General features: G+C 59.9%; 110 protein-coding genes and 1 pseudogene (2 of these 111 running past the window's edge). 68 read left to right on the top strand and 43 right to left on the bottom strand.

What is annotated here, in order from left to right:
* Nucleotides 1-492, top strand: the final stretch of a protein-coding gene (locus J2X24_RS07665; RefSeq protein WP_209719042.1) for an FAD-dependent monooxygenase. 1,002 nt of this gene lie to the left of the window's left edge; 492 of the gene's 1,494 nt are visible here — the last part of the coding sequence; its start codon lies beyond the left edge, outside the window; the stop codon is at nt 490-492.
* Here the strand turns inward: J2X24_RS07665 and J2X24_RS07670 are convergent.
* From J2X24_RS07670 to J2X24_RS07685, 4 genes are all read right to left on the bottom strand, one after another.
* On the bottom strand, nt 489-869 hold the full coding sequence (locus J2X24_RS07670) for a hypothetical protein (protein WP_209719045.1): 381 nt from the start codon (nt 867-869) through the stop codon (nt 489-491). The two genes, J2X24_RS07665 and J2X24_RS07670, sit on opposite strands and share 4 nt — an antisense overlap.
* 100 nt (nt 870-969) lie before the next feature.
* On the bottom strand, nt 970-1,305 hold the full coding sequence (locus J2X24_RS07675) for a DUF1491 family protein (protein WP_209719048.1): 336 nt from the start codon (nt 1,303-1,305) through the stop codon (nt 970-972).
* A gap of 4 nt (nt 1,306-1,309) precedes the next feature.
* Entirely contained in the window at nt 1,310-2,893 is a 1,584-nt protein-coding gene (locus J2X24_RS07680) for a Na+/H+ antiporter (protein WP_209719051.1), read from the bottom strand.
* Between the two features lie 66 nt (nt 2,894-2,959).
* Nucleotides 2,960-4,849, bottom strand: a complete 1,890-nt coding sequence (locus tag J2X24_RS07685; protein WP_209719054.1) for an alpha/beta hydrolase family protein — start codon at nt 4,847-4,849, stop codon at nt 2,960-2,962.
* Between the two features lie 189 nt (nt 4,850-5,038).
* Between J2X24_RS07685 and J2X24_RS07690 the strand changes: the two genes are divergently transcribed.
* Nucleotides 5,039-6,001 carry a hypothetical protein gene (locus J2X24_RS07690; protein WP_209719057.1) on the top strand — a complete coding sequence of 321 codons (963 nt, stop codon included), beginning with the start codon at nt 5,039-5,041 and terminating at the stop codon, nt 5,999-6,001.
* A 3-nt stretch (nt 6,002-6,004) separates the two neighbouring features.
* Here the strand turns inward: J2X24_RS07690 and J2X24_RS07695 are convergent, their stop codons facing one another.
* Complete coding sequence (locus J2X24_RS07695) at nt 6,005-7,795, bottom strand: sensor histidine kinase (RefSeq protein ID WP_209719061.1); 1,791 nt, start codon at nt 7,793-7,795, stop codon at nt 6,005-6,007.
* 589 nt (nt 7,796-8,384) lie between these two features.
* Between J2X24_RS07695 and J2X24_RS07700 the strand changes: the two genes are divergently transcribed.
* The 7 genes from J2X24_RS07700 (at nt 8,385) to J2X24_RS07730 (ending at nt 16,580) form a co-directional block, all read left to right on the top strand.
* Nucleotides 8,385-8,573, top strand: coding sequence for a hypothetical protein (locus J2X24_RS07700; RefSeq protein WP_209719064.1), 189 nt, complete (start codon nt 8,385-8,387; stop codon nt 8,571-8,573).
* Nucleotides 8,574-9,155: 582 nt separating this feature from the next.
* The gene (locus J2X24_RS07705) at nt 9,156-10,469 is read left to right on the top strand and encodes a reverse transcriptase domain-containing protein (RefSeq protein ID WP_209719066.1); all 1,314 of its coding nucleotides are present in this window, start codon (nt 9,156-9,158) and stop codon (nt 10,467-10,469) included.
* A gap of 175 nt (nt 10,470-10,644) precedes the next feature.
* On the top strand, nt 10,645-10,875 hold the full coding sequence (locus tag J2X24_RS22910) for a DCL family protein (RefSeq protein WP_404977818.1): 231 nt from the start codon (nt 10,645-10,647) through the stop codon (nt 10,873-10,875).
* A 3-nt stretch (nt 10,876-10,878) separates the two neighbouring features.
* Nucleotides 10,879-11,760 carry a HamA C-terminal domain-containing protein gene (locus J2X24_RS07715; protein WP_209719071.1) on the top strand — a complete coding sequence of 294 codons (882 nt, stop codon included), beginning with the start codon at nt 10,879-10,881 and terminating at the stop codon, nt 11,758-11,760.
* A 45-nt stretch (nt 11,761-11,805) separates the two neighbouring features.
* A protein-coding gene (locus J2X24_RS07720; protein ID WP_245344528.1) for an IS3 family transposase occupies nt 11,806-12,986 on the top strand; the annotation gives its coding sequence in 2 pieces (ribosomal slippage) (nt 11,806-12,055 and nt 12,055-12,986; 1,182 coding nt in all).
* 277 nt (nt 12,987-13,263) lie between these two features.
* A complete protein-coding gene (locus tag J2X24_RS07725; protein WP_245344529.1) occupies nt 13,264-15,132 on the top strand; it encodes an SIR2 family protein in 1,869 nt (622 codons plus the stop codon).
* Complete coding sequence (locus J2X24_RS07730) at nt 15,132-16,580, top strand: argonaute/piwi family protein (RefSeq protein ID WP_245344530.1); 1,449 nt, start codon at nt 15,132-15,134, stop codon at nt 16,578-16,580. The genes J2X24_RS07725 and J2X24_RS07730 overlap by 1 nt, the downstream gene beginning before the upstream one ends.
* A 403-nt stretch (nt 16,581-16,983) precedes the next feature.
* On the opposite strand, the gene J2X24_RS07735 is transcribed toward J2X24_RS07730, so the two are convergent.
* A complete protein-coding gene (locus J2X24_RS07735) occupies nt 16,984-17,262 on the bottom strand; it encodes a WGR domain-containing protein (RefSeq protein WP_245344531.1) in 279 nt (92 codons plus the stop codon).
* A gap of 364 nt (nt 17,263-17,626) precedes the next feature.
* On the opposite strand from J2X24_RS07735, the gene J2X24_RS07740 reads away from it, so the two are divergent.
* The 9 genes and pseudogenes from J2X24_RS07740 to J2X24_RS22915 all read left to right on the top strand — a co-directional run.
* On the top strand, nt 17,627-17,959 hold the full coding sequence (locus tag J2X24_RS07740; RefSeq protein ID WP_209719078.1) for an ArsR/SmtB family transcription factor: 333 nt from the start codon (nt 17,627-17,629) through the stop codon (nt 17,957-17,959).
* Between the two features lie 7 nt (nt 17,960-17,966).
* Nucleotides 17,967-18,485 (top strand): arsenate reductase ArsC, encoded by a 519-nt coding sequence (locus J2X24_RS07745; protein WP_209719082.1) that lies wholly within the window; start codon nt 17,967-17,969, stop codon nt 18,483-18,485.
* Between the two features lie 20 nt (nt 18,486-18,505).
* Nucleotides 18,506-19,558: a phosphate ABC transporter substrate-binding protein PstS gene (gene pstS / locus J2X24_RS07750; protein WP_209719085.1), complete on the top strand. Its 1,053-nt coding sequence runs from the start codon at nt 18,506-18,508 to the stop codon at nt 19,556-19,558.
* A gap of 8 nt (nt 19,559-19,566) precedes the next feature.
* Nucleotides 19,567-20,262 (top strand): MIP/aquaporin family protein, encoded by a 696-nt coding sequence (locus tag J2X24_RS07755; protein WP_209719088.1) that lies wholly within the window; start codon nt 19,567-19,569, stop codon nt 20,260-20,262.
* Nucleotides 20,259-20,678, top strand: a complete 420-nt coding sequence (gene arsC, locus J2X24_RS07760) for an arsenate reductase (glutaredoxin) (RefSeq protein ID WP_209719090.1) — start codon at nt 20,259-20,261, stop codon at nt 20,676-20,678. Before J2X24_RS07755 ends, arsC begins: the two co-directional genes overlap by 4 nt.
* Nucleotides 20,656-21,384, top strand: coding sequence for an arsenical resistance protein ArsH (arsH, locus tag J2X24_RS07765; protein WP_209719093.1), 729 nt, complete (start codon nt 20,656-20,658; stop codon nt 21,382-21,384). The genes arsC and arsH overlap by 23 nt, the downstream gene beginning before the upstream one ends.
* A gap of 8 nt (nt 21,385-21,392) precedes the next feature.
* Nucleotides 21,393-21,815: an arsenic resistance N-acetyltransferase ArsN2 gene (gene arsN2, locus J2X24_RS07770; protein WP_209719097.1), complete on the top strand. Its 423-nt coding sequence runs from the start codon at nt 21,393-21,395 to the stop codon at nt 21,813-21,815.
* A 120-nt stretch (nt 21,816-21,935) separates the two neighbouring features.
* Nucleotides 21,936-22,181: a type II toxin-antitoxin system Phd/YefM family antitoxin gene (locus tag J2X24_RS07775; RefSeq protein WP_209719100.1), complete on the top strand. Its 246-nt coding sequence runs from the start codon at nt 21,936-21,938 to the stop codon at nt 22,179-22,181.
* Between the two features lie 110 nt (nt 22,182-22,291).
* Nucleotides 22,292-22,609 (top strand): annotated as a pseudogene (locus J2X24_RS22915) (PIN domain-containing protein); the annotation flags it as partial.
* A gap of 837 nt (nt 22,610-23,446) precedes the next feature.
* Here the strand turns inward: J2X24_RS22915 and J2X24_RS07785 are convergent.
* The 5 genes from J2X24_RS07785 to J2X24_RS07805 form a co-directional block, all read right to left on the bottom strand.
* Nucleotides 23,447-24,667 (bottom strand): copper resistance protein B, encoded by a 1,221-nt coding sequence (locus J2X24_RS07785; protein ID WP_245344532.1) that lies wholly within the window; start codon nt 24,665-24,667, stop codon nt 23,447-23,449.
* 8 nt (nt 24,668-24,675) lie between these two features.
* Nucleotides 24,676-26,538, bottom strand: a complete 1,863-nt coding sequence (locus J2X24_RS07790) for a copper resistance system multicopper oxidase (protein ID WP_209719110.1) — start codon at nt 26,536-26,538, stop codon at nt 24,676-24,678.
* A gap of 151 nt (nt 26,539-26,689) precedes the next feature.
* On the bottom strand, nt 26,690-27,730 hold the full coding sequence (locus J2X24_RS07795) for an acyltransferase family protein (protein WP_209719507.1): 1,041 nt from the start codon (nt 27,728-27,730) through the stop codon (nt 26,690-26,692).
* A 66-nt stretch (nt 27,731-27,796) separates the two neighbouring features.
* Entirely contained in the window at nt 27,797-28,489 is a 693-nt protein-coding gene (locus J2X24_RS07800; RefSeq protein WP_245344533.1) for a DUF2231 domain-containing protein, read from the bottom strand.
* A gap of 94 nt (nt 28,490-28,583) precedes the next feature.
* Entirely contained in the window at nt 28,584-28,907 is a 324-nt protein-coding gene (locus J2X24_RS07805) for a copper-binding protein (protein WP_209719113.1), read from the bottom strand.
* A gap of 104 nt (nt 28,908-29,011) precedes the next feature.
* On the opposite strand from J2X24_RS07805, the gene J2X24_RS07810 reads away from it, so the two are divergent.
* The 6 genes from J2X24_RS07810 to J2X24_RS07835 all read left to right on the top strand — a co-directional run bounded on the left by J2X24_RS07810 (nt 29,012) and on the right by J2X24_RS07835 (nt 34,266).
* Nucleotides 29,012-29,371, top strand: a complete 360-nt coding sequence (locus tag J2X24_RS07810; protein ID WP_245344534.1) for a hypothetical protein — start codon at nt 29,012-29,014, stop codon at nt 29,369-29,371.
* Nucleotides 29,368-29,808, top strand: coding sequence for a periplasmic heavy metal sensor (locus tag J2X24_RS07815; protein WP_209719116.1), 441 nt, complete (start codon nt 29,368-29,370; stop codon nt 29,806-29,808). The genes J2X24_RS07810 and J2X24_RS07815 overlap by 4 nt, the downstream gene beginning before the upstream one ends.
* Nucleotides 29,809-29,837: 29 nt before the next feature.
* Nucleotides 29,838-30,380 carry an RNA polymerase sigma factor gene (locus J2X24_RS07820; protein WP_245344535.1) on the top strand — a complete coding sequence of 181 codons (543 nt, stop codon included), beginning with the start codon at nt 29,838-29,840 and terminating at the stop codon, nt 30,378-30,380.
* Nucleotides 30,381-30,390: 10 nt separating this feature from the next.
* Nucleotides 30,391-30,807, top strand: coding sequence for a flagellar basal body rod protein FlgC (gene flgC, locus J2X24_RS07825; protein ID WP_209719121.1), 417 nt, complete (start codon nt 30,391-30,393; stop codon nt 30,805-30,807).
* Between the two features lie 80 nt (nt 30,808-30,887).
* Nucleotides 30,888-32,204: a PQQ-dependent sugar dehydrogenase gene (locus J2X24_RS07830; protein WP_209719124.1), complete on the top strand. Its 1,317-nt coding sequence runs from the start codon at nt 30,888-30,890 to the stop codon at nt 32,202-32,204.
* Between the two features lie 85 nt (nt 32,205-32,289).
* The gene (locus J2X24_RS07835) at nt 32,290-34,266 is read left to right on the top strand and encodes a cytochrome c/FTR1 family iron permease (RefSeq protein ID WP_245344536.1); all 1,977 of its coding nucleotides are present in this window, start codon (nt 32,290-32,292) and stop codon (nt 34,264-34,266) included.
* Between the two features lie 96 nt (nt 34,267-34,362).
* Here the strand turns inward: J2X24_RS07835 and J2X24_RS07840 are convergent, their stop codons facing one another.
* Nucleotides 34,363-35,265, bottom strand: coding sequence for an NAD(P)/FAD-dependent oxidoreductase (locus tag J2X24_RS07840; RefSeq protein ID WP_209719127.1), 903 nt, complete (start codon nt 35,263-35,265; stop codon nt 34,363-34,365).
* A gap of 207 nt (nt 35,266-35,472) precedes the next feature.
* Here J2X24_RS07840 and J2X24_RS07845 point away from each other — a divergent pair, with 207 nt between their 5' ends.
* From J2X24_RS07845 to J2X24_RS07875, 7 genes are all read left to right on the top strand, one after another.
* Nucleotides 35,473-35,826 carry a four-helix bundle copper-binding protein gene (locus J2X24_RS07845; protein ID WP_209719130.1) on the top strand — a complete coding sequence of 118 codons (354 nt, stop codon included), beginning with the start codon at nt 35,473-35,475 and terminating at the stop codon, nt 35,824-35,826.
* Complete coding sequence (locus J2X24_RS07850; protein WP_209719133.1) at nt 35,826-36,365, top strand: DUF305 domain-containing protein; 540 nt, start codon at nt 35,826-35,828, stop codon at nt 36,363-36,365. Before J2X24_RS07845 ends, J2X24_RS07850 begins: the two co-directional genes overlap by 1 nt.
* A gap of 114 nt (nt 36,366-36,479) precedes the next feature.
* Nucleotides 36,480-36,848 carry a hypothetical protein gene (locus tag J2X24_RS07855; RefSeq protein ID WP_209719136.1) on the top strand — a complete coding sequence of 123 codons (369 nt, stop codon included), beginning with the start codon at nt 36,480-36,482 and terminating at the stop codon, nt 36,846-36,848.
* 429 nt (nt 36,849-37,277) lie between these two features.
* The gene (locus tag J2X24_RS07860) at nt 37,278-38,519 is read left to right on the top strand and encodes a TolC family protein (protein ID WP_209719140.1); all 1,242 of its coding nucleotides are present in this window, start codon (nt 37,278-37,280) and stop codon (nt 38,517-38,519) included.
* A complete protein-coding gene (locus J2X24_RS07865) occupies nt 38,516-40,000 on the top strand; it encodes an efflux RND transporter periplasmic adaptor subunit (protein ID WP_209719143.1) in 1,485 nt (494 codons plus the stop codon). The genes J2X24_RS07860 and J2X24_RS07865 overlap by 4 nt, the downstream gene beginning before the upstream one ends.
* Complete coding sequence (locus tag J2X24_RS07870; protein WP_209719145.1) at nt 39,997-43,140, top strand: efflux RND transporter permease subunit; 3,144 nt, start codon at nt 39,997-39,999, stop codon at nt 43,138-43,140. The genes J2X24_RS07865 and J2X24_RS07870 overlap by 4 nt, the downstream gene beginning before the upstream one ends.
* Before the next feature lie 9 nt (nt 43,141-43,149).
* Nucleotides 43,150-43,563 carry a copper-binding protein gene (locus J2X24_RS07875; RefSeq protein WP_209719148.1) on the top strand — a complete coding sequence of 138 codons (414 nt, stop codon included), beginning with the start codon at nt 43,150-43,152 and terminating at the stop codon, nt 43,561-43,563.
* A 413-nt stretch (nt 43,564-43,976) separates the two neighbouring features.
* On the opposite strand, the gene J2X24_RS07880 is transcribed toward J2X24_RS07875, so the two are convergent.
* The 3 genes from J2X24_RS07880 to J2X24_RS07890 form a co-directional block, all read right to left on the bottom strand.
* Nucleotides 43,977-44,192 (bottom strand): hypothetical protein, encoded by a 216-nt coding sequence (locus J2X24_RS07880; RefSeq protein WP_209719151.1) that lies wholly within the window; start codon nt 44,190-44,192, stop codon nt 43,977-43,979.
* A 117-nt stretch (nt 44,193-44,309) separates the two neighbouring features.
* The gene (locus J2X24_RS07885; RefSeq protein ID WP_209719154.1) at nt 44,310-45,461 is read right to left on the bottom strand and encodes a nickel/cobalt efflux transporter; all 1,152 of its coding nucleotides are present in this window, start codon (nt 45,459-45,461) and stop codon (nt 44,310-44,312) included.
* 7 nt (nt 45,462-45,468) lie between these two features.
* Nucleotides 45,469-45,744: a metal/formaldehyde-sensitive transcriptional repressor gene (locus tag J2X24_RS07890; RefSeq protein WP_209719157.1), complete on the bottom strand. Its 276-nt coding sequence runs from the start codon at nt 45,742-45,744 to the stop codon at nt 45,469-45,471.
* A 78-nt stretch (nt 45,745-45,822) separates the two neighbouring features.
* Between J2X24_RS07890 and J2X24_RS22835 the strand changes: the two genes are divergently transcribed.
* Entirely contained in the window at nt 45,823-46,725 is a 903-nt protein-coding gene (locus tag J2X24_RS22835) for a DMT family transporter (protein WP_209719160.1), read from the top strand.
* Between the two features lie 65 nt (nt 46,726-46,790).
* Here the strand turns inward: J2X24_RS22835 and J2X24_RS07900 are convergent, their stop codons facing one another.
* Nucleotides 46,791-47,447 (bottom strand): TetR/AcrR family transcriptional regulator, encoded by a 657-nt coding sequence (locus tag J2X24_RS07900; RefSeq protein WP_209719162.1) that lies wholly within the window; start codon nt 47,445-47,447, stop codon nt 46,791-46,793.
* The gene (locus tag J2X24_RS07905) at nt 47,444-48,562 is read right to left on the bottom strand and encodes a ferredoxin--NADP reductase (protein ID WP_209719165.1); all 1,119 of its coding nucleotides are present in this window, start codon (nt 48,560-48,562) and stop codon (nt 47,444-47,446) included. Before J2X24_RS07905 ends, J2X24_RS07900 begins: the two co-directional genes overlap by 4 nt.
* Before the next feature lie 69 nt (nt 48,563-48,631).
* Between J2X24_RS07905 and J2X24_RS07910 the strand changes: the two genes are divergently transcribed.
* The gene (locus J2X24_RS07910; protein WP_209719168.1) at nt 48,632-48,907 is read left to right on the top strand and encodes a metal-sensitive transcriptional regulator; all 276 of its coding nucleotides are present in this window, start codon (nt 48,632-48,634) and stop codon (nt 48,905-48,907) included.
* A 6-nt stretch (nt 48,908-48,913) separates the two neighbouring features.
* Nucleotides 48,914-51,289, top strand: a complete 2,376-nt coding sequence (locus J2X24_RS07915) for a copper-transporting P-type ATPase (RefSeq protein ID WP_245344537.1) — start codon at nt 48,914-48,916, stop codon at nt 51,287-51,289.
* 15 nt (nt 51,290-51,304) lie between these two features.
* On the opposite strand, the gene J2X24_RS07920 is transcribed toward J2X24_RS07915, so the two are convergent.
* Nucleotides 51,305-52,579, bottom strand: coding sequence for a type II restriction endonuclease (locus J2X24_RS07920; RefSeq protein WP_209719171.1), 1,275 nt, complete (start codon nt 52,577-52,579; stop codon nt 51,305-51,307).
* A gap of 241 nt (nt 52,580-52,820) precedes the next feature.
* Between J2X24_RS07920 and J2X24_RS07925 the strand changes: the two genes are divergently transcribed.
* Nucleotides 52,821-53,933 (top strand): acyltransferase family protein, encoded by a 1,113-nt coding sequence (locus J2X24_RS07925; protein ID WP_209719174.1) that lies wholly within the window; start codon nt 52,821-52,823, stop codon nt 53,931-53,933.
* Nucleotides 53,934-54,115: 182 nt separating this feature from the next.
* Nucleotides 54,116-54,616 (top strand): DUF305 domain-containing protein, encoded by a 501-nt coding sequence (locus J2X24_RS07930; protein ID WP_209719177.1) that lies wholly within the window; start codon nt 54,116-54,118, stop codon nt 54,614-54,616.
* A 446-nt stretch (nt 54,617-55,062) separates the two neighbouring features.
* Here the strand turns inward: J2X24_RS07930 and J2X24_RS07935 are convergent, their stop codons facing one another.
* Complete coding sequence (locus J2X24_RS07935; protein WP_209719180.1) at nt 55,063-55,755, bottom strand: ZIP family metal transporter; 693 nt, start codon at nt 55,753-55,755, stop codon at nt 55,063-55,065.
* A gap of 520 nt (nt 55,756-56,275) precedes the next feature.
* Here J2X24_RS07935 and J2X24_RS07940 point away from each other — a divergent pair.
* The 10 genes from J2X24_RS07940 (at nt 56,276) to J2X24_RS07985 (ending at nt 68,376) form a co-directional block, all read left to right on the top strand.
* Nucleotides 56,276-56,686 carry a hypothetical protein gene (locus tag J2X24_RS07940; protein WP_209719182.1) on the top strand — a complete coding sequence of 137 codons (411 nt, stop codon included), beginning with the start codon at nt 56,276-56,278 and terminating at the stop codon, nt 56,684-56,686.
* Nucleotides 56,687-56,749: 63 nt separating this feature from the next.
* Nucleotides 56,750-58,003, top strand: coding sequence for a TolC family protein (locus tag J2X24_RS07945; protein ID WP_245344538.1), 1,254 nt, complete (start codon nt 56,750-56,752; stop codon nt 58,001-58,003).
* On the top strand, nt 58,003-59,181 hold the full coding sequence (locus J2X24_RS07950) for an efflux RND transporter periplasmic adaptor subunit (RefSeq protein ID WP_209719184.1): 1,179 nt from the start codon (nt 58,003-58,005) through the stop codon (nt 59,179-59,181). The genes J2X24_RS07945 and J2X24_RS07950 overlap by 1 nt, the downstream gene beginning before the upstream one ends.
* A 1-nt stretch (nt 59,182) precedes the next feature.
* Nucleotides 59,183-62,416 carry an efflux RND transporter permease subunit gene (locus J2X24_RS07955; protein ID WP_209719187.1) on the top strand — a complete coding sequence of 1,078 codons (3,234 nt, stop codon included), beginning with the start codon at nt 59,183-59,185 and terminating at the stop codon, nt 62,414-62,416.
* Nucleotides 62,417-62,472: 56 nt separating this feature from the next.
* On the top strand, nt 62,473-62,790 hold the full coding sequence (locus J2X24_RS07960; protein WP_209719190.1) for a DUF190 domain-containing protein: 318 nt from the start codon (nt 62,473-62,475) through the stop codon (nt 62,788-62,790).
* Between the two features lie 470 nt (nt 62,791-63,260).
* A complete protein-coding gene (locus J2X24_RS07965) occupies nt 63,261-64,280 on the top strand; it encodes a cation diffusion facilitator family transporter (RefSeq protein ID WP_209719193.1) in 1,020 nt (339 codons plus the stop codon).
* A 100-nt stretch (nt 64,281-64,380) separates the two neighbouring features.
* The gene (locus J2X24_RS07970; protein WP_209719196.1) at nt 64,381-66,396 is read left to right on the top strand and encodes a heavy metal translocating P-type ATPase; all 2,016 of its coding nucleotides are present in this window, start codon (nt 64,381-64,383) and stop codon (nt 66,394-66,396) included.
* Nucleotides 66,389-67,501, top strand: a complete 1,113-nt coding sequence (locus J2X24_RS07975) for a flavin-containing monooxygenase (protein ID WP_209719199.1) — start codon at nt 66,389-66,391, stop codon at nt 67,499-67,501. The genes J2X24_RS07970 and J2X24_RS07975 overlap by 8 nt, the downstream gene beginning before the upstream one ends.
* A gap of 31 nt (nt 67,502-67,532) precedes the next feature.
* A complete protein-coding gene (locus J2X24_RS07980) occupies nt 67,533-67,868 on the top strand; it encodes a TFIIB-type zinc ribbon-containing protein (RefSeq protein ID WP_209719202.1) in 336 nt (111 codons plus the stop codon).
* A gap of 85 nt (nt 67,869-67,953) precedes the next feature.
* Nucleotides 67,954-68,376 (top strand): helix-turn-helix domain-containing protein, encoded by a 423-nt coding sequence (locus J2X24_RS07985; RefSeq protein WP_245344539.1) that lies wholly within the window; start codon nt 67,954-67,956, stop codon nt 68,374-68,376.
* 38 nt (nt 68,377-68,414) lie between these two features.
* On the opposite strand, the gene J2X24_RS07990 is transcribed toward J2X24_RS07985, so the two are convergent.
* Genes J2X24_RS07990 through J2X24_RS08000 form a run of 3 tightly spaced genes read right to left on the bottom strand, consistent with a single transcriptional unit; the run spans nt 68,415 to nt 69,759 of the window.
* Complete coding sequence (locus J2X24_RS07990) at nt 68,415-68,894, bottom strand: hypothetical protein (protein WP_209719205.1); 480 nt, start codon at nt 68,892-68,894, stop codon at nt 68,415-68,417.
* Between the two features lie 9 nt (nt 68,895-68,903).
* The gene (locus J2X24_RS07995; protein ID WP_209719208.1) at nt 68,904-69,320 is read right to left on the bottom strand and encodes an acyl-CoA thioesterase; all 417 of its coding nucleotides are present in this window, start codon (nt 69,318-69,320) and stop codon (nt 68,904-68,906) included.
* 58 nt (nt 69,321-69,378) lie between these two features.
* Nucleotides 69,379-69,759: a hypothetical protein gene (locus tag J2X24_RS08000; RefSeq protein ID WP_209719211.1), complete on the bottom strand. Its 381-nt coding sequence runs from the start codon at nt 69,757-69,759 to the stop codon at nt 69,379-69,381.
* Between J2X24_RS08000 and J2X24_RS08005 the strand changes: the two genes are divergently transcribed.
* Complete coding sequence (locus J2X24_RS08005; protein WP_209719214.1) at nt 69,758-70,201, top strand: hypothetical protein; 444 nt, start codon at nt 69,758-69,760, stop codon at nt 70,199-70,201. The two genes, J2X24_RS08000 and J2X24_RS08005, sit on opposite strands and share 2 nt — an antisense overlap.
* Here the strand turns inward: J2X24_RS08005 and J2X24_RS08010 are convergent.
* From J2X24_RS08010 to J2X24_RS08095, 18 genes are all read right to left on the bottom strand, one after another.
* Nucleotides 70,198-73,050, bottom strand: a complete 2,853-nt coding sequence (locus tag J2X24_RS08010; protein ID WP_209719218.1) for a conjugal transfer protein TraG N-terminal domain-containing protein — start codon at nt 73,048-73,050, stop codon at nt 70,198-70,200. The genes J2X24_RS08005 and J2X24_RS08010 overlap by 4 nt on opposite strands.
* Before the next feature lie 2 nt (nt 73,051-73,052).
* A complete protein-coding gene (locus tag J2X24_RS08015) occupies nt 73,053-74,447 on the bottom strand; it encodes a conjugal transfer protein TraH (protein ID WP_209719221.1) in 1,395 nt (464 codons plus the stop codon).
* Between the two features lies 1 nt (nt 74,448).
* Nucleotides 74,449-75,363: a conjugal transfer protein TraF gene (locus J2X24_RS08020; protein ID WP_245344540.1), complete on the bottom strand. Its 915-nt coding sequence runs from the start codon at nt 75,361-75,363 to the stop codon at nt 74,449-74,451.
* A gap of 2 nt (nt 75,364-75,365) precedes the next feature.
* On the bottom strand, nt 75,366-77,222 hold the full coding sequence (gene traN / locus J2X24_RS08025; protein WP_209719227.1) for a conjugal transfer protein TraN: 1,857 nt from the start codon (nt 77,220-77,222) through the stop codon (nt 75,366-75,368).
* Nucleotides 77,223-77,945, bottom strand: coding sequence for a type-F conjugative transfer system pilin assembly protein TrbC (trbC, locus tag J2X24_RS08030; RefSeq protein WP_310002866.1), 723 nt, complete (start codon nt 77,943-77,945; stop codon nt 77,223-77,225). It lies immediately after the preceding gene.
* Nucleotides 77,935-78,966 (bottom strand): conjugal transfer pilus assembly protein TraU, encoded by a 1,032-nt coding sequence (traU, locus tag J2X24_RS08035; protein WP_209719230.1) that lies wholly within the window; start codon nt 78,964-78,966, stop codon nt 77,935-77,937. Before traU ends, trbC begins: the two co-directional genes overlap by 11 nt.
* Nucleotides 78,963-79,604 (bottom strand): type-F conjugative transfer system protein TraW, encoded by a 642-nt coding sequence (traW, locus tag J2X24_RS08040; RefSeq protein WP_209719233.1) that lies wholly within the window; start codon nt 79,602-79,604, stop codon nt 78,963-78,965. The genes traU and traW overlap by 4 nt, the downstream gene beginning before the upstream one ends.
* A 1-nt stretch (nt 79,605) precedes the next feature.
* The gene (lepB, locus tag J2X24_RS08045) at nt 79,606-80,127 is read right to left on the bottom strand and encodes a signal peptidase I (RefSeq protein ID WP_209719236.1); all 522 of its coding nucleotides are present in this window, start codon (nt 80,125-80,127) and stop codon (nt 79,606-79,608) included.
* The gene (locus J2X24_RS08050; RefSeq protein WP_209719239.1) at nt 80,102-80,548 is read right to left on the bottom strand and encodes a TrbI F-type domain-containing protein; all 447 of its coding nucleotides are present in this window, start codon (nt 80,546-80,548) and stop codon (nt 80,102-80,104) included. Before J2X24_RS08050 ends, lepB begins: the two co-directional genes overlap by 26 nt.
* The gene (locus tag J2X24_RS08055; RefSeq protein WP_209719242.1) at nt 80,541-80,834 is read right to left on the bottom strand and encodes a purine-cytosine permease-like transporter; all 294 of its coding nucleotides are present in this window, start codon (nt 80,832-80,834) and stop codon (nt 80,541-80,543) included. Before J2X24_RS08055 ends, J2X24_RS08050 begins: the two co-directional genes overlap by 8 nt.
* Nucleotides 80,821-83,571, bottom strand: coding sequence for a type IV secretion system protein TraC (traC, locus tag J2X24_RS08060; RefSeq protein ID WP_310002873.1), 2,751 nt, complete (start codon nt 83,569-83,571; stop codon nt 80,821-80,823). Before traC ends, J2X24_RS08055 begins: the two co-directional genes overlap by 14 nt.
* Nucleotides 83,568-84,038 carry a TraV family lipoprotein gene (locus J2X24_RS08065; RefSeq protein WP_209719245.1) on the bottom strand — a complete coding sequence of 157 codons (471 nt, stop codon included), beginning with the start codon at nt 84,036-84,038 and terminating at the stop codon, nt 83,568-83,570. The genes traC and J2X24_RS08065 overlap by 4 nt, the downstream gene beginning before the upstream one ends.
* Nucleotides 84,035-84,871: a DsbC family protein gene (locus J2X24_RS08070; RefSeq protein ID WP_209719248.1), complete on the bottom strand. Its 837-nt coding sequence runs from the start codon at nt 84,869-84,871 to the stop codon at nt 84,035-84,037. The genes J2X24_RS08065 and J2X24_RS08070 overlap by 4 nt, the downstream gene beginning before the upstream one ends.
* Complete coding sequence (locus J2X24_RS22735) at nt 84,868-86,181, bottom strand: TraB/VirB10 family protein (protein WP_209719251.1); 1,314 nt, start codon at nt 86,179-86,181, stop codon at nt 84,868-84,870. The genes J2X24_RS08070 and J2X24_RS22735 overlap by 4 nt, the downstream gene beginning before the upstream one ends.
* A complete protein-coding gene (locus J2X24_RS08080; RefSeq protein ID WP_209719254.1) occupies nt 86,178-86,897 on the bottom strand; it encodes a TraK domain-containing protein in 720 nt (239 codons plus the stop codon). The genes J2X24_RS22735 and J2X24_RS08080 overlap by 4 nt, the downstream gene beginning before the upstream one ends.
* Entirely contained in the window at nt 86,894-87,493 is a 600-nt protein-coding gene (locus J2X24_RS08085) for a TraE/TraK family type IV conjugative transfer system protein (protein ID WP_209719257.1), read from the bottom strand. Before J2X24_RS08085 ends, J2X24_RS08080 begins: the two co-directional genes overlap by 4 nt.
* Nucleotides 87,494-87,497: 4 nt before the next feature.
* Nucleotides 87,498-87,779, bottom strand: a complete 282-nt coding sequence (gene traL / locus J2X24_RS08090; RefSeq protein WP_209719260.1) for a type IV conjugative transfer system protein TraL — start codon at nt 87,777-87,779, stop codon at nt 87,498-87,500.
* A 120-nt stretch (nt 87,780-87,899) separates the two neighbouring features.
* Nucleotides 87,900-88,244, bottom strand: coding sequence for a hypothetical protein (locus tag J2X24_RS08095; protein WP_209719263.1), 345 nt, complete (start codon nt 88,242-88,244; stop codon nt 87,900-87,902).
* A 329-nt stretch (nt 88,245-88,573) separates the two neighbouring features.
* On the opposite strand from J2X24_RS08095, the gene J2X24_RS08100 reads away from it, so the two are divergent.
* The 16 genes from J2X24_RS08100 (at nt 88,574) to J2X24_RS08175 (ending at nt 106,396) form a co-directional block, all read left to right on the top strand.
* Nucleotides 88,574-89,059 (top strand): hypothetical protein, encoded by a 486-nt coding sequence (locus J2X24_RS08100; RefSeq protein ID WP_209719267.1) that lies wholly within the window; start codon nt 88,574-88,576, stop codon nt 89,057-89,059.
* Between the two features lie 103 nt (nt 89,060-89,162).
* Nucleotides 89,163-89,594: a hypothetical protein gene (locus J2X24_RS08105; protein ID WP_209719270.1), complete on the top strand. Its 432-nt coding sequence runs from the start codon at nt 89,163-89,165 to the stop codon at nt 89,592-89,594.
* Nucleotides 89,591-90,403, top strand: a complete 813-nt coding sequence (locus tag J2X24_RS08110; RefSeq protein ID WP_209719273.1) for a lysozyme family protein — start codon at nt 89,591-89,593, stop codon at nt 90,401-90,403. Before J2X24_RS08105 ends, J2X24_RS08110 begins: the two co-directional genes overlap by 4 nt.
* 154 nt (nt 90,404-90,557) lie before the next feature.
* A complete protein-coding gene (locus J2X24_RS08115) occupies nt 90,558-90,965 on the top strand; it encodes a hypothetical protein (protein ID WP_209719276.1) in 408 nt (135 codons plus the stop codon).
* A 983-nt stretch (nt 90,966-91,948) separates the two neighbouring features.
* Nucleotides 91,949-92,989, top strand: a complete 1,041-nt coding sequence (locus tag J2X24_RS08120) for a replication initiator protein A (protein ID WP_209719279.1) — start codon at nt 91,949-91,951, stop codon at nt 92,987-92,989.
* Nucleotides 92,990-93,280: 291 nt separating this feature from the next.
* Nucleotides 93,281-94,120, top strand: a complete 840-nt coding sequence (locus J2X24_RS08125) for a ParA family protein (protein ID WP_209719282.1) — start codon at nt 93,281-93,283, stop codon at nt 94,118-94,120.
* Nucleotides 94,120-94,605 (top strand): hypothetical protein, encoded by a 486-nt coding sequence (locus J2X24_RS08130; RefSeq protein WP_209719285.1) that lies wholly within the window; start codon nt 94,120-94,122, stop codon nt 94,603-94,605. The genes J2X24_RS08125 and J2X24_RS08130 overlap by 1 nt, the downstream gene beginning before the upstream one ends.
* A gap of 110 nt (nt 94,606-94,715) precedes the next feature.
* Nucleotides 94,716-95,627: a DUF7146 domain-containing protein gene (locus tag J2X24_RS08135; RefSeq protein ID WP_209719288.1), complete on the top strand. Its 912-nt coding sequence runs from the start codon at nt 94,716-94,718 to the stop codon at nt 95,625-95,627.
* 44 nt (nt 95,628-95,671) lie between these two features.
* The gene (locus tag J2X24_RS08140; protein WP_209719291.1) at nt 95,672-97,693 is read left to right on the top strand and encodes a ParB/RepB/Spo0J family partition protein; all 2,022 of its coding nucleotides are present in this window, start codon (nt 95,672-95,674) and stop codon (nt 97,691-97,693) included.
* A gap of 117 nt (nt 97,694-97,810) precedes the next feature.
* Entirely contained in the window at nt 97,811-102,052 is a 4,242-nt protein-coding gene (locus tag J2X24_RS08145) for a strawberry notch-like NTP hydrolase domain-containing protein (RefSeq protein ID WP_209719294.1), read from the top strand.
* A 383-nt stretch (nt 102,053-102,435) separates the two neighbouring features.
* Entirely contained in the window at nt 102,436-102,750 is a 315-nt protein-coding gene (locus J2X24_RS08150) for a hypothetical protein (protein WP_209719297.1), read from the top strand.
* Between the two features lie 6 nt (nt 102,751-102,756).
* The gene (locus tag J2X24_RS08155) at nt 102,757-103,182 is read left to right on the top strand and encodes a helix-turn-helix domain-containing protein (RefSeq protein WP_245344541.1); all 426 of its coding nucleotides are present in this window, start codon (nt 102,757-102,759) and stop codon (nt 103,180-103,182) included.
* A gap of 82 nt (nt 103,183-103,264) precedes the next feature.
* Entirely contained in the window at nt 103,265-104,167 is a 903-nt protein-coding gene (locus J2X24_RS08160; protein WP_209719300.1) for an ArdC family protein, read from the top strand.
* A gap of 73 nt (nt 104,168-104,240) precedes the next feature.
* Nucleotides 104,241-104,660, top strand: a complete 420-nt coding sequence (locus J2X24_RS08165) for a hypothetical protein (RefSeq protein ID WP_209719304.1) — start codon at nt 104,241-104,243, stop codon at nt 104,658-104,660.
* Between the two features lie 281 nt (nt 104,661-104,941).
* The gene (locus J2X24_RS08170) at nt 104,942-105,862 is read left to right on the top strand and encodes a DUF2493 domain-containing protein (RefSeq protein WP_245344542.1); all 921 of its coding nucleotides are present in this window, start codon (nt 104,942-104,944) and stop codon (nt 105,860-105,862) included.
* A gap of 93 nt (nt 105,863-105,955) precedes the next feature.
* Nucleotides 105,956-106,396 (top strand): acyl-CoA thioesterase, encoded by a 441-nt coding sequence (locus tag J2X24_RS08175; protein ID WP_209719306.1) that lies wholly within the window; start codon nt 105,956-105,958, stop codon nt 106,394-106,396.
* On the opposite strand, the gene J2X24_RS08180 is transcribed toward J2X24_RS08175, so the two are convergent.
* On the bottom strand, nt 106,328-106,936 hold the full coding sequence (locus tag J2X24_RS08180; protein ID WP_209719309.1) for a hypothetical protein: 609 nt from the start codon (nt 106,934-106,936) through the stop codon (nt 106,328-106,330). The two genes, J2X24_RS08175 and J2X24_RS08180, sit on opposite strands and share 69 nt — an antisense overlap.
* 179 nt (nt 106,937-107,115) lie before the next feature.
* Between J2X24_RS08180 and J2X24_RS08185 the strand changes: the two genes are divergently transcribed.
* The 5 genes from J2X24_RS08185 to J2X24_RS08205 all read left to right on the top strand — a co-directional run bounded on the left by J2X24_RS08185 (nt 107,116) and on the right by J2X24_RS08205 (nt 110,365).
* Entirely contained in the window at nt 107,116-107,964 is an 849-nt protein-coding gene (locus tag J2X24_RS08185; RefSeq protein WP_209719312.1) for a restriction endonuclease, read from the top strand.
* A 138-nt stretch (nt 107,965-108,102) separates the two neighbouring features.
* On the top strand, nt 108,103-108,498 hold the full coding sequence (locus tag J2X24_RS08190) for a response regulator (RefSeq protein WP_209719314.1): 396 nt from the start codon (nt 108,103-108,105) through the stop codon (nt 108,496-108,498).
* A gap of 113 nt (nt 108,499-108,611) precedes the next feature.
* Nucleotides 108,612-109,130 (top strand): hypothetical protein, encoded by a 519-nt coding sequence (locus J2X24_RS08195; RefSeq protein ID WP_209719316.1) that lies wholly within the window; start codon nt 108,612-108,614, stop codon nt 109,128-109,130.
* A gap of 13 nt (nt 109,131-109,143) precedes the next feature.
* On the top strand, nt 109,144-109,698 hold the full coding sequence (locus J2X24_RS08200; protein WP_209719319.1) for a hypothetical protein: 555 nt from the start codon (nt 109,144-109,146) through the stop codon (nt 109,696-109,698).
* Between the two features lie 181 nt (nt 109,699-109,879).
* Nucleotides 109,880-110,365, top strand: a complete 486-nt coding sequence (locus J2X24_RS08205; RefSeq protein WP_209719323.1) for a hypothetical protein — start codon at nt 109,880-109,882, stop codon at nt 110,363-110,365.
* A 72-nt stretch (nt 110,366-110,437) separates the two neighbouring features.
* Here the strand turns inward: J2X24_RS08205 and J2X24_RS08210 are convergent, their stop codons facing one another.
* A complete protein-coding gene (locus tag J2X24_RS08210) occupies nt 110,438-110,896 on the bottom strand; it encodes a hypothetical protein (protein ID WP_209719326.1) in 459 nt (152 codons plus the stop codon).
* 303 nt (nt 110,897-111,199) lie between these two features.
* Nucleotides 111,200-114,330, bottom strand: partial view of a PAS domain S-box protein gene (locus tag J2X24_RS22520; protein ID WP_245344543.1) — the 3' portion only. The gene runs 130 nt beyond the window's last position; 3,131 of the gene's 3,261 nt are visible here — the last part of the coding sequence; the start codon falls outside the window, past its right edge — the gene reads right to left on this strand; it ends in the stop codon at nt 111,200-111,202.

The following is a 114,330-nucleotide window of genomic DNA, read 5'->3' on the forward strand; positions in this document are numbered from 1 at the left end:
GCCCGCGTGCTGCGCACGACGATGGCGCAGGTCGCATTGCAACGAACCGATGACCGCACCGAGGCGCTGCGCGATATCGTAACGGAATGGCTCGGCATGGACGAGCTTCGCAAGCAAGTGGCCGCCGAAATGTCGGGCTTGGGCATCCGCTACGACCTTGGTGAAGGCCACCCCCTGCTCGGCCGGCGCATGCCCGATCTCGACCTTGCCACATCGGAAGGCCCCGCGCGCGTCTACACCCTACTGCATAAGGCGCAACCCGTGCTGCTGGATTTGGGCGGGACGGATGGCGTGGACATCACGCCGTGGTCCGATCGCGTCCAGCACGTTCGCGCGAGCCACGACGGACCATGGGAATTGCCGGCGATCGGAGTCGTCACAACGCCGTGCGCCGTGCTGATCCGGCCAGACGGCCATGTGGCCTGGGTTGGCAATGGAACGCAGGATGGCCTTCAGGCGGCCCTAACGACTTGGTGTGGCGCGCCCGGTTAGGCCGCCATGCGGTGCCAGACTTCCTGGTCGACCATGGACGTGCTCAGCATGCCGGCCATCTGCTGCTGGTACAGGGCGCCGACATCATCGGGATTGATCGACTTGAAATCGGCGTCGACATTGTTCGGATTGCCGTCGGCCTGCATCACGAAGAACTGGGCGGCGTTGATGCGCGGCATCTTGAGATGGATCAGAAGCGCCAGGCGGCGGGCACGCTCCGGATTGCGCTTATGAACCTGCGGATCTTCGGCGAACATCTCGCGGCCCAGCAACGCGATATAGTCCGGGCTGAGGGCCGAAAAGCGCTCGGCATCCAGCGGCTGGATCATGCGGTTGGAGTCGATATCGAAGATGTGGTCGTTAAGAAGGAAGTACAAAAGCAAGCACCCTGAAAGCGTGAACAGGACGCCACACTGACACAAAGGGTTGTGGATTCCGTCAAGGAAGAGGGTTAACCGGCGTTGACCGTGTTATGCCCTAAACCACGGGTTCGGTCAGGTGATGCCGGCCTTCGGCGTCCTCGATCTCGACCACCCACAGGTCCGGGTCGTATTTGACCTGGCGCGCGATCCAGGCGTCGATGTCCGGCTCGTTCAGCGTCTCGACCGGCCGCATCCACTTGGTGCCGCCCTCCTCGCCTTCGCCGGTCTGGACCTCGCGCAGCACATAGGCGTCACGCGTGCGCAGGTTCAGCACCTTGACCAACACGGCGCCGAACTGCGGATGGCCCTTGCGCGCGATGAAGGCGAACGATCCGGCCTGTTCGACCCGGCGCGTCAGGGCGCTGACCCAGATGTCGGACGACAGCAGCATCAGGTCACGCCATTGCCGAGATGGCGCTCAGTTCCTCGAGGTCGAGGTCGCGTTCCAGTTCATGCAGCGTCTCGTCGTCGATCTCACCCGCACGATGCAGGCGGATCAGTTCGGCCCGGCCCGCGGCCACGGCCGCCAGCACCAGGTCGAAATGGGCGTGCAGCATTGGCCGGTGCGCGTCTTCCTCGGCGGCGTACTTCTGCGACATGGTCGCCTTGCGCTGATAGCGCTCCAGCAGGCGCGGATGGATCAGCTCACCCTTGTCGTCATAGGCGCGGGCTTCGATGATCTGAAACTGGACCTGCGCCATGGACGCTTCGGCCTCGCTCATGGTCAGGCGCGGCGCTTCGCTCTCGGCTTCGCGCAAACCTGCCCAGCGGATCACGCTGCCCAGGCTCATGCCCTGGATCAGCACGGTGGCCAGGATGACGGCGAAGGCCGCCACCAGCATGAAGTCGCGGCCGGGAAAGGTCGCGGGCACGCTCAGCGCCACAGCCAGGGTCACCACGCCGCGCATCCCGGCCCAACTGAGGACCGTCGAACATTTCGGCCCCAGCGGCGCATAGCGCTTTATCCCTGCTGCGCGGATCGCCCAGGTCACGGCATCGGCGCCGAACACCCAGGCGAAGCGCGCCAGCGTCATGGCCGCGATGATCACCACGATCGGCACGGCCATGGTGTTGATGATCACGCCAAACCCGCCGGCGCGGTCGACGACATCGCGCAACGAAGAGCCGATCAGCAGGAAGACGGCCGCCTCCATCAGGAAGATCATGACCTGCCAGAAGGAGGTGCCGCGCATCCGGACCGCCGCCGAAAAGACCGTGTGCTGGTACCAACCGCAGATCAGACCGGTCGTCACCGTGGCGATAACGCCCGAGACATGGAACATTTCGGCCAGCAGATAAGAGGCCCACGGCGCCAGGATCGAGGCCGCGATCATCAGGTAGTCGTCACCGAGACGCTTGACCAGCAAGACCCAGGCGGCGGCGATGACCACACCGGCGATGGCGCCGCCCGCGGCCAGCAAGGCAAAGCTTCCGGCCGCATCGACGGCGCTGAACGCTCCGGTCACGCCGGCGGCGATGGCGAAGCGGAACAGGACCAGGCCGGTGGCGTCATTGAACAGGCTTTCGCCTTCGAGCAGGATCGACAGGCGGCGCGGCAGCTTGACGGTCTGCAGGATGGCGCGTGCCGACACGGCGTCCGGCGGCGAGACAATGGCGCCTAGAGCCGCGCAGGCCGCCCACGGCAGGGACGGTATGAGCATGTGCGTCACCACCGCCACGACGACGGTCGTGAAGATCACCGCTCCGACCGACAGCGAGATGATGCCGATCATGTGCCGCTTGAGCTGTGAAATGGCGATGAACCACGCTCCGTCCATCAATAGCGGCGGCAGGAAGATGACCAGCACCAGTTCCGGATTGAGCGAGATCACCGGCAGTCCTGGTACGAAGGCCAGGACTGCCCCGCCGGTCAGCAAAGCCACCGCCGGGGGCAGTTTCAGTTTGTGCGCGGCGTAATGCAGGGCGATGATCGCCAGCAGCATCGCTATGACCAGTTCGAAGGTCTCAGTCGGTTCCATGCGTCGCGTCCCGGATTCGCTTGAGCCATTACCGTAGCGACCGGGGAACGCCTGTCAACAAACCGGCTAGTTAGCCGTGGCCGCCGGTTTGCCGGAGAACGCCGAGGCAATAAATGCATCCATGGCCTTGAGGATCATCAGCCTCTGTTCGGCATTCCTTGGGCTGTGCGGCATGAACTTCACCGGCAGGTAGGTAACGGCCTTGCCGGCCTTGGTCATGGCGTCCCTCATCCGCTCGCTCTGCCTGTAGCTGATGATGGGATCTGCCTCGCCATGGATCAGAAGCAGCGGCGCCTTGATGGCCTCGACGTGATTGATCGGCGACGTGGCGTGGATGGTTTTCGCGTCCATCAGCGGCTGGCCGATCACCTCACGCCAGTATTCGATGCCGTAACCACCCCACCAGAAATCGTTGGCGGCTTCGAGTTGCTGGGCCAGGTCCGAAATGCCGGCGCCCGACACCCCGCAGGCATAGGTGTCCGGCATAAAGGCCAGCGACGCCTGGGCTAGATACCCGCCCCACGACCAGCCGACGACACAGACCTTTGCTGAATCGATCATGCCCTGGGCCTTCAGGTAGCGGACGCCGTCCTCCAGGTCCGTCGTCATCTTGTCGAGGTTCTTGTTGCCGGCGCGTTGGAAGGCGTCGCCAAAGCCGGCCGATCCCCGGTACTGCGGCTGAAGCACGACATAGCCGCGCGACGCCAGGTACTGCGCCTCGTAACCGAAGCCGTAGACGTCGCGCGCCGCCGGCCCGCCGTGCGGCAGGACGATAAGCGGGGCATTGGCCGGCGTGTCCTTGCGCCTGGTGACGTAGGCCGGAATGTCCAAACCATCGCGCGCCTTGTAAGTCACATAGGACATTTCAGCCAAAGGCTGGCCTTCCAGCTCAGGATAGTTGACCTCGACCTGGGACAGGTCCTTGGCTTCGGCATCGTAGTAGTAATAGCTGTCAGGCGCGTCCGGCGCCGACACCATCAGGACGACATCCTTTTCGTCCTGCGATACGTCGACCACCGTGACCGTCGCCTGGGGAAAGGCCTTCTGGACGCCGGCCGTGATCTTCAGCCGGTAGGGATCTATCCATTCGGTGTGGACGCGGTCGGTTACCGTCGTAATCCCTATCACGCGCCCCAGCCTGTCGAAGACGATATCCAGGTCCTTGTTGGCGACCGTACGAAAAAGCGTCTTCTGGGACGATGCGAAATCATATTTGTAGATCGACCCCACGCCCTTGCTGTAGTCGAATTCGCTCCAGTAAAGCGCGTTTTCGAATTCGGAATAGTCGCAGTTGACGTAGTAGACCTTGTCCTGCTTCGGCAGTTTCAGCGTCTGCACCTTACCGCCCGGTTCGGCGCGGTAGCGGAATATCATGCTTTCCGCTCCGTAGCTGACCTTGCCGTCCGGCGCGTCAGCCGACATCCGTTCCCGCCCCTTGCTGTCGAAGAAATGCAGGCTGCCGTCAAGCAGGACCGGCCCGACCTTCCACTTGCCGGTCCGGACCTCGGTCAGGTAGGTGGTCTTGCCGCCGAAAGTAATGACATAGGGTTCCGGCCCGTCCACAAAGCGAATGATCGGCATTAAGTCGGCGGCTTCGATCTTGTCGCCGCCGCGCGCCAGCAACGGCCGGACGTATTTCGCATCCCTGGTCACGACCATAGGCGAATAGTCCATGACCCGGACATAGGTGTTTTGTTCCTGCTCCTTGGACTTTACGTAAACCGCCAGATAATCGTTGTTGATCCAGTCGACGCCTTCCAGGTTGATAACGCCACCGGACATGGTCTTCTCGGTTTCGTCCGCCAGGTCGAGAATGACGACCTCGTTGCCGCGCACCCAGGCCAGATGGGTTCCGTCCGGCGAAATCTGCGGCCTGCTGGCATAGTCGTCGCGCGTAAACCACTCGGGCTTGAGGCCGTCGGCTGGCGTTTCCGCCGCCTCGCCAACAGATAACATGGCGAATGCCGCGCATATGGCGATGAAAACCGGACGGCCCAGCATTGTCCCCTCCCCGAAGCCCTGCGGGCAGACTATCTCTGTATGACGTATTTTTCAATATTCACGCGGCCTTAACCGTGTCTGCTCACGGCCTCTCAACCCTGTTGGCTTATAACTCCCTTATCAATTTCCGAGCAGAAGGCGCGAATGGAACGAATGCGGGGCATGAGGCTGGGCGCGCTGATCAGCGCAGCGCTTCTCTGCGCTATCACGTCTTTTAGCCCCGCTGGCGCCGGTTCCGATGACGCGACCACCACCGCCGTCAAGCGTTACTTCCTGGCCGAGGCCAATGCTCGTTGCCAGTTGCTCGACGGCGCGACCGCCATGGCCGTGACCTCGGGCTATGTTCAGGCGCGCAACGCCCTGATCCGCTCGACCGGCGGCATGCAGAGCCTGACGCCCTATCTCGGCCAGGCCCGCGCCGCCGCGCAATCCGTCGCCTGCGACGCACCACAACTGCTCAACGAAGCCGCCGCTGCCGCCAATGCCTATCGCGCCTTCGCCACCCAGACGCGCCTGAGCCTGCCCGGCGCGCACGCCGAATGGATCGGTACCCGCGCGCACGGCACCGAGCCTGGCTGGCGGCTGGCGCAATACCAGTCAAACGCCGACGCCGACCTGGCGCTGGGGTTATACGGCACGCTCAGTGACAATCGCTTTACCGTCATGGCCGATTTTCATGACGGCGAAAAGCCTTACGCCGCCCGCCTGATCGTCCGCGACCCGCAGGTTGCACAGAACGGCCTGATCGGCCGCGCCACGGGGTCATTGAGCGATACCATTCCGCTCGGCTTTGGGTCGGGGGTGCGGACCTTCCTAGCCAGCGACAGCCAGGAGACCGAGGCCGAGATCAAGCCGCGCGTCAGGGCCAACCTGATCGGCGTCTCCGCCAGCGGCGACTATGTCGGCGACCAGGGCCCGGTGGCGGTCAAGCGCTTCGATTTCCCGAGCCGCGCCTGGCGGGCCATCGCCCCGCTCGATCCGCGCGAGGACATCGTCATCGCCTTCGATTTCCGTGACGGTACCCAATATGCGCGCTTCGAAGTCGGCGACTTCATCACCGGCCTCGGCTATGTCCGCATGCCGTCGGTGTACGGAAAATCGTTGTAGGACTTAGCTCTTCGGCGGCCGCACGACGAAATCGCCGAAATGCCGCAGAACTTCCGGAGTGGCATTGTAATCGGCCAGCGGATCCGCCGCGCGGACCAACGGCGCCTGAGGGGATTCCTGCGCCTGAGCGGTAACCGGCTCGGCCTCGGGCAATTCCAGCAATAGCTGCTGCGCCACCACCGGCAGACGCACCGTCACCGTCGTGCCTTCCCCGACGTCCGAATGTATCGACACCTCACCGCCGTGCAGATGCGTCATCGCCTTGACGATCGACAGGCCAAGGCCTGTGCCCTGAGCCTTCATGTCGGCCGCTCCCGCCTGCTCATACGGCAGGCCCATGCGGTGCAGATCATCCGGCGCGATGCCGATGCCGGTATCAGCCACGATCAGCGTCACAGCCTCCTCACCCGGCTCCAACGTCAGGCGAACGTCACCGCCGCGCGGCGTGAACTTGACGGCGTTCGACAGCAGGTTCAGCGCGATCTGTTTGATGGCGCGCTTGTCGGCGGTCACCGGCACACTCTGTTGCGGCAGCTGACTGAAAATCTCGATGCCCTTGTCGTGCGCCTGGCCGCGCATCAGGCGCAGGGCCTGCGATACCGGTTCGCGGACGTCGAAGGTTTCCAGCTGCAGTTCGTACTTCTGGGCCTCGATCTTCGACATGTCGAGCACGTCATTGATCATGTCGAGAACGTGCTGGCCCGACTCCCAGATCAGCTGGGCATATTCGGCGTATTTCGTCGGCATGGGGCCGAACATTTGCAGGCGCATGATGTCGGAAAAGCCGATGACGGCGTTCAGCGGCGTGCGCAGTTCGTGGCTCATGCTGGCCAGGAAGCGCGTCTTGCCGTGGCTGGAAGTCTCGGCCTCGGCGCGCGCCGCCTCCAACGCGGCTTCGCGCGCGTGCTGCAAGGACCCGTCGTGCAGGACGCCGTAGAGCCGGTCGTCGGACGCCCGGCGCAGCGACAGCAGCAGGTAGTGATCGAGCGCTGCGTGCGGCATGAAACCGACATCGGCCCTCCCCCGGGTCAGGGCGGTTTCAATGGCGGCAATGACCGCGGGCCGGTCGGGAACATGGACCGCGCCGGTCAGGCCGTTCTGCATCAGCTGGTTGAGGTCCAGTCCCGGTGGCGCCTCGCCATAGGCCGACTGGACGCGCCCCGCCTCATCCAGGCTCAGGACCAGGTGCGGCTGTTCGGTCAGGACCTTGAGCAGGCGGGCCCGCGCCTCCTCGCTGTCGACGGCGCGTTCGGTGCGCACCCTGAGCGCCGGCAGCAGGCCAAGGCTCAGCGCCGCCAGGGTCAGGAGGACGGCGATCAGCGACAGCCAGAAGCCTTCCTGTTCGTCGGGCATGTGCACGGCGCCGGACAGACTGACCAGGGCCGAGAAAAGCCCGGCCATCAGCGACAGCGCCACACCCAGCGAAATCAGCGAACGCTGGTTGAGGACGATCGCCGCCGCCATCGGCATGGCGACCCAGATGGCCAGCGGCCCGGCGATACCGCCGGTGATGGATACTGCGGTCAGCGAAGCCAGGCTCCAGCCCCAGACCAGCACCCGCCTCATCAGAGGCGTATCGCGGTTCAGCAGCGCTATGGCACCGATGCCGGGAAAGGTCATGACGACGACCGCCGCCAGCACGAACAGTGATGCCGGCAGGAACAGGAGCCCGACCAGGCCCAGCAGCAGGCAGCCCGACCAGCCGAGATGCCAGGCGATAACGGCCGCGCCCACGCCTCCGCCTTCGGGGCGGAATGCGCTCGAATCGTTCGAGAAATAGGACTTTAGCGGCAAGCGGAAAACTCTGTTCGTTGGCAAACCCTTGTATTTTAGCCGGATTCCGTCCCGTTACGAAACTTATCGCGCCTTAAGGGAGAAATACCGGCGGTAATCGCTGAAACAGTACGATTCGGGATACAGCCACAGGCTGTGAATACCATGGACAGCCGCCAGCCGCCGCACACAATTTACACCTGATTTGGCCGTAATTCAGTTCAGGGCCGCAAACGACTGATACTTGCCCCCTTTAGTACCAAAAAGGCGTTATATCGCAGTGGCTTCGGACAGCCTTCCACATATCGCGCTTTATCCCAATACCGTCACAGCCCGGACGGAACTGTTCCATTATGGCAAAAGTTAGCCCGCATTGGGTCAAACCACATCGCTCTCTTATAAGTTTCGGCGCATCAATCAGGGGCTCTGCAAGGCAAGCCTGCTGGCGGACGGGTTCCATTACCTCCCGGCAATCCCGAATCCGTCCGCCCTATGCGCCAGAATGGTACAGACATGCCGTGCAGAACGGGGAAAATGCCGCGAAACAAGGCGGCCGTGGTGCTGATGACAGATATCAGCATATGTATTGTTCAGGGCTGGAAACGTGAAAATGGCGTCAATTGTCGAAACCACTCAGGTCGTAGCTGTACTGGCACTCCTGCCGATTATCCTGGTGTGCCTGCTGATTATGGAACCCTTTGACCACATCCGCTTCCGGATGCCCAAATGGCCCCGGGTGCGCGTGACGCGGCAAAAGGCCACTCGGACCCGTCCGGCGCTTGAGTCCGAACTGGCGTAGAACTTGCTGTGCTTCCGCGCATAACCGTGGAGGAAACAGAAATGACAACGGTATTGGATATCGCGCGCGGCATGGCGCTCCTGCCCCTGGCCCTGGTTCTGGCGCTGTTTCTGGGCGTGCGGGAGATGGTCAGCAAGCGCGGGCGACAGACGGTATAGTTTCTCGATAAACCTTCGCATCCCTTTCTTAGATCCAGCCCTATTGGAGTTGGACACGACGGTGGGATTGGCTACGCTGCGCTCCGCCGAACTCGTGACATGTTCCACATGTCACTCGTTTCGAACCCAGTGGGTGAGAAGCCGCACCGGCCAGATATTTAAAAAGCCAGGCATCCCGGGGGATGCCTGGCTTTTTTAAATGGCGGAGACGGTGGGATACTCTCCCAACATTTCAACCCCAAAGAAATCCCCGTGTAGCAACGAACAAGCGCCTAGTGGGAATAGAAACTGTGTACCAGTTTTGTGTACCAGTGCAATTAATTGCACGGAAAAATGCAGAGCCGCTACGGCTTAACGTATCAGCAAGGCAGTCGCGGGTAACCAACGTTCGATAATCCACAGCATTTGTTACCCCCGAGTTGCCATGATCACTTTGAAGATATCGGGGCATTTGCTGGCCCTATCCGCCAATGACCCGCCATTCAAAGAAATTGCCAAGACAATCCAGGCCGCATACCGGCGCAAAAAGAAGCTATGGAAAGCGATTGAAGGCGCGCAGACCCTTGCAGACTTGAAGCAGGCTCAACATTTTTACGCCGCCTCGCCTTCCGTAAAACTCACGTACTTTCTCGATGAAGCTAAAAACAGCGCTAACAAAAAGACCGAGAGTTTCGGCCACTATGACGCATTATCCAAGGCGACAAATCTGTTCGCTCCAATAGATGAGCCCGTGGCCGTTATTGGCAAACGGATCAATCCAACTAAGGGGCCACGCCCCTACTGCTCATTTGGAATAAAACATAAAGTTGGGCAGAAGATCATCGCGGAGCTTGTGCAACAGCAGTTTGCCCCAAAGCCCTATCAGTACAATGTTTCAGGTAAGGGCATTCAAAAAGCGGTGGTCGAAATCAAAAAGCTTGTCGCCGCCGGCTATAATTCAGTCCTCCGACTGGACGTCAAAAAATTCTTTGACAGCTTTCACCATGATGCTCTAACCACGGCGCTACCGGTAGATAAAGGGCTATTGCAGCACTGTGCTATCGGGAAGCACTACGACGCTGAAGTGGTTACGCAGAGTACCGCGCAATCGTTCCTCAGCGCTCTGGAGAAATACGCCGATCTCGTCAGTCACGCGGGTATACCGCTCGGCAGCGCGGCGTCGCCAATTATCGCAAGCTACTTCATGTCAAAGCTCGACGTGACGTTGCCCGAAGGAGCGGTCTGCGTAAATTACGTGGACGACTTCTTGGTTCTCGCCAAAAGCGACCAATTGGCGGCCGAAGCGCACAAAGCCTTGCAGTCGGCTTTGAACGACTTATCCGTTGGTGATTTTGAGCTGCTCGAAAAACCGAGCAGCTCACCCTCCAAAATCTTCCATTTCTTAGGCCATACTTTTGAATTTGGCGCAGGTGGCAAACTGCACGTAACAGTCACACAAGCCAATTTTCAGAAAGTTTCAGACTTTGCCGCGAAGGAATTCTTCGCATTAGAAGACAGCCTCAATGGGGGCGTCGCGCTACATAATCAAGCTGGTTATCACGCACTTGCCCTCACCTATTCGAAACACCTTTATAGCTGGCTCGCGACGTTCTCCGAGGTCGACAACTTTGTGGATTTAGCGTCCGAGATAGAAGACTGGATCGCCTCCTATTGCCATTTGGCCCAGGTGCCGCTTGATACGGTTAAAAAAGTCAAACTTTCCAAGCATCGGGAGGCGTTGGAATATAGCTTGTCATAAACGGGAATGGCCGCGCAATTAATTGCACAAGCTGCTCTCCCCTAAAGATTGTGGTTGACTTTCGTGAAAATTGAAACAGCTAATCTTGTCAAGGGAGTGGCTAATGGTAAAACCAATAGATCTGGGCGTTATCAAATTTGCTCGGCGAAAAGACGCAGATCAGTATTTTAAAGACATGCTATCACGCTATTCAATAGGCGATGTGTTGAATGAAAATGACACCACAGTCCTAAGTGCGTTGCTAAAGAGACATCCAGATTACGATCGGAAGGTTGGAAGCGGGGTTGCTCGATTTGACGTAATACTAGCCGACTACGGGACACACTGCTTCCGGATAATACGTACTGACGGAACAAAAGAGCGCTTCTCCTACCCGACGTGTATCTCAGGAAAAAGTCGGGATTAACCCATGGACGGGAACACAATAGACGGGTCGAGCACAGTGCAACCTGATTTGTCCGAAGCGCTCCAGCGGGCTATCAGACGCGGTCCTACCGTAATAGATGCACACCTTCGTACACTGCAGCGTGACATATTGATCGGGGAAACCCGGACAACCGCCCATTGCTACTGCCTCCCTGTGGACGGAAACGGGCGTGTTCGTGTTAATCCTCTTGCGGATTTTCTCTACGAAAGGATCGTTGACTATTCAATTCCACGCCGAACGGTTGAGGAGGCAACCCGACAATTGCAAGAGACAGGCTCTACGGCCGGCCTAATGAAACTTCAGGCACGAGCTAGAGGTCTGTTCACTCACTTGGCCAAGTCCGGCGAGGGCGGAGAACTTTTATTGTTTGCCATGGCGGAGGCTGTCTTTGGCTTAGCACAAATCCTCTGCAAAATGACCTTGAAGACGTCTCCGCATGTTCACTACCATGGAGCAGATGGCGTCTACGCCGACGTTCGAACCGATGGCGGACTCAACGTATACTGGGCGGAGTCAAAAATATTCGGCGATCCCGTCGCGGCAATTCGCGAATGTCTCAATTCTTTGGCCCCCTTTTTGGTCGAGCCCGATGGCACACACGCCAAACGTGAACAGGACATATTGCTGATAAATGAGTTCGCAAATTTTTCTAACGCAGATCTAGTCATAGGCCTTAAGCAATTTTTTGACCGCGATACACCGGCATCACTTCAATTGCAGCACAGAGGCTTCGCTCTCGTCGGCTTCGATAGCCTGGCCTACGGCACCGACGGCGTTGAGCAAACTATGGATGCAATTGAAGCTGCTTTGAAAATAGAACTCCCAAGTTGGCAGAACAATATTGCAACTGACCCAGCCCCCTGAATTCCGGCCAGCAATTTGCAGAGTCGTCGATGAAGAGGATGGCCAATGCGCAAGAGCCGCTTTACGGAACAGCAGATCATATCGATGATCAGGGAACACGACGCCGGAGTTTCGGCGGCGGATTTGTGCCGCCGGCATGGTTTGTCGGAGGCGACATTTTACAAATACAAAGCCAAATTCGGCGGCATGACGGTGTCCGATGCGCAGAAGCTTCGAACCCTGGAGCAGGAAAACGGTCGGCTGAAGCGCTTGCTCGCCGAGGCGATGCTGGACAATGCTGCGCTGAAGGACCTGGCGACAAAAAACTACTGACGCCCGATGTGAAGCGACGGGCCGTACAGTCGATCATGACTGAGCATGGCTTGAGCGAACGTCGGGCGTGTCGCCTGGCTGAACTGGACCGGTCAACGTTTCAGTACGAGAAGCAAGTTGGCGGTGACGACACCCTGCGCACGCGCTTGCGTGAACTGGCCGGTGAACGCCGTCGGTTTGGCTATCGGCGCCTTGGCATCCTGTTGGCCCGCGAGGGCTTGGGCGCCAACCACAAGAAACTCTACCGGATCTATGCGGAGGAGAAGCTTGCCGTCCGCCGCCGTAGGGGCCGCAAGCGTGCGCTGGGAACGCGCCGTCCTATGACGTTACCGACAAGGCCGAATGAGCGCTGGAGCCTCGACTTCGTCTCTGACGCCTTGACCAACGGCCGACGGTTCCGCGTCTTGTGCGTGGTCGACGACTACAGCCGCGAGGCCTTGGCTACGCTGCCGGAGTTCTCGATCTCGGGCCTGCGGCTGGCTCGTGAACTCGATCGGCTTATCGCCGCTCGCGGCCGGCCGAAAACCATCGTCTCCGACAACGGCACCGAGATGACCAGCCATGCCGTCTTCAAATGGGCCCAGGATCGCCGCGTCGAATGGCACTACATCGCCCCTGGCAAACCCACCCAGAACGCCTTCATTGAAAGCTTCAACGGCCGCCTGCGGGACGAATGCCTCAACGAGCATCTGTTCGACAGGCTCTGCGAGGCCCGCCAGATTATCGAGGCCTGGCGTATCGACTACAATCTCAACCGGCCGCACACTTCGCTCGGCGGGCTGGCGCCGAGCCAGTTTGCTCAAAAATACCACCCACGACGGCCCGCTGCGCTTGAGCTCCGCAAGGGCTCCGCTCCGCGGGCCTTGACCCCGAACCAACAAACAGAAAGAAAGGCGAACGGACTCTCAGAATGAACGGCCCGGATCAAGGGGCTGGGTCACCATTTCAACAACAACTTTGCAGGGCAGGCGCGTAAGCGATGAGAGAACTGACCCAGTGGGAATTTGACATCTATACGCGCTCAGACTTTCCCAAGTTCTCGGTGGCGTAGACAGGCCGTTCGCCAGGAGCAATCAGCCCGACAGAAATAAGCCTCGGTCCCTTGAAACATTTTGATTGAACTTGGAGGTCTTAAAGTAATCTATAGTCTGCGAATCGTCCAAGGAGAGCGCCATTACTTCCATAACAACCATGTCTGCCAGCCAGTTTGCGACAGGTTTCGCGTTAAGGCCAAATCTAGTGGCGTGGTTCCTCGGCGCCGGCGCGTCCGCAGCGTCCGGAATTCCCACCGGCTACGCAATGATCCGCGACTTCAAAGCTCAAATTTTTTGCCGCGAGACCAACCTATCCAAACGGGAAATCGATACCGCTGATCCGATCTGGATCGAGCGGATTGACAATTTCTTTCGGCAAACTTCGCTGTTGCCTCCAGACGGCGATCCGACGGAATATGCCGCTGCATTCGAAGCCGTCTATCCCCAGCCCCGCCATCGCCGACAGTATATCGCCGACGCGATCGCAAAAGGTACACCGTGTTTTGGACACAAGGTGCTTGCGAGCCTGATGGCAGGAGGCAAGGTCAACTGCGTTTTCACTACTAATTTCGATCCTCTTATAGAGGACTCGACTGTTGCAGCGAACACAATACTCCCTATCGCGGCTCAAAGACGGCCCACCGTGGCAGCAATCGATTCTGCGGACCGAGCGCTTCGCTGCCTAGATGAATCCGACTGGCCTTTGATCGCGAAGCTTCATGGGGATTATCAGTCGATTGCGATAAAAAATACTGGGTCGGAGTTAGAACTGCAGGATGCCCGCATGCGGCATGTGCTTATTGAGGCCGGTAAGCGATTTGGCATGCTGTTTGTCGGGTATAGTGGACGGGACAGTTCGATCCTAGATGCCCTGAACGACGTTCTGACCGCCCCGTCGCCTTTCCCAAATGGGCTGTATTGGGTGGCTCCGTCAGCGAGCCGCCTACTTCCGGCTGTCACCGAATTCCTAGGTCGAGCCAAAGCTGCAGGGGTCGACGCGGCGGTGATCGAATGCACGACCTTCGACGAGTTGGGAGCGGAAATTGTCAAGACGACTGATTTACCGCAGGCTCTGTTTGATCGCGTTATGGAAGGAAGATCAACGCCGAGACTCGTGCCAGTTCAAATCCCGGATGCAAAAGCCCGGGCTTTCCCCGTGCTACGGTATTCGGCAATTTTACTCCAATCAATGCCGATAGCGGCGAGAAAAATAAAGCTGAGCCAATCAACGACATCGGCGGAGGTGCGCGAAATCTTCAAAGCAAAGAGATGTCGAGCGGCAGCGGCCGCGTTAGGACGGGAGCTTGCCGTGTTCGGGCGGGACCAGGAAATTCTGGAGGCATTGGCTCCGCTCGGCCCGTCGCTAGCTGGAACGATCGGACTCGATCCCGCTATCGATAGCTGGGCCCTAGGATTGCTTTATGATACACTCGTGCGATCTCTGGCCAGGCAGCGCCCTCTCATCCCGCGTTACAGGCGCTCAGGCCATTCGCTCGTCGTCGCCACACCGCGCGACGGCGATGATCCCCAGCAAACAAAACGGCGGCAACAAGCCTTATCGCGACTGCGTGACGCCTACGGAACCGACCTCTTCGGTACTGTCCCCAAACTAAACGTCCCGTTTCAGGAGGGTGTCCTCCTCAAACTGGAACAGGTTGACAGCAATTGGTGGTGTGGCTTTGAGCCCTATACTTTCGTAGAACTACCACGACAAGACGCTTTACCAATTCAGCCCCCGGAAGCTCTCTCTTCGGATGACACACTGGCTATTATGGAGATGCAACCCGGCCGCCGGAGTGATCCCGCAGGTGACTGGCGCCGCGAACGCTGGGCGCCGCGGTACAACAGGGATTGGGCTAACATTATTGGCGCCTGGGCCCAACTTCTTACTGAAGTGGAAGGCTCGACACGAAGCGCCTTTGGCATTGAGGATGGCACGGGCGTTGATGCCTTATTCAAAGTCTCAACTGTCACTGGGTTTAGTCGTCCGTCGCATCATCATGCCTACTTCGACAGGAGCAAATGATGGCAAATGCGGTCCTTACAGAGCTGCCGCCATTCACGCTTTTGGATGAGCCTCACCTTTCGTTTTCGCCAATCGACGCCACTCAAGTCGATGTCCATCCGCTACGCGGGCTCGTGAACTATGGGCCATACTCGAAGGCATCGTTCAGCGGCTATACTTCCCGCGTGCGGATAGCAACTGTGGGTCCGGAAAGCGCTTTCCATCGTCGCGGCGATCTGATGAAGCTCCTCCGCAACGTCCATCAGGCTTCCGACCGATCTGAATACGTTCCCGAATATCCCGGATTCGAGCGCCTTTTCCGAGTTGCGCTTGAGGCCGCGCCTCCCGCCGCGCACATCAAATGGCCTGAAGGACTGGACCAGCTGCCTGGCGACGGCGATGGGCAGCATCGCCTTTACCTAGCCATGGATGCTGCATTGCGTCGGCTCGATGCCGTGCGGAACGAATTCGACGTAGCGCTGGTTCACTTTCCAGATAGCTGGAACGTGGCGACACGTGGAAAATCGTTTGACGCGCACGACATGCTGAAGGCCTTGGGCGCCAAGTATAATATACCGACGCAGGTCCTGAACGATCGAGTCTTCACATTTAGCTACAAGGCTTCGCTCGCGTGGCGCCTTTCGACCGCTTTGTATGTAAAGGCTGCGGGCACACCGTGGAAGCTGGCACCGTTGAAAGGGGTACCTACGGATACCGCCTACATTGGTCTGGCCTACGCTCTCCGTGGCGACCAACAGGACGCACATTATGTAACCTGCTGCTCACAAGTCTTCGACATGGACGGAGGCGGCATGCAGTTCGTCGCTTTCGAGGCTCGGGATCCAGTAGCCGACGTCACCGAAGCCCGGAGAAACCCGTTCCTTAGCCGCGACGATATGCGAGCGGTCCTAGCTCGCAGTCTGGAACTCTATCAGGGACGCAACGGCGGTGAATTGCCGAAACGTATGGTGATTCACAAGACGACGGCCTTCAAGGAGAGCGAGATCGAAGGCGCGTTCGATGCCCTCGCTGGTGTAGCAGAAATTGAGTGTGTTGAGGTCAGCTCGGCATCTTGCTGGCGCGGCGTATGGCTCATCAAGTCAGGCGTCCAGAAGCCGCCGTCAAAGCCGTCGGGATATCCCGTTCCGCGCGGAACGATGGTGGTCCGAACAGGAAATTCTGCCCTGGTATGGGTGGCAGGTAATGCACCTGACGTCTCGACTAAGGGCGATTACTATCAGGGCAAGAAGAGCATCCCACGTCCTCTGCAGCTAATTCGGCACGCCGGGAGTGGGCCGCTTGAACTGATCGCTCATGAAGCTCTGGCACTTACGAAGATGGATTGGAACAACGACGCGCTCTACGACCCCGTGCCAGTCAGCATCCGTTATTCCCAGAAACTTGCCCGTACGATCGCGAATGTCCCGGACCTGCCACGAAATGTCTATCCGTATCGCCTGTTCATGTGACTTCGCCTGCGCACAGCTCTGAAGTATAGAGAGCAGGGCAACAGTTATTGCATTTTCCCTATGATTTGTACTGCCTCGGTTTTATACGGACCTGGAGGCCGCGTTAAAAAGGCCCGTTGCTACGATTAACCCTCTTCAGCAATTTCTATTCCCATCACAAATAAATGAATTTCGGTCGGATGGTTGCCAACGATTTGATCGGGCCTGAGGTCATAATGAGGCTCGAAGCAGACTTGGAGCCCGGGCAAAAAGCGTGACATTTCGGTCCTCGGATCAAGCTCGAGAATAGGTATTCGATAATTGAACCGACAAAATTCTCGAATAGCCGACAATCGGAGAAGCTACGAATTTCCCATAATTATTAATGTAAGCAATGGGTTACAAATGGGCGGGCCGCTGCCGCTCACGCGGGGAGGGGACTACTATAGCCACGACGCTCTTTCTGAAGCTTAAGCTTCCCGGCAAATTCAGCCGCCGCGGCGTCGCTTGAGAGCCAGTGCTGCTTGGATTGACCATTGGTTCCAATACGACCCCAGTGGCGCGTCACAGAAACATCGCCAAACAAACCCTGCTGGACATCAAGCTCGTAAAATCGCGCCATGTTGCGCGCTTGGTCAATCCGTCGCAAGAAAATGGTCGCCATCGCTGAATCCTTAGTGAATACAATGAGGTAACCTAACATGCTTCGACGATTTCCCATAACAAAATTGGTGCGAAATTTTCCGCGCATAATTAGTATTATGGGAAATATGTTTTATAATTCAATGTAATAGCCAATCTTCGATGCAATTTCAAGGCCTAGCCAAATCGCGTGTAATTATCCTCCACATTTTGCGTGGAAATGTGATTATAAATCGATGTTCGTTTACCCGGACCATTTGGCTGACGAAATGGCAAAGAAGGTCGCCGCCACCAAGTTAAGGCGTGGGTACGTTCGGCTAGGGCCCTCCCCTCAAGTGGCGAATTAACATCTGCCTAACGCATTACGTCGATCCGGTGCTCGCGGAGTGTTGACTCAATATCCATATATCATGTAAGCTTGATTTATGGATAAGAAACACGCCCTCGAAGCCCTGGCCGCTCTCAGCCAAGACACCCGTCTCGACGTCTTCCGCCTGCTGGTTCAGGTCGGTCCTGAAGGTATGCCCGCCGGCGAGATCGGCGAGCGCCTGGGCGTCAAGCAAAACACAATGTCTGCCAATCTCCAGGTGTTGTCGCATGCCGGTCTGATCCGCGCCGAGCGCGAAGGCCGCAGCATCCGATACTTTTCGGACATGGATGGATTGAAGGGCCTGCTGAGCTACCTGCTGGAGGACTGCTGCGGTGGCGCGCCTGAGCTATGTCAGCCGATCATCTCCAAGCTGACGTGCGTGTGTTGAGGCGGATATGAAAAACGTCCTGTTCCTGTGCACGCATAATTCGGCCCGGTCGATCCTGTCGGAAGCGATTCTGAACGCCAAAGGCGGTGATCGTTACAAGGCCTATTCCGCCGGTAGCGCGCCGAAGACGGCGCCCAACCCAACTGGCTTGGCCCTCCTGGAAGAGCGAGGTCATCCCGTCGATCAACTGACCTCGAAGTCCTGGGACATGTTTGCCGAGCCCGACGCGCCCAAGATCGATGTCATCATCACCGTCTGCGACAACGCCAAGGGCGAGGTCTGCCCGATCTGGCCCGGCCATCCGGTGGCCGCTCATTGGGGTATTGAAGATCCATCCGCTGCATCCGATCCTGAAGCCCGCAAGGCGGGCTTTGCCGAAGCCTATCGGCAGTTGGAGGCTCGCATCGACGCGCTTCTGGCCCTACCAGTCGACTTGAGTGACATTGAACTAAAACAGGCCCTGAACAGGATCGGGGCTGAAGGTGAAGGCGCGACGGAGACAGCCAAAAAGGCTCTTTCCGCCTGACATAAAGATGGAGGGTGACTATGCAGAAGCAGACACGACGTGGCCTGCTCACGACGGCGCTTGGCCTGATGGTCACCGCCGGTTCAGCGACGGCGCTGCCGGCGCCGCGGATCGTTCATGGCGCGGGCTCGACGTTCGCCTATCCCATCCTCGCGAAGTGGACCGATGCCTATAATTCCGCTGACTTCCCTGTCAATGGCGGCACGAAGATCGACTACCAGGGCGTAGGCTCCGGCGCTGGCATTGAACTGATCAAGGCGAGTAAGGTCGATTTCGGGGCGTCCGACATGCCGCTTTCCTCGGCCGAACTCAAGAAGTACGGCCTCGGCCAATTCCCGATCGTCATTGGTGGTGTGGTGCCGGTGTTTAATCTGCCGGGCGTTCCGCTCGGGGTCGTCAAACTCTCCGGTTCGGTGCTCGCCGATATTTATCTCGGCAAGATCACCAAATGGAACGACCCGGCCCTGAAGCGCTTGAATCCCGGCATCGCGCTGCCGGACGCCGCCATCGTCGTCACTCACCGCTCCGACGGCTCGGGCACAACCTTCAACTGGGTGAACTTTCTGTCGAAATATAGCCCAGAATGGAAAGCCAAGGTCGGCGAAGGCACGAGCGTCAACTGGCCGGTGGGCACGGGCGGCAAAGGCAACGATGGCGTCGGGCAACTGGTCCAGCAGACCCCCTATGCCATCGGCTATGTCGAATACGCCTATTGTGCGCAGAAGAAGCTGACCTGGGGACTGGTTCAGAACCGCGCGGGCAATTTTATCAAGCCGAGCGTGGCGACTTTCCAAAAGGCTGCCGACAGTGCGCAGTGGAAGCGCGAGCAAGACTTCTATCTGGTGCTGACGGACGCACCGGGCGCGGACGTCTATCCGATTACGGCCACGACCTTTATTTTGTTGCCGAAGGCGCCGCGAAACAATTTTGCGGCCAACCGGGCGTTGCTCGATATGCTGACATGGGCCTTGGAGAACGGCCAACAAGCCGCGCTCAGCTTGGATTATGTTCCACTTCCCGACAAGCTAAAAATCCAGGTCGAAATCTACTGGACCACTGACATCAAACACTAACGGGGCCAATGTTTTCCACGTCACGAAAATTGTTCGCCGAACTGCTCGGCACCGCGCTATTGCTCGCCATTGTCGTCGGCTCCGGCATCATGGGCGAGACCTTGGCCGGTGGCAATACGGCCATCGCCCTGCTCGGCAATACACTAGCCACTGGCGCGGGGCTGGTCGTGCTGATCACGATATTCGGGCCGATCAGCGGGGCGCACTTCAACCCGGTCGTCACTCTAGCCTTCGCCGCCCGGCGGGACCTCGGGCTGTTGCTGGCGTTCGGCTATATCATCGCTCAGGTCCTGGGTGCCGTGCTCGGCGTCTACGCCGCCCACGAAATGTTCGGCCAGGCGATTGTCCAAGTCTCGACCAAGCTGCGCGACGGACCGTCCCTGGCCTTCTCCGAAGCCATCGCGACTTTTGGCTTGATAGCCACCATCTTTGGCACGATCCGTTTCAAGCACGAGTTTACGCCGGTTGCCGTCGGGCTCTACATTACCTCCGCCTACTGGTTTACGGCTTCGACCTCATTCGCCAACCCGGCAGTGACGTTCGCCCGCAGCCTATCCAACACCTTCGCCGGCATCGCGCCGGCGTCGGTGCCACTGTTCATCGGGGCTCAGTTTGCCGGCGCCTTGCTCGGCGTCATCGTATTCGGATGGCTGCTTAAAGAACAGCCCACCGCCAAACCCATCAACCCGGCAGCTGAACTATGACCGTTACCATCTACCACAATCCCGACTGCGGCACGTCACGCAATGTCCTTGCCGTCATCCAAGCGGCCGGCTACCAGCCGAATGTCGTCGAATACCTGAAGGTTGGTTGGAAGCTCGACCAGTTGCTGCAGTTGTTCGCAGCGGCGAGCATCACGCCGCGTCAGGCGCTGCGCGAAACCAAGTCGCCAGCGAAGGAGCTCGGCCTTCTGGAGCCCGGCGTCAGCGACGAGCGCTTGCTTGCAGCCATGCTGGAGGAACCCGTCCTGGTCAATCGACCGTTTGTGGTGACTGAAAAAGGCACCAAGCTTTGCCGCCCGAGCGAAAGCGTACTCGACTTGCTTGATCGCTATCCGCCCGGTCCGTTCTATAAGGAAGACGGCGAGTTGATGATCGATGAGGCCGGCAAGCGTGTCTGAGAATCTACCGAATATCGACCAGGCGCTGTTTCACTCGACTAACCGCGCTGAGCTGTTCACCGTCGCCCGGGCGATGCACCCGCCCCGCATTCTGCTGCTTTACGGATCCGTCCGGAAGAGGTCCTTCAGCCGGCTGGCGACCCAGGAGGCCGCGCGTATCCTCGACGCCCTTGGCTGCGAGACGCGCATCTACAACCCCTCGGGCCTCCCGCTACCTGACGACGAAGATCCGTCCCATCCCAAGGTCCAGGAATTGCGCGAACTGGTCCAGTGGAGCGAGGGCATGGTCTGGTGCTCGCCTGAGCGCCACGGCGCCATGACCGGCATTATGAAGGCCCAGATCGACTGGATACCGCTCTCGCTCGGATCGATCCGCCCCACCCAGGGCAAGACGCTGGCAGTCATGCAGGTGTCCGGCGGGTCGCAGTCGTTCAACGCTGTCAACCAGCTCCGAGTGCTTGGCCGCTGGATGCGGTTGATCACCATCCCCAACCAATCGTCGGTCGCCAAGGCCTACGAGGAATTCGACGAGCACGACCGCATGAAGTCGTCGAGCTATTACGACCGAATCGTCGACGTCATGGAAGAGCTGGTGAAGTTCACACTGCTGACCCGCGACTGCGCCGATTATCTGGTCGATCGCTATTCCGAGCGAAAGGAAAGCGCCGAAGCCGCGTCTAAACGCGTGAAGCTGTCTTCGATATAGGACCTGCGATGCTTGAACGTGTAGCCAACGACGACCCGGCCTTAACCCTGGCGTTGCAGGCGGAAAACCTGCCCACGGCCGATCTGGTCGCGCCGAACAAGGCATTCTGGCGCCTGATCCGTGCCGGTGTCGTCGTCGGCTACGTCGGGCTCGAACTCTACGGAGATGCCGCCCTGCTGCGCTCCCTGGTCATCGACCAGGCATTCAAAGGGCGCGGCCTTGGTCGTGAGTTGGTCGAGGGCGCCACGGCGGAAGCGAAGGCGCAAGGTGTTCGCAGTCTGTGGCTGCTGACGAAGACCGCACAGCCATTTTTTGAGCACCTCGGGTGGCTACCCGCAGAGCGCGCCGCGGCACCGCCTGGTATTCGGAATTCTGAAGAATTTAAGGGGCTTTGTCCGGCCAGCGCCGCGTGCCTATGGACTCAACTCTAGACCTGAATCCGGACGGCCTTGTTCGGCTCAATATTCCTCTCCGGAAGATCGCGAGATCGCATTTATTGCGGAAGAGACTATATTTTCAAAAATATAGTCATATTTTGACTGGAGTGTTCAATGGCGACCTGGCAAGTAAACGAGGCGAAGGCGCATCTAAGTGAGGTCATCGATCGTGCCTGCAGCGAGGGCCCGCAAACAATCACTCGGCACGGCGCGGATCGGGCCGTAATCATTTCCGCAGCGGAATACCAAGCACTGCTTGCCGGCAAGCCCAATTTCAAGAGTTGGCTGCTAGGTGGTCCGAAAGTCGATGAATTTTCCGTTGACCGTGATCTGGACACCGGCGGGGATATCGCGCTTTGAAATCCCCCACACGCTATTTGCTCGACACCAATATTATTTCTGAGACTCGCCGTTTGCGTATGGACGAACACGTCCAAGCGTTTCTAAGCTAGGCCGACGCCAGCGCACTTTTTCTTAGCGTTTTGACTCTCGGCGAGCTTCGCAAAGGCGTGGCTATTAAGCGTAGGACAGACCCAACGACAGCCGACGCCCTGAGCATATGGATTGACGGTTTAGAACAGAATTTCGCAGACCGTATTTTGCCAATCGACAGTCAGGTAGCGAGGCTTTGGGGGGAGATTTCCTCTGATCGCTCGCAGCTGGTGATCGACACGTTGATCGCTGCAACAGCAATCAAACATAATCTGACACTGATCACCCGCAACGCGAAGGATCTGGCAGGTCTAGACTTAGAAATCGTCAACCCATTCACTCACGACGGGAAGTGAACCGGATCAGCCCCGCGCAATCATTTATGGAACTTGGTTGGCTATGCCGTCGTCGATCGGTTGCCTCGTGAACTTCCGACAAATGTCTCCAACGCGACGAATGTGATCGTCGGCCTTGGCGCCGTATCTGCGTGCTCTTTGCTGTATCAGGACCTCACAGCTTTTTGCGAGCGATACCTCGTCTTCATCAGACGCGACACGCATATCTGCACAGAGAGATGACAACTCACGGTATTCTGGGCCAGGGTCGTTATCCATCTGACTTCGCTGTCTAGCGCCAGCGCTCAAATAGGCCGCCGAATGATGCAGTGGCCAGGCGGCCTCTCGATAGCACGCATAAGCTAGAATATTTCGAGCCTCTTTCTGAGATTTTCCGGCCAGTCGTTGATCCAGGGAGGGGACGGGGGATGAGACGCAGGCCGACAGAAACATCGTAAGAGTGAGTATTGTGACAGCGCGTTTCATGGCTACCACCATGTCTGCTGCAGACAGCTCGATCCCAATACCCGTATGACTTCAGGCAATTTCATTCCCGCGTTTCGCATTGGTTTAATCGGGTTTATCGGGACAAGGTTGAGACGCGGAAGCTAACGGCACCTTGACGATCGTGTAGAACTTGTCCCGGGGATTCCTTGAACTTTTTACCGTCTTCAGAGTGTATGTCTTGCAGGCAGCGTCTTGAGACTTCGACCCCAAGGTGGTGCAAGCACCCAACGCGGTCATAACAAGACTCATCGTAGTAGCCACGAATGCCCTAACTGCTATGTGCCTTCCCATGAGAGAACCTCTGTTATGGTTCGGTCGACGGGGGACCATCGACCGCTATCTACCTCTCGGCTAAAAGAATGTTCGCAAGCCAACAACAAAGCTGGTTTGATGCGTTTTTTCACCGGCTAGCTTGGCGTAGTCTGCGGTTTTGCCGAACTTCTGGTCGAACGAGACGCCGACATACGGTCCAAAATTCCTTTTGATCTCATACCGTAAGCGAAAGCCTAGCTCGGCATTGGAAATGCCCGAACCGATACCGATCTCCGGCGAATTCTGAGCTGCTAGATTGACCTCGCCTCGGGTTTGCAAAATCCAGCGCTGCGTCAAACGAAGATCATAATAGATCTCGCTTCGGCCCATCACCTCGCCCTTGTTCGAAAGGAACAACGCGTTTTCGTTTTCCAACCAGAAGGGCAACAAAGTTTCTGTGCCGACTGTCAGATATGTCCGGGTCGGTGTCGGAGCGAAATCATAACGCACGCCGACTTGAAGGTCTGTGTAGACACCGATGGCGCGGGAATAGAGGGCTTGTACCTCGCCATCGCTGACTCCCTCTTTCGACGAGCCCATGCCTTCGGTCTTTGCGACAAAGCGGTTGAGGTCACCGCCGTACCAAGCTTCTCCCGACCAACGATAGCCGCTCCCGCTCGAACCGCTTTGGTATTCGGCAAGGTTGAGCATCACCTTTGACACTGTCGCGCCGCCATGTTCCTTACGCAATTGGGTTTCGGCGCGGTCCATCTCCCCCTTTCCGAAGAATCGATCTGCGACCCTCTCCGCGGGTGCCGCCGGAGGCGGTCCCATTGGGATGCTCTCTTCGCCATTTGGTCCCGGCATTTCCATACCGGACATGCCCCCTTGGTTCTGCGACATGTTCCCCATGCCGCTATCGCCCGGAGAGTTACTCGCAGCTGCGGAGCCCATATCCATGCCGGCCATGGATTTGTCGCCCATATTCATTCCGGACATGGGGTCAGGCTTCGCCGCGCCGTCCTTTGCGTCAACCTTCCCCATATCCATCTGACCAGCCATATCCATGCCGGGCATTGTCGACATAGCGCCGGAACCGGCGGCCGGCGTCGGATCTGAGGCCTTGGCCGGCGTCTTCTTCCCCGCCGCACGCTTCACCGTCTTTTTAGCGGTTGGTTTCTTGGCAGGCGTCTTTTTCGCCGCCGGAGCAGGCTTGGCCGCAGGCATCTGCATGCCCGGCATAGACATGCCTTGCATGCCGGAGTGGTCCTGGGCAGCGGCTGGCAGGGCAAACAAAAGTGGGGCGGCTGCAATGATCAACGCGCACTTCATTGAGCTGCTCCTTCGAACGGACGGACGGCAAACACTTGGAACATACCCGCGTGCATGTGGTAGAGCATGTGGCAGTGGAACGCCCAGTCACCAGGTTCTGCGGTGAAGTCCCATGATACCTTTCCGCCTGGAAGGACGATAACCGTGTGTTTTCTCGGCTTGTGTTCGTTGGGCGCGCCGATCACCAGGTCGAAGAAGTGCCCGTGAAGATGGATCGGGTGGGCCATCATGGTGTCGTTGATGAGCGTAACCCGGACCCGTTCGCCTTTTTCAAAGGTGTACGGCTTTGTGGAATCGCTGAATTTCACGCCGTCGAAGCCCCAAATGAAGCGCTCCATATTTCCGGTGAGGTGGATATCCAGGGCACGGGTGGGTGTGCGCGGATCGGGGTTCGCTTCGAGTGACACCAGGTCCTTATAAACCAAAACGCGGTGACCGACGCTTTCCAAGCCCTGCCCGGCTTCTCCTGTCCGATCCATGGGCATGGGTGCGATCGTCTGCACACCAGGACCCATTTTAACTCCGGGAGCGTTCATGGGATTGCGCATCGACATATCCATCTGCATGCCGCCGCCCTTCATATCGCCCATCGTATCCGAGCCGCGAGGTTTCGGCGGCGCCATTCCGGGTGGTGGCGCTTTCATGTCAGCCATGCCAGACATATCCATGGATCCGTGGTCCATGCCTTTCATTCCGGACATGTCGCCCATTGAAGAATCTCCGCTCATGGACATGCCGCCCATCGAACCCATGTCCATGCCCATGTCACGCATATTGCCGATCGGGCGTTTGCGAAGTGGCGGCACCTCCGCCGTCATCCCCGCGCGCGGCGCCAGGGTTGCACGCCCGTAGCCGGAGCGATCGACGGCTTCGGACATGATTGTGAAGGCCTTGTCGCCGGTCGGCTGGACGATGACGTCATAGGTCTCAGCGTTTCCAATCTGGAATTCGTCAACCTCGACAGGACGCACCATTTGGCCGTCGGCGGCCACAACCGTCATCTTCAGACCGGGGATGCGGACGTTGAAGACCATCTGTGCCCCGGCATTAATAAAGCGCAGACGCACCCGCTCACCTGGATTGAACAGTGCCGTCCAGTTGTCCCCAGGACCATGGCCGTTGACAAGGAATTTCAGGGCAGCCCCGGTTACGTCCGAAATATCCGTCGGGTCCATGAGCATCTTTGCCCAATCAATCCGCTCAGCGAGGGACTGGTCCTCTCCTTTCAACAAACCGGCGACAGTCTGCCGCTGATAGTTGAAGGCCCCAGCCTCCTGCTTCAAACGGGCGAAGATCATGTGCGGATGCATGAAGGTGAAATCCGACAGCATCACGACATATTCGCGATCCGATTGAACGGGATCTGTGTCGGCCGGATCAATCACGATGGGACCGTAATGGCCCATCTGCTCCTGTAGTCCGGAGTGACTATGATACCAGTAAGTGCCATTCTGGATGATCGGAAATTCGTAGACAAAGGTTTCACCCGGCTTTATGCCCGGAAAGCTCACGCCAGGTACTCCATCCATTTGGGGCGGAACAAGAATACCGTGCCAGTGGATCGAAGTCTCTTCTTTCAGGCGATTGGTCACCGACAGCTTGACGTTTTGCCCCTGTTTCAGCCGCAATATCGGCGCCGGCACGGTACCATTGACCGTAACGACGTGGCCCATTCGCCCATCGACGTCCAGATGGCTTTCGGTCACTTCAAGGGAAATATTCGGACCACTCAAGCTGGGTAAGTCGGCCAACCCCCGCGTGGCGCTTTGCGCCCAACCGGGGAACATGGCTGTCAAAGCTGTTCCACCGCCCATGGCTGCTACCGCGCGCAGTAGGCCGCGCCGATCCAAATCTTTCATCGTTATATCCCGTCAACTTGAAATGCTTGACGCGGCAAGCCGCTCTCTAAGATGACTACGCACCGCGGCAGTCTATCCCTCATCTCCCTACAAAAAAACGGTTGCGGATTTGATGGAAAAAGAATGTCGCTCCCGCCGCAAAGTAGCCAAGTCAATTGCCGGTGGGCCGGGCGTGAATACGCTGTGAGACCGCTTTGGCCAATTGATGGGATGGCCGCTCGATATATCTATACATGAGAGCCGAAAGGCCGAGTGAGACGCCTAGTCCGACTACGATAAAGGCCGCAGCCGAGCTGACGTTGACACCCAGATATTGCCGGGCGATCCAGGACGTGCCGACAACGACCGGCCAATGAACCAGGTAAAGGGAATACGACCGGTCCCCCGCCCATCGAAAGATTGGCGAAAGCGCCACAGACCTTGTCACATCGAACGACGCCAGAATAAAAACAATGGCCGCCGCAGGCAACCCGACCAGGGCGACGCGCAGCCATTCGGCGGCCCCTCCCTGCAAATTGTGGGACGCGAGATTAAAATAGGCCGCTCCGATCAACATTAACGCACCGGCGCCCAGCAGCGAAGGTAAATTGTTGAACCGGCTCGCGCCCTGCAGAGCAATCGCGATCCAGGCCCCCATGAGGAACTCCAAGGGCAACGGCGCTAGCGCGAGGTGAACTATCGACGGCTCATTGAACAGCGGCAGAAACAGGCCTGAGGCAAGGACGATCAAGGTCCATCCTCCAAGAGCGAAAAGTCGCCTCTTCCCTGACAGTAATAACAATGTCGAAAAGATCAGGTAGAAAATCACCTCATAGGAAAGAGTCCAGGCCGGCCCGAGCAAAGGCTTGCCGCTGAAGGGCATCAGACTCACTTGGCATAGGACCGGGCAGACCGTTTCTTCGGGCATGGCGCTAGGGAGCGCTACTGCCGTCATCACGGTCAGACCGAGTGCCGCCCAATAGGGTGGATATATTCGCCCCGCCCTCCCCGCGAGAAACGCGACGCTGCTACGCAAACCGTCGCTTTTCTCGAAAGAAGACCAGGTCATGAGAAAGCCGGAGAGGACGAAGAAAAGGTCGACGCCCGACCATAACAATCCCGACCCGGGAAGCAGCCAGCCCGCCGAAAACCTTAATCCTGCATATTGCCCGAGGTGATGAACCAGCACGGCAAGGGCTGCCACACCTCGCATGGCTTGGATTGCGGGCAACACCGAAGTGCCAGGTCGAATAGACAATTCGGGGTCGCCCTTGCCAAGTCAGAAATTCATGTGTCCAGCGCCATGCGTGATTTCCCCGCCCATGAACGCCTGAGTCAGAATGACGACGACTGCCAGAGCCAGCAGCATTTCATAACCCCTGGAGCTTGGCCTGGTTGCGGCGACTTCGGCAGGACGCTTGAAATACCAAAGCGCCAGCAACAAGAAGGGGATTGCAGTTCCCGTCCAACGATGCAGTGTCAGGACCAGCTCGTCTTGAGCTGTAGGCCATCCCGCATCCATCCATCCGGCCGGCGCGGCGACGAAGGCGCCAAGGGCTGCCAGCGCCAGCAAAATCTTGTTCGCGGCCGTATAAACCGGCTGCTTACGAACGGCGCCGGCCAGCTCAAGAAATGCGACGACAAGTGTCAGGGCAATCGGAAAGTGAATCAGCGCCGGATGCCAAGCACCAAGCCAGGCAATCAAACGCCCGACAAACGTTGTCGGTTTGGGCTTATTCATGTCCATGCCCATCGACATCCCGCTGTCGGTGGCAGTCGGCCAGCTCATTTCCATCCCGGGCATGTCGCTCATAGCCGCATCCGACGCACCCGATAAGGACGTGGCGGAACTCGCAGCAACGGCCGACGATTCCTGGGCATGGTTTTTGTGCGCCGACGCGGGGAGCGCGGCAATCGACACGACGAACAGCGCGCCAAACACGGCAAGCCACTTTAAAATATTTGTCTTCACTGAGATCGCTCCATCAGCTTCGCCTGCGACAGGACGCGCGCTAACACATTGAAATGGAAAAAGAGCCCGGGGTGAGGTCCGGGCTCTCTTCACGCTACTTGCCGTGGATCTCGGAGATCACCGGCTTTCCGTCCTGGTTTTTCAGGACGAAATGGACGCTTTGGCCAACCGTGAGGCCGCTCGCCAACTCCGGCTTTTCCGTCTTGAAGGTCATCGTCATGGCGGGCCACTTCAAGGCGGCAATCGGTCCGTGCGCGATAGTAATCGATGCGCCTTTGGGGTCGATCGCTTTGATGACCCCCTCGCCTTCGGCGGTCTGCGCGACGGCGTGATCGTGTCCTGCATGGGCGAAGGCCGCCGGTGCGACAGCAAGAACCGAGAGCCCGGAAGCCGCAAGGGCAATAAGCAATTTTTTCATGTCATGAACTCCTACGAATGGGCAAACGACCCACGTATTTAGGAGTACGCGCGCCAAACGGCTTCCCCTCGCCACTGTTCAAAAAAATAAGGAGGACGTAAAAATTGTTTGCCGAACTTGCGGGATTTGAAAAGACGATGCGTATTGTCAATGGGCGCGGTGGAGAATTGGCAATGAGTAATAGGTTGGAAAAACTAATAGCGATCTTGAATGGCGGCGCCTCCGCTGACCAGCTTGCCGGGCTGGAAGCCGTTGTCTTGCAGGGCATCAACGAGCGTAGACAGGAATTCAGAGTAATTTCTGCAGTAGCTCCTTTCGGCTTCGTATCTATCGGCCTAGCGATGGCCATCGGCGTGTTCATCGGAAGCTTCACAGCGTTGGGGTCACTTGAAAAGTCCTCGGGAACGCCCCTGAACTCTGGAGCCAGCCTTGCGCCCTCTAGCCTGCTGGAGGGGGGGCGTTGAGCGTCACCCGGGCCATCTTATTCACACTTGCGCTGTCGATAGTCGGCGCGGTTTTGGGGGCGTGGGGTGGCGCGCAATATGTTCTGCGAACAATGCATCATAACCCGCCGCTTCATGAAATTGTTCACAAGAAGCTTAACCTGACGCCGGCGCAGCAAAAGCAGATTGAAGCGCTGGAAGCGGACCACGCGCTGAAAGAGCATGCCCTGGAAGCCGAAATGCGCGCGGCAAATCTCCAACTCGCCCAGGCGTACAAGACTGATCCGACCTATACGACCAATGTCCAGGCCGCAGTCGACCGCTGCCACATGGTGATGGGAGAAATGCAGAAGGAAACGATTCGCCACGTAATAGCCATGCGTGCCGTTTTGACGCCAGAACAGGCCAAGGCGTTTGACGATACCGTCATCCAGGCGCTGAGCGATCAAGCTCAGTGACTTTCGGGCAAGAGTCGTCAGATACAGAATTGGCGAAACTCGCCGGGACAGGCGACGACCGGGCGTTTTCGGAACTTGTACGCAGGCATAAGGACCCACTGTTTCGATTATTGAGGAGGTATGCGGGAAACCCGGACGACGCCTATGAAGCGGTTCAAGAGGCCTTTATATCTGCGTGGAGCGCACTCGACCGTTACGATAGTTCGAGACCGTTCGGTGCATGGCTTCGGACGATCGCAATCAATAAAGCCCGCGACCGTAGCCGGCGGGCCGCAGTCAGACGGCTGATCTTTTCGTCTAAATCCATCGATGACGCCCAGGCTATGGCCGTTCACGACATGAGTGCCGCGCCAGAACAGAATCTGACGGATGGCGAAGAAGCGCGTCGCCTTGACCTCGCAATCAGCCGCTTGCCCGCGAACCTCAAAGAGCCACTGCTGCTCACAGTGTTCGATGGCAATTCGCAGCAGGCCGCAGCCGACATCCTGCGCGTGTCCGTAAAGACGATCGAAACGCGCGTGGCGCGCGCCCGGAAAAAACTATCGGAACAATTGGGGGGCAGACTGATTTAGGGAGACGAAGATGGTCAAGACCACAGACGACGCGATCGGCGCGGTCGCGGTGTCCGCTTTGAGGGCGCAACAAGCCCGCATGCGGATCATTGCCGAGAATATCGCCAATTCCAATTCCACATCAAGGACACCCGGCGGCGAACCCTATCGGCGGCAGGTACCGGTTTTCAAAGTAGATGACATTGAGGGCGCCAAGGGCGTGGCGCTCGCCCGGGTCGATCCCGACACCACCCCATTTCCGCAAGAATATGACCCAAGTCATCCAGCCGCTAACAAGGATGGTTATGTCATGCTGCCGAACGTTTCCGGCACGATCGAAGCCATGGACATGCAAATGGCAATCAGAGCCTATGAAGCCAATTTGAACGTCATTGAGAACCAGGACGCCATCGAGAAATCCTCACTTTCAATTCTCGATAAGGGATAGGCGGGCTCCGCGCGTATATCAATAAAGCCGATGCCGCTCAGCCGCCGTTCTTGGGACTGGAGGCGTGCTTGGAGAAAGAAATGCACAGAGCCATCGGGATTTCGCTAGGCCTGTGTGCCGTTTCCTTGGTCGGTGCGTGCAGCGAGGTTGCCAGAGTGCCGCTTCAGGCAACGGCCGGGCCCAATCCAGAAATTCTGCCACCCACAAGGACACTTATTCCTACGCTTAAGATCGCCCCTGCGACGGGATGGCCAGCCGGGAAAATGCCGGTTACGGCCAGCGGACTGAAAGTCAACCCCTTTGCTACAGGCCTCGACCATCCTCGCTGGTTATTGGTACTGCCGAACGGTGACGTCCTGGTGGCTGAAACCGACGCTCCGCGAAAGCCCGACGATGCGAAAGGCATCAAAGGGATGGTGATGAAGGCAGTGATGAAGAAAGCCGGCTCAGGCCTTCCAAGTGCCAATCGGATCTCAATACTTCGGGACAGCGATGGGGATGGGGTAGCAGATGTCCGGCAAATACTAATATCAGAGCTGAACTCGCCCTTCGGCATGGCCTTGATCGGCAATGACCTCTATGTCGCCGACAGCGACGCGATCCTGAAATTTCCTTACCATGCCGGCGACCTCAGTATTGCGAGTAAGGGCACAAAGGTGGCAGATTTGCCTGCCGGCACAATCAATCATCATTGGACGAAAAATATTCTTGCCTCTGCAGACGGCGGCAAACTGTACGTAACCGTCGGATCGAACAGTAATGTCGCCGAAAATGGTCTCGAAGTCGAAGCCGACCGCGCCGCGATCTTTGAATTCGACATTATATCTCAACAGCTGCGGCCGTATGCGACCGGACTGCGGAACCCGAACGGCTTGGCGTGGCAGCCCCAAACCGGAGCCCTTTGGACAACGGTCAACGAACGTGACGAAATCGGCAGCGACCTGGTGCCGGATTATATGACCGCCGTGAAACCGGGCGCGTTCTATGGCTGGCCGTATAGCTATTATGGCCAACATATCGATACGCGCGTGAAGCCCCAACGGCCAGATCTCGTTGCGCAGGCGATCGTTCCGGACTATGCCTTGGGCGCCCATACCGCATCATTGGGCCTGGCCTTCTATTCCGCACACCTCTTCCCGGCGCACTACATAGGCGGCGCCTTCATCGGACAGCATGGTTCGTGGAACCGCCAGCCCCAGAGCGGTTACAAGGTCGTATTTGTCCCTTTTCAGAATGGTCAGCCCAATGGGCCGATCGAAGATATTCTCACGGGTTTCTTAAGCGTCGACGGTAAGGCCATGGGTCGGCCTGTCGGGGTCGCGATCGACGCAAAAGGCGCCCTCCTCGTCGCTGACGATGTCGGCCACACGATTTGGCGGGTTGTGCCGAGCCAATAGTCGTTGGTCTGCGATTTCTCCGACTGGCGCCATCTCCATAAAAACAAAATATGCGATTGCGTTGCATTTACGAGTATTCGCGCTTATGAAAAACTGGCGAATTTTTTCAAATTGGACAGCCATGCCTATCAAAGTCTGCGTTGCATTTGCCGTTTCCCTACTGTGCTCAGTGATTTGTACCGGCGCCTCGCTGGCCGAGCCCTCGGCACAAAGTGCAGATAACGTCCAGGTCGCCTGGCGGCTTCTCGATTATCTCGCTGTTGACTACGGCGGCGCCGTCAAGGACGGCAAGGTGATCAGTGAAAGCGAATATGGCGAGATGAAGGAATTTTCCGCCTCGGTTCGGCAACGCTTCAATGCCCTTCCGCCGGGCCCGGAAAAGGCGGCTTTGATATCCGAGGCGTCGGACTTCGAAGGTTCGATCAAGGCAAAGGCTGCTCCGGAAGCCGTAGCCTCAAAGGCTCACGCCCTTGGCACTCACCTCCTATCGGCTTACCCGGTGGCTCTCGCCCCAAGCGCCGCTCCCGACTTTGCCACAGGAAAAAACCTCTACTCAGAAAATTGCGCCAGTTGCCACGGTTTGAATGGTGACGGCAAAGGACCGAATGCCGCGGGCCTTAACCCGCCTCCCATTGCTTTTTCTGATCTCGACCGTGCACAGCGTCGCAGCGTTTTTGGCCTCTACCAAGTGATTGGCCAAGGCCTGGACGGAACCGCCATGCCGAGTTTTGCGAACCTGCCTGACAAAGACCGCTGGGCGCTCGCCTTTTACGTCGGACATTTTGCGTTCAAAGACCGCGCGGAAGGTAAAAAGCTCTGGAAGAGCGATCCCAGCTTACGCCAGCGCTTTCCGAACCTGGCAGCGCTCACCCGGATTGCGCCGGCCGATTTAGCCAAGGAGATCGGACCGAAGAAGGCCTTCGCCTTGACCGCTTATCTACGCAGTGAAGCGTCCGCGGTAACCGGCAATACGAGCTCACTGGTCATTGCACGGCAAAAGTTGAACGAGTCCTTGGCCGCCTATCAGCGGGGCGATGTCCACGGCGCCGAAGAACTTGCCTTGTCCGCCTACCTCGATGGTTTCGAGCCGATCGAACCGGCACTCGGCGCGCGCGATGGTACCCTGCTGACCCGCATCGAAAAGGAAATGGGCGGTCTGCGCGGCGCCATTCACTCGCATGCCGATCCAAAGATTGTCGAAGCCAAGGTCAACACGATCGAAACCTTGTTGGCCCAGGCGGACAAAGCGTTGGCGCCCGAGGCCACCAGCAATACCTCAACCTTCATTGGCGCTTTCACGATCCTGCTGCGCGAAGGTCTTGAAGCCCTGCTGATCGTCACGGCCATGATCGCCTTCTTGAAGAAGGCCGAACGCCATGAGGCACTACCCTATGTTCACAGTGGCTGGGTTGTTGCCCTATTGGCAGGCTTGGCTACCTGGGCCGTTGCGACCTTCCTAATCGGAATTAGCGGAGCGAGCCGCGAGCTGACGGAAGGCTTTGGGTCGATCTTTGCAACCGTGGTCCTTCTTTGGGTAGGGATCTGGCTCCATGGTAAATCGCAGGCCCAGGAATGGCAGCGATTTATCCAACAAACCATGGGCCATGCCTTATCGAAGGGTTCGTCCTGGTTCCTGTTCGGACTTGCCTTTATCGTCGTCTACCGAGAAGTCTTCGAGACGATCCTGTTCTATGCAGCGCTTTGGACAAAGGACAACGGCCTGGTGATTTTCGCCGGCGCCGGTTCTGCCATTGTGGTCCTCACCGGTATCGCCTGGGCTATGCTGAGGTTTAGCAGCCGTCTCCCGGTCAGCCAATTCTTTGCCTTCAGTTCCGGACTCATCGCCATTCTATCGGTCGTTCTCGCCGGCAAGGGCGTCGCCGCTTTGCAAGAAGCCGGCCTGATCGACATCACTCAGTTATCGTTCATCCCGCAGATCGAACTGCTTGGCATTTTCCCGACTCTTCAGTCGGTCGGGGCGCAGTTGCTGGTGATCGTCATCATTGCAGGCTGGCTGGGCTACACCCGTTATCGTGAGACGAACTCAGTGCCAACAGTTTAGATTCCGCCCGGGACCCGACCGCTATATGGATTTATGATCGAGCGCAAATACCTGTACCTGCCCAACACGGCGATGGTTTGTGTCCCACCCAAACTGCTAACGCATCTGCTCGTCCAGGGTCATGAGAAGATGATTTACGCGGGTTGCCGCAATCGCCGCCTGGCCAACCGCGACACTAATCTGATTGACGCCGCTGACGACATCTCCGGCCGCGAATAAACCCGGCACCTTAGTTTGTTGAAAAGCATCCGTGACAACTTCGCCTTCTGTCGAGCAATCGGCCCCGAGTGCCCGGCTAAGACCTGTCCGCGGACGACAACCTAACATCGGGTAGATCGCATCGAAGCTCATCTCAATACCTTGGACTTGGGCAACAGCTGACCCGCTTTCATCAACGACAATATTTGCATCGGTCGTTTCAATGAGCGAAATGCCATGCCTTGACAGGCTGCCATAATCTTCCGGCAAGAGCGATCCCGACGAGCTGACACTAACCAGTGTAAGGTGCCGAGTGTAACGGCGCAAAAACAAGGCGTGGCTTACCCCATTGTCCGGCCGCGCGACGACAGCGACCTTTCGGTCAATCATTTCAAATGCGTCGCACACAGGGCAAAGTCGGAGGTTGCCAGACCGTATGCCGGCTTCCCAATTCGGAATTTTCAAACCAGCATCCTCGACGCCGGTCGCGAGGATTACGGTCCGGGCCTTTATTTCGACCTCCCCGATTTTTGCGATGAACGCAGCATTGTCACGCCAGAGCGAGTGAACCCGTCCCTGCATCACAGGAACCGCATATGGGTCCAATTGCGATCGCAGCCGTGACAGTAGCGTTTCGCCATGAATGCCGTCCGGGAAACCGGGCACATTCCGCGACACGGGTATCAGACGCGCCCGGCTCTCCCCGCTGTCGGCAATCCGAACTGTGCGCCTGAAACGCGCAAGGTAGATGGCTGCGGTGAGACCAGCGGGCCCGGCGCCGACAATGAAGCAATCGAGCAAGACGTTCTACCCACATTTACAAGAGATCAATTGGTGCAAGTCACAGAGTCACCCATGTCGTTGCGGCGCCAGATTAGCGCGACCCGAGTTGATCGTCCTTGTTAATCAGCAGGTGGTATGTCGAACCACATCTCTTTTTTATAGGGGGAGGTTAACCGCGCGCGTAGACCTAAGAGGGGCACCTTTTAACTCTCCTTGGAGGCTACAATGCCACATGACACTGAACCTATGACCCAATGCATTGCATTGTGTTGGGAATGCCGCGACGAATGCCAGACAGCTCTGTTCGATCATTGCCTGACCATGGGCGGTGACCATGTGGCAAAACACCACGTCACCGCCATGACAGACTGTATCCAAGTCTGCCAGACGGCCGCCGACGCCATGACCCGGCAGTCTCCGATTCATGCGGCCGTCTGCGCCGCCTGTGCGGAGGCATGCGAAGCATGCGCGAAATCGTGCGAGCAGATCGGTGACACCCAAATGCAAAAATGCGCCGAGGTCTGCCGTCGCTGCGCGCAAAGCTGCCGCGAAATGAGCAAGACGATGGAGATGGCGTAATGAAGTCGCTCCTTACCCTTTCGGTCATTCTGATGACCTGTTCGCTGGCCTCGGCCGTCACCGCTCATCCAACCAGTCACACCGCAGCCGCGAAGGCGCCTTACGACGCCCAGTACCTGGACTCGATGACAAAACATCACCAGGACGGCATCATGATGTTCAACATGGCCATCGAAAAGGCGGCGATGCCTGCCGTCAAGGCCAAGGCGCAAATGATGGCACAGATGCAGCAGCAGGACATCAAGGACATGCAGGCCATGCGATCGAATATCCAGTCCGATGCACAGCCTGCCGTGAACATGAAACTGCCAGGCATGATGCCGATGAACATGAAGCCGCTGCAGAGCGCCTCCGGCATGGGTTTCGACACGATGTTCATCGACATGACGATAAAACACCACGAGGATGCGATTAAGATGTCGAAGGATGCCTTGTCACATTCAAAGATGCCTGGGGTTCGCGCGATGGCTCAGAAGGTAATCGACGATTCGAACAAGGACATTGCCGATCTGAAAGCCATGAAAACACCGATGCAATAAGTCAATCGAGCGCGCCACCGAGGCGCGCTCCCTTTACGCCCGCGGCAGAACAACACAGTCGGAGCAATTCGCTTTTCATTGACATTTAATCCTTGAAGCATATCCTGAGGGCTGATGCTGAAAGCTGTCCTTTCCATTTTGGCCGTTATTGGGCTTCTCCTGTCGCCGATCCATGCTCAGGCGGCGAATGCCGACTGTATGGCCATGAGCAGCAAAATGCAGGCAGTGGCGCCCGCTATGGCGACTATGGATATGTCGTCCTGCTGCGAGAAAGACACGGGCAAGACATCGGACAATCATAAGGACAAAGCGTGCATCGAAAACTGCATCGCCATGTGCAGCCTCGGCAGTGTTGTCGCTTCGCCCAACGAAGTCATCTTACCGGTGCTCGCCGTCGAGCAGGTCACTTTCAACGATAAGGCTGCTCCGCTCTTCACCCAAGAGCCAGGCCTTTTCGTCCCTCCCCCCAAATCACAGGCGTAACAGGCGGAATCCGCCCTTCTTTACGCCTTCGAGGTCGTGCTGGCCTGTGCCTTCGTGCATCCAGTCCGGCCTTGAATATCGCTTGACCGTAACGCCATGTCCCGCGGGCAAGCCTCAGATATGATTTGAGGAATTTTCCATGACTATCCGTCAAACCCTCGCCACCACTGCGTGCGCGATCACTTTGGCCGTGTTGGCCGTTTCCACCGCTTCCGCGCAACCCGCCGATGGCCAGCCGTGCCACAAATGCGCTTATCGCACGGCCCCTCCTTCACCTAACCCGCATGACGTCATGCCCCGCATCGTCAAGGTTCCGTGTGCCCCGGCGCTGATGGGCGATTGCCTGAAAACCGGAAAGTAATGCGTAGCCCCCTGCCGCCTAAGCGGCGGGGGGCTATCGACTTGCGTTCTCCATCTCAGGAATCCCCCATGCGATCCTATTCTCTCGCGGCCCTATGTGCCGTCCTGACTCCCCTCGTTTACGCTTCGGCAACAATGGCCGCGCCATTGACCTTCGGCGCCGCACTAAAACTGGCGCAACAGACGGCGCCGAGCCTTCAGTCGAAAGCGGCCGATGTCTCTGCCGCCAGGTCCTCAGCCATTGCCGCAGGTCGCTTGCCCGATCCCAAGGTGCGCTTCGGGGTCGAGAACTTTCCGGTGTCCGGGCCGCCAGCGGGATCTTTCACGGCTGAAAGCATGACCATGGCCACTGTCGGCGTCATGCAGGACATGCCGAATGGGGACAAGCGTCGTGCCGAACGCCAGAAGGCCGCCGCCGATATCGGCGTCGCTGATGCCAATGCGGCCGTCGAGGCGCGCGAGGTGCGGCTCAATACCGCCTTGGCCTGGGTCGATCTCTATTACGCGGAAAAGAAGCTGGCGGCACTCGACACCGTCCAGCAGTCGATCGAAGCGATCGCCAAGACCGCCCCGTCCCAATTGGCGGCGGGTGCCACGCGCCCCGCTCAGGCCCTGGCGGCCGACCAGATGAATGCCGATCTAGCCGACCGCCGCGCCGACCTGTTGGCCGACGTGACACGTGCCCGGGCAGAATTGGTGCGCTGGACGGGCGATGACCAGGCTGATGTTCTCGGCGATCCGCCCGAATTTGCCGTCAATGCCTCGGATCTTCGCGCCGGCCTCGACCATAACCCTACCCTCTTGCCTTACGGCGCTTTGGTTCAGCAGGCCCAATCCGACGTACAAATGGCCCGGGCGAACAAGCGGCCGGATTGGGGCTGGGATGTCACCTATCAGCACCGCGATGGACGCTGGGGCGACATGGTGTCGACCGGCGTGACCATCAGCCTGCCGCTGTTCCAGAAAACCCGGCAGGACCCGGTCATCGAGGCCAAGACGACGGAGGTCACGCGTGCCCGCCTCGACCAGGATGCCGCCCACCGCCAATTGCTGGCGCAGTTCGAGGCCGATCTGGCCGATCACCTCATGCACCACGACCGAATGATGCGGGCGCAAACGACGCTCGTACCTCTCGCCGAAAAGAAGGTCGCCCTGGAGACAGCCAGCTACGGCGCCGGCACAGCCACCTTATCCGACGTCCAGCAAGCACAGCTGGCCCTGGCCGAAGCCCGCATCGACGCCTTGTCCCGCGAAGCCGACGTCGTTCGCGACGGCGTGCGGATCAACCTGACCTACGGGAGCGACCAATGAGCCGCCAGCTTACTCTTTCCCCCGCCATGCTCGGCGTGTCGGCGGCCGTCATCACCCTGACCGCCGGGGCGGCGGGCTTTGGCTTGGCACACCTCGGCAAAGGTCCGATCGCCACGCCGGCGGCATCGAATGCCGATCGCAAGGTCTTGTACTGGTACGACCCGATGGTGCCGGCCCAACATTTCGACAAGCCCGGCAAGTCCCCCTTCATGGATATGCAGCTTGTGCCGCGCTACGCCGGTGATACCGATCCGAGCCAAGGTGGCGTGCGGATCGATCCGGCCCGCCTGCAAAGCCTGGGCATGCGGCTGGCGAACGTTCAGCGCGGCGATTTCGCTCAAGATTTCACCGTCGCCGGTCAACTCGACTTCAACGGGCGCGATGTCGCCATCGTCCAGGCGCGGGCCAACGGCTTCGTGCAAAAGGTCTATGCCCGGGCGCCCGGCGATGTGGTCGGCGCCGGCGCGCCGATTGCCGACATCCTGGTGCCGACGTGGAGCGCCGCGCAGAGCGAATATCTGGCCGTGCGACGGACCGGTGATGCGTCATTGGAAGCGGCCGCCCGCCAGCGACTCGCTCTACTCGGCATGCCGCAGGGTTTGATCGATAGCGTGGCCAAAAGCGGCCGGGTTTCGAACACCATCACCATTTCGACACCTGTCGGCGGTGCGATCCAGACGCTCGATGTCCGCCAGGGCATGACTGTGAACATGGGCCAAACCCTCGCGCAGGTCTCGGGCCTGTCGTCGGTCTGGCTGACGGCCGCCGTGCCGGAAACCCAAGCCGCCCACATCAAAATCGGCCAACCCGTGACGGCGGACCTCACCGCCTTCCCCGGGGAGCCTGTAACCGGTCGCGTCTCGGCCATCCTGCCGACGGCCCAGGCCGACAGTCGGACACTAAGCGTACGCGTCGAGTTACCCAATTCCAGTGGGCGGCTCCGGCCCGGCATGTTCGCCACGGTTCACCTGAACGGTGAGAGTTCATCTGCGCTCTTCGTTCCGTCCGAAGCCCTGATCCGAACGGGCAAGCGGACCTTGGTCTTGCTGGCCGGCGGCAAGGGGGGATTTACCCCAGTGGAGGTGCAAGCCGGTCGCGAAAGCGACGACCGCACTGAAATCCTCGCCGGCCTGAACGAAGGTGATCAGATCGTTGCATCCGGACAGTTCCTGATCGACTCCGAGGCCAGCCTGGCCGGCGTCAATACCCGGCCTTTAACCGCGATGTCTATGCCCGCGCCGAATTCAGCTGCGGCACTGTACGAAACGCGTGGCCTGATCGAGCAACTGAAGGGCGACAGCATTACGCTCAGCCATGAACCGGTGCCCGCGATCGGTTGGCCGGCCATGACGATGACCTTCCGGCTGAAGTCCGCCAACCTGGCGAGAGGGATGAAGACCGGTGACCGCGTCACCTTCGGTTTTGCCCAGACCGCAGACGGTCCGGTCATCGAAAAGCTCCAGCCAATGGGTGGCCAATGATCGCCGCCCTTATCCGCTGGTCGGTAAAGAACCGCTTCTTCGTCCTGATCGGGGCCCTCGCCGTCATCGCTGCCGGGATCTTCGCCCTTCAGCAAACAGCTGTCGATGCCCTGCCCGACCTCTCCGACACCCAGGTCATCATCCGCACGCCCTATCCGGGCCAGGCACCGCAGATCGTCGAGAACCAAGTGACCTATCCGTTGGCGACGACTATGATGTCGGTGCCGGGCGCCAAAACCGTGCGCGGCTATTCCTTCTTTGGTGACAGCTTCGTCTATGTACTGTTCGACGACGGCACCGACCTCTATTGGGCGCGCTCGCGCGTGCTCGAGTATCTCAACCAGGTGCAAAGCCGCATGCCGGCCGGCGCCAAGCCGTCGCTGGGACCCGATGCCACGGGAGTCGGATGGGTCTATGAATATGCCCTCGTCGACAGGACAGGCCAGCACGACCTGTCGCAGTTACGCTCCTTGCAGGACTGGTTCCTGCGCTACGAGTTAAAGAGCCTGCCGGGCGTGGCCGAGGTGGCCAGCATCGGTGGCATGGTCAAGCAATACCAGGTCGTGCTCGATCCGGTGAAGCTGGCAGCCTACGGCGTGACCCACGGCCAAGTCGTCTCCGCCATCCAGAACGCCAATGGCGAAAGCGGCGGTTCGGTTCTGGAACTGGCCGAAGCCGAATATATGGTCCGCGCCGGCGGTTATCTGAAGACGCTCGACGACTTCCGGGCCATTCCACTGAAGACGGCTGCCGGCGGCGTACCCGTGACATTGGGCGCTGTCGCCACCGTCCAGATCGGACCGGAGATGCGCCGTGGCGTCGCCGAACTGAATGGCCAAGGCGAAGTCACTGGTGGCGTCGTCATCCTCCGCTCCGGCAAAAACGCCCGCGAGACGATCGCCGCCGTCAAGGCCAAGCTTTCCGAACTGAAAAAGAGCCTTCCGCCTGGCGTCGAGATCGTCACCACCTATGACCGCTCACAACTGATCGATCGCGCCATAGACAATCTGCGCGAAAAGCTGATCGAGGAATTCATCGTCGTCGCCGTCATCTGTGCTCTGTTCCTGTGGCACGTGCGCTCGGCCTTGGTCGCCATCATCACCTTGCCGGTCGGCGTCCTGATGGCGCTGATCGTCATGCACAGCCAAGGCGTCAACGCCAATATCATGTCGCTGGGCGGCATCGCTATCGCCATCGGTGCCATGGTCGATGCGGCTGTGGTTATGATCGAGAACGCCCACAAAAAGATCGAGCACTGGGAGCACGATCATCCCGGCGCGGCGCTCAAGGGCGACGAGCGCTGGCGGGTTATCACCGAGGCAGCGACCGAAGTCGGGCCCGCCCTGTTCCTCAGCCTGCTGATCATCACCTTTTCCTTCATCCCGGTCTTTACCCTGCAAGGTCAGGAGGGGCGGCTGTTCTCGCCGCTGGCTTTCACCAAGACCTACGCCATGGCGGGCGCGGCTATCCTTTCGGTGACTCTCGTGCCGGTGCTGATGGGATACCTCATCCGCGGCAAGATCCCGAAGGAAACAGCCAATCCGTTGAACGTGGTTCTAACGGCTATCTACGGGCCGTTCCTGGCCTTCGTACTGAAAGCGCCTCGCCTGACGCTCGTATTGGCGGCGCTCGCCTTTGCCACCACGGTCTGGCCGTTGACGCGACTGGGTGGCGAGTTCATGCCGCAACTGGACGAAGGCGACCTCCTGTATATGCCCTCCGCCCTGCCAGGCCTGTCGGCAGACAAGGCATCGGAACTGCTGCAGCAGACCGATAGACTGATCAAGACCGTGCCGGAAGTCGAGACCGTCTTCGGCAAGGCCGGCCGTGCAGAAACCGCGACCGACCCGGCGCCGATGGAAATGTTCGAAACCACTATACGCTTCAAGCCGCGTGACCAATGGCGGCCGGGCATGACACCCGAGAAGCTGGTCGCGGAGTTGGACCGGACGGTGAAGGTCCCCGGCCTCGCCAATGTCTGGGTGCCGCCGATCCGCAATCGCATCGACATGCTGGCGACGGGCATCAAGAGCCCGATTGGGGTAAAGGTGTCGGGTAGCAATCTCGCTGAGCTGGACCGCATCGCCCATGATGTCGAGACGGTCGCCAAGACCGTACCAGGCGTCAGTTCGGCCCTTGCCGAGCGCTTGACTGGAGGCCGCTATGTCGATGTCGATATCGACCGCGCAGCGGCCGCACGTTACGGCCTCAATATCTCAGACGTGCAATCGATCATCAGTGGCGCCGTCGGCGGCGAGAATGTCGGCGAAGTGGTCGATGGTTTGGCGCGCTATCCGATCAATGTCCGCTATCCGCGCGAGGACAGGGACAGCCTTGAAGGCCTGCGCAATCTGCCTATCCTCACGCCGTCGGGCGCCCAGATCACGCTTGGAACGGTTGCCAGTGTCGAGATTGCCGAAGGGCCGCCGATGCTGAAGACAGAGAACGGCCGCCCTTCGACCTGGGTCTATGTCGATGTCCGCGGCCGCGATCTGGCGTCCGTCGTCGGCGACCTGCAAAAAGCGGTGGCGAAGGATGTCAAACTGTCGCCTGGCGTGTCCATCGCCTATTCTGGCCAGTTCGAATACCTCCAGCGCGCCGTCGAACGCCTGAAGTTCGTGGTGCCGGCGACGCTCGTCATAATCTTCCTCCTGCTCTATGTCACCTTCGGCCGTTTCGACGAGGCGGCGCTTATCATGCTGACCTTGCCGTTCGCCCTGACCGGCGGCATCTGGACGCTCTATTGGCTGGGCTTTCACCAGTCGGTCGCTACTGGCGTGGGGTTCATCGCGCTCGCAGGCGTTTCGGCAGAATTCGGCGTGGTCATGCTGATTTACCTCAAGGACGCGCTCAAGCATCGGGGCCCCGATCCCTCGGCGGCCGAAGTCGAGGCCGCCGTCCGCGAAGGGGCGCTTCTGCGCGTCCGGCCCAAGGCGATGACCGTCGCCGTGATCCTTGCCGGCCTTCTCCCCATCCTCTTCGGCCATGGCGCCGGCTCCGAAGTCATGAGCCGCATTGCGGCCCCCATGATCGGCGGCATGCTGACAGCACCGCTTCTATCCATGCTCGTTGTACCCGCCGCGTATCTCCTGATCCGGCGCAGGCGTTACCCCTCGTTTCCCCCCACCTCCCAACCTTAGGAGATTACCATGAAGACCAAGATGATCCTCAGCCTCGCCGCCGTCGCCGCCCTGGGCGCCCTTGCGGCCTGTGGCCCGAAACCAGCCGCCAACGCGGCCACATCGACGGAAAGCCCTGCGGCCATGTCCGATATGTCGGGAATGGCAGGTATGTCGGACATGTCCGGCATGGCGATGGATATGGATGCCGGCGTCAAAAAAGGAACCGGCGTCGGTGTGATCACGGCCATCGACAAGACCGCCAATACAGTCACGATCAAGCACGACGCCATTCCGGCCGTCGACTGGCCGGCCATGACCATGGCGTTCAAGGCGACTCCACCCGCCCTGCTCGATAATCTTAAGGTCGGTGAAAAGGTTAAATTCTACGTATTGGTCAAGGGGTCGGATGCCGAAGTAACCGCGATCCGCCAGCAAAAATAGCAACCGGCGCACCTGACGTGTGCTCCGTTGCCGAAGAAAGGAGGCTCCAGCACAAAATCCCATCATTACCGTTCAAATTTCTGACTCGGCATGGACATCCACGCCGGTTTGAAGAACTGAAATCGGAGTAGTAAAATGAGAATCTTTTCAACAGGAAGTGCTACGTCCCGTAGGGCCATCGCCGTCGTCAAATTGACTGCCTTGATCGGCGCAATCGGCCTTACAGTATCCGCTTGCACCACAATGGGCACGGCAAACGCCGGCTATCACACGGAACGGGAGTCACCCAATCCGCATTCCGGCTACAAAACCGTACCGGACAAGACGGCTCAATAGTCGGCAAAACTCGTGGCTGCATACGCATAGTGCAGCCACGGTCTTCATGTTAATAGATGAAAACCTGACAAACAGACTTAAGGACCCCACATGAATACGAAATTGCCAATCGTCGCCAGCTTGACTCTCGTAGCCTTGGCTGCATGCAGCCCCAAGCCATCATCCGATGTAACGGCAACATCTGCGGAAAGCACCGCTCCCGCCATGGCTGAAGCGACTAGCATGTCTGACATGTCAGGAATGGACATGTCGGGAATGGACATGGATTCCAGCCACGCCGGAATGTCTTCCAAATAAGCCTCACCGGGTAATGCTGTCTTGCGTGCGCGAGGTTGAGCCCTCGAACGCAAGGCAGCATCGGCTCCATGCGTTTGCTGGACGATTGCGGCGGGTCAGACCTTTGCGACCTATTACCGCAGAATTCCGCTTAGCCCCGTCCAACCTATATAAAGCGCGACGACCGAGATCAGTGCTCCCGAGAGATAAGGTGCACGGTTTGCCAGTTTGCCGAATCCCTTGAACCGCTTTGAAACGTGCTTGACACTCCATGCCGCAAGCACGCCCGACGCGACCATTGTAAGAGCTAAGCCAAGGCTGAAGCACAGGACCAAAGTCGCGCCGAGCGCGATACGCTTGAGTTGCAGGCATAGCAGCAGCACAGTGATCGAGGCCGGGCACGGGATTAGCCCGCCCGTCAGGCCGAACATGATGATCTGCGGCGTAGTCACCTTCTGCCCGGCAAATCGTTTCTCGATCTCTTCAGCATGCTCACGCTCGTGGTCATCCGCGTAGGGCTCTGCTCCAGCAAAGCCAGCGGTCACGCCCGTCTGATCGTGATCGTGATCGTGATCGTGATCATGGTGGTCGTGTTCTTCATACGTCACGCTATAGCTGTGGGCATGGCCGGCATGCCCCAGCACCAGGCGCGCGGCAAATTGGTGCGGCTCGGGGATGTCCTGCGTCGATTCCAAGAACCCATTCTTTTGCATAAACGTGAAGACCTGCGCCCGACCATCTTCGCGCACGGTTTCCACTTGGACGTCATCCGCACGCCAGACTTGTCCCGTTTCGCGGAAGACCCGGAAGCGTGGCGGCTGGCCCTGTTCGAAGATCTCCAGGCGGACGCGCCCATGTCCTGTATCGATCCGCTTCTTTTCATCGTGATGGTGATCGTGACCATGCGCATGGCTATGACCGTGGTGTCCATGCCCGCCGCGTTGATAGGACCAGGTCCGCCAGATCATCCAAAGGGCGACGCCCAGCATGATCATCGCGGACAAGACTTGGAAATAAGGCTCGACAGCGTCGCTGTTCCAATTTTGGCCCGCGTAAAGGCCCCCCAGCGCGATCAACCACACGACGGCCGTATGCGAAATGGTCGCCGACAACCCAAGCAAAATGGCTTGCCATATGGTCCCACGAACCGCGACGATGAAGGCTGCCATCATCGTCTTGGAATGGCCCGGCTCCAAGCCATGAAGAGCGCCGAGCAGTATGGCAGAGGGAATAAACAGCCAGGCGTTGCCGGCCCCTTGTTGGAGCAGGTGTGTGAAATCGTTCATCGAGACGTTACTTTATGTAGGAATTGAAGATGTCGATCAGCGCCTGTTGCGCCTCGGGTGTAAGTAGGCCGGGTTGTGCCGGATCGTCTGCCAGATGATGCCGGATGTGATGCTCCACCACTTCGCCCATCAGCCCTGAAATCCCCCCGCGCGCGGCGGCGATCAGATGCAGGATCTTTTCGCTGTCCGCCTCCGCTTCGAAGGCGCGTTCAAGGGCCTCGACCTGCCCCTTGATCCGCCTGACCCTCGCCAAAAGCTTAGCTTTCTCTTTGTTGGCATGCATGCTTGCCTCCTATAATATACCCCCCTATACTATATTTGTTTGGCCTTTGTCGAGGCCGATCGCAGACGCTGAGGGTAAGTGGCCAAATTCAAACTCGGAGATGTGAAGCGCGGTGGCGCGTTTGCACTGGTGTCCGCACTGCTTTTCGGTGCGTCGACACCTGCGGCGAAAGCCATCATCGGCGGCGTTCATCCGTTAATGCTCGCGGGTCTCCTTTATCTGGGATCGGGCTGCGGCGTAGCCATCGTCAGGCTCACCGCACTCAAAAGCGCTGGCGCCGCACTTAAGCGCGCCGATATGCCGTGGCTGGCTGCGACCGTGTTCTTTGGCGGCGCCCTGGGACCGGCTCTGCTAATGTTCGGCCTCACCAGCACTTCCGGTTCTGCCGCCTCGCTTCTGCTAACTCTCGAAGGGGTCTTCACGGCCGTCATTGCCTGGATTGTCTTCAAGGAACCTTTCAACCGAAGGATTGGCTGGGGGATGCTCGCCATTTTCATCGGCGCGGTCTTGCTCGCGATGCGTGGGCCTGGCGGTCATGCCGCGCTGGTCGGCGGATTCGCTGTCGCCGGGGCCTGCCTGTGCTGGGCGATCGATAACAATTGCACCTCGAAAATCGCCCATGTCGATGCGCCCACCCTCGCCAGCATTAAAGGCATTGTCGCCGGCGTAGCCAACATCACACTCGCCTTGATCTTTGGCGCGCAATTGCCACCGGTGGCTACCGCAGGCTCCGCCCTGACCATTGGCCTACTGGGTCATGGCGCCAGCCTGGTCCTGTTTGTATTCGCATTGCGCGAAATCGGCGCCGCCCGCACGGGAGCATACTACTCAACCGCTCCATTCATCGGAGCGGTGATCGGACTGGCGTTCCTGCACGAGCCATGGTCGATTACCCTCATCATTGCCGGTATTCTCATGGCCGTCGGCGTTTGGCTACATTTGACTGAGCCAGACGCCCGCTCGGGCCAAGGGGCGTCCTGAACCCGCAAGACCTTTTCATTTCAGATTCCGAACCGGCAACACCTCGACGTGTTGCGACCGAGTGTTCAGCCAGGAGACAGGCCGCCAAACAGCAAAGACCGAAATCGTACGTCGATGTCGGCAGGCTCGATCTTCGCGCCATTGTCGAGCCAGTTCGTCAGGACCGACATGAAGGCGCCGACGACGAAGGCGACCCGGATTTCCCGATCTTGCCGATCACCCTGGCCCGCAAGCTCGGCACGGATGAGGTCGGCGATGATACCCCGAATGCCGCCCAGGCTCACCGCCAACCCTTCGCTACCGATCAGGCCCCTGTAGGCGCCGACATGGCGGCGGGCGTGTTCGAACATGCCAAGGCTGAACGACAGCGCCTTTCCAGGGTCCGTTGTGCTTGCCATCGTCTGGTATGCGCTCAATTCCGCGCGTAAATGCTCCAGGCTCCTGCGCTTCAGGTCGTCCTTGCCGGTAAAATGGGTATAGAAGGTCGAACGTCCGACGCCCGCCTTTTCGCAAATATCCTGGATGGTGACCGCGTCATAGCCTTTGTCCTGAATGAGGTGGAAAAAGGCGTGCTCCAGCTTCCGTCTCGTGCGCGCGATCCGTCGATCGATCTTCGAGGCGGGCACATCCGCCTCAAGGACATGTGGATGCAATGACGCGTGACGCTCCACGTCTTCGGCATTGATTTCGTGAATCCTATGAGCGCCGCGGCGCGAAGTCATTTGCGATGCCCTGCTCCAAATACCAGCCACAGCTTGACACATATGGCCGCAAGGACAACTGCGGCGCCGATGGCGAACGCCGGGTTCCGCAGATCTATGGCACCAAGGCGCAGGACATATGCGCCGGCCGCCAGATGAAGGGCCACGGCCGCAGCGACCGCGACGAAAATGCCGACAGCCGCAAGCCTGGCGCCGCCTTGCCGCGCGCCATGCGCCACGGCGAATCCGCCGAATTCCTCGGAGAGGACCTGCGCTGCGGGGACCTTTTGGGTTTCAAGGAGCGCGCGCATGTCGGCCACCATGTCAGGCAGGCCCGCTATGTAGAACGTCGCCGTCGACAGGTCGGATATGGTCTCGGTCAGCAACGGCCCGTCTATTCGGCCGGTCCGGCCGGTCCAACTGGCGTCTTCGCCGGTCATGGTCGGGACAAGGACAAAGGATGGATGGTGCGCGGCCAGGTCCTGCAATTCTTCCAGGAAAGGTGCGTCGGCTGCCGTTCGCGAAGAGTAGAACAGATAGAACTTCCGAGGCAGCCCCCGTTCAAGAGCATCCCGGATCATGGAATAGGCCGGCACGACACCTATACCCCCCGCAAGAAACACCGCCGGCTCGCAAGCCGCGTCGTCCAAAGCAAAGGCCCTATGCGGCGCATTGACCAGCATTTCGATACGGACCTTTTGGCCCGGTGCCAGGGCCATCAGGGAACGCTTGAAAGCCGTCTGCCGCATCCGCATGACGAAGACCAGATCCCGGTCTTGCGGTGTACTTGCAAAGGAGACGAAGCGCGTCACGCCCTTGCGGTCGCGAAACCTCGGCTTGAGCAGCGTCATTCGGACATGACGCCCTGCCCGGTAGGTAAAGCCGGCGGGGCGTTCGAATCGGAATTCCCAGCTGTCATTTGCGACCAAGGCCTTGCTGACGAAGCCAGTGTCGAAGCTGACCCGCTCCATCTTGACGCCATGGCGTCCGTGCAGGCGTCGCATCCGTTCGTGATCCATGGTGCGTATCCAAATTTGCAAGCCTTGCCGCAAGCCTACGCCCGAATGGGTTTGAATTACATCGCTTTTCCTGGACGACCCGGACACTTTGTCCAGGAACGAAATTTTTTTGCCCATCCCTTGTCGACATCTTGAAGATATACCCTATGGGGTATATATACCCCCCAGGGGTATGTAGGAGGCCACATGTCGGATCACCCCAGTCACACTGAACAGACGCCCCGGCTCAATCGCGCCATCGGGCAGCTCGAAGGCATCAAGCGCATGATCGGCGAACGTCAGTACTGCGTCGACATCCTGACCCAGCTCCGGGCCGTGCGTAGCGCCATCAAGACGATCGAACTCGGCGTCCTCGAAACCCACATGAAATCCTGCCTCACCAAATCCTGCGAATGCGGCGACGAAACGGTGCGGGACACTCAGATCGCCGAAATCATGCAACTCCTGAAGAAGTACGAGTAGATTCCCATGGAAAACGACCATCAAGGCGAAGGCCAAGCGAAGAGTTGCTGTCACAGCCATGCCTTATCAGCAGACCCCAAGACCTATACCTGCCCCATGCACCCGGACGTTCGTGAAACGGAACCGGGCCAATGCCCTATCTGTCATATGACCTTGGTGCCCGCAGGCGAAGCGCCGAAGCAGGCGGCCGGGGGAAACGACGCGCAGGATCACAGCCAATGTCACCATGGAAATGGACATGGCCACGAACATCATCATGCCAGGACCGTCCCTGCAGCGAAACCCAAGGCAGGTGAAGCCGTCATCTACACCTGCCCGATGCACCCGCAGGTCCGCCAGGAGGGACCGGGCTCGTGCCCGATCTGCGGCATGGCGCTGGAACCGGAGATCATCACGCTTGAAGAGCCGGATAACCCCGAACTTAAGGACATGAGCCGTCGTCTGTGGATTTCGGCAGGGCTTTCCGTTCCCGTCGCCATCCTTGCTATGGGCGCGCACTTCGGACTGTCATTCATCGTTCCTGAAAGCGTTTCGCTCTGGCTGCAACTGGCGCTGGCGACGCCCGTCGCGCTATGGGGTGGCTGGCCTTTCCTGGTGCGCGGCTGGGACTCGCTCAAGACCCGCAACCTCAATATGTTCACCCTGATTGCGCTGGGCGTCATCGTCGCCTGGGGCTATTCGGTCGTTGCCGTCCTCGCGCCAGATGCCTTCCCGCACATGTCCGGCATGATGCCGGACGTTTATTTCGAGGCGGCGGCCATCATCACCACGCTCGTCCTGGTCGGACAGGTGCTCGAATTGAAGGCGCGCGCCCAGACCGGCAATGCCATCCGTGCCCTCCTGAAGCTCGCCCCGGCCACGGCACATCGCCTCAAGGATGGCGCCGAGGAGACCATCGCGCTCGAACAGGTTGAAGTTGGCGACAGTCTGCGCGTTCGGCCAGGTGAAAAGATTCCGACGGATGGCGAAGTCATCGAAGGATCGAGTCACGTGGACGAATCGATGCTGACCGGCGAATCCATGCCGGTCGCCAAGCAACCCGGCGACAAGGTCACGGGCGCCACGGTCAATCAAGCCGGCAGTTTCGTCATGAAGGCGACGCGCGTCGGCAATGACACGCTTCTGGCCCAGATCGTCGCCCGGGTCGGCCAAGCCCAGCGCTCTCGTGCGCCCATCCAGCGCGTCGCCGACATCGTATCAGGATATTTCGTGCCCGCTGTCGTCGCGGCCGCCATCATCACCTTCATCGCTTGGATGGTCTGGGGCCCGGAACCAAGGCTCGGTCACGCCATTCTCAACGCGATTGCCGTTCTCATCATAGCCTGTCCATGTGCGCTCGGCCTGGCAACGCCGATGTCGATCATGGCTGGCACGGGACGTGCGGCCCGCGAGGGCATACTGGTCCGGGACGCCGCGGTTCTCGAAGCCTTCGAAGGCGTCGATACCCTTGTCCTCGACAAGACCGGAACCCTGACTGAAGGCAAGCCGCAGCTTATAGCTGTCAAGACCGTCGGCGACGGCGATGCGGACAGGTTGCTGGCGTTCGCCGCCGCCCTTGAAGCCTCCAGCGAACATCCGATCGCCGACGCCATCGTCCGCGGCGCGAAGGCGAAGGGATTGCCAAGCTATGGTGTGTCCGACTTCCAGGCGCCGACCGGCAAGGGTGTGACTGGAACCGTCGACGGCATCGCCGTCGCGTTAGGCAACTCTGCCCTTCTCGGTGAAGCCGCTGAGTTGACCGAACTGGCGCGACCGTTCCGTGACCAGGGCCAGACGGCAATCTACGCCATGCTCGATGGAAAGCCGGCCGGGATCATCGTTGTCGCCGATCCCATAAAGCCGTCGACGCCAGAGGCACTGAAGGCCTTGAAGGCGGAAGGCCTGCGGCTCGTCATGCTGACCGGTGACAATGAAGCTACGGCGCGCGCTGTTGCTAAGACGCTTGGCATCGAGGAGGTCGAAGCTGGGATCCTTCCCGATCGAAAGGCCGAGGTCATCGAAGGTCTGATGGCCAAAGGCCGCAAGGTCGCCATGGCGGGCGACGGCGTCAACGACGCTCCCGCCCTGGCCGCGGCTACGGTGGGCATCGCGATGGGCAACGGCACCGACATCGCCATGGAAAGTGCGGGTATCACCCTGATCAAGGGCGACCTGAACGGCATCGTAAAGGCGCGATCCTTGAGCCGAGCGGTCATGCGCAACATCAAGCAGAACCTCATATTCGCGTTCGCCTATAACACCATCGGCGTGCCGATAGCGGCCGGTGTGCTCTATCCCGCCTTCGGCCTGCTTCTGTCGCCGATTATTGCGTCCGCCGCCATGGCGTTCAGTTCGGTCTCGGTTATCGGCAATAGCCTTCGCATTCGCGGCGTGCGGCTCTAAGTCAAGCCTGGATCGTCAAACAAGCAGCTTCGAAATCGCATGAACGCCTTTAATTCCATTGCCGAACCGGGCAAGCGCCTCCCGATTTTGCGCCAATTCGCCATAAGGGAGATACCGCACCTTCAAATCTGAAACCCTGGAGAATGCCGGACGGCGTAACTGTGCGAGCACTTCCCCCTCTCGATCGTCCGGCGCGACGAGATAGAGTCCCTCACTCGCATGCGAGTCTCCGGTCAAAGCAAGGTCCAGCATACGGACGATTCCTGAATAGATCGATGTGCTGTGTTCTACTTCAAAGGCGGCCATCACTGTAGTGGGCGCAGGGTCAAGCCACAGCACATCGATCAGCCGGATGGCATCCGCGGCAGAAGATTGTTCGATGAGGTCCGGAAGCCTGGTCAGACATCGGTCGCCCAGCTTTCCGCCTTCGTAGGCGCGTCCACGATCGTTTGACGCAATCCAGACCGAATAGCCAAGGGCCAAGCCGAGATCGCGCAACCAGCCCTGGATCTCGGTGTGGGTACGGTCCGTTTCTTTTGAGAGCGCCTGCGCCTTGAGAGCCGCAGCGCTTTCGGCCCGAACGGCGGCCAGGTCCCGCGCCCACGCCTGGCGCGCAGCCTCATCATTCTCGCGGGGCGGAGCTGGATATCTGTTCGAGCCGACATCGAACAGGAACCCCCCGATGGCGCCGAGGTCATTCGATAGCAGATCACGGTAGGCATCATTCAACTGCAGCATTCCGAGCCGCATGGCCAGATATTCGGTCCACTTGCCAAGTTTCACGTTGGCACCCGTAATCGCATTGTACCCCTTGACTATGGCCGTATTGAAAGGCGGCATCAGGGTTGGATGCAGAAAGTAGAGCAGGTTTGCAACAGCAGGGCCGAGACCTTTGATGGCCAAGCGATCGATCTTATGAATCGCATCGATGATCTGATCTGCGGTTTCGCAGCATGAGCAGGTATCCAGCAACCGGCCAAATGCCCGCTGATTGTCCGGATGCTCATAGATGTCCGGTATCCTGAGCTTCGGCTTCCATAGGAAAGCGTGGTCAGCGCCTTTAAAAATCTGCCTTTGCTCCGCAATCGAATGTACGATCGTCTCCAGGGACGATCCCCGGTAAAGATTACCGAACCGACCCGCATCGATCTCCTTCACGACCTGACTTATCCCCCGGCGGATCGAACGGAAGTTTTTGAGACGTTCGTCCCACAGGAACCAGCTTTGATAGGAGCCGAGCGGATCGGCGCGCCATTTTTCAAGCAGCAGTCGTATGGGATCTGGGCTCACACTTACCTCCGGCGCATGTCAAGAATAGGCTAACGATTAAGGCGAGTTGGCTCCGTGCGCAATTCATGAACGCAATTTACGACCTACAAGCCACTCGATCTTAAGGGTTTTCGTCTATGGTCGAGAAATAAGATGCACTTGCCAGTGTCAACGGATGGTCGGGAACATTTGGCCCCTTTGTTGCACTAACCAAACGCGCGAATTCCATTTCGCTTTTTTGGGACCATTTCGGGACGAAACCATGCCTCAGAATTTGAAACCCCTGACTTCGCTGCGCTTTTTTGCTGCAATGTGGGTTGTCGCGTTCCATTTCTGGCCCAACCTCGGTGTCGCTATGCCGGCAGTCGTCGGTAAAGGTTATCTGGGCGTCGAGCTCTTTTTTGTCTTGTCGGGTTTCATCCTGAGCCACGTCTATCTTGAGCGGTTCCGAGACGGCAGCTTCCACTACGGCGAGTTCATCTGGGCCCGCCTGGCCCGAATTTACCCGGTCCACATCTCGATTCTTGTCGGGCTCGGACTGCTGATGGCGGCTTTGGCCCTTGTTGGTATCAAAGCCGGCGATAAGCTGCTGGTATGGGGTTCGCTTCCGGCCCAGCTCACCCTGACGCAGGCCTGGGGGTTGGCACCGCACGGAGGCTGGAACCATCCCTCGTGGTCGATTTCCGCTGAATGGTTTGCCTACCTTACCTTCCCCGCCTTTGCCTTCGCAATGATCAGGATGTGGGCACGCCCACGCCTGGCAGTTGCGCTTGCGGCGGTGTTTCTTGTCGTCCTCTACATCGGTTTCGAAGCCATCGCCGGGTTCCCGTTGACACGAGCCACGATATTGTGGGGCGCACTGCGGATTGTCCCATGTTTCGCACTCGGCTGCAGCCTCTGGCTCATGTGGCGGTCCGGCGTCTTGAGGACAGCCGCCGCCGGTCTCGCGCTCTCGGCCAGTGCCTTTTTCTTGCTAATCGCGTCTACCTCGTTCGGGCTGCCGGATTTTGTCAGTGTCATCGCGTGTGGCGGATTGATCTTTGGGCTCGGCGCTGCGGCCCGAAACGGCTCTCGTGTCCTGTCCTCTCCGGCCCTGGTCTACCTGGGTGAAGTAAGCTTTGCTGTCTATATGGTGTGCATCCCCTGGCAACTCGTTGTCGGAGAGGGCCTTCAGAAGATAGCGCATATCGATCCAGACCACATGCCCTTGGCCATTTGGTTCGCTATGGTGGTCGGCGTCGTACCATTCGCAATGGCCGTTCATCACCTTGTTGAGCGGCCCGCTCGCGATCTCATTCGTCGGGTGAAGTTTCAGCGAAAAGCGCCGCTGGACGTCCAGACCCGGCTGAAGTTTCGCGCGCGCACCAGCAACTGACCGGCGACGATTAATTCCTGCCGTCCACCCGTGCGCTAAGTCTCCGTAACGCACGGCAACTTTCGCCGATCCCGGCATACAGTCACGAGCTCATGGAAAACGCCCCTTCAGCTGAGGGATAAACGGCTGCTTAGCGTACTATGTTAGTAGCCTGGGTGTTGCGCGGGCCGAAGGAGCGTCCAATGGAAACTCACGACGATGCAAAGGCTCATGCACATATGAGCCACGAAATGAAATCCCCCTACGTTAAGTTCTGGGTCTCTTTGGCCGCAAACGCTTTGCTCATGTTCGTCTTGATGTTTGTCATGATCAACACGTTCGCGGAGTTCATCCCCAATATCAACTTTATCTACATGGCTCTGGTTATGGCCGCCCCCATGGGCATCATGATGTTGGCAACGATGCCCATGATGTACAGGGATAAGAAAAAAAACTTGCTATCCTATGCCGCACTGGCCCTCATTTTGGTTGCCAGCTTTGTGTTTATTCGCAACCAGACCTTTGTCGGAAACGAGGGCTTCTTAGCATCAATGGTCCCGCACCACTCAGGCGCGATACTTATGTGCCGCCAGGCGAAAATTACTGACCCAGAAATTACGAGTCTTTGTGAAAACATAAAAAAGTCCCAGCAGCAGGAAATCGACCAAATGAACACAATACGTAAGCGGCTATCTGGCAAATAGGTCACGGAGCTTTAGCTATTCAATCCTCTGAATGACTCTTCGGGACATATGGAAATACCAATATGTTGCTTTCTCTTAGGTACGATTACATTAGCGTGAAAGTTCAACTGAAGCATTGTCACTTGCCATGACCCGTGCCAGATAAATCCTTCCGTGGCGGCCACCCCCGGCTGCCACGCGCGGGGCGAGCCTTCCCTTCTCCGGAGAAGTCTCGCCCCGACCAAATTTGGCAGTAAATAGTGGCGAGTCCGTTCCTGAAACAAGAGGTCGGCCGCGGGGCAGGGGAGGATCAGCTCCAATCCATGTACTTGGCTTTGATCGAAGCTTTCCGACTTCGAGCCTTCGAGATTTGGTGCGCATACCCGCTCCGAACTTCTTACTGCCCTCCGTGGTGCACTCGACGGCGATGGGCGCCTTTCTGAGTCGCGGGCAAAAAAAATCGGTTATCAACTTGCTGGTACCGCCGACTCCAAAGCGAGCAGGCCCAAGAAGCCGACAAAAAACATGCTGGTGATGAAAGGGCTATCTGGCTTTTCATGGGCTTCCACCAACAGCTCCTCGGTCACCAGATATAGCAATGCTATGAGCGCGAAGGCGAACGCAATTCCTTGGTAAAATGGAGGCAGGGTGTGGACTGGCGCACCGAGGAGCGACCCTAAGGGCAGCAAGAGACCACAAAGCAGCAGGCCAAGGAAAACCTTGAGCGGGGTTTTCAAAGTTTCCTTCAGCTCTTCGGCCGCGGTTAGTCCGAGGAAGAAGATTTCGAGCGTTAGCGCCACAAGCAGCAGCAGCCCTTGGCGAGCACCCGCCGCAAAGCCTATCCCCAGCACCACCCCATCAACCAAAATATCGATCGCGATCAAGATGATCAGGGACCAGCCTCCCTTCAGGTATTTTCCCAGTTGCTTAATGCCGAACATGGTCGCCAGCCCAAGACCGCCGCCGATCAAAATTGCCGCTGTCGACCCCTGGTGCGTTAGGTCCGGCAACACTTCGGTCGCAGCAGCAGCGAAGACGACGCCGGCCGCCAAGTGTTGCGTCGATGCAGAAAAGGTGTCACTCGGCGCGCGAAACATCGCGATCAGGCCACCGACCGCCAGGGCAAACCACGGCACGAGCATGAATATCAGTGCAGTCATGGTTTCTCCGATCCGGAATATCTATGTTACGATAGAGCTTGATAAGTCCGCGCCGGAACAAAATACAAGATCGTATTTTTACTCCCCTACAGTGTAATGAGAGCCATGACCTCGTCTCGCCCGTTTCGCGCACTCCTGATCGCCGTGATTGTAGCTCTGCCCGCAGTCGGCTGTGCTTCGATCGACACTCCAGCGCCCGGCGCCGAACCTTCTTGCAGCTACCATACGGAAAAGATGTCCCGTAATCCCCGCGACAAGTTCTACAAGATTGTTAAAGACGACTGCAGTAAATCATCATCCGAAGCCGGAGATTCCAGTTCATCATCTTCTGAGTGAACGGATTATCGACAGTTCCGAAGTGTTACAACGTATCAAGCGCCCGCCGTCACTTAGTGCAACACAGTAACAGCAGAACCGTCATTGCGGGACTATTTGTCCCATAAACGGTTTTCTTACTAGTTTTCGCCTATGTTCCCGTGTATCTAAAAAGGCGCCCTGGAACCTATCGGATCAGAAGCTATTGTTCAGGCTCATATCCATCTGTGCAAACCTCTGCCGCGTGCGCAACGCGATAGCGGTGCTGTGCGCGATGGTCGGCATGATGGTTTCGATGGCTCCACAAGCGGAAGCCTATATCACGCTTCAGCATAAAGCTGCCGGCGAGGTCATGGTGGCCGACGGTGGATGGACCGACGTTTGCACCGAACGAACGGTCTGCACGTCCGAAGATGCCTCCGGTGGCCTGGCGCACGACAGTGTACCGATTCCCCACCATCACCATTGCAGTGGTTGCGTACAAATGGGCGCAATCAACGACTACGTCAGCGTGGCGTTTCCGCCGTCGCTTTCTGCGCGCCTTGCGCGCCCTGTTAACGGTCCCCAGCTGAAGCAAGCTGGACCGTCGGATATTGAACAGCCTCCGCGAGGCTGAGTGCGCCTGCGTCACGCGATGACGCAGTGAATCTGCACGTTTTTTCAATATCCAGAGGATCTAATGACATTCATGTCCCCAAAGCCGCTCGTGGCAGCGGTGGCGGTGGCTGGTCTGTGGGGGCTGTGTTTCAACACGGCGCTCGCCGACACGGCACCGTCGTACAGAGAGTTGCTTGCTCAATCCGCAAACTCTCCTCGCCTGCGTGAAGCTGACGCCAACGTCGATCAAGCGAACAACCTCCTGACCCAGGCGCGCGCGCGTCCAAACCCATCGCTCAATCTCCAGTCGGAAAACTTCGGCGGTCGAGATTCGTACCGCGACTTCCGGTCCGCGGAGACGACCTTCTCTATCGACCAAACGCTCGAACTCGGCGGGAAGCGTTCCGCCAGAATTCAAGCCGGACAGGCCGGTGTCGGCGCCGCGCGGGCGCAGAAGTCCCAAACTGTCGCCGATTATGGCTATGATTTGGCGCTCGCCTACATCCAAGCCGAAGCGGCTGACAAGCGGCTCGCCCTCGCCACTGACGCCCTTTCTCTGACGGAAGAAGACGATCGGCGGGTCACGGCATTGGTCGATGCGGGCAAGGAAGCCCAGCTTCGCCAGGCTCAAGCCCGAGCTGCCACCGAGTCGGCGCGCGCGGAAGTCGACGAAGCCAAGGCCGCACGCGCTGAGGCGTTCGCAAGGTTGACCGCGATTTCTGGTTCGCCCGTTCCCTACACCTCGGTTTCCCAGGACATCCTGGCCCACGCGGACGTCAACGAAACGCCTCCTGACATCGACCCATTGAACACACCGTCTTACCTGACAGCGAAGGCCGACGTTGAAAGCGCTCAAGCACAAATCAAGGTGCAAAGAAGCCTGGGCGTACCGGATGCGACCGTGTCTCTTGGTGTCAGGCGCCTGCAAGCTGACAGGACCAGCGCGCTTGTCGGTGGGGTTAGCATGCCCTTCCCGGTCTTTGATCGTAATCGTGGCAATGTCGCCGCCGCCGGATCGCAACGCGACGCGGCGCTGGCTCGCCTCGAACAGGCTCGCCTGGATGCGGTCTCCGAAACGAGCGCGGCCCTCGCCTCCCTTTTCGCCGCACGTACCCACGTGACGGCGACCCGTAATGCCGAGACGACAGCTGAAGAAGCCTACCGGCTGACACGGATCGGCTACGAAAGCGGCAAAATCCCACTGGCTGAAGTTCTCAACGCTCGACGTGCCCTGACGGACGCCAGGTCCCAGGCTCTGACCGCACGAGTCGAGCGCCTCAACGCCGAAGCGACGCTAGCGCGCTTGCAAGGCGTCGCCCCATTCGGAGACCTCTAATGCGTAACGAAACCTTCCCTAAAAAAGCGACCAACAAGACTCTCTACGGCGGCGTCGCCGCAGCCGTAATTGTCGCCGCACTCCTGGGCTTCGGCATTGCAAAAATGACGTCGCCATCGGCCCCCAAAGCGGCCGCCGAGGAAAAGGCCGAGGCGGCCGCGCCGAAAGTCCTGACCGTTAAGGCAGAGACGATTCAACAAGCCGGCATCATCGTCCAGACTGTCGAGGCCGGCGGTCTGTCGTCCGAAATCCTCGCCCAGGGTTCGGTCATGTCCGCACCCTCCGGCCAGGCTGTCATGACGGCACGCGCCGGCGGCACCGTGACGCAGATCTTCAAGCGCCTTGGTGACCCGGTCCAAGCGGGTGAAACGCTTGCCCTGGTCAGCAGCAACGATGCTGCCCAGATCGCAGCCGATCGCCGTTCAGCAGGCGCTAAGGCTACCCTGGCCCAGCAAACCCTCGCTCGTGAAAAATCCCTGTACGAGCAAGGTATCACTCCCAAGGCCGAATATCAGCAGGCCATCGCTGAAGCAGAAGCCGCCAATGCCGATGCGGCTCGCGCAAGTATCGCCGCCAGCAATGCGGGCGTCACATCCGATGGCCGCGGCACGCGCGTGATCAGCCCGATTTCGGGCCGCGTCACAGCGGCGACGGCCAGCTTGGGCGCGTTCGTCCAACCGGAGACGGAACTGTTCCGCGTTTCCGACCCGGCCAAGACACAGATCGAAGCCGCTATCAGCGCCCTCGATGCCCCGCGCGTTGCCGCCGGCGACCGCGTTCTGATCGATACAGGTGACGGTCAGAACATCGAAGGCCGCGTCCGTTCAGTCACGCCTTCCTTGGATGCCGCAACCCGGACCGCCACGGCCGTTATCGACGCGCCGGGTGCCCAACTGGTTCCTGGCCGCAGCATCCGGGTACGCATGTTCGTGTCGGGTGCCGCAACAGGTGGTAGCTCGGCAATCGTCGTGCCGGAGGAGTCCGTGCAGTCTGTCGACGGCCGGGACGTGGTCTTCGTGCGGACCAGCACAGGCTTTAAGCCGCAGCCGGTTGTGACAGGCCAACGTAGCGCCGGGCGCATCGAGATCGTGTCCGGCCTGCCGTCAGGCAGCGCTATCGCCACCAAGAATGCCTTCCTCCTGAAGGCCGAAATCAGCAAGAGCGCAGAGGAAGAATAGGATGATAGGCAACCTCATCAACCTGTCTGTCCGAGCGCGATGGCTGGTTCTCATTCTCACCGTGCTCGTCGGGGCCTTCGGTGCCTGGCAGCTAACCAAGCTGCCGATCGATGCCGTTCCCGACATCACCAACCGCCAGGTCCAGATCAATACCGTCAGTTCAGGCCTGTCGCCGATCGAAATGGAAAAGCGTGTCACCTTCCCGATCGAGACGGCCTTGGCCGGCATTCCCGGCCTGGAGACAACCCGCTCCCTTTCGCGTAACGGCTTCAGCCAGGTCACGGCGGTTTTTTCCGACAAGACCGACCTCTATTTCGCCCGTCAGCAGGTCAGCGAACGTCTGACACAGGCGCGCGACAGCTTGCCTGATGGCGTTCAGCCCGGCGTCGGCCCCGTCACGACCGGCCTGGGCGAAGTTTACATGTACTCTGTGGACTTCACGAACCCCGGCGGCAAAGGTGCCAAGATCAACAACGGCCAGCCCGGATGGCAATCCGATGGCTCGTTCCTGACACCGGAAGGCGACCGCCTGACGACCGACGTGGCCCGCGCCGCGTATCTGCGCACCGTTCAACAGTGGATCATCGCGCCACAGCTTCGGACCGTGAAGGGCGTCGCCGGCGTCGATTCGATCGGGGGCTACGAAAAGCAGTTTGTCGTGGAACCAGACCCTTCCCGCATGACGGCATTGGGCATTTCCTATTCGGAACTGGCCAAGGCTCTCGAAGCCTCTAACCTGTCGGCCGGCGCCAACTATCTCAACCGTGGTGGCGAAGCCTTTCTGGTCCGTGCCGATGCCCGCATCCGTTCGCAGGAAGAAATCTCCTCAGCCATTGTTGCTACACGAAATGGCGTTGGCATCCCTGTCCGTGACGTCGCAAGCGTCTCAGTCGGCGGCGATCTACGCACGGGTGCGGCCAGCATGAACGGCCACGAAGTCGTCATCGGCACCACCTTGATGCTGATCGGCGAGAACAGCCGCACCGTCGCCAAGGCGGTGGGCGAGCGCCTCGAAAACGTCAAGAAGTCTTTGCCCGCTGGCATCTCGATTACCACCACGCTCGACCGGTCCAAGTTGGTCAATGCTACCGTCTCTACCGTCGAACGGAACCTGACAGAAGGCGCCATCCTAGTCGCCGCCGCCCTGTTCCTGTTGCTCGGCAACTGGCGGGCCTCTTTGATCGCGGTCCTCATCATCCCGGTCTCGTTCCTGATGATGGCGAGCGGCATGAACTACTTCAAAGTGCCTGGTAACCTGATGAGCTTGGGCGCGCTGGACTTCGGCCTGATCGTCGACGGCAGCGTCATCATTATCGAAAACTGCCTCAGACGACTGGCCGAACGGCAGCACCATGAAGGCCGCCTGCTGACGCTGAAAGAACGCCTGGAAGAGACCATGGCCGCCGGCCAGGAAATGATCAAACCGACCATCTTTGGCCAGGCCATCATCTTCCTTGTCTTCGCACCGCTGTTCACCTTCTCGGGCGTCGAAGGCAAAACCTTCTCGCCTATGGCCATCACGATCATGCTGGCCTTGGGCGCGGCTTTCGTGCTCTCGCTCACCTTTGTCCCAGCAATGGTCGCGATCCTGATCCGTGGCAAGGTCGCGGAGAAGGATGTGTGGCTCGTCGCCAAGACCAAGACGATCTACGAACCCTTCCTGAAGATGGCCGTGGTTAAGCCATGGCGCTTCATCGCCGGCGGCGCCGCTGTCTTTCTTCTTGCAGGCGTCGTCTACACCACCCTCGGCCAGGAATTCATTCCGCAACTCGACGAAAAGAACGTAGCTCTCTCGTCCTCGCGGGTGCCTTCGACGTCACTCGAGCAATCGCTCAAGATGCAGCTCGACGTCGAAAAGGCCATAACGGCATTGCCCGAAGTCGAACTGATGTTCTCCAAGACCGGTACGGCCGAGGTTGCCACCGACCCCATGCCACCCAACATTTCGGACGGCTTCGTCATCCTGAAGGAAAAGGACAAGTGGCCGAAAGGTGTGGAGTCGAAGTCTGAAGTCGTCGAGCAGATCGAAAAGACAGCCAACGCTCAGCTTGGCAACGCCTATGAACTCAGCCAGCCGATTCAGCTTCGCTTCAACGAGCTGATCGCCGGTGTTCGCGGCGACGTGGCGATCAAGCTCTACGGTGACGACCTCGACAAGATGTCGGCATCGGCAGCCAAGATCGTGGCGGCGCTCCAATCCGTACCTGGTGCGGCAGACGTGAAGGCCGAACAAACGGGTGGCTCCCCTACCCTCGACGTTCAATTCGACCGGGCCGCTATCGCCCAGTACGGTTTGTCGGTTGAGGACGTTGCCGATACCGTCTCGGCCGCCATGGGCGGGCGCGAGGCCGGACTGGTGTTCGAAGGCGATCGACGCTTTCCGATCATGGTCCGCGTCCCTCAGCAAACCAGAGATAATCTGGACGAGCTGATGGCATTGCCTATCGTCCTACCGGAAGGCAAAGGCACCATCCCCCTAAGTCAGGTGGCGCGCTTCAGCTTCACGGACGGTCTGAACCAGATCTCCCGCGAAAACGGCAAACGTCGCGTGGTGATCCAGGCGAACGTTCGCGGTCGTGACGTCGGATCGTTCGTGGCGGAAGCCCTGCCGAAGGTCGAAGCCGTCGAAATCCCGGCGGGCTCTTATCTCGAATGGGGCGGCCAGTTCCAGAACCTGAAGGCGGCTTCCGACCGCCTGATGCTGGTCGTGCCGATCTGCTTCGCGGTCATCTTCGGCCTGCTGTATCTCGCGCTCGGTAGCCTGGGGCGTGCGATCGCCGTCTTCACGGCCGTCCCGCTGGGCCTGGCCGGGGGTGTTTTCACCCTCGCGGCAACCGGCATTGCCTTCTCGGTGTCGGCCGCCGTCGGCTTCATCTGCTTGTCGGGTGTCGCCGTCCTCAACGGTCTGGTCGTGATGAGCAATATCAGAAGCCACATTGAAAGCGGCGTGGAGCTTAAGACGGCCATCGTCAACGGCGTGTACGAGCGGGTGCGCCCCGTCCTCATGACCGGCCTGGTGCCGGCCATTGGCTTCATTCCAATGGCTCTGGCTCACGGCACGGGCGCTGAGGTTCAGAAGCCTCTGGCCATGGTCGTTATCGGCGGTCTGGTCGGCGCGACCTTCCTCACCCTCCTGGTCCTTCCCGCGATTTCCGCTGTGGTCTTGGGCGCTTTGCAGAAAAAGCGCGTCAAGCCGGCCACGGAAACCCCGGCCGAAGTCAACCACCACGCATAGGCAGAAAGTCTCGGCGCCGCGATGCGTGCGCCGAGACCCCTACAGGAGAGAACTTCATGAACACTACGAAACTATTGAGAATCTACACCAGCGAAAACGCATATTCCGGTTCCACCAAGGTTTTCCAGCTCATCTGCGAACGCGCCAGAGAACAAGAAATCGCCGGCGCCACAGTACTGGACGCGCGGCTCGGATTTGGTCGCAACGCGCATCTTCGCACACGGCACATTCTGGAAGACGAGCGCTCGGTCGTCATCGAGATGATCGACGACCAGGAAAAACTTCAGGCCCTGGTCAACAGCCTGGATGACATCAACGGTATCGCCCTCATCACGATGGAAGCGGTCGTAATCGTAAGGGTAGGCGACAAATGACCCCTCGTACCCTCCCTTACGTTGCCGCGGTAGCGGCGATGGCGGTGGCGCTGGTTGGATGCGCCACCGCCCCATCCGGACCGTTCCCCGCTACGAGCCTGCAAGATGCAAAGGCTCGACGCGCGTTGAGCTATCGCTGCCAATCCGAGGCAATCTGGCCGGCTCATCAGAAGGCGGATTATCGAAGCGGCGGTGCCCGGCGGCGGTCCCAGATCGACAATGACCCCGGAACCGAGGTCAGAGCGATGCGAAACCTTTGCTGGCTGATGGCAGATGCCACGGACGCGACAGCACCGGCCCTCATGCAGGAATGCACCGAACGACTGGCAGCAATTTCTCGCAAATATGGCGACGCCGCAGCCGACCACATCACCCGGCAACGCAAAATCTGCGAGAGCCTAACCGGGCAACCCAGTCCGATCTAGCTGGATTTATCCAGGCATATCCCGTGACATCGAGGAGTAAATACCGTGGCTCATACTCACGACCATTCCGATCCCCACCATTCCCATTCGCATGATCACAACCACGGCTCCGGCAAGGACCAGGGTCATGCGCACGGGCATGGCGGACACGGGCATTCCCATGGTCCGGGTGGACAAAGTCACGCGCCGAAAGATTTCGGCTTGGCCTTCCTGGTCGGTATTCTCCTCAATTCGCTCTTTATAGGCGGGGAAGTCCTTTACGGCCTAAAAGCCAATTCGTTGTCCTTGCTCGCCGATGCCGGTCACAATGCGTCGGACGTGCTGGGCCTGTTTGTAGCTTGGGGCGCCACCGTTCTGGCCAAGCGCCAGCCATCTGGCCGTTATACGTATGGTCTGCGCAGCGCCTCGATCGTCGCGGCACTGGCCAATGCCGTCTTTCTGCTTGTCGCGGTGGGCGGCGTCGCCTGGGAAGCGATCCAACGGTTCGAAAACCCAGAACCTTCGGCCGGCATCACAGTCATGATCGTCGCAGGGTTTGGCATCCTCGTCAACGGGTTCACGGCGTTCCTGTTCATGAGCGGTTCCAAGGGCGATCTCAACGTCCGGGGCGCGTTCCTGCACCTCGCAGCCGACGCGGCGGTATCGGCCGGCGTCGTCGTCTCAGGCGCCGTCATGCTAGCGATGGGCTGGCTGTGGCTTGACCCTGTCGTCAGCCTGGTCATCGCTGCCATCATCATGCTTGGCACCTGGGGCCTGCTCAAGGACTCGATGAACCTGTCCTTGCACGCTGTTCCCCCTGGCGTTGACACCAAGAAAGTTCGGGAATTCCTACAAGGTCAGGAAGGCGTCGATAGCGTTCACGACCTCCACATCTGGGGGCTCAGCACAACTGAGACAGCATTGTCCGCGCATATGGTCATGCGAGGCGGACACCCCGGCGATGCCTTCCTTCGTTACCTCGCGCACGAGCTCGAAGAAGACTTCGCCATCAACCACGCAACTGTCCAGATCGAATTGGGGGACACGGGTGTTCCGTGTGCACTCGAACCCGACACGCGCGTGTAGCACCGACCGGACGCTGGAGAACCGGCGCCTGCTGGATTTCACGACAGGTGAATTGCGTCCGAAAATCCGGGCCACCTGATCTCATACGAAAGACTATGTCATGGCACACGATCCATGCTGCCCTCCGGACGAGGGCAAGACATCCAAGAAGGCAACTGGGGGAAAGGCTGAAAAGCACGGGGAGCACCACCACGAAGACGACGAACTTGAAGGCCTCCACGGTCACGATCACGAGGAGGAAGACGGGCCAATCTGGAAGACCGCCAAGGCTCGGCTGACACTGGCCTGTGCCGCCGCATTCGGCGTCGCCTATTTGATCGCCAAGCTTTTACCGTATACGGCACCGTGGGGTTATATCGTCGCCATGCTCGTCGGCCTGGTTCCGATCGCCGGGCGCGCCTTCAAGGGGATAACCAAAGGCTACCCGTTCACGATCGAGACGTTGATGACGGTTGCGGCGGTCGGCGCGATTGTGATCAACGCCGCGGAAGAAGCGGCTGTCGTCATCGTTCTGTTCCTGGTCGGCGAGTTGCTCGAAGGATTTGCCGCCGGCCGTGCACGCGCCAGCATCAAAGCGCTAGCCACGCTCGTCCCGAAAGAGGCCACCGTCGAACGCGATGGCAAGGCGATCAAGGTCCAGGCGAGCGAGTTGAAGCTCGACGACATCGTTATCGTGAAGCCTGGCGATCGCGTGCCGGCAGACGGACAAGTCACCGAGGGTGAAAGCGCGGTCGACGAAGCCCCTGTCACCGGTGAGTCTGTTCCAAAAAAGAAGACAGTCGGTGACCAGGTTTATGCCGGGACCATCAATGACGAAGGCGTTCTCAAGGTTCGCATTACGGCCACTGCCGAGGACAACACCATCGCCCGCGTCATCAAGCTGGTCGAGGAAGCGCAGGAATCGAAGGCGCCGACCGAGCGATTCATCGACCGGTTCTCTCGGTACTATACGCCGGGCGTGATGATCTTCGCCGCCTTAGTGACGGTCATCCCTCCCTTGCTCATGGGCGCATCCTGGTCCCAATGGGTCTATAAAGGGCTTGCCGTTCTGCTCATTGGTTGCCCTTGCGCCCTGGTCATTTCGACGCCGGCCGCGATCGCAGCGGCCTTGTCCGCAGGCGCCCGCCGTGGCCTTCTCATGAAGGGCGGCGCTGTCCTTGAAACCTTCCGCAAGGTGACATTCGTCGCCATGGACAAGACTGGCACCCTTACCGAGGGCAAACCGAAAGTCACGGACATTATCGGGAAGGACATGGAAGACGCGGAGCTGCTGAAGCTGGCGGCTGCCCTCGAATCCGGCTCCAGCCACCCCCTTGCAGTCGCGATTCTGAACGAAGCCAAGTCGCGCAATGTCGACCACGGCTCGGCTCAGGATTCTAAGGCCATCGGGGGGAAAGGCGTCGTCGGGAAGGTCGATGGAAGGGAAGTCGCCCTTTTCTCTCCCAAGGCTGCCGAAGAAAAGGTGGCTCTGTCGGACGACGACAAGAAGCAGATCGAGAAGCTTAACGACGATGGCAAAACCGTCTCGGTGCTTCTGGTCGACGGCAAAATTGCCGGTTACGTCGCTATTCGAGACGAGCCTCGCGAAGATGCCAAGGCCGGCCTCGATGCGTTGAAAGACCTCGGCATCAAGACGCTGATGCTGACCGGGGACAACAAGCGAACCGGGACCGCGATCGCGCAGCAACTCGGTATGGAGGCGCGCGCGGAGCTACTGCCGGAAGACAAGCAGGCAATCGTCAAGGAACTGAAGGAAAAGGGCGAGATCGTTGCCAAGGTTGGCGACGGCATCAATGACGCACCCGCGCTCGCCGCCGCGGATATCGGCATCGCCATGGGCGGTGGAACGGACGTAGCTCTGGAAACGGCCGATGCTGCCATTTTGCATGGCCGCGTCAAAGACATTGCCGACATGATCGGCTTGTCGAAATCCGCGATGAGCAACATCACACAGAATATCTCGATCGCGCTGGGTCTGAAGGCCGTCTTCCTCGTCACGACGATCATCGGCATCACAGGTTTGTGGCCCGCTATCCTGGCCGACACGGGCGCCACTGTCCTTGTCACCCTGAACGCCATGCGTCTGTTGGGATGGAAGGGGACCGGAAATGCCTAAGCCGGTAGAAGCCCTTCCCCGTTCAAAGGTGATCGATGTTGTGGTTATCGGCGCCGGACAGTCAGGACTGGCGGCCGGCTATTACTTAAAACATGCCGGCGCGGACTTTCTCATTGTAGATCGGGAACGGCGCGTCGGTCAGATGTGGCGCAACCGTTATGATAGCCTCATCCTGATAACACCGCGCGAATTGAACGGCTTGCCGGGCATGCCCATGCCCGGCGATCCTGCTGGCCGGCCGGCCGCCAGTGAGTTCGCCGACTATCTGGAGACCTACGCGAAAACCTTCGACCTCCCGGTCAAATATGGGGTGAGGGTCGACCGTGTCACCCAAACCGCCGATGGATTTTACACACTCGTCATCCCCAATAATCCGATCATTCGGGCGCGCAATGTCATTCTCGCTTTCGGCACCTACCCGGGCGCTGCACTCCCGCCCATGCGCAAGGACTTCAGTCCCAAGGTTGCCCAATTCCACACCTATAACTATGCAAACCCAAAGAATGTCCCGTCAGGCCCCGTTTTGGTAGCTGGCGACGGGGCCGCAGGGAGAGAAATCGCCGCGGAATTGGCCGCCACTCATGAGGTCTTCATCGCGAGCGGGCGGCCTCGGGTCGTGCTGCCGGAGCGGTTTCTGGGCAAGACCATGTGGTGGTGGCTGGAGAAGTTCGGCATCTACAAAGTCCGGAAGTTCAAGCCCAACCGGCCACGAATCGATTTCATTCCGACCAGCGTTCCTGAAAAGGAGGCGCTGGTAGATCTTGGCGTGAAATGGAAGCCGCGGTTGATCTCTGCCTCCGGCAATATTGTGACCTTCTCGGACGGTAGCCAGGCGACTATTAGATCCGTCGTCTGGGCGTTAGGGCACCTCCTGGACACGCGATGGATCGACATTCCAGCCGCGAAAGACCCGGCGGGCCATTTCCTTATGGACCAGGGTGTCTCCCCCGTTCCCGGTCTCTTCTTTGTCGGCCGGCCCCACCAAGCCAGCGCATCGTCTGGGCTGATCATGGGCGTTGGCCGCGACGCGGAACACGTGGTCGGGAAGATCCCTCTCCACATCGCTTCAGGAAGAGAGACGGCGCCTGCCGTCCTCGCTTCCTGATGTCTTGATCATTCGACTTTTGAGAGAATCTATGTCTGCAATGACCTGCCCAGTTTGCCAGGGAAGTTTTCGAGAAGTGATGAAGGAGGGTGTGCTGATCGACGTCTGCACACAATGCCGGGGTGTATGGTTGGACCGTGGCGAGCTTGAAAAATTGCTCAGCCTTGCGGAAGCGATCGCGCAGCCAGGCGATTACCCTATCGAGGATCAACTCACTGGTCGCGCCTACGGTCCTCGAGAAGGTTATCGCTCGGAATATCACGATGATGGTCACGGCCGCCGCAGCCATCATGATGATGGCCGTGGGTTTCGAGGCGAGCACGGCGGACGCCGTCGGCGCTTCAACCTGCTAGATTTCTTCGATTGAAAGACCTTCGAGACCCGACCGGCGGGACGCCCACCTTATCGTTGCTGCACGCGAAGCGGAGCATTTTGAATATCAGGGGAACAGAATGAAACCAAAGACATACGAAGCTTCAGAAGGTAAGTCGCCAAATCCAGTGGACATTCACGTAGGCGCGCGCGTGCGAATGCGTCGGAAATTTCTCGGCCTCAGTCAACAAGACCTTGCGGAAACGATCGATCTCACGTTCCAGCAAGTGCAAAAATATGAGCGTGGATTCAACCGAATTAGCGCGTCGAAGCTGTACGAGATCTCCCGGACTCTCAAGGCGCCCATTCAATACTTTTTCGAAGGCTATGGCGGGCACGAGGTCGCAGACGGTTTTTCCGAGTCGATGTCGGAGCAAATGGTCCACGGCTTCTTGATGACGAGCGAGGGCATTGAGCTCGCGTCAGCTTTCCCGCGCATCGGCAACGGAAGACAACGACGTCGAATTGTCGAACTGGTCAGGTCGTTGGCGGAGGAATTGTAGTGGGAAGGTCGCCAATTCAGACACCGGAGCTATAACTCTCAAACCGCCCAGTCTTCAATGTCGCGGCCGAACTGACGACCTTTGACCTGCGCCAGGGATTGCAACGCCGCTCCCATGGACATTGCATAGTAGGTCGCGACATCGAGACTAACCGCCCCGACGCCTCGATCGGCCTGCAAGTTGCGCAGACCCCAGTAGGCCTTGAGAAAACGCGAAAGATCCTTGTTTCCAATTGCCTTGTAGCCGCGGCTGCCAACGGTGTTGTGACAATACTGATCAAACGACCAGGTCAGGTCGTAGTGAGCACCCTTGTCAAGCCGCGCACCCGAACTGGCGTCGTACAGACCGTCCAGGGTCTTGGTTGGGTCGTCAAACTCGAAAAAATAGCGCCGGGAAGTATCCGCAAAATCGTGCGGAAACATCCGCCGAACCATGGCGAAATAGTCGTCCATTGCGGCGAGCGTGTTCAGCCGGCCGTCGATGACGAAAGGTGTGGGCTCTTCACGCGTCGGTACCATGTTCTCCCCCTACTCGGCCGTTTCCTGAGCCAGTTTGTTTTCGATATCCTTGATCAAGTGCTCGAAGAAATCGCCTCGGGTGACGCGGCCGTTCTGAACGCAAACAATATGGGTCGTCGCGGTTACGCAGACCCGTTGGTCGGCGCCCCTTAAAATCTGCTGGTGGAAGTGGAGCTTCGCGCCTGCGCGCCGAGCCGACAGTCGAACCACAACTTCGTCCCCGGAGCGCAGAGCTTCCCTGAAATCCAGCGACATGTGTGCGACCATCAGGTGCAGCCCCTGTTCGACCAGGCGCCCATATTCGAAACCGTGCGCGCGCAAGAAAAAGCTTCGCGCGTGCTCCAGGTAGTTCACGTAAATCGCATGGTTCACCACGCCCTGGCTATCGATCTCGTACTCGCGGACCGCGAAGCGCACTTCGAACATTCACATCTCCCCAACGCCACGACTTGGTGCCGGAAAGGTTGCGTAAGGTCAACTTCACTCACGCGGCGCGGGCACGCGGGGGCATTACCATCGCCGGATTCTTCAATTCGAAGTCATCTGGCAATGAAATGACCAGTGCGTCACCCTCAATGGCCGCGTCGCATTTGCGGGTATACTTACCGGTGGCCACCAATTGCCTGATCGAAATCTCGGCGCCCTTGGCCTTTTTGTCGACCAGATCCCAACCGGTCGAGGCCGGCACGATCCGCACGCGCTTCTTCCCCTGCTTCAAGCTGACCTGGATTTTTACGCGCCGCTCTTTCCATTTGAGCCGGTCCATAATCTTAGGCTCAAGCCGCAGCAGCAGGGCCGTCTTGCGGGTGATGACCTTCACGCCGAGGTCGAGTTCGTCATTCGGAATCAGATCTTCCCAATCCATGTCCCATATCCTTCCATTATCACGGCCGGACTGTGATCTGCCGGCAACTAAGTTTCTGACTCAACTAAACAAATGTGCTGCCCGCCTTGCCAATTCTTCGAAAGAAGCGTACGAACAAACCGTGATCGCCGCGAGGGAGGTGGACATGGTGGAAAAGAAATCCGAACCCGCTACGGTAGCGATCCTGCCGGGCGTCGAACTGACACCGGAAGCGCAGGATGTTCTCAACAAGCAGCTCAGTCGCAAGATAGTCTGGAGCTACAAGGCGACACGTGGCGTCCTGATAGGTTTGTCGCTTTCCCCTCTGCTTATTTCGGTATTTTTCGCCTGGCTTTCGTTGTCGGCTGGGTTGCGTGATGTTGACGTTATCAAAACTTTGCTGTTGATCATCGTTCCGGCGGGGGCAGCGATGTGGCTTTTTTCTATGGCTCGCAGGTACTAGCCTTCAGTCTTTCGTTTTTTTGAGATTAGCTTTTTCCCGGCATCGACAATCTTGTCTTTGGTCGAGCCAAGCTGGTCTGTGATGTTGATATGTTCGCGAACCTGCTGGTTCTCGAGCGTATTTTCGCCATGTGCGACACCTTGATTGACTGTGTCCGTCGTTGAAGCCGCGGCGGCGTTGCGCTGCGTGAAGGCCGCTGCCTGCGGGCTGCCTTCGAGCGATGGCGCGTGGGGCTGCCAGGCGGCGGGAGGAGGCGTATCAGCAGCGGCATTTTGCGACCCGCTTTTGCGCTTTGACCTTAAGGGCTTGCGCGAGGGCGCGGCGACAGCCGGCCTTAGATCCGCTTGGTCGTGTAGTGCATCCGTGACCTTCTCGGCGTTGGCAAGGTCGGGGGTAAGCGGGATATCCGCCTTCGACGGCGTCGCGGCCGCATCGTATTTGGCAGCCAGGCTCTCCGCCTGTAGTTTATTGTATTCCTGCGCCAGGGCCATCCCATGGTTCAAGTCGGTGGCGCTTGCGCCAATCCAGACACGCCGCGCGTCTCCGACGGTAAGGCCCTTCTCCTGGATCATCCAGTTGAAGAAGGCCGTTCCCTCGTTTCCAGAAACCGACTCGCTGCCGTTTCGGACGTTCGTCGCATCTTCCGAAAGACGGTTGCCGGTCGCGCGCAGGCGCGTCGCGGTATCCGTGATCGATTCCAGCGAGCTGAAGCTCGTCGAATCGACATGCCGCTGACCGTTGTCACTCGAATGGGACCGGTCGTAGGCTGAACGCGCGGCATCGGTGCTGACGCGGTTATGCGTGTCGGCGATCTCCGTCGACAGCGACTGGGTCAGAGAGAAGCCCTGATCGTTCGACTTCGCTTGGGTCGCGGTTGTGCTGGCGTCTTTCGAGGCCTCTCCCTTCACACCGGCCTTCGCCGATGCGAATCCGACATCGCCACCGGCTTCGGCTTGCGCATAGGCCGTGACCCCTGCCCTCGTCGCCTCGGCGTCGGCCTCGGACTTCGACATGTGATGGCTGGTCTGGTAGTAGCGCGAGAGCTGCTGAAGATCGCTTATCACCCGGCCGGACGACGCCTGCTCCTCGCTCGACATGCCGCTGAGATTCACCGTGTTATTGCTCCAACCGCGGAAAACCTCATCCATGACGGTCTTCGACCTTGTCTTCCCGACGCTGACGGCGTCGGTCAGCGACCGACTGTCGTCGAGATAGCTTTGCGACGTGCGCGACAGCGACTCGCTGTAACCCTCCTGGCGAGCCAAATCGAGCGCACCCGAGCTGACGGCCGCATTCGCGATCGTGAGTCCTGAACCGTAGCGCGTCATGGTGACGCCATCGGCGCCGACGGCCGTAGACCGCGACCGGTCCTCGTAGCGGCTGGTCACATGCTGATTTGCACTTTCGTTCGACCAGCTGTGGTTCTCGATGGCGGTGTTGCCAAGGCTCCAGTTGCCACTGGTCAGCGAAGACGACGCGCTTTCGGCACCCGACCGGAAGTTGCCCAAGAGCGCTTCGCCCTGGGCGCCAACGGCCATTGCGCCCTTGGTCAACAGACCAGCCAGGACGGGGATCATCAGCATCATCGAGCCGGCCAGCGTGCAGACGTCCTGGTTGGCCTGCGCCGCAGCATCGAGTGTCAAGGCGTTGAACACATGCGTGCCCCCCGAGCCAAAGGTCGCTGAAGCCGTGTGCGCGTATGCGTTCGCCATCATTACCTTGTGAAGGATGACGTACATCGGGCCCCAGAGCTGGAGGTAGAAGAAGCCGGCCAGGTAACCCTTCGCCATAGCCGGGCCTAGCTTCGGCAATAAGAACAATGGAAAGATCACGGGGAATATCCCGATGAACAGCAATTCTATGACGATCTTCAGATTGACGACCGCCTTCTCGGCGACGACGCCCAAAAGGCGCTGGGTGTTCGCCGTCTGCAGTTCCGCCATGGTGGCGCCAAGCACCCCGGTCGACGTGCCCATATAGCCCTTCAGGCTGTCATTCAGCATATTCCGCGTGACCGCCTGCTTGATGATCGTCATGGCGTCCTGGCTCGAACCGATCGCCGTCGCGACCACGCCGGAGACATTGGCTTCCTGGGCGTTCATTCCGGCCTCGGCCGCGTCGGGATCGACAGACGCCACCAGGTACTTCTGGACATTCGGCAGATCCGCGCCGAGATCGGTGTTCACGGCGGTCACGAAATCGCTGCAGGATTTCAGCGATGTCGAGCCGTCGGCCGATGTGTAGGAAGCCATGCGCGCCGGATTGGGCGACGCCGTCAGGGTCTGCCACATGTCGGCCGAGCGGCTGAGCGCGTCGATCTGGACCGTGTTATCCTCGATGTCGTAGAGCGCGCAGTCCTGCATATAGGCGCGCAGGTTTAGGGCCGTTCGCTGATCGGCCGGCCGTAGCGCATTGATCTTTGCGAACATCTTGGCCCCGAACACCATGCCGTGCGACGAGAACCGGCCATCAGCCGGATCGGCAAAGGCCGTTTCCGTCATCCTGATGATCCGGTCACCGACCTGGCTGACGAGAGACGCGGCAAGCCCAACGCCTACTGGGACATTGGCGACCGTTGGATAGACGGCGGCCGGATCGAGGCGATCCTCGACCTGAACCGTCACCTTCGGAACCCACAGGACGCCGTAGATGATGGTGGCGAATAGGAACCAGCGGACGATCGCGCCGATATTGAAATCGGTCACGGCTTTCACGATCGCCATGGCGACGCCCAGGACCAGGACGAGCCGGATCAGCGAGTCCATGGCGTTGGCGCCGGACATCAACGCAACAGCATTGAAGATGTCGTGATAGAGGGCGCCGGACCCGTATGCGCGGAATTCCCACATGGTCAGCTCGTCGACTTGGTGTTGGCATAGAGGATGGATTGCGCGAGGCGCGAGGTCGTGTCGGCCGCGATGTCCTCCTCGAACATGCGCGTGCGCTGGATCAGCTGCTGGACCGCCGTGATCCTGTTCTCGATCAGCTGCTGACGGGAATCGAGCCGGGCGATGATATCGCGGATACCCGCCCGCCAGGCCGTCGTGGTCTCAGCGTCCGTGCCAACGACGTCCGCCGAGGCCGCTTGGACCGCGTGGAGGTTGGCTTCGAGCCAGCCGATGAGAATATCGGTCGCGATCGCGTCGGCGTATTTCTCCATTTCCACCGCGGCTAGATCCTTGTTCGCCGCAACCTGGACCGAAGCGATCTTGTACATTGGGATGGTCGCCAGCCCTAGGAAGTCGATTTCCTGGCTGCTCAGGGTTTGTTTGTTGATGATCTTCCCGACGATGCTGTCGATCACCGTCACGACCTTGGCCTTCAGACCAGCGACATTCACTGTCTGGCCATAGGGCACAAGCGTGAGGCAGGCAGCATCCGAGCATTGATGGACCTTGATCGATCCCCCGTCGAGTAGGGCCGTGATCATGCCGTCGCTATCGGCGTCCGGCGCCAGGGTGTGAATCTCCGGGGTCCCACTGTCGACCCGGACGATCGTGGTCCCGGTGAGCGTCATCATCGTTTCTGCTAGCTGGTTGTCGGAAGCGAACAGGGGATGCTTCATGATCGCTTCCCAGGCCACGTTGCGATTATAGGCCTGGGTCTGGCGCTGGTCGTCGCTCGCCTCGCCGATCGTGCTTTCGGCCTCGCCGCCGAACCCGCAAGCGGCGCGCGCCGCCGCTTCGTCGACGTATTTGCCGTTCTGCAGGCCGATCTCCATGCAGGATTTCAGGGCACCTGACGGTAGGGCATTCACCGCGCCATTAACGAGCTGCTGAGCCGCCTCGCAGCTATTGATAGCGCCGAGGTTCGCCTTCTGGACCAGGTTGAACATCTGCTCAATCTCGTTGCCGAGCAGTTCGGACAGACTTTTCACCGCCATCTGGAAAAGAAGCCCCATGGCGTTCTGGGCCACCGCCTTGAACGTCGCGACGATCTGGTCGGTGTTGATGAAGGAAAAGCTGCCGCCATAGATGTCGATACCGCCACAACCCGCCTTCACCGATGGCAAGCTCACAGACGAGATTTGGGACGTGATCTGGGGCGCGCGGGTGGAATAGTTGCCGAGCGTGTAATAGCCTGCCTCCTGGCCTTGGTAGGCGGACGGCCCAGCGCCATTCGACGCCGACAGGCTGTCATTCCAGAAGTTGTCCATCGAGTCATTGACGCCGGCACAGGCGACCGAACTCGTGAAAAGCATGGCCAGCAGGCCCAGCCACAGGGCAACGCGTTTTGCGATTTCCATGTTAGAAGTCCTTTCCGGGCTCGGTGGCCAGGGTCACGAAAAGATGGTCCGCCAGTTCGTCGACCGAGAGGACGCCGGCGCCAAGATAGGTCAGGCAGCCCTTCGGGTTTTGGCAGGGCCGCAGGGCGAACGACCGCCCGTCCGATACCGCCACCTCGATCGGGCGCGGCTGGCCACGCGCGTCCAGGGTCGGCTTTTGGTAGATGAGGTACGCGGGCGTGATGGGCGCGTCGAAGCCCCAGGCCTTCATCTGACCGCGATCGACAACCGCGTTGGGGAAATGTTCGTTGGGCGCGCCATCGACCGAAATCGCCTTCACTGTCAGGCCATACCTCTGGCCGAACTGCTGGACGATCGGGCTCGCCGCCCGGCAAGGCGCGCACGATCCTCGATAGACGTAGTAGATGCCGACCTCGTCGTAGATGCCCCTGAAGAACAGGTCGCGGTCGGTATTGCGTCCATCGACCCAGGCCGTCTTCGCCACTGCAGAGACCGGACGCTGCAGAGTATAGTCGAGCGTGGGATCGGCCCAGACCATCCGTCGTATGGTGTCGGCGAAAGTGCCCGACTTCGATAGGGTCTCCTGCTGGAACGCGTAGTATTTGCGGACGTTTGTCTCGGTCGGGTTCCAGACGGCGATGAGGCGCGCCTTTTCCATGTCGGCCTTGAAGGCTTGGGCTGCGGCATAGTCCGCCTCGGCGCTGGTCTTCCCGGTCGGCGGCGCCATCGTTTCGTACTCAGGCTCTGGCGCCGGCCGATCGCAATAGAACCAGGTCCCGAGATTGCGTTGGCAATAATCTGCGCCGTGACCGGCTTCGGGCGTCTGAGCTGGTTGTGCCTGAGGCGGCGCGATTTGTGCCGCCGCCGGCAGGGCGAACAGCATGGACGCGAGGGCGAGGAGTAGCGATCGGGTCATAGTCATTTGGCCGGTGTCTGATTGGTGTTCATGGCGTTGATCGACGCAGTGATGGCGGCGACCGTCGAATTCGGGTCGTTGCTCGCGAGCTGGCCGAGCTTTTCCGCGTAGAAATCTGAGAAATCGACATTGGTCAGGTCGATGGCCTGGAACTCCGCGACCGAGAAGCCGCCGCACTGGAGTGACTTGGCGTCCCCCCAGGACTTGCCGAGCTGCGAATGGCCGGCCTCTTCGACGATCCGTGCCAGCGCGGAGCCGTAGCAGCAGTAGGTCATCTTCTTCATCAGGCAGCCGAAGAAGCTCTTGTTCGAGCAGTAGGTGCCGACATAGTGGCAGGCCTTCGACTTCTGTTCGGCCGCCAGCTTCTGTTCATCGGCATTGCAACTGGTCAGGTTGACGTCGAGCAAGACGCCGGAATCCTTGCAGCAGTTGGAAAGTCCGCCGATCGATTTGCCGCATTTCAGCTCCTCGCCGCCAAAAATCGTCAGGTCGCCGCTCGTCCGATAGCTTGCGGATGCGTCCTTCAGGGCGTTTATCGCACTGAGGGCCTGAGGAAGGTCGTTCTGAGGATCGTCCGAAGCGGTGATGACGGCCGTCCCATTCACCCAACTCGCATCGCACATGGCTTGGCCTGCGTTGGCCGGCGCCGTCGACGACGGGCACGAGTAGTCGTAGCTATAGGTCTGGCATGGCGAGGTCCCGTCGTAGCTCGGGTCGATGCAGGTCTGGGCCTTCAAGGTGCAACCCGCCGGGACGTCGCAAGTCGAGCCGGCGCTCGTCACGGCATCACACGAATAATTGAGGTCGGACCGCAAGCAGGTGTCGGGCGCAAGGTTCAAAGCCGCCATGATCGCCGGAACGTCGCTCGCGTGCTGGACGCAAGTCTGAGCGGTTAGGCTACAGGCTGGATTTCCGGAATAGGCTGTGCACGCCAACGTATTGAGGCCCTTGTCGGTGTAGCCCGCGTCGGCGCACGAATAGGTCACAGTCTTATCGCCGCACACACCGCTCGCGGCATCGATCCAGGAATTACAGGTTTCCGCGGTCTTGCTACAGGCGGCATCGGCCGCCACCGCGGGGCATGTGTTCGACCGCGTGCCGATATAGGTGACGTCGGCAAAGGTCTTCTGCGGCGTCTTGCAGTATTCGAGATACTGGTTGCCGGAGATGAGCTTAGGTGGCGCGCAGACACCTGCGGATATCTGATTGATCAGCGTGCCGCAGCCCTGGCCCGTGTTGAGGCCGCTGGGCCCGGCCCAAAGCGTACAGGTGTGAGCCTCGGTGTAGCTGCCGATGTCGGCATAGTAGGACATCGTCTCAAAGTAGCTGTCCGTCGTGCAGGTCTTGGTCGCCGGCGCTTGGACGATGTCCTGATAGGTCTGGCAGCTTTGCGGTGACGTCGAGATCTGGTTGCCCGACTCGCAGCTATAGAGGGTGGCCTGCCCCGTTGACCCTGCCGCGGCACGGCAAATGGTCGATGTCGTGCCGGTCGCCCCCGCCGCGGTGCCGTTCGGGTCGTTCGCGACCCCAAGGGCGTTCTTGACCCAGGCCGCGTTCGACGTCACCGGATTGGCCGCCACGTAGGCGTTTGCCCGATTGATCGAGGGCGTCACCGGACTCCCTGCCTGGGCCAAGGCACCGTCGGACTGCAACTGGCCAACACTATTTCCGGATTTCGCCTGAAGGGCCGCCGCATCGCCCTGATAGCCCGGCAGGTTGCCGGCGATGTCCGACGTCACGGTCGCCGCGTTGGCGCGATCGAGCGCGGTCTGGAATTCCGCCATGTTCGGTGTCTGAGCGACAGCCAGCGAGGCGACACCGATCAAGGCTGCCAGTGTGATGAGCACGAAGCGCTTCATCTAGCCCTCCATCCGTTTGAGAGCCTGGCGAGATGCTTCAGGGGCTGACTCACCCTTTTCGGCCAGGATCTTCAAGGCCGCGCCGAGGCTGATATTGCCGCGCACGATGTCGAACGGCACGTCCGGACGATCGCAATCGAGGCCATCTTCGCAGCTGACCACCTCCTGGGGCGCGGCGATCACGGCCGGCACCTTGGTGACGTGATATTGCTGGAAGACCCTGGGATCGATAACGAGCCCCGCCTCCTCGCCTTCGACGAAGACCTCCTTCAGGGCACGTTGCGTTCGGACGAAGCTGTTGCCGACAAGTCCACGGATCACCAGGGTGGCGCCGGCGGCGTGGGCGTCTCGGGCCATTTGGCGTAATGACGCCTTCGGCATGGACAGGCTGACGGCGACGTAGATCACACCTGGCCCGATATCGCTGCCCGGGGCCGCGTATGGGTCGATCCGCAGGTCTTGCGACAGGAACTTCATGCCTTCGCGCAACCGGGTCCGGTTGCCGGCGCTCAGCGTTTGGGCGTCGTCGGTGAACCGCGCCGATCTCGTCACGATGTCATCTGGATCGAGACCGGTCAGCTGCGCGCGCGTCTGCGCCGCCCGGGCTTCGGCCGTCCGCACCAGGTCCTCGATATCGGGGCCGGCGGCGGATTGCGCGAGCGTCATGCCGCCGACGACGAGAAGGCCAAACGTCAGCAGGGAGGTAAAGGACTTAGAGCGCACAGCAGTTCCTTTTTCGCCATACGAGGAAGCCGATATCTTCACCCTTGACCGGATAGACCTTGAGCGCCTCGTACGGCACCGTGCTCTTGCCGATGGCGTTACAGGCCAGCGGCCCCTTGTGGGCGACCGGATAGACCTCCTGATAACGGTATTGCAGCTTGTCCATCGTCGGCTGGGGTATCGGCGCGCAAAGGCTTAAAGACCCGCGCGTACCCATGGCGAGCAGTTCGCGGTGCATCTTGGCCGAGAAGCGTTCGGCCACCTGCAAGGCGCCGGGCAGCGGTCCGTATTCGCCCGTTACCTGTCCCGTCATCGGATAGAGGCTGCCCTGACACCCGGCGCACCAGAACATCTGCTGGATCGGCCGGCCGGTCGCGGTGGCCGCCACGCAGTCCGCCGCGCAGGCCAGTTGCGCCACCGGGTTGGCGAACAGGAAGACTTCAGGGTTGATGATCGCGGCCAGGTCGTCGTTATTCCAAAGCGGATCGAACTCGGTAATGTAGGCCACGTCAAAACCGCCCTGCTCCATGCAGGTGAAGTCCGTCAGGATCTCCAGCCATGCCAGTAGCGGGTAGACGTAGTAGTGGACGTGGTAGGCCGTCCGGTCGCCGCGGCCGTCGCTGTTCTGCACGCTCGTCTTCTGGCCGAAGCCGATGCCTGGAGAGATCGACAGACCGCCCAGATTGACGAAGCAGAACGGCTTCTGGGTGACGTCCATGAGGCGGTATGGCTCCCAGTATCCGACTTCCAGGCCCACGCGCGGGACCGGCGTTCCGCAGAAGCAGATCGGCGAGGACGGATTGGGGGCGTCGGCGCGCGTGCCCCGGAAGATCGGGACGCTGCCGACCGACAAGGGAAACATGCAGTCCCAGCAAGGACCGGTGATGGGGTTCAGAAACCGGCCGGTGCAATGCCGGGTGAGATTGATGTCGGCCTCGGCCTGGGCAGGCGTCCACGCCGAAAATGCGAGCAGGCCCGCCAGTAGGACCAACAATGGCCGAAGGATTTTGTCAACGATCATGGCAGCACCTCGCTGATCTTCAGACGATTGCCCGACCGCTCGACGACGGCAGGCACGTGTGTGATGCCGAACCTGCCGGTTAGAAGCCCCTGCTGGTCGTAGTAGAAGCCCGTCCTGGACGATTTCATCAGCTTGACCGGCGCGCCCGCCGTCAGGATCAGGATGACGCGCTGGGCACCCAGACTTTTGGATTTTTCGAGGGCCAGGCGGACCTGCCTGGGGTCGCGGCCGTCGAGGAAGACCATCACCCGGTCGTAGGTCGGCAGGCGGTCCAACGGGTTGATCCGCTCCCCAGCATGCACGAACACGGTGCCTTTTGCATCGCGCAGGTCTTCCGGCGCCGTGATCGACGGATCGAACAGCCAGGTCCTGGCGGTCTCCGTGGTTTGTAGGCCCGAGACGGGCGCCGGTTCTTCGATATGCTTCTGCGCCGTCGCCGCGAATTGACGATTGAGCGCTTCCACCCGGCCACCCTTCACCGCCGCCTGAAGCCTGGCACCGAAATAGGCAAGCAGATCCGTCTCGGCGATATCAAAGGTTTCGCCATAGGTGCCGAGGTCGTTCGCCGACGCGGTGTGAATCGCCATTGTCAGGGCGGCAGTCCCGCAGAGCGCGGCAAGGGTTGCGAAGCGCTTCATGTCACATCACCGGAAAGGCTTGCCCGACAAGGCGGGACTTCGGGATGAGACCGATGATCCGGTAGCGCGAATCGAGCGAGTCCGCGCTTGGTGTGGTGACGAAGTAGTGTCCGGCCGGAATGATCCCCGGCGGAGCCGCCTCCACGGGGCGGCCCTCCTTGTCGGCCACCTTGGCGATCCCGACGAGCTGGCCGTTGATCGAGAAGGTGCGCCCCTCGACAGTCACTAGGTCGCCAGGGACCCCGACAACCTGCTTCGTAAAGCGGAAGCCCGCCGGATAGTACCGGTTGGGCGGCGCCACGAAGGCGAAGTAGTCGCCGCGTTTCGGTTCCAGCTTGTGCCGGTCGATCATGAACGCCCAGTTGGGCAGGCTTTCGGTCTCGTTGAGGGCAAACTGGTACTGCTCTCCGATCGCGGTCCCCAGGCCCGACAGGATCAGGGTAGCGATCGCGCCCCAGAGGAGAACGATGGCGCGGGCCCGCGGCGTCCGAAGCCAATCAGCGAGCGGCTGCAAGCGTGTCATGCGTTCCCTCCCCCAACTGGAGGCCACCGGTCTTCAGAGCCTGGTCAACGGAGGCCGTAATCTGCGGGGTCAGGTCGACCGCATCGCCGGTAAGCACGCACTCGCGGGCGAAGACCACCATGCCCTTCTCGTGCGCGGCCTGGCCGATGAGCTTTTCGGTCGTGGCCATGAACAGCCCCGTCTTGAGCTTGATCATTTCGGGCGTGTTGGTCGGGTCGGCGGCGAACTGCTGGCCGTACATCCGGCTGAGCTGGCCGACGGCGACCGTCGCGATGACCGGCGGCTTGTTCTGTTCGATCTTCCACAACAGGCCGCCGATGGCGAACAGATTGACGATGAGCAGGAAGACCGCGACCTCGGTCTTGTAGGCCCGCAGCGTCTGCCACGACAGCCGCGGGCGCTTGGAGGTGTGCTCAGTCATGATCGAGCCTCCGGTCGCGGCGCGCGATCGACACGACGATCATGTTCAGGACGAACGCGATAGCGACGACGAAGTGGATGGGCGCGCGGCCCCAGTCTGATGCGGCTTCGTAGTGACGCAGGAAAAGCCCCAGCTCGTGCATCCAGGAATCGACGCGCAGCCCGAAGATCAGAAGCGTCTGGAAGACGCAGACCGCGAATGTGATCGCCAGGTTTTCGAGCCAGTGCGGCACCCGGCGCCAAACGCTAAACTGCGTCGCGGGCAAGGCAGAGTCAGTGGCTGACATCTTGAAGTCCTCCGTCCTGGTAGAGTTTGCGGATCAGATTGCGTCGGCCGCGCTCGCTCATGCCGAGATAGTCGTCGACGAAACGGCGTATGGGCTCGAAGCCCAGCAGCATCTCGGCGTAGGCCATCTCCTTGGGGCTAAAGGTCGGGGGAGTCTGGTCGTTCGACGCGACCGCGCGAACCGCGTCGCCGACGGACTGCCCGGCGCGTATGCGTTGTTCGACCGCGAATAATGTTTCCGGCTTTGTTGAATAAAGCGTCAGCGAGAATGGGTCGAGCACGAGGCGGCCCAGGGCCTTGAAGCCGGGGCCACGGATAAAGGCCTCTGAATATTCGCCCTGGCTTGTCCTGAGCGACCGCATCACGCGCAGGTCGTCGGCGGACGCCTGCAGGATTCCCTCACGCTCGAAGGCGGCGATCGCCTCCTCCTTCAGGCGCAGCGTGATGTTCCAGTCGCTGTTGTTGATGCAGGCACGGCCGCCGGCAGTCTGCTGATAATCCGCAAGGGACTGGGTGCCAGTGATCAGCGCGCCCCCCTCCTTGCGGCAGCGCCGCGCGAACCCTTCGATGTAGGGGCCGGCCGCGCCGTCACCGAGCAACTGCCAGGCTTCATCGATGAACAGCGCCTTGCGCCGGCCCCTCCCGCCAAGCTTCATTCGCTGACGGATCAGGATCAGCAGGCCGAGGATGACGACGGCCCGCAGCTCCTTCTTGCTCTCGATCGGCGACAGCTCGAAGACGGTGAAGGGGTTGTCGATGCTGAGCGTGCAAGGTCCGTTGTAGAGGTTGTAGTAGGAGCCGCCCGCGACATATTCCGACATGGCAAGGCGCATGGCCCTGCCCATCTCGCCTTGCGTTTCCGCGAGGTGGACCCCGACATCGTCGATGCCGGCGTCCGCGCCCTTGGCATCCCAAACGGCGTTCACCGACTGTGCGATTGCCCCGATCTCTTCCTTGGAGACGTGGGCAGTACTCCCGCGCGCCATTTGCAGGACCAGGGCCCGGATGCTCTCGCGGCATTCGTCGCGATATTCCTCATCGGTCGCGGCAAGCTCGTGATCGAACATCGAGAACGGATTGATGCAAAGCCCGCTGTTCAAGGTGAACTCGACGAACTGGCCCGACTGGATGCGACACGTGTTCTCGAAGCTCCGACCATCATCTAGCACGATAACGTCGCGGCCGGCGCCGCGCATTCCGCCCGCCATGTCCTGCATGAACACGGATTTCCCCGAGCCGGAGCTGCCGATGACCGCGACATTGTGGTTGCCGCCGCCTGCGCCTTCCGCCGCATTAGCGAACGGGCTCCAGTAGAAGGGCTGGCCGCGCCGGCCTAGCAGCAGCATGTCGGCGACATCGCAGCCCGTCGTTTCGCCCTGAAGCGGCGCCAGGAGCGCCATGCTGGTTGTCGGCATCGTCTTCAGGCGCTTGAGCGTTTGGAAGTCCTGGGCGAGCCCTTGGCCCATGGTCAGAGGCAAGCAGGCGAGCAGTGTCTGCAGATGCAGCACGTCGTTTCTGGAGAGCCCGAAACCGGCGTTGGCCCAGATCGATTTCAGATACCGTTCGGCCTTCTCGCCCTCGCCGAGTTCGGTCGTCGATGCGACGAACAGGGCCATGTCGCAAAGTTTTCCGCCCTTGGCCATGTCGGCATTGGCCTGTTCCCAGTCGGCCGCGGCGAGCGCCACGCTCGGAAAGAACTTGCCCGTGGGCCCCGACGCCTGTTGCGAACTGCGCATCGCCTTAAGCTCGGTCATCGACTTGGTCGCCTCGTAGGTCCGGGGTGCGAAATAGAGAACCGTCAGATTGGCGCCCATGGGATGGAGCTGGGCGTTGAAGAAATCGCCGATCAGGTTGCTGATGACGCCCTGGTGGCAAGTCTCGGGGAAGCGGTCGGCCGAGAAGGTCCGGATCTCGAAGCGCTCGGTCCTGCCCTCCAGGTCGATGGACCCGTCGGCGCAGAAGATGTCTCCCCTGCCCCAGGCCTGAGTGGTCAGGCGCTCCCGATAGACCGTGAAACTCGTATCCCGGGCGATAGCCTGGTCGGCGATCGGGGCTTCCGCGTCGTAGCGCGCGGCATCGAGATCGAGCCCACCGGTCGGATTGAGGATGGCGCGAAGGATGCTCAACAGTTCGGCCGGTTTTAGGACCGAAACCGAGCCGCCCAGGCTTTTCCACGTGCCGTCGATCGTCTGATGCAGTTCGCGCAGCTGCTTGCCGGCCTCGCCGGCGGCGCTGCCTTTCAGTTCGAAGGCGAGGAAAATCCGGTAGTCACGGACATACATTGGCCCGCTTCGCGACAGGGACGACCATACACCCGCCTTCAGGTGCCGGCGGCGATGTTGGGCCAGCTCGACGAAGACCCCGCCTCCTGCGCTGCGCTCGCGGGCCCATCGGTCGAGTATCCACCCGACCTTCGGGGATGCCCAATTGATGACCTGGACGTGGATGCCTTCCGGCAGAGAGTCGTTGAAGATCTGCGCGATGATCTCGTGCCGTTGTTCCGTCAGGCCGGCGAGCGGCGTCATCTCCAGGATGAGCCCGGTCGTCTCGGCCTGCTGGTAGAGCTGATGCACGTCGTCCCAGGCCTCGTAAGGCAGCTTCGATGACAATGAGGGCGGAAACTCCCGGGCGAGCCCTTGAGTCGGCTCCGGCAAGTCATCCCAGAAGAAGCGTCTCGCCAGGTCCTGGACGCCCGCGCGAACGCCGTCCAGCATGGGTTGAAGGGCATTCGCACTCACGGCTTGACCCCGCCAGCAGCAGGCTCCGGTATGGCCGTCTTCGCGGTGGCCTGGACCGATGCCTTGGCCGGCTGCGAAGCCGAAGCCGGGGATTGCGTCGGGGGCGAGATCCACCACTGCGCCTTGCGCATGACCGCGTAGACCTCGGCCCTGTCGTGATAATCCCCCTGATTGTCGACATAGGGTGCGATCAGAATCCGCATCGTCTGGTCGCTCTCGCGCCGGGGAGCGTCTTCGCGAGTCTGCGAGGTGGGACGGTTCTGATCCCACCAGCTGGCGACCTGCGCGCCGAATATGCCCGCCTTTTTCGGCGGTACCGAAGTGTCCGAATGGCGATTGTCGATGGTCGCGACCGACGCGCACACGTCGGTGCCGGTGGCACGGCAGGACCAGCTGTGGGTTGTCGAGGCGCTGGCACAGCTAGACAAGATCAGTGCCAGGGCGAGGAACGAGATTTGACGGATCATGATTTCGACTCCGCGAAGGCCTTAAGGGCGGTGGGATCGAGGAAGCCCGGGTTCACGCCGCCATCGGCGCGAACGATGGTCGGCGTGCCTTGGACGCCATGGGCACGGGCAAAGGCGGTGTTCTGGTCGACCGCCTCTTCGGCGCCGTTGCATTTGGCCGTCAGGGCGAAGGCCCGACCAGCATAGGCCGCTTCCGATGCCGCCCGCCGGTCCTTCGCGCACAGCACCTGGATCGCCTTACGGCGGCTCTCTTCGCCAAGGACCGCAATCGGATATTCGGTGATTTCGATGCCCTGGTCTGCGGCGAGCTGCGAGAAAAAGGCCCGACAGTATCCGCACGAAAAATCGGAGAATACCTTGACTTTTAACGGTGCGCCGGGGTGATGGACAATTGCGTTCGCCATCGGCAAATCGACGTTTATCTTGTGAATCTCGGTGCTGGTGGCCGAAGCCACGCGTGCATCGGCGAGGTTACCGGTAGCGCCTTCCACGGCCGCCAGCTGGCGCAGGCGCTCGTCGGTCAGATCGACCTTCTTTTCGAGATCGAGGAGCGATCCGACCACCACGTAACGACCGTCGCGCGATGCGTAGAAGAGGTTGCGGCCAGCCGTTACTTCGCAAAGGCCGGAAACCGCCGTCTTGCAGTCGATCCGGGTGATACGCGTTTTTGGGAACTGTGTTTGCAGGTCGCTCTGCAGGTCCTTGGTCGATGAGGCCGCCAGGGTCGCGCCGGAGATGACGGCGCCCGAGAGGGCCAGCGCGGAGACGGCGAAAATGATCGCGCCGCTGCGCGGACCCACGGCCGCGCGGAACCGTCCGATGATATCGGTCATGGTTGTGTACCCTTTGTGGTGAAACGGAAACCGTCGAGGAAGACCAGTTCGACCTCGAGGCCGGTCGGCATTTCGATGACGGGCTGATACTGCTCGGCGCGCTTGATGTAGTAGTCGGCGAGCATCGAACTGGCGTTGCTGATTCCGGTGCCGAGCGTCGCTTGCGCGATCTGGCTATCCGTTAGCGGTGCGGTGGCGACGCCTGCGACGCCGTTCGAGGTCGTGATCCCCGTAAGGCTGCGCTGAGTATTGGTGCTCATGGCCTGGCCGAGGCCCTGCAGGGTTCCCGCGACGAATGCCTTGTTGGCGAAATTGCCCTCGCGACTGACGACCTTGCCCCGGACGCCGGACTTGCCCATGTAGGTGACGTAGCCGTCGACCTTCGTAACCAGGTAATGACTGCCATCAACCGGGCACGAGATCTTCTGAAGCTTGATATAGACCTTTTCGCTCGACAGTTCGGCGAAAGCGGCACCATTGACGAGGCACCCGGTCAGATCGCTCGTCTGGAACTGGCCGTCGGCGCCCACGCCGACTGCTCGACCGTCGATGCGGAAGAGGACCGGCTTGGGATCGGCCGTCGCGGAAATTCCGGCCTGCATGTCGACGCCGACCAGGACGCGGGCCTGGACATAGGAGTTCGGCGCCACGTATTGGCTGCTGTCGTAGACGCTTACCTTATCCGGTGTCCCGCCTGAAGCAGGTGCCGCCGGAATCGGTGCGGCTTTCGGGTCTTGCCCATCTATTGCCGACAGGCGGATGCTCCGCCTCGCCGCCGTCGACGTGGGTGTTCCAGCATCGCCTTGACCCAGTGGTGGCGCCGCGCCTGGATGAGGAAGTGGCGCGGCGCCACCTGGCGCGCGGAAGCCCGAACCCACCTGGTCGGAGGCCGGTTCCGCGCGCGTCCGGTCGACCCGCGCGGCACGCACGGGCGGAACTGGAGTGCTGGCAATCTGCTGGCCGAGACCAGCATTCTCGGTTTGAAGCTGGGCGTTTTGCTCCTGCGCCGTTTGCAGGGCCAGCTGAAGGTCGCCGACCTGGCCCCGCAGACGCGTATTTTCGGCTTCCGGACTGAGCGCCGCGGGTGCCGCGACACTTGCCGTTGCAAGCGTTCGCTGTTCGAGAGCCTTTTTCTGAACGGTCGTGGCAGCGGGAGGCTTCTTGAAGCTAACGGCGTAGAAAACGCCTCCGCCAATGACCGCCGCGGCACCGATGAGGAGGAGCCAGCGCATGTTCTGGCGCTGCCGCGCCTGGACGTTCGGATTGCCGCCATCGTCTACGGCTTCAGGGATCGGATCGGGGATGCTCACTGGGCCTCCTCCTCGATGTAAACCCGCGTGCTTGCGCCGGGGTCGAGCATTTCGTTGCTGACGCCGGCGGCGATCACATGGGCGACGAGGAACTGCTCGGCCTTCAAGGTGCGGGGCACCGTGTCGCGGTTGGTGATGAATAGGACGATCCCCCGGAGCCCCGAGGCCCGATAGTAGCCTACGGTTCGAATGTTCAGCCGGTCGCTGACCTGGCCCTTGTCGTCCGCGGGCTCATAGGTGACGCCGTCCGTGACCTGATTGTTGAACATCAGCTTCATGAACGCGGTGACGGTTTCGGCATACCCGTTGGAACGCAGCGCGGGCGCGGCCACCTTGTCGTTCGTCTTGCCTTCGGGCAGGATCTCGACGGTTCGAGCCGGGCCGTCCCCAGGATGCAGGAGCAGTTGTATGGTGTCGCCCTGATCCGTCGTCGCGAAGACACTGAAAGTCCGGCCCGCCGTTTCGCCGTCGAAGCCGACGAACAGGTCGCCGGTCGCCTGGTCATTCTGCGTCAGCACCTGCGGTCCCGAGGGATCGTCGAGCGACCGCACCGCGGTGATCTTTTCGCCCTGGATGACGATCCGGGACATCTGGTTCGCCGACAGGTCGATGTCGACCGAGCCCGATTTGACGCGCAGCGGATCGGCGAAAGCGCCAGACGCGATGCCCGCGGTGATCGCCAGCACGCTGACGAAAGTCAGGGTCTTGATAGTCATGGAGTTTCTCCGGAAATACGGGGTTTGACGTCGTCGCCCTTGGCGTCCTTGGGATCGATCTCCGCGATCGAGGCCAAGCGGACGAGCGTGCCGGTTTTGGTCCAGTGCAACGCGTAGACTTTGGACTGGTCGTCCAGGATCTGCTGGCCTTGCATGATGACGAGGCGTCCCCGGACTTCCGAGTACAGGCTTGCCGGGTCCTCGAAAAAGTCGGCCGGGAAGAAGGCCTGCGAACTGTGGGTTGCCTCGGATTTGGCGCTATCCTTTTCGAGCTGGACCTTGACCGCCTCGAAATGGACAGGGTCCATGAGGCGTTGCGCCCGGCGCTCGAAATATCCCGCCGTTTCCGGCGTCTTGTTAAGGAAGAGCCAGGCCGCATCCCGCGTCATGTCTTCGAGGTATTCGGCGTCGACCCGCCCATTCGGGTCGATCGCGGCGTCACCGGGCAGGGTGGGCACGAGAATGATGCGGCTATTGTTCATGACCACCAGGCCAAGAACGAGATTGGTTGCGACAGCGGCGGCCAGGAGTACCGTAAGCGCGGCGCTGCGCTTGGCGAAAAGCCGTTGCTTCTGTTGGGCGGTCTGGATGTCCATGGCCCTACCCCACCAACAGGCGTTGATCGGACGGTGGCGTCTTCTTGAGACCGAAAGTGCGCGAGGGCAGCAGCCAATAGGCCGCCCACATCAACTTGCTCAGCGAGCCGCCTTTTTTCAGGCGCCGCAGTAGCCAGAAGGCGCCGGCGCCGGCAGCGAGCCCGACGACGAAGTTCACGGTCAGGGTGAGAACCGCAAGCGGTGCGACAACGGCGACGAGTTCGTCCGGCGTGAAGATGAAATACCGCTCGGGCTCGTCGAGATACTGGAGGATGCGCGTATTCATGAAATGACCAGGGTTTTTGCTTTGTCCGGGCTTCCTCTGCCGCGGGCACACCTTCGCCGGCTGCAACGGGGTATCCGCAGGGGCAAAGCTTAGGTTTTTGGGATTTGGCCCCTTGTCCGCTTAGAAGGTTGCGGAAGCCAGGGCGGTGACGATTCCCGGACCGGCGGCAGCCGTCAGACCGATACCGGCGGCAGCGGCGATCAGGCGCCAGTTGAACTGGAAGACCATGCCTGCGACGGCCGAAGCGATACCGGCGACCGCCGCGAGGCGGCCGAGCGAGCCCGTGGTCCAGTTGGTCAGGGTGGTGGTAGCCGCGTTGAAGGTGGTGTCGGTGCCGGCCATCGCCATGCCGACAAATGCGGCCAAGACGACGATCGCGACAGCGAGAAGCACCATTTCGATCATGCGGACCGTCTTGGAGTTGGGCCGTACCGCGAACGCGGCCGGCATGAGTGCAGTATTCATGTAGTTGGCCTTTAAGGTTTGAGTTGTGTACCGTTGCGGTACGGCCAACAAATCCCACCTAGGCCGAGTATAAACAAGGAGGGTAATTTATGCCGTTTGGCCTACTTTTATGCTCTTTTCCGTAAAAGTAGGTCGTTCGGCCTATTTTTCTGAAAAAGACGCGCTTGCGTTCGACAAACGGCATAAAAGTAGGCGTCTTTTCAGAAAAATAGGCCAGATTTCGGATTATTTCTCCTGTCGCGAGAATATCGTTACTGGAAAGGCGAAACGCCCTCCCCTTCCCTTAAGACATTCAACGCGTTATCGTGTGTTCGACAATAGGGCCTCCCATGCTTGCATCCCAGATCACAGCCGATGACAGACAGACCCGCCAGAAGCCCGCTGGTAAGGCCGCCGGCAGCGGCTATGTCATCATCGACCTGACAAACGATCCGAGCTGGCGCCACACCGTCCAGGCCGGTTTGATCGAGCATGCCAATCGCTACTTCAACGGGGGCCAGGCCTTGGGTCTGCAGGTGACGACCAAATTGCTGTTGGAGCCTGCCCTGGCGTTCTGCGCCAAGTTCACGGGCGACGAGATCATCATGGCGACGGATGGGGCCTTCGATGTCGACAGATACAAGGAAGGCTCGATCACCATGACGAAGGCCTTCAGCGAGGAACGTGTGTCACCGCTGTGCGCCCACTATGCGGCGACTTCGACTGAGGATCTCAAGCAACGGTTCGGAAAGCGCCAGGTTGTTCTCGCCTGCATATTCATCTACGCGAACCATCTCATCAAAAATAGCCAAAGAGACGAACGTTTTATAAAATAGCGTTCGTTTTCAGAGGTTTTCATTTGTTTTCGAAAAAGATCAAGTATTACTTGATTTTATTTCGGTTGGCTTTTAAGTGTGACTTTGAGTTGTGGAGGGGACAATGATTGATCTCTGGGACATCCCTGACGGGATCTTCATGGCGGACATAATCACGGCGCGCGTGGCCCACGGCCTGCGTTATGCTTTCGCGATCGGGTACCATAGCGGCGCGCAACGTGAATTGGCGCGCAAGAACGTCGCCCAAGCGGCCGGCGTGAACAAGGACACGCTTCATACCTACATCACGCCGGTGCTGGACGATCGGTACCGGATCGTGACAGGCCCGACCAAGTTGGCCGTCTTCCACTCGATAATCATGCAGATGGGGGCGCGCCCGTCGCAACTGTATGACGCCGCGGAAAACAGCGAGGACCTGAACGAGTTCCTGCGCCGGATCGCGATGATCTTCCTTATCAGTTCCCGGCCGGCGTCCAGCACCTCTATTTCCATTCCTAGCCACAGCGACAACAGCGTTCAGCAGTTGCCGTCATGAGTTGGCGCCGAGCCTTCGCGCTTGGCCTGGCCTTCATTTGCGGCGGCGATGTCACGAAGGTTGGAACAAGCGCCCTGTCCTACTCTTCCCCACTGCGCGATCCGGAAGTCTTCTCTTCCGACTGGTTGGCGAACTGGATGGAGGTTCGCAGTTTCGATCCTGATAGCCGATCATTCGTCTTCGAACTTCAGCTCGCATCGCTTGGCCGCATCGCTGTTCCAACGCGGAAGGCTGTGTTGCCAGGCGACGCTAGGACGGAGGCCCTCGTGGCCATGACGGCAGGGGCTGATCGCGACTATCTGCTGAAAATCGCGCGTCGTGAAAGTGGTATGAACCCGTTGGCCCGAGCCAACCTCTCCTCGGCCGCCGGTCTGTTTCAATTCACGGAGAACACCTGGCTTTGCATGGTCCTGGATGCGGGCCCAAAACTTGGCGTCATATCTGCGTTCGGTCTTGTCCGGACCGAAGATGGTCGGTGTAGAACACCGGACCGCGATGATCGCACTCGACTGCTTGCTCTTCGCTATGACCCCATTGTCAGCACCAAGCTGGCAGGTGCCTTCACGTCAATGAACGACGCGCAATTCGCTGGCGCCTTTGGGCGCACGCCGGACGATGACGAAAGGTACATTCTGCACGTCTTCGGCGCCAGCAACGGGACCCGACTTCTCCAATTGGCCTGGTCAAACCCTTCCCTCCCCGCGGCGCGCTTTCTCCCGGACGCCGCGCGCGCCAATCCGGCCATTTTCTACGACCGCTACGGCCGTTCTCGTACCGTCTCACAGGTTGTGGAGCGGCTTGCACTTTAGTTTCACGTGTGACTGCATATCCCGATTGGAAACTTCAGTAATCAGCGTTCTGTCTGGCGGTTGTTTTCACTTTGAAATGATAAGTAATGCGTTGAGATTGCGCCAGTTTTTGAAACTGGTAGCGCTGCCGAATTTCGGCAGGTCGGGGGTGTAGATGTACAGGTCAGAGCCGATAGTCGCACCCGAGGACGTGTGCCTGGATTTCATTATCGAGAGCCCCTGCCTGATCAGGATCAACTATCCGGCGATCAACATCGGCTTCAGGCTTTTCGAGCACGTGCGTTGGGAATTCGAAAAGGTCGACCAACCCTGGAAATACGACTGCATGTTTAACATGCTGCCGTTCCAGGGTCATATCCTGTTCGACGAACTCGATGCCTTCCGGGAGAGCTGGTATCGGATGGTTGGGGATCGCGACATTGGACGGAAGGTGGCGTCGGTTAGCCTCGACCCACTGACGGCCGAGCGTTTCGAGACCTACAAGGTACTCTTTCCAACCCGGGTGTTCCGGCTTTTCCACACCGTGACCGATGCTTATGCTTGGCTCAATGGCGATATGTGATTTTTAAATATTCGACCTCGGAGCGGAGATTTGAGCCACGTCACTAGCTTGTCGAATCGACCGTGTGAAATCACGAAAATCTAATGACAGATCGTATACTTTCCGTCGGACGCGTGTCACCGTGAGGAAGGCTGAAATGGCTTGGACAATCTTCCGTGTGATATCACGAACGGGCGAGGGTTATGAAAGGCGGGAACGTTCGGCTAGGCTTGGGTTTGAACTATTGCGCCTCAGTAGGAATCAGCCCGTGTGAAATCACGAAGAGCTAAGAGTGGGCGGGTCGTAATTTTTGCTGCTCCGGTGCGAAATTTTCAGGGGTCTCCGCGAGGTGCTATTGGCCGTGTGAAATCACGAATGGAATGTCCTCTTTTCGGCGAGGCGAATCGTTTTACGCGTATTGTTGGGGCGGCCCCTACCCCCAGGTGAGTGTGTAAGTCGGTTACAGGGCCGGAGCGTTCTTGGATCGTTTTGTTGTGGTGCGTCTGGAGCGAATTTGGCCGATTTTGCGTTGGCTCTGTAGGCGAGCGCCTTCTCCGGCTGGCAACCCGGAGGAAGTTAAATGTAGTTAGAGTATGAGTTACGCGATTCTGGCGTTCAGGTAAGACGCTGATCTATCGAAGAAATATTGAGGCGCGGCTTGTGGATAACCGTTTGAAATCACGAAGCAGGCAGTGTGAAATCACGAATTCCACCGTGTGAAAACACGAATCGGTTGTCAAACTATCCACAGTGCGCTTACAGTGTGAAATCACGAACCCTACTGACGGGTTCGTCCGGTCGGGACCGTGTGAAATCACGAAGATGGGTAGGTCCCTTACAAGGGGAACAAGGCTGTATTCGTTTTCGACTGCCTCCGACAGTGTGAAATCACGAATCGCACTGTGATGTCACGAACCAAACCGTGTGAAAACACGAAAGAAACATTCGGCTGTCTACCGTGTGAAGTCACGAAGATGGCCGTGTGAAATCACGAAGAGGCCGGCATGTCCGAACTACCGAACCCAACGCGATCGCCCCTCCTCCCGGACCGGCATTCCCAGCCGGACTTCTTCATCGCGGATATCTTCGACGCCACGCCGAAAGGCGACCAAGCGTCAATGGAACACCCGATGTTCACGCTCTCGACCAAGCCTGACATGGAGAGCATGAACTACCGGCATGGGGATATCTTCATCAAGATTGGCCCCTCCCCTATCGGCCGCGCGACGGTGCACGATCGGGACATCCTGATCTACTGCATATCCCAGTGCATGGCCCGCTTGAACGAAGGCCTGCCCGTGAAGAAGTCGATGCGCTTCAACCCGCACGACATGATGATCGTGACGAACCGCGACACGTCGGGGCGCGGATATGAAGGCTTCCGCAACGCGTTGAGAAGGCTCCAGGGGACGCAGATCGAAACCAATATCAAGATGGGCGGCAAGGACCAGTGGAATGTATTTTCGTTGATCGATAAGGCCGAAATCATAAAGGAAGACCGGGAAAGCCGGATGCTGGAGGTGGAGATCACGCTTTCGGATTGGCTTTTCGACGCCATCGAGGCCAAAGGCCGGGACCTGCTTACGCTGGACCGCGGCTATTTCCGCCTCCGCAAGCCGCTCGAACGCCGGCTCTACGAGATCGCCCGCAAGCATTGTGGTAGTCAAAAGTCGTTTCGGATCGGATTGCAGCGTCTCCAAGAGAAGACGGGTAGCACGAGCGAGGCTTGGGAATTCCGGCGCATGCTGAACCGGATCATCGTGGACAACGAGACCCACGGGCACATTCCGGAATACGATTTCGTTCTCGAAGGCGACATGGTCACCATAGTTCGCCGCGAAGTCGCCGCCCTGCCCTCCTCCGCTCGCCGACTGATGATCAGCGAGGAGGCACGGGAAAAAGGCCGCAAAGCGGCGAAAGGATGGGACATCTACGCGCTGGAGTCCGACTGGCGCGAGTGGGTGGACTCAAAGTCGATCGAAGTCGCGTCGTCGGACGCTCACTTTGTCTCGTTCTGCAAAAAACGCGGACCGATTAAACGCTAGCGAAAAATGCGGTTAATGCACATGCTGGCAAGGACATCGAGAAATGCGTGTGCATGCCCCTAATGTTTCCGATGCTTGTGAATTTTATCGAACTATAAACATTCGAAACAGGCGTAGTATGACAAAGCTAGTTTCCTTGTAAGAAACTATTTCATCGCCCGGAAACTATTTAGCGAGGCAAACACCACAATTTAATGCGTTCGCAAGCAAACGAAGTGAGTGCTGGTTAATGCTCTCTTAACTATATTCGAGCAGATTCGCGGGAAGTTCCAACGGCAATCGAGTCCTACCATGGTCAAGGCACCCGTCATCAGTTTCGCCACGTCCAAGGGAGGGTCTGGCAAAAGCACGGCCCTGATTATCCTGGCGTCGGTCTTCGCGCACGAGGGCGGAAAGGTCGCCGTCATCGACACCGATCCCAATGAGACCGTGTGGCGCTGGTCACAGAAGCCCGGGCGGCCGGACAACATCAGCGCCTACAAGACCCGCAACGAAGACGAATTGCTGGACGCTATCGATGCGGCCCGTGCGTCCGGACACCAGCTGATTCTGGTGGATGTGGAAGGTCGCGCCTCGGCGCTTGGCAACGTCGCAATCTCCGCAGCCATGCTGACCGTAATACCCGTCCGGCCATCTGAACCTGATGGGGTCGAGGCCTCGAAAACGATCAAGGCGATCAGGGCGATCGAGCGTTCGACGGGTCTCGAAAAGCGCTATTGCATCGTCATCAATGGCCTCAACGGCGCTATCCGGACGCGTACCTTTTACGACGTAAAAGCCACCTTCGAACAGGCCAATATCCCGATGGCCGCGCACCTGGTCGACCGGGAAATCTATCGGCGTGTGCTGATGGAAGGGGGTACGATCTACGACATGGCCGACCTGACGGAGAAGCAACTGAAGACGGCCCACGACGAAGCCTACCTGTTCGCGGACAACGTCGCGGCACTCGTCGGACTTCGTCCCGAAGATGCCGGCCACGCCACACCCGAAGCGGAAGCCGCCGTCAAGACCGCTGTTAATCGCGCGGCCGCGGCGACGAAGGACCAGACGCAGAATGAAGCAGACAGCGTAGCAGGCGAGGCCACCCGAGTTGTCGAAGGGGCGAGCCTGAGCGGGGAGGCGGCCTGATGTCCGGACAAACTAAGTCGCGCTACCAATTTGGCAACGCTCAGAACTGGCTCGACGACGAAGCTGCACCGGAAGAAGCGGCCGTCGAGACCGGCGCGGATCGGGAGGCCTTGAAGCAGAAGGTGCAGGAGGCCGCCGCGTCCGTCGGATACGTCGCCCCGTCTGAACAGCCTAAGCCGGAAAAGATCGTACCAATTGCGCCGCGCGCCAAGAAGCCGGCTTCGACCAAGGCCAAGGCCGAACTCGACAAAGGCAAGGGGCGTCCTAAGGGCGACCGCTCGATCCAGATGTCGGTACGAATCCGCCAGGAACACGACGACCTGATCAAAGCAATCGCCCAGGACGACTTTTCAGTCGCCAGCATCGTTGAAGCGGCCATGGTCGCCTTTGCCAAGACGCTCGTTCAGGACAAGAAGTACAAGCGCATGCCCCTCGACGGCGACACCCTGGCGCTTGCGAAGTCCATCGCCGAAGGCGCGCGATAGCAAGCGCATTAAGCGCTAGCGGAAAATGCGGATTATGCGTGCGCTCGTAAAAAGCGGTTTGAGGAGAAGGGGAGGGCTCGTCCTTACGGTTCAATGTACCGGAGGACAAAATGTCACTTTCCGAAATCGTCCGGGTGTGCGGCGGAGATCTGTACAGTTCGGGCCGCCGCGCATCCATTCCCGCACCTGGCCATAGCCGGGCAGACAGATCCGCATCGCTCGTTATCGGTAAGACCGGCCGGGTCGTCGCCTATAGTTTCGGCGGCTCGACCATCAGGGACATCCTTGATGACTTGAGGTCTCAAGGCCTGATCGATCGGGCCGGTTATCCGATCGGGTCATCACCTCGACCCAATGCGGGCGCGGTGCTAAGCGATGGTCAAAAACGGGCCACGGCCATGAAGCTCTGGTCGCATGGTGTGCCGCTGGCAGGCACCCTAAGCGAACGCCATCTCGTTCGGCGTGCCTTAGATCCGGCCTTCGTCTCGCAGGCCCGTCTTCTGCATCACCCCGCCTGTCCGCTGTCCGTCTATGGGAACGGCGGCAGAGCGGGTCCAGCCCTGATGGCCCTCATCCTGGCGCCCGACGGCACACCTTGCGCGGTCGAACTCACCTACCTCAACGCCACCGGGCGCAGAGACCGAAGCCTACGATTGTCGAGGAAGACCGTTGGGATAGTACCGCCTGGCGCCTTCGTCCCGCTATCCCATCTCGCGCCGCACATGGTGGTGGGGGAGGGCGTGGTGACGACCCTGTCGGCCATGACAATTCTTGGGTTGCCGGGTCGAGCCCTCCTTGGGGCGCGCAATTTGCCCAGCTTGATCCTACCGAGCGGCGTAGCGGAGATTACGATCGCCGCCGACCGTGGCGGACCAGGTGAGGGTGCAGCGCATCGGCTCGAAGAAAAGCTGACCCCGCAAGGCGTGCGCGTTCACATCCGGCTGCCGGACGAGCCGTTCGAGGATTTCAACCTGATGCTTGAAGCCCGTGTCCAAGGAAGAGGGGAGGGAGGGAAGGGGTGACTGGATGTTGAGGATGGGCCTCACCCAGTCTGGAGACTACCACCATGACCGCATCGGCGACCCAGCTGAAATCCATTTCCGTCCGCCTCAAGGACCTCGACATCGCTCCGGAGAATCCCCGCTTCCTGGAAGGCCCGGACGACCAGATCCCTGACCTGGCGACAAGCCTCGCGCCTGATGCCGCGGGCCTTCTCGTGCCCTTGCTGGTGCGGGCAGGTGGCAAGAAGGAAAAGCCGTTCATGGCCCTGGATGGTCGCCGCCGGCTGTTCGGTTTTCGCCACCTGCTGGAGCAGGGCCTCATCAACGAGGACATCGAGATCGCTGCCTACCTGTGCGAATCGAAGGAATCGATCGCCGCAGCCGCCATTACCGCGAACCAGGCCCGCGTTCCGCTGAAGCCGGCCGAGATCATCCTGGCAATCCGAGCACTGGCTGCCAAGAAGATTACAATCGAGGCCATGTCCCGCGCCCTGTGCGTCGATATCGCCGAAGCCCGGCGCTATCACGCCGTCAGCCAGGTCCATATGGATGTCCTGATGGCCTACAAGGACAAGCTGTTCGATTTCGACGCCATGAAGCTGATTGCCCGCATTCCGTCCATGCCGGAACAGAAGGCACTGGCGAAGCTCGCGCGCGAACAGGGGACGCTGCGCGCCTATCAGATCCGCGACTACATGGACAATGACGGCCTCTCAGCCCTCTCGTCGCTGATGCAATTCGTCGGTATGGACGATTACCTGGCCGCTGGCGGCCGCAAGTCCTGCGACCTGCTGGAAGAGATGCCCGATACCTGTCTGGATGCCGACCTTGCCATGCGTTTGTGGTCAGAGAAGGTGACGCCGATTCAGGCGGCGTTTGGGGCCCAGGGCATGGACGTCTTCATCTCGGCTGACGAAGACTGCTATGCGCCCGAGGGGTTCACTGAGGCGCCGTACCGCTATAACCGGTCGGTAGACGAGAAGACGGCGATCAGCACGGCGGAGGCGAGCCTTAACGAGGTCCGTGAGACAGTTAACGCCACGGCCCACGCAGATGGCGTCACTCCGGCGATCTTCCTGCCCCTCGTGGAACCGCAGCACGCGCTGGCCGTCGCCAAGTTCGCGCCAATGCCCGTCCGTGCGGTGCAGATCCGTCCCGGCCAGCGAACCGTCCTGGAATTCCGCTTCTTTACGACGGCCGATGACATCCGTGCGTGGGAACAGGCCAAGATCGCGGCAAAGCCGGCAGAGGAACTTAAGGAGGAAACACCCGCCCGGGTCGCCGACGTCATCCCGGAGCGCCGGATTGCCGTCGAGACCGACCACGGCGGCGCCTTCCACCAGCTCGCGTCGGAACTGGCGGTCCGCGGCTTCCAACGGTCCTTGGCCGACAGCTTCTCGGCCTCTTTCAAATTCCTCCTGGCCACCATGTTCGAGCAGGTCGTGCTGCACAAGGCCGGGGGCACGGTTGAAGATCGGGCGCTGAAGATGACCTTCGGCCGCAATATCGGTGCCTATTACCAGGAGCCAGTGCAGGGCCTGGACGCCGACCTGTTCACCCGGCTGGAGGTCTACCGCGACGCCTTTACGGAATCGGGCCTGCGCACCTATCCCTGGATTTCAAGCCTCGCCTTCCAGCAACTCCAGGACCTGCTGGCCCTGATGACGGCGGTCTCGGTTTGGCTCAACGAACCCGACGCGAAGTTCATCCGCCGGACGGCGCGGGCGCAGATCCAGGAAGTCTCGGAAGAGATCGACCACGACATCCGCACACACTTCTTGCCGGATGCCGACTTCTACGCACGTTGCAGCAAGAAGCAACTGCTGGGCTACGCCGAGCGCATGGGGTGCGAGATGGATACGCTCGGGACGATGAAGAAAGCCCCGCTCGCCGAATATGTCGCCGAACAGGCGCAGGCGCGGCAATGGGTGCCGACGGTGCTGACCTTCGACAACGCCGCGGCGATCGAGCCGGAGATCGACGACGAAAGTGAAGCCCCGACCGAAACCGATGACGGGGATCTTACGGCGGTTGAAGCCGCTCCGGCCGCCTTGGTCGTGGACGACGACGAGGCGCTTGCCGCCTGACACTCCGGGCCTCCGTCGCACGACGGGGGCCTTTGTTCTGCCGGCAGGAAGAGGGGAGGGAGGTCAAGGGCGACTGGACTGTGGGGATGGGCCCCGCGCCAGCTCAGGAGCCTAACCATGTCTGCCAATCTTTCCCTGTTCGCCGCCTCCACCGTCAGCCGCTCGGCTGGCATTCTCAGCGCGGCGCGCGCCCTGCTTCCCGCCCTGACCAAGGCGAAGACCCTCGACCGCAATGCGGTCCGGGATGCGATGACCTTCGCCTTCATGGGCACCGACAGCGAAGGCCTGTGGACATGGAAAGACGCCTACGATGCCATCGAGGTTGCCCAGGTGCTTCATCTTCGCAAGATCGCTTACCAGGTCGCCCGCCTGGAAGATGCGCCACTCGAAACGATCATGGCCTTGCAGGCGCTCAATCGCCTGGGACTGACTCACACCCGCCGCAGCGAAGAACAGGTCGCTCTTGACCAGTTTTCGACCCCGCCCGAGCTGGCCGCCCTGGCGGTGCTCGCCGCGCAGGTTCGCGACGGCGATCAGGTCCTGGAACCGTCTGCCGGTACCGGCATGCTCGCCATCCTGTCCGAACTGGCGGGCGCGAAACTGCATCTGAACGAGCTGGCGCCGACCCGCTCGGAGATCCTCGACGCCCTCTTTCCGGCAAGCGACCGCACGCGCCTCGACGCCGCCATGCTCCACGACCGGGTGGTCGCCTCTGGCAGTTTCGACGCGGTCATCCTCAACCCGCCGTTCCAGCAACTCGAGGCCCATCTGCTCAGCGCAGGCAAATGTCTTGCCAACGGCGGCCGGGTCAGCGCCATCGTCCCGGCACGCTTCTTCGACTCGCCGGAGGCTCAGCGCCTCGCGCGGGCATTCGCGGTGCGAGCAGCGATCGTCCTGCCCGACGAGGCCTATACTAAGCATGGAACGAGCGTCGAGACCGGTCTTCTGGTGTTCGACCGGGTCGCGCCGGGGGAGGGGATGGCGCAGCTTATGGCCTGCGAGACGCTGGAACAGGCCGTACAGGCGGTTCTTGCCGTTGCGCCTCGCCCAACAGCGCGAGCCAGAATATTCCGCTCCACGGGCCTGCAATCGGCATTCGGCGGCGCGGGGACGGTCCGCCCAGCCATTTCGACCCGCCTAGCCTTTTTGCAGACGACCGCGATGGTGCAGTATGCGCCCAAGCCCTGGGCGGGTCTGGGCGCCGATGTCGGTCTGTACAGCGCCTACAGAGTCGCCCGGATGGCCTTCGAGCCAACCAACGATCATCCGTCCCATCTTGTCGAATCCGCGGCCATGGGTACGGTGTCGCCGCCCCTAGCGACCTACCAGCCCCTCCTTCCGCCCGGCGTGATCGGCGGCGGTCTGTCGGACGCCCAGATGGAGACCGTCGTCTACGCAGGGCAAGCGCACGAGGACATACTTCCCGGGTGGTGGGCGCTGTCGGAAGGCCAGACGAGCTATGGTGCCGTCAAGGAAGGCCATCCCGGATCGTTCGCGCTGCGCAAGGGTTTCTTCCTCGGCGACGGTACCGGGGTCGGCAAAGGCCGTCAGATCTCGGCCATCATCGCGGACAATATCGCGCGCGGTCGCACCAAGGCCATGTGGATCTCGAAGAACGAGGAATTGCTGGAGGACGCGCGCCGTGACTGGACGGCCATCGGCGGAGCCCCCTCCGACCTGATTAGCCAGAATGCCTACAAGCTCGGTCAGGCCATCCGTGCCGACAAGGGCATCCTCTTCACCACCTATGCCACCCTGCGCGTCGCCGCCCGCCAGGACAAGAAATCCCGTCTCGATCAACTGGTCGACTGGCTGGGTGCCGATTTCGACGGCACCCTGATCTTCGACGAGGCCCACGAGATGGCCAACGCCGCAGGCGGCAAGGGAAATCGCGGCATCAAAAAGCCGTCGCAACAGGGTCTTGCTGGGTTGATGCTGCAGTACCGCCTGCCGAAGGCACGGGTCGTCTACGTATCTGCGACTGGCGCCACGACGCCCGAAAATCTCGGCTACGCGTGCCGTCTGGGACTGTGGGGATCGGCCGAAGCGCCCTTCATGACCCGGGAGGACTTCCTGAAAGCCGCTGACGACGGCGGTGTCGCCGTCATGGAACTGATCGCGCGCGAACTGAAGGCCCAGGGCCTCTACACCGCCCGCATGTTGTCTTTCGACGGGCTGACGATCGATCCGCTGATGCACGAGCTGACGGCAACGAACGTCGAGATCTGGGACGCCTGGGCCGATGCGTTCGAGATCATCCATCGCCATGTCGACAAGGCCCTTGAGGCAATAGGCGTCACATCCGACGGAAAAACCAATTCCGGCCAGGCCAAGGCCGCGGCCAAATCCGCTTTTGCTTCCACGGCCCAGCGCTTCTTCAACGCCCTGTTGTGCGGGTTCAAGGCCCCGACCCTGATCCGGGCGATAGAGGACGATGTCGCGGCCGGTTTCGCCTGCGTCGTTCAACTGGTGAGCACCAACCAGGCGGTCATGGACCGGCGTCTCGACGCCGTGTCCCCGGCCGAGTGGAACGACCTGCACATCGACCTAACGCCGCGTGATACGGTCACCGAGTATCTGGAGCATTCGTTCCCGACGACCTGCATGGTCATGGAGACCGACGACAACGGCAACGAGATCGCCGTGCCTCTAAAAGATGCCGACGGCAATGCCGTCCATTCCCAGGAGGCATTGGCCATGCGCGACGAGCTTATTCTCAGCCTGGCCACCCTTCCGGGCGTACCGGGGGTGCTGGACAGTCTGATCCATCACTTCGGACCCGATCGCATTGCTGAAATCACCGGCCGCAGCCGGCGTGTCGTCATTAGGGAGGGGCGCATGATCCTGGAACGCCGGTCCTCTTCCTCGGCCAAGACCGAAACCGACGACTTCATGGGTGGCCGGAAGGACATTCTGGTTTTCAGCCAGGCGGGTGGAACCGGCCGCAGCTACCATGCCGACCGAGCGTGCGCGAACCACAAGCAGCGCCGGCATTACCTGGTCGAGGCGGGTTGGCGTGCCGACAATGCCATCCAGGGCATCGGGCGAACCCACCGCTCGAACCAGGTGTCCGTGCCCTGCTTCCGACCCGTGACCACCAACATCAAGGGCGAGAAGCGCTTCCTGTCGACCATCGCACGCCGTCTCGACAGCCTGGGCGCCCTGACCAAGGGCGAGCGCCGCAGCGCCGGCAACGGTCTGTTCAAGGCCGAGGACAATCTGGAGAACGAATACGCCCGCCGCGCGCTTCAGGCCTTTTACGCCTCGATGTACCAAGGAAAGATCGTCCGCATGGACATCGAACAGTTCGAACGCAAGACCGCGCTGAAACTGCGCGACGGCGACGGCTGTCTGGCCCCGGCCGAAAACCTGCCGCCGCTGCATACGTTCCTCAATCGCCTGTTGGCCTTGCGTATTGCGGACCAGAGTGCACTTTTCGACGAGTTCGAGACCCGTCTGAAAGCCATCCTCGAAAGGGCGGAATCGTCGGGCCAGCTTGACAAAGGCGTCGAGGACTTGGTTCCGGCCGAGGTCGAGCTGATCAGTGACACTGTGATCCGCACCGACAAGACCGGAGCTGAGACGCGCCTGCTGAAGTTCTCGGTCCGCGAACGCCGGGAGATCAAGCAGATCGAGGACTTCCAGTTCATTTTCGACAACTGGCCGCGAACCGCCTACGGCTTTGTCTACAATGCCAAGAGCCAGCGTACCGCGCTCCTGGAGCGAGGCGTGACGGCCTCGGGTGACGACGACAGTCTGGTGAAGGCTGTGCGTCTCCATCGTCCCACGAAAACCGATGTCGTTTTCGAGAGCCAGTATGAGGAAAGCCACTGGAACGAGGTGCCCGAGGCGGATTGGCGTCGGCTCTGGAAAGTGGAGGTCGACGGTCTCGATCCGTTTGTCCGGTCGGAATTGAATCTTGTCACCGGCCTCCTGTTGCCGATCTGGAAAAGTCTGCCCAATCGCGCCTGCCGCGTGAAACGCCTGCGTGCTCCGGACGGCCAGACCTGGCTCGGGCGCGTGCTGACCGAGACGGATGCGCTGAAACTGCTTCAACAGCTGGGGGTCGCCGATATTGCCAGGGACATCGCCAATCCTCTGTCGGCGCAGGACTTGGTCATGAAGAACGTGGGCAGCCTGCGATTGGCAAGTGGCTTACGCATGACGCGGTCGCGAGTCATGGACCGCTACCGCCTGGAAATCGCCAGTCCTGGAGGCGAGACGCGTCGTCTGCGGGACCTGGGCTGCTTTGTCGAGATCATCAATCACTCAGCGAGGGTCTTTCTACCCGTCGGCGACCTGAGCGTCATGGGCGCTGTGCTACAGGCCTATCCAGCTCAGGAGCTGCTCCTGAATTGAGCCTTCCGTCGCGGCGACCGCAACCGATGCGGTCGCCGCACCAATGTTCGCCCATGCCGCACAAAAACCGCGTGCGGCGTCTTCGATTCTGTCCTATAGCTGCTTCGAGGGCCGTACGCGCGGCCCCGGGGTCTTAGAAAACCTCAAGAGTTACTGGTTGATACCGGCCATTCCGGTACGATCCTCCTTTGACATATGGTCGGGGAGCCTGTGGCGTATGCAACAGGCTTTCGGGCTAAAGGTCACAGGGACCGAGTAACTCCGGTTTTCTAACTCCCCGATCACCAAGGATCAGAGGCAGGCTATAGGCGGGGGCGCACCGCTTGGCCCCCTCCGTGGAGTTTCACTTTCCAGTGTCTTGATGAAAATCCGGTCGACATTTCATGGCTTTATCGTTTGAACCCTTGATGTTCGGCTTTCTGGGCATCGTGATCATCGTCCTGGCGGGATGCGTGTTCGTCACCTGGCGCGTGGAAGTCCGGGTGTGGCTGATCCCGCGGTCGGTCGTCCGCGGATTGGCCGAAGACATGATGGTCCGATACGGCCAGGCCGCGCGCCGCGAATCCGCTAAGCGCGAGTTGGACGCTTTCACTAAGGGCAACACGTTTGAAGCCGGCAAGTGGGCGCGAGTTACCGCCTACCTGCGCGACCAGGACCGCAAGGCTGCCAAGGCAGTGGGTGATGCGTCCAAGCATTAGGAGCACATGAGTATGGTAACAAAGCGCGTGACGGCCGCAGGCCGGGAGGAACCTCATCCGGTCGATGTCGCGGTTGGGCTCGCGATCCGGGTCCGTCGCAAGGCGATGGGTCTCAGCCAGGAGGCGCTGGCCGAAGCCTTGGACATCTCCTTCCAGCAGGTCCAGAAATACGAGAAGGGCTCGAACCGCATCAGTGCTTCGAAGCTGTTCGACACCGCGAAATTCCTGAAGGCGCCGATCGAGCTGTTTTTTCGGAGCATCGACAGCGCAGACGTCGGCGGCGGGTTTCAAGTCAGTGAAGGCGAGCAGGCCGTGCAGCAGTTCCTGATGACACCCGAAGGCGTGGCGCTCGCCCAGTCATTCCCCAGGATTACCAAGGCGTCCGTGCGCCGACGCGTGCTCGATCTGGCGAAGACGCTGGCGGAAGACTGAGACGCGTTCGAGGCTTTAGGGGAAGAGGGCAGGGAGATCGAAGGCGAGCCTCGAATAGTCGAGGTGAATTCCGGAGATTTCCATGTCACCCCTTCTCGAAGAAACACTTGCGTCCGTCATATCCGCGCTGGAGTGCGGCGTTGCGCCTTGGCGCAAGTCCTGGTCCGCAGGCAAGATATCGTCGATGCCCCTGCGTAGCACCGGCGATACCTTCAGCGGCATGAACGCCATCCTGCTGTCGAGTCTGCAGGCCGTGCGCGGTTACGACAGTCCCTTCTGGTTGACCTTCAACCAGGCGCAGGACGCCGGCGGACATGTCCGCAAGGGCGAACGGGCGGCACCGGCAATTCTCTACAAGACCCGGTGTGTCGATGGCGATACGGGTGACGGCAGCGACGACAAGGTGCTGCGCTTCCTCAAGTCCTACGCCGTATTCAATGCCTGTCAGATCGAGGGCCTGCCCGACACCTTTCATCCTGTGGCGCCGCCGGAGCTTGGGGTCATTGAGCCGCTGAACACCGACGTCGTCGCCATCATGGAGAATTTTCCGGTCGCTGTCTCCCATGGCGGCGACGTGGCCTGCTACCACATGCTGTCTGACCGGGTCAGCATGCCGCCGCGCAGCGCGTTCGAGAGCGACGAGGATTATGTCGCGGTCCTGCTCCACGAATACGGCCACGCCACCGGAGCCAAACATCGTCTCGACCGCTTCGAACCGAACGAGACCCGCACCGACTACGCCCGCGAGGAACTGGTTGCCGAACTGACCTCGCATCTGACCTCGATGCACCTCGGCATCAATCCAAGCCGTTCGGTATTCGAAAACCACGTGGCCTATCTCGGCCATTGGGCCGGATTTCTGAAGGAAAAGCCTTCGGAACTACTAAAGGCAGCCGGTAAAGCCCAGGCAGCCGCCGATATGATCCTGTCCTATCGGACAGCCGGATCGAAAGGTGTGGATGCGGACCTAGCGGAGGCGGCATGATGTTCCGTACCAGTTGCTTTCTGATAGGTTATACCGCATCCGGGGTGCGTTCGATTGATTCCCGACGGGCCCTATGGGAAAACACGCCCAAGGTATCGCTAGAAAACGCACGCAGGTTCCGACACTTTCGACCATGACGCTCGCAGAATTGAAAAAATTCGTCGTCGATACGCGTCATCATGAAGGCGTCAGCTGGTACCTGCGGGATGACTCCCCGCTGAACCAGCTCGGCCTGATGTACACCATGCTCGTATTCGATGCCGAAGGGGCCTTGGTTGAGCGTATCCCTTACATTGAAGAGCGTCTGGGGCGCCGGGTGCCTGCCGAGCAACTCACCCGCATCGCGGCGGCGAGGGTCAAGGCCGGCATCAACCCGGGCTTCGTCCGCAACTACAAGCCAATCCATGGCGAGGATGCGCAAGGCTGGTTCGAGGTTTGTCGCTCCAAATGGCTGGCCCGGCCTGATCCCATGTCCTTCCAGAGAGCGCTCTGAGGTGTCGGTCTGCCGGCTTCGCCGTAGGCGGTCGGCTAAGGCCGGTCTTCGGAGCGTTCATCGGGAGCAACCTTCCGATCATCCTGACATCGGGTGAGGCCGCATGGCCTTGCCTTGAAGCCTGCAATCCCTGCCACGGTCGAATTTCTATTCGGGCAAGGGTCGAGACGAGCGCGCACGCGCGCCCTTGCCCGCGAAATTCGCCGCAGCGGGAGGAATGCAGAGGCAAGCCCACGGCAGCCTCTCCGGAAATCCGGTTTCTCTTTTGCAAGGTTGCTCCGATGAACGCTCTGTCCACTTCTCTGTCCCTGTCCCGCTACGACGCCGCCTGCGCCGATGCCCATCACGACCTGCCACACCCGCCTCAGGGCGAGATCGAGGCGCTTGGCCACAACATCGCCAACGAAATGCTCGATGCCCTGCTAGGCTCTGCCCTGGAAGAGCACGTACCGGTCCTCATGGAAGGCCTGATCGGTGGGGTGCACAGCGCGATCCTGCGCCTGCAACGCCAGGCGGATAGGTCGGCGGATGACATGCGGCGACTGCAGCGCGACTTCGACGGCAGCGAGATCAAGGATGTCGAGCTTCAGGACGCGACCCTTGCCTTCAACCGCGCGGAGGCGGTTATCATGATCGCCGAAGTCTTACGTGACGCAGCGTCGGAAACCTACACCCAGGCCACCGGCGAGGTTTGGACCCCCTGGCGGGGTTCGGCGCGCAATCAGGCGACGACGTTAGCGCTGACCGAGGCGCGCGATGCCCTGAAAGCTCGTGACCGGCGCAATCAGGCCATGAGCGATCCCGGTGACCAGGTCGTTGTGTTCCGGGGCGCCCGGCAAGCCAACACCCCGACCGATGCCATGCGGATCTACGATGCGTTGAATTGGGCCCATTCGCAGTTCCCGAACATGCGCTTGGCGACGACAGGCAACCACGGCGCCGAGCAGATCGCACTGAAGTGGGCCAGAGACAAACGCATCAATCCCATCCTCGCCAAGGCCAATTTCGACAAGTTCAAGGCGGCCGCGCCGTTCCGTGCCAACGACGAATTGCTGGCACTTGAGCCGGTCCTGGTCCTGCATCTGGACGTATCGCTCGATGTGAGCATTCGTCAGGACGGGGTCTTTGGCCCTTCCGAAAAGATCGCCGCCGCCGCCCGTGGTCAGGGTGTTAGAACGGTGGCGGTGACCCAGCGAAAGTAGGGTTCATAATTGGGCTCGGGGCATTTCCCGCGCCCTTTCGCCGTTTACGGCATTGATTTTGCAGGGTATGGCGGCGAAACGAGGGGGATTCCCATGACCGATATCCTGTTCAGCCACACCGACAAGGTCCGCGACTCCGAAGTCGATATGCACCAGGGCGTCAACAATTCCATCTATCTTCAGTACCTGCAGCACGCCCGGCACGAGTTCCTACGGTCGGCCGGCGTCGATATCGACGTCTATGTGCCCGTTGTGATGGAGGCCCATATCAAGTACCAGGCCTTCATGACGGCGAACGATAACTATCGCGTCGATATCCGCGTGACCCGCGAGAGGCTGACTTGGCATTTCCTGTCGGATATCGTCAATGTCGGCACCGGGAAGGTGGCGGTTTCGAGCGATCTGCATGTCGTGTTCTTCAAGGATCGGCGGCCGTCGCGCGAGGAGGTGCTGAAGCTCAAAGCGTTAGAAACACAACCACTTGATCCAATCGTCCAGGAAGGCGCGAAAGTCTTCGCGGGAAATCCTGAATAAACGGAAGCCGACGACCAAGTTGTCCTTTAGGCGCTCCGAGACGAACACGATCTCCTCGGTCGGATCTTTGGCGATTTGGCGGCCGGCGCCGTTCAGATAGGCGACGGTGGAGTGGGCCAAGGCGTTGCGCATACACGCAACCCACATTTCCACTGGCGCGTCCTCTGCGCGTTGGAAGGCTGCATCCTCGGAAAGAGCCGCCAGTGCGGCCTCGGGCAACGCCACCACACTCAGGTCAGGATCGCCAACATAAAGGTATCGCCAGACGCCCCCCTTGAAGAATGGGGCCGATTTGAAAGGTCCGTACTTCAGAGTCTGGACAATTTCGTCCGCTTGCTTTTGAGCGAGATGCCGCTCGTCCTTCCCGGGCTTCGGATTTTTGATGCGTTCGTAGGGATAGTTAAACATCGGGCCAGCCATCGTCACCACGAATGTTGTAGCGAGCGGCCCGCCGAAATCCGGTTCGTCCTTTGCTTTAACCGAAGCCCAGTGCTCCTTCAGAAGCGTGTGAGCGCGAAGCGGCACTTCCACCGCGAACACTGAAGGTATCCCCACCGTCAAGCCTCTCGAATTTCGGCCTCTGCCGCCACGGCCGAACTAGCGTTCGCCCTGGAGGGGAATATTGCGCCCCGCCGGGCGAATTCATAGGCTAAATATCAGAAATTTGGTCCCTTTCGCTGAGGGGAGCTTTTGGCGACAATGGCGCGGGGAGGGCGCCAATGTCCGGATCGTTCAACAAGGTCGTCGATTTCGCAAAGCTGCTGAGCCGGGTGCCGCCATGGTTCACGTTGCCGATGGCCGTCGCAGCCTATTTCATCTGTCACCATTTCGCGGTGAAACCGGTCGAGACGCTCGTGGTTGGTGCCGAGGCGGCAGGAGACGCGGCTGCTTTCGCCATCATCCGCGCTTTGGCCGTCGTATTCCAGTTCCTGGTTACGCTGTGCCTTATGATGTCGGCGGCCATGTGGTTGAAGAGCTTCATTGAGCGCCAGCGGCTGAAACGGCTTGCGGATCGGGCGGCGGACTCGGGTGTCCTGGCGGGTCTCAGTTGGGAAGCCTTCGAGCAGGTGGTTGCGCAAGGGTTCGCGTCTCTGGGTTTCGAGGCTCAGTTGACGGCCGAGGGCGCTGACGGCGGGTACGACATCGTTTTGAATTCGACGGCCGGGAGATTCCTTGTTCAGGCCAAGCATTGGCGCGAGGCAAGCGTGGGCGTCGACGTCGTACGGGCGCTCTATGGCGTCGCTCAGGCCGAGAACGCTACTGGCGCCTATATCGTCACGTCGGGGTCATTTACCCTGGCTGCGTCAGAGTTTGCGGCCGGCAAGCCGATCTGGCTCTACACAGGCAAGCGGCTGCGCGACCTCTTGGCAGCCGGGAAAGGCGCTGCGCCGGCCGGCAGTGTTTCTTCCGAGAGGTTGAAGCTGCCCTTGCCCGCGGATGCTGTCACCTGTCCCTTGTGTGACGGGCGCATGGTGCTGCGGGAGGCCAGGCGTGGCTCCCATAGTGGCAAAAGGTTTTATGGGTGCTTGCAATTCCCCGCGTGTTCCGGCTTGAGGTTGGTGGATTGACCTATCGATAGTTCGCCGATGACGTGAAGTTGTGCACCCATCGTATTGTGAAAAAATCGAGCTCATAATAGAATTATCGTCCGAAGGTTATTCTTTTCGGCCTCCAGCTTTTCAGCTTAATGTCTCCGGGGCCAAGTGATGACTTCCGCATCTCCAACAGGCTTGACCGTTATAATTGTGGACGATGACCGCGACACGACGCAGACCCTGCATTGGCTGCTTGAACTCGACGGCCACAATGTGCACAGCGCCAACACAGCCGATGCGGCCATGGATCTGATCAACCATGTGCATCCCGATGTCGTGCTACTCGATCTCATGATGCCATATATCAGCGGTTTCGATCTCCACCGGCGCATGCAGGCCCATCCCAACTGCCAGGTCACGCGCTTTATCGCGCACTCTGGCATGGGCGAGGCAAAGACTGTCAACCGAATCGTGGCGGAAGGCTTCGACGCCCATATATTGAAGCCGCCCGACCACGCCGAGCTGTTGGAACTGATAGAAACGGTCATCACCAAGCCTGCTGAGTAGGTTTCTGCGCAGGATTGATTTATTAAACAGGGTTGACCTACTTTTTTGGTGTTGTTGACACCAAATACGGGCCGTGCGACATTGGTGTTGACAACACCAAAGGTGATTCATCCATGATGAGCGAACTTCCCCGTATTTCCGCAGGCGGCGCGGCTGACGTCGTAGGCATAGGCTATCAAGGGTTTCGGAGCTATCTGAAGCGGGGTTTGCTGGGGCGTGTGGGAATGTTGCCCGGGTTTCATCGGGCAGGCGCCCATACCAGTGACGATCCGACACCGCGCAGCGGCTGGATGATGTTCGGGTTCGCGGATCTGTGCCTGATGCGGATCGCCAAGCTACTGATGGACAATGGTTTCACCTTCGAAAGCGCCAGTTCGGTCGTGAGCAACCATAAGCTCTGGCATCGCATGGCGCACGACGATGAGCCCGTGGACCGCTTTCTCCTGATCTGGCCTCCCTATGGTGACCACATCATCTTCGACCCCGAGGATATGCAGCACTTTCCGGCGCGCATCGCCGAGGCTCAGGCCCAAGGCGTTTTTACCCTGCTGAACCTGGGGGACATCCAGAGGTATGTGCTTGAGGCGATGGCGACAAAATCCGGAGCCGAGGCTGCGCTGGCAACGAAGTGAGGACCGGGACATCATGGCAGAACTACACGCACAGCTTTCTAACGACGATATCCGAATCGTCCAGGCGATCGCCGATTTCCAGATGGCCCTTAGCGCCATGATCTTTCTGGACGAAGCCGATGCGAACGCGAAGATTTCGAGGGTGGAGCGACGTCGGCTACGGTGTTTCGAGGACGCTGCGGTCGTTGCCTACAATCGGCCGTTCACCAGTTCGAAAGGTCTGCCAAAGCTCAGTTTCGAAATGATCGGTATCGACCCGGAACCGAGCGAAAGCGAGCTGCATCAGCGGTTGCGTGTACGGCGCGACAAGGTCGTCGGGCATACGGATATTTCCGAGATGCGCCTGGCTCTGTCCACCTTCCGGGCCTTCGATGACCGCGAAGTCATGATGCCGTTGATGGATTTCGACGACGCCCTTGCCTTCTTCGTAGACCGGGCCCCGGTGATCGCGTGGGTACGCAAGCTGCGTTCCGCTGCTTCCGAGATGGTTTTTAGCCGGGTTCAGGGCGTGCCCGATATCAAATTCGTCAAGGACCACACCTTGCCGGAAGAGACCGACGCAACCTGAATCGCTCAAGGGTGTCCTTGCGGACCGGATCGCGCGTGAAGGGGTTATAGGCCTGCCGCCGGGCTCTACGTCTGCGATGGAGCGCCCTGCTGGGTTTCCACCCTTCGGGCTCGATCCCTAACGCGGCTCTGCGCCACGCTTCCGTATTGACAGCCGGGCGGCTCGGTTCAAAACTCGCCGCATGGGCCATCCGCACGAACGATTTGGACTGGAGACCTTGGTCGAGCTGATCTCGGCCGAGCAGGCCCAGTCGCCTGCCGGCACACCTGTCGGCCGCGTTGAAGAGCGGCTGAAAGCCTCGATCGCCATCGCGCGAGGCGCTGGGCTCGATAATCTCCAGATCCACCTCGACCGCTTTGACTTCGCCTGGCTGTGCAATGCGCGCGGGATAGACCGGCTGACCTCGGCGGCGAATGCGATGAAAATCGACGTCGTTCCGGTCAGGCGCGCCAAGCCCGGTATGGACAGCCACATGACCGGCGCCTTTGTCGATGCCCGCGAAGCGGGCATGCTCCCGTTTCCCTTGATTGGTGACCCGTCGATGATCCCCAATTTCGTGCAGCATATAGCCACCGCCGCGGACAAGGCCGCGATCCTTGAGCGGCTGCAAAAGGCCGGCAGAAACGTCATACTGGCCGAAATGCCAGAGGATGGGACCGTGCACTAGGCTTGACGCGGCCGCTCCGGGTTCCGCGTGAAGAGGCGGGGAGGGACACGAGAGGGTGGCTCTCCCCAAGCCCTACTCGATCTGGATCGCGCCCACGTCGCGCCGGCGCTGTGGAATGGGGCCAAGGCCGTCGAGATAACGGCTGTGATCTTCAGCCAAAATCCAGCCTATGGCCTCGTGGTAGTCGCTGAAATAGCAAATCGTCTCGTTCGGGAACCGCTCGGAGATTTCCGGCAGACGCAATTTTTCGTAGGCGTCGCGCACGACCATGGCCACAGATAGGCGGTAATCTATACCAGCGCTTATTTCCTCCCATGCCGCCGCAGCGTTATCCAGGTCGGCCGTTGTGATATGCCCGTCGTAGCGACGCAGATCGACGATACGATTGTACGTCCAGGGCGCCTTCAGACTCCGGTAAAGCTGCATGACGCGCTCTACAAGTTCCGCCCCGAACATGGCTCCGATGGGTCGTATGACAAGGAAGCGATGCGCCTCATCGATGAAGGTGTTGAATTTGGGACCGCTGGTCATGACACGTCTCGAACAATCGATTCCAGTATCGCATCGAATCGTTGACGGGGCCTTTCGATTGGAGAACGGCGTTCGTTTTGTATAGACGCGCCTAAACGAAAGCGTAGTCATGACAGGCTCTGCACAAAAATGTTCGCCGCTGTGGCATTGCGCTTCAAATGTGCGAACCCTAAATTGGTCCTGTCGCCGTATTCATCCCCCCCTCGAAAGCGGCGGTCCGATGGGCACCCATATCCCTATGGGTGCCCATTAATCTATCTCGCACCGAAATCCGGCAGATCGACCCCTAAGCAGACAATACCCTCAGCTCACTGACGCCTTTCGGGCAAGCGTTGCCTTGTCCAGCACAGCGCGTATGCGGGTCGCCAGTTCCTCGAGCGTGAAGGGCTTGCCAATCAGCTCCACACCGGTATCGAGCACGCCGTTATGCACGATCGCGTTTCGGGTATAACCCGTGGTATACATGACCGGGAGATCGGGGCGCCGTTCCCGGGCAATGTCAACGAGCTGGCGGCCATTCATCTCCGGCATGACAATGTCGGTGAACAGCAGATCGATATCCGGACGCTCGATGAGCAGGGCAAGTGCCGTCTTCGCATTGCTCGCTTCGAGAACGCGGTAGTCGAGGTCTCTGAGCGCAGCCACCGAAAACTGCCGCACAAGGTCCTCATCGTCGACCACCAGAATAAGCTCGCGATCTTCCGCCGTCGGCAGTCCTTCATGTGCCTCTGAGTCGGCGGTCTCCTCCAGGTTACCAGCATACCGCGGGAGATAGATCTTGACCGTCGTGCCCTGGCTCGGTTCGGAATAGATCTTGATATGGCCGCCGGATTGCTTGACGAAACCGTATACCTGACTGAGGCCCAGGCCTGTGCCCTTGCCGACTTCCTTGGTCGTGAAAAAGGGATCGAAGGCCTTCGCGATGACGTCTGCCGGCATACCTGAACCGGTATCCGTGACGGCAATCATGACATATTGCCCAGCTGTGACCCCGGCCTCCGTTGCCACGTATCGCTGATCGAGAGACGCGTTCAAGGTCTCGATGGTCAGGCGGCCGCCGCCGGGCATGGCGTCTCGGGAGTTGACCGCGAGATTAAGAAGAACGCTCTCCAACTGGTTAGCGTCGGCGAAGATCCGCCAGATGCCTCCGGCCAGTATCGTCTCCAGCCTAATGTCCGTGCCCAGCGAGTGGCGGAACAGTTCCGACATGCCGAGAACGAGCTTGTTAGGGTCAATGATCTCGGGTCGCAAGGGCTGACGACGTGAAAACGCAAGGAGACGCTGCGTCAGATTGCCGGCCCGCCGAGAGGCTTCGAGCGCCGCCGATATCAGCGTCTTCGATCTTTGCTCGTCGGGGCGGGTCCGGCGGTCGAGGAGTTCCAGCGATCCCGAGACGACGGCTAGCATATTATTGAAATCATGGGCGATCCCGCCGGTGAGCTGACCGACCGCCTCCATTTTCTGTGCCTGGCGCAGTTGCTCTTCCGCCTCGGCCAGCCGGGCTTCGTCCCGCAGGCGCGCGGTAACGTCGTAGACGAACTGATAGGCGCCGATCAGTCGGCCTTCCGTGTCCCTGAGAGCGTTGAACTTCATCTCGTAGTAGCGGCGATCAAGGTTCGGGTCGCCGAAGTCATCGATGGCCGTGAACTGTTCTCCCGCCAGGGCGCGGCTCCAGATGGCTTTGACGTCGGCCTGATGCTCCGGCATGCCGTCAAGAAGTGCCAGCATGTTGTCACCGGCCTTGGGACGAATGCCGAAGATTCGCTCGAACTCATCGGCGCTCGCTTTGTTGATGGCGAGCCAGTTGAAATCGAGATCGGCGACCTGAACGAAGGCGTCTGTACTCTCGACGATATCGGCGAATAGCTTGCGTTCGGCTAGGGCATCCGCGACGCGTTGCTCCAGGTTGGCATTGAGTTCTGCATAGGCCTGGACCGCTGCCTTCTGATCGTCGATATCCGTGTTGGTCCCGATCCATCGCACAATACGGCCATCGCTGCCGTGAATGGGGACAGCGCGGACGAGGTGCCAGCGATAGACGCCGTCGGCGCGCCGGATACGCATCTCGACCTTGTAAATCCCCGCGGCTTCGACCGCCGCAAGCCAGGCACTGCGGATATTGTCCCAATCGTCGGGATGCACCAGTTGAATCCAGGATTCGCTCGTCAGCGCGCCCCGATTCATTCCTGTATAGTTGTGCGCCTCGTCGTTGTACCAGTCGGATACGCCCTGCGCATTGGCCATCCAGACATGGTTCGGCATGGCCTCCGCAAGGGTCCGGAACTGGACCTCACTGGCCGCTAGAGCCGCTTCTGACCGCTGACGCTCGGCCAGTTGGCGCAGGCGATCGGCAAAAGTCTGCATGAAGGTCACGTCGTCCGGCTTCCAGCGTCGGGGCAGGCGCGCGTTCAGATAGACAATCGATCGCAGCCGGTTGGCTTGGAGGAACGGCACGACCAGAATGGCGCGTGTATCGACCTCCTTGGCCGTCTCGATGGTCGTCTCCTCCGCACTAAGTGGGTCATCGAACAGATCGCCGATGACAACGGTCTTGCCGGCGCTCAAGCGTTCGACGATCTTGACGCCAAATATATGCGCGGGGAACTCGCCGAGCAGGGGCGGAACCGTCCCGTCCGTCCAGCAGATCGTGTAGTTGAATACGTCTTCATGTTTGTGCAGGTCACCGATGCCGACGCGGGCCGCCTCGAAATGCTGGCCCATGAGAGCGCAGGCGTCGTGAAGCACGGTCTCCGAGTCCATGCTCTGGACCAGTTCGGTCAGCTTCGACATGACGTCCCGGCGCCGCTCGGATTCCTTGCGGGTAGTGATATCGAGGGTAGTTCCAACCGTGCGGATGCAACGACCATTGTGATCGAAGATGCCGCGGCCCTTGGCTGCGATCCAACGGACGACACCGTCCTCTCGGCCGATCGTGCGGTATTCGACATCGTAGAGCGCACGCAAGTCGGGGTCCTGGCTTGCCAGATAGGCGCGGGTCGTCGTCTCGATATCGTCTGGATGCAGGCCGGTATAGAAGTCAGCGAGTGTGACCGGGACGTCAGGCGAAATGCCGAACATGGCCTTGCATCGGGCATCCCAGAACAGGGTATCACCGACAATATCGACGTCCCAGAGCCCGACCTCCGCTGCCTCTGACGCCAGGCGAAGCAGTTCCTCGGTGCGCTTGTGATGCGTTACGTCGCGCGCGATCTTCGATGCGCCCACGATCGTACCGCCGGCATCCTTGATCGGCGAGACCGTGATTGAGACGGTGAGCAGTTCGCCCGACTTGCGCCGTCGAACCGTCTCGAAATGGTCAACCCGTTCGCCTGCCTTGATGCGGCTGATAATCGCCTCTTCTTCCGCGTAGCGGTCGTCCGGTATGATCAGCAGAATACTCTGGCCGATTGCTTCCTCGCGGCTATATCCAAAGA

Origin of the sequence: Asticcacaulis solisilvae, assembly GCF_017875235.1 — a bacterium.
Classification (GTDB): Bacteria; Pseudomonadota; Alphaproteobacteria; order Caulobacterales; family Caulobacteraceae; genus Asticcacaulis; species Asticcacaulis solisilvae_A.

What these genes read in the sequence shown, in the direction of transcription:
- J2X24_RS07680 (WP_209719051.1), bottom strand. Translation starts at nt 2,893, where the DNA reads ATGGAACCGACTGAGACCTTCGAACTGGTCATAGCGATGCTGCTGGCG.
- J2X24_RS07945 (WP_245344538.1), top strand. Translation starts at nt 56,750, where the DNA reads ATGACATTCATGTCCCCAAAGCCGCTCGTGGCAGCGGTGGCGGTGGCT.
- J2X24_RS07960 (WP_209719190.1), top strand. Translation starts at nt 62,473, where the DNA reads ATGAACACTACGAAACTATTGAGAATCTACACCAGCGAAAACGCATAT.
- J2X24_RS07705 (WP_209719066.1), top strand. Translation starts at nt 9,156, where the DNA reads ATGATCACTTTGAAGATATCGGGGCATTTGCTGGCCCTATCCGCCAAT.
- J2X24_RS08190 (WP_209719314.1), top strand. Translation starts at nt 108,103, where the DNA reads ATGACTTCCGCATCTCCAACAGGCTTGACCGTTATAATTGTGGACGAT.
- J2X24_RS08145 (WP_209719294.1), top strand. Translation starts at nt 97,811, where the DNA reads ATGTCTGCCAATCTTTCCCTGTTCGCCGCCTCCACCGTCAGCCGCTCG.
- flgC (WP_209719121.1), top strand. Translation starts at nt 30,391, where the DNA reads ATGGTCAAGACCACAGACGACGCGATCGGCGCGGTCGCGGTGTCCGCT.
- J2X24_RS07950 (WP_209719184.1), top strand. Translation starts at nt 58,003, where the DNA reads ATGCGTAACGAAACCTTCCCTAAAAAAGCGACCAACAAGACTCTCTAC.
- J2X24_RS07925 (WP_209719174.1), top strand. Translation starts at nt 52,821, where the DNA reads ATGCCTCAGAATTTGAAACCCCTGACTTCGCTGCGCTTTTTTGCTGCA.
- J2X24_RS07730 (WP_245344530.1), top strand. Translation starts at nt 15,132, where the DNA reads ATGGCAAATGCGGTCCTTACAGAGCTGCCGCCATTCACGCTTTTGGAT.
- J2X24_RS07855 (WP_209719136.1), top strand. Translation starts at nt 36,480, where the DNA reads ATGCTGAAAGCTGTCCTTTCCATTTTGGCCGTTATTGGGCTTCTCCTG.
- J2X24_RS08105 (WP_209719270.1), top strand. Translation starts at nt 89,163, where the DNA reads ATGATTGATCTCTGGGACATCCCTGACGGGATCTTCATGGCGGACATA.
- J2X24_RS07860 (WP_209719140.1), top strand. Translation starts at nt 37,278, where the DNA reads ATGCGATCCTATTCTCTCGCGGCCCTATGTGCCGTCCTGACTCCCCTC.
- J2X24_RS08185 (WP_209719312.1), top strand. Translation starts at nt 107,116, where the DNA reads ATGTCCGGATCGTTCAACAAGGTCGTCGATTTCGCAAAGCTGCTGAGC.
- J2X24_RS08000 (WP_209719211.1), bottom strand. Translation starts at nt 69,759, where the DNA reads ATGGATTGGGAAGATCTGATTCCGAATGACGAACTCGACCTCGGCGTG.
- J2X24_RS07740 (WP_209719078.1), top strand. Translation starts at nt 17,627, where the DNA reads ATGGATAAGAAACACGCCCTCGAAGCCCTGGCCGCTCTCAGCCAAGAC.
- J2X24_RS22910 (WP_404977818.1), top strand. Translation starts at nt 10,645, where the DNA reads ATGCTATCACGCTATTCAATAGGCGATGTGTTGAATGAAAATGACACC.
- arsN2 (WP_209719097.1), top strand. Translation starts at nt 21,393, where the DNA reads ATGCTTGAACGTGTAGCCAACGACGACCCGGCCTTAACCCTGGCGTTG.
- J2X24_RS07975 (WP_209719199.1), top strand. Translation starts at nt 66,389, where the DNA reads ATGCCTAAGCCGGTAGAAGCCCTTCCCCGTTCAAAGGTGATCGATGTT.
- J2X24_RS08165 (WP_209719304.1), top strand. Translation starts at nt 104,241, where the DNA reads ATGGGAAAACACGCCCAAGGTATCGCTAGAAAACGCACGCAGGTTCCG.
- J2X24_RS08015 (WP_209719221.1), bottom strand. Translation starts at nt 74,447, where the DNA reads ATGGAAATCGCAAAACGCGTTGCCCTGTGGCTGGGCCTGCTGGCCATG.
- traW (WP_209719233.1), bottom strand. Translation starts at nt 79,604, where the DNA reads ATGAAGCGCTTCGCAACCCTTGCCGCGCTCTGCGGGACTGCCGCCCTG.
- lepB (WP_209719236.1), bottom strand. Translation starts at nt 80,127, where the DNA reads ATGACACGCTTGCAGCCGCTCGCTGATTGGCTTCGGACGCCGCGGGCC.
- J2X24_RS08135 (WP_209719288.1), top strand. Translation starts at nt 94,716, where the DNA reads ATGTCACTTTCCGAAATCGTCCGGGTGTGCGGCGGAGATCTGTACAGT.
- J2X24_RS07930 (WP_209719177.1), top strand. Translation starts at nt 54,116, where the DNA reads ATGGAAACTCACGACGATGCAAAGGCTCATGCACATATGAGCCACGAA.
- J2X24_RS07850 (WP_209719133.1), top strand. Translation starts at nt 35,826, where the DNA reads ATGAAGTCGCTCCTTACCCTTTCGGTCATTCTGATGACCTGTTCGCTG.
- traL (WP_209719260.1), bottom strand. Translation starts at nt 87,779, where the DNA reads ATGAATACGCGCATCCTCCAGTATCTCGACGAGCCCGAGCGGTATTTC.
- J2X24_RS08100 (WP_209719267.1), top strand. Translation starts at nt 88,574, where the DNA reads ATGCTTGCATCCCAGATCACAGCCGATGACAGACAGACCCGCCAGAAG.
- J2X24_RS08150 (WP_209719297.1), top strand. Translation starts at nt 102,436, where the DNA reads ATGGCTTTATCGTTTGAACCCTTGATGTTCGGCTTTCTGGGCATCGTG.
- J2X24_RS08210 (WP_209719326.1), bottom strand. Translation starts at nt 110,896, where the DNA reads ATGACCAGCGGTCCCAAATTCAACACCTTCATCGATGAGGCGCATCGC.
- J2X24_RS07980 (WP_209719202.1), top strand. Translation starts at nt 67,533, where the DNA reads ATGTCTGCAATGACCTGCCCAGTTTGCCAGGGAAGTTTTCGAGAAGTG.
- J2X24_RS07775 (WP_209719100.1), top strand. Translation starts at nt 21,936, where the DNA reads ATGGCGACCTGGCAAGTAAACGAGGCGAAGGCGCATCTAAGTGAGGTC.
- J2X24_RS07885 (WP_209719154.1), bottom strand. Translation starts at nt 45,461, where the DNA reads ATGAACGATTTCACACACCTGCTCCAACAAGGGGCCGGCAACGCCTGG.
- J2X24_RS07675 (WP_209719048.1), bottom strand. Translation starts at nt 1,305, where the DNA reads ATGCTGCTGTCGTCCGACATCTGGGTCAGCGCCCTGACGCGCCGGGTC.
- J2X24_RS08005 (WP_209719214.1), top strand. Translation starts at nt 69,758, where the DNA reads ATGTCCCATATCCTTCCATTATCACGGCCGGACTGTGATCTGCCGGCA.
- J2X24_RS07725 (WP_245344529.1), top strand. Translation starts at nt 13,264, where the DNA reads ATGTCTGCCAGCCAGTTTGCGACAGGTTTCGCGTTAAGGCCAAATCTA.
- J2X24_RS08205 (WP_209719323.1), top strand. Translation starts at nt 109,880, where the DNA reads ATGGGCCATCCGCACGAACGATTTGGACTGGAGACCTTGGTCGAGCTG.
- J2X24_RS08050 (WP_209719239.1), bottom strand. Translation starts at nt 80,548, where the DNA reads ATGACTGAGCACACCTCCAAGCGCCCGCGGCTGTCGTGGCAGACGCTG.
- J2X24_RS08055 (WP_209719242.1), bottom strand. Translation starts at nt 80,834, where the DNA reads ATGTCAGCCACTGACTCTGCCTTGCCCGCGACGCAGTTTAGCGTTTGG.
- J2X24_RS07700 (WP_209719064.1), top strand. Translation starts at nt 8,385, where the DNA reads ATGGCGTCAATTGTCGAAACCACTCAGGTCGTAGCTGTACTGGCACTC.
- J2X24_RS07835 (WP_245344536.1), top strand. Translation starts at nt 32,290, where the DNA reads ATGAAAAACTGGCGAATTTTTTCAAATTGGACAGCCATGCCTATCAAA.
- J2X24_RS08065 (WP_209719245.1), bottom strand. Translation starts at nt 84,038, where the DNA reads ATGATCCGTCAAATCTCGTTCCTCGCCCTGGCACTGATCTTGTCTAGC.
- J2X24_RS07915 (WP_245344537.1), top strand. Translation starts at nt 48,914, where the DNA reads ATGGAAAACGACCATCAAGGCGAAGGCCAAGCGAAGAGTTGCTGTCAC.
- traN (WP_209719227.1), bottom strand. Translation starts at nt 77,222, where the DNA reads ATGAAGCGCTTCGTGCTCATCACACTGGCAGCCTTGATCGGTGTCGCC.
- J2X24_RS07805 (WP_209719113.1), bottom strand. Translation starts at nt 28,907, where the DNA reads ATGAAAAAATTGCTTATTGCCCTTGCGGCTTCCGGGCTCTCGGTTCTT.
- J2X24_RS07970 (WP_209719196.1), top strand. Translation starts at nt 64,381, where the DNA reads ATGGCACACGATCCATGCTGCCCTCCGGACGAGGGCAAGACATCCAAG.
- J2X24_RS07875 (WP_209719148.1), top strand. Translation starts at nt 43,150, where the DNA reads ATGAAGACCAAGATGATCCTCAGCCTCGCCGCCGTCGCCGCCCTGGGC.
- J2X24_RS08020 (WP_245344540.1), bottom strand. Translation starts at nt 75,363, where the DNA reads ATGACCCGATCGCTACTCCTCGCCCTCGCGTCCATGCTGTTCGCCCTG.
- traU (WP_209719230.1), bottom strand. Translation starts at nt 78,966, where the DNA reads ATGATCGTTGACAAAATCCTTCGGCCATTGTTGGTCCTACTGGCGGGC.
- J2X24_RS07745 (WP_209719082.1), top strand. Translation starts at nt 17,967, where the DNA reads ATGAAAAACGTCCTGTTCCTGTGCACGCATAATTCGGCCCGGTCGATC.
- J2X24_RS07845 (WP_209719130.1), top strand. Translation starts at nt 35,473, where the DNA reads ATGCCACATGACACTGAACCTATGACCCAATGCATTGCATTGTGTTGG.
- J2X24_RS07900 (WP_209719162.1), bottom strand. Translation starts at nt 47,447, where the DNA reads ATGACTTCGCGCCGCGGCGCTCATAGGATTCACGAAATCAATGCCGAA.
- J2X24_RS07935 (WP_209719180.1), bottom strand. Translation starts at nt 55,755, where the DNA reads ATGACTGCACTGATATTCATGCTCGTGCCGTGGTTTGCCCTGGCGGTC.
- J2X24_RS07990 (WP_209719205.1), bottom strand. Translation starts at nt 68,894, where the DNA reads ATGGTACCGACGCGTGAAGAGCCCACACCTTTCGTCATCGACGGCCGG.
- arsH (WP_209719093.1), top strand. Translation starts at nt 20,656, where the DNA reads ATGAGGCCGGCAAGCGTGTCTGAGAATCTACCGAATATCGACCAGGCG.
- J2X24_RS08160 (WP_209719300.1), top strand. Translation starts at nt 103,265, where the DNA reads ATGTCACCCCTTCTCGAAGAAACACTTGCGTCCGTCATATCCGCGCTG.
- J2X24_RS08095 (WP_209719263.1), bottom strand. Translation starts at nt 88,244, where the DNA reads ATGAATACTGCACTCATGCCGGCCGCGTTCGCGGTACGGCCCAACTCC.
- J2X24_RS07870 (WP_209719145.1), top strand. Translation starts at nt 39,997, where the DNA reads ATGATCGCCGCCCTTATCCGCTGGTCGGTAAAGAACCGCTTCTTCGTC.
- J2X24_RS07985 (WP_245344539.1), top strand. Translation starts at nt 67,954, where the DNA reads ATGAAACCAAAGACATACGAAGCTTCAGAAGGTAAGTCGCCAAATCCA.
- J2X24_RS07715 (WP_209719071.1), top strand. Translation starts at nt 10,879, where the DNA reads ATGGACGGGAACACAATAGACGGGTCGAGCACAGTGCAACCTGATTTG.
- J2X24_RS07865 (WP_209719143.1), top strand. Translation starts at nt 38,516, where the DNA reads ATGAGCCGCCAGCTTACTCTTTCCCCCGCCATGCTCGGCGTGTCGGCG.
- J2X24_RS08070 (WP_209719248.1), bottom strand. Translation starts at nt 84,871, where the DNA reads ATGACCGATATCATCGGACGGTTCCGCGCGGCCGTGGGTCCGCGCAGC.
- J2X24_RS08085 (WP_209719257.1), bottom strand. Translation starts at nt 87,493, where the DNA reads ATGGACATCCAGACCGCCCAACAGAAGCAACGGCTTTTCGCCAAGCGC.
- J2X24_RS08120 (WP_209719279.1), top strand. Translation starts at nt 91,949, where the DNA reads ATGTCCGAACTACCGAACCCAACGCGATCGCCCCTCCTCCCGGACCGG.
- J2X24_RS07890 (WP_209719157.1), bottom strand. Translation starts at nt 45,744, where the DNA reads ATGCATGCCAACAAAGAGAAAGCTAAGCTTTTGGCGAGGGTCAGGCGG.
- J2X24_RS07690 (WP_209719057.1), top strand. Translation starts at nt 5,039, where the DNA reads ATGGAACGAATGCGGGGCATGAGGCTGGGCGCGCTGATCAGCGCAGCG.
- J2X24_RS08175 (WP_209719306.1), top strand. Translation starts at nt 105,956, where the DNA reads ATGACCGATATCCTGTTCAGCCACACCGACAAGGTCCGCGACTCCGAA.
- J2X24_RS07685 (WP_209719054.1), bottom strand. Translation starts at nt 4,849, where the DNA reads ATGTTATCTGTTGGCGAGGCGGCGGAAACGCCAGCCGACGGCCTCAAG.
- J2X24_RS08195 (WP_209719316.1), top strand. Translation starts at nt 108,612, where the DNA reads ATGATGAGCGAACTTCCCCGTATTTCCGCAGGCGGCGCGGCTGACGTC.
- J2X24_RS07795 (WP_209719507.1), bottom strand. Translation starts at nt 27,730, where the DNA reads ATGCGAGGTGTGGCAGCCCTTGCCGTGCTGGTTCATCACCTCGGGCAA.
- J2X24_RS07995 (WP_209719208.1), bottom strand. Translation starts at nt 69,320, where the DNA reads ATGTTCGAAGTGCGCTTCGCGGTCCGCGAGTACGAGATCGATAGCCAG.
- J2X24_RS07755 (WP_209719088.1), top strand. Translation starts at nt 19,567, where the DNA reads ATGTTTTCCACGTCACGAAAATTGTTCGCCGAACTGCTCGGCACCGCG.
- J2X24_RS07905 (WP_209719165.1), bottom strand. Translation starts at nt 48,562, where the DNA reads ATGGGCAAAAAAATTTCGTTCCTGGACAAAGTGTCCGGGTCGTCCAGG.
- arsC (WP_209719090.1), top strand. Translation starts at nt 20,259, where the DNA reads ATGACCGTTACCATCTACCACAATCCCGACTGCGGCACGTCACGCAAT.
- J2X24_RS07830 (WP_209719124.1), top strand. Translation starts at nt 30,888, where the DNA reads ATGCACAGAGCCATCGGGATTTCGCTAGGCCTGTGTGCCGTTTCCTTG.
- J2X24_RS08200 (WP_209719319.1), top strand. Translation starts at nt 109,144, where the DNA reads ATGGCAGAACTACACGCACAGCTTTCTAACGACGATATCCGAATCGTC.
- J2X24_RS08010 (WP_209719218.1), bottom strand. Translation starts at nt 73,050, where the DNA reads ATGTGGGAATTCCGCGCATACGGGTCCGGCGCCCTCTATCACGACATC.
- J2X24_RS08155 (WP_245344541.1), top strand. Translation starts at nt 102,757, where the DNA reads ATGAGTATGGTAACAAAGCGCGTGACGGCCGCAGGCCGGGAGGAACCT.
- J2X24_RS07955 (WP_209719187.1), top strand. Translation starts at nt 59,183, where the DNA reads ATGATAGGCAACCTCATCAACCTGTCTGTCCGAGCGCGATGGCTGGTT.
- J2X24_RS07735 (WP_245344531.1), bottom strand. Translation starts at nt 17,262, where the DNA reads ATGTTAGGTTACCTCATTGTATTCACTAAGGATTCAGCGATGGCGACC.
- J2X24_RS08140 (WP_209719291.1), top strand. Translation starts at nt 95,672, where the DNA reads ATGACCGCATCGGCGACCCAGCTGAAATCCATTTCCGTCCGCCTCAAG.
- J2X24_RS08130 (WP_209719285.1), top strand. Translation starts at nt 94,120, where the DNA reads ATGTCCGGACAAACTAAGTCGCGCTACCAATTTGGCAACGCTCAGAAC.
- J2X24_RS07790 (WP_209719110.1), bottom strand. Translation starts at nt 26,538, where the DNA reads ATGAAAGATTTGGATCGGCGCGGCCTACTGCGCGCGGTAGCAGCCATG.
- J2X24_RS08170 (WP_245344542.1), top strand. Translation starts at nt 104,942, where the DNA reads ATGAACGCTCTGTCCACTTCTCTGTCCCTGTCCCGCTACGACGCCGCC.
- J2X24_RS07910 (WP_209719168.1), top strand. Translation starts at nt 48,632, where the DNA reads ATGTCGGATCACCCCAGTCACACTGAACAGACGCCCCGGCTCAATCGC.
- J2X24_RS08110 (WP_209719273.1), top strand. Translation starts at nt 89,591, where the DNA reads ATGAGTTGGCGCCGAGCCTTCGCGCTTGGCCTGGCCTTCATTTGCGGC.
- pstS (WP_209719085.1), top strand. Translation starts at nt 18,506, where the DNA reads ATGCAGAAGCAGACACGACGTGGCCTGCTCACGACGGCGCTTGGCCTG.
- J2X24_RS08115 (WP_209719276.1), top strand. Translation starts at nt 90,558, where the DNA reads ATGTACAGGTCAGAGCCGATAGTCGCACCCGAGGACGTGTGCCTGGAT.
- J2X24_RS08125 (WP_209719282.1), top strand. Translation starts at nt 93,281, where the DNA reads ATGGTCAAGGCACCCGTCATCAGTTTCGCCACGTCCAAGGGAGGGTCT.
- J2X24_RS08080 (WP_209719254.1), bottom strand. Translation starts at nt 86,897, where the DNA reads ATGACTATCAAGACCCTGACTTTCGTCAGCGTGCTGGCGATCACCGCG.